General features: G+C 48.7%; 101 protein-coding genes (2 of these 101 only partly in view). 41 read left to right on the top strand and 60 right to left on the bottom strand.

Annotated features, from left to right (window positions below):
- From AC1RJL_RS02565 to AC1RJL_RS02550, 4 genes are all read right to left on the bottom strand, one after another.
- Positions 1–3,033 carry the 5' portion of an ATP-binding protein gene (locus AC1RJL_RS02565; protein WP_492911183.1) on the bottom strand. 42 nt of this gene lie to the left of the window's left edge, so only the first 3,033 of its 3,075 coding nucleotides appear in the window; it begins with the start codon at positions 3,031–3,033; the stop codon falls past the left edge of the window.
- A complete protein-coding gene (locus tag AC1RJL_RS02560) occupies positions 3,009–4,289 on the bottom strand; it encodes an EAL domain-containing response regulator (protein ID WP_492911182.1) in 1,281 nt (426 codons plus the stop codon). The genes AC1RJL_RS02565 and AC1RJL_RS02560 overlap by 25 nt, the downstream gene beginning before the upstream one ends.
- Positions 4,290–4,357: 68 nt before the next feature.
- Positions 4,358–5,197, bottom strand: a complete 840-nt coding sequence (locus AC1RJL_RS02555; RefSeq protein WP_492911181.1) for a CheR family methyltransferase — start codon at positions 5,195–5,197, stop codon at positions 4,358–4,360.
- A 310-nt stretch (positions 5,198–5,507) separates the two neighbouring features.
- On the bottom strand, positions 5,508–6,131 hold the full coding sequence (locus AC1RJL_RS02550) for a response regulator transcription factor (protein WP_492911180.1): 624 nt from the start codon (positions 6,129–6,131) through the stop codon (positions 5,508–5,510).
- 190 nt (positions 6,132–6,321) lie between these two features.
- Between AC1RJL_RS02550 and tcdA the strand changes: the two genes are divergently transcribed.
- Positions 6,322–7,131, top strand: coding sequence for a tRNA cyclic N6-threonylcarbamoyladenosine(37) synthase TcdA (tcdA, locus tag AC1RJL_RS02545; protein WP_492911179.1), 810 nt, complete (start codon positions 6,322–6,324; stop codon positions 7,129–7,131).
- Between the two features lie 24 nt (positions 7,132–7,155).
- On the opposite strand, the gene AC1RJL_RS02540 is transcribed toward tcdA, so the two are convergent.
- Positions 7,156–7,566, bottom strand: coding sequence for a SufE family protein (locus AC1RJL_RS02540; protein ID WP_492911178.1), 411 nt, complete (start codon positions 7,564–7,566; stop codon positions 7,156–7,158).
- Positions 7,567–7,772: 206 nt separating this feature from the next.
- Between AC1RJL_RS02540 and AC1RJL_RS02535 the strand changes: the two genes are divergently transcribed.
- Together AC1RJL_RS02535 and AC1RJL_RS02530 are read left to right on the top strand one after the other, a co-directional pair.
- Positions 7,773–8,924 carry a glycoside hydrolase family 18 protein gene (locus AC1RJL_RS02535; protein ID WP_492911177.1) on the top strand — a complete coding sequence of 384 codons (1,152 nt, stop codon included), beginning with the start codon at positions 7,773–7,775 and terminating at the stop codon, positions 8,922–8,924.
- Positions 8,925–9,079: 155 nt separating this feature from the next.
- Entirely contained in the window at positions 9,080–10,384 is a 1,305-nt protein-coding gene (locus AC1RJL_RS02530; protein ID WP_492911176.1) for a GGDEF domain-containing protein, read from the top strand.
- A 23-nt stretch (positions 10,385–10,407) separates the two neighbouring features.
- Here the strand turns inward: AC1RJL_RS02530 and AC1RJL_RS02525 are convergent, their stop codons facing one another.
- Positions 10,408–11,235, bottom strand: a complete 828-nt coding sequence (locus AC1RJL_RS02525; protein ID WP_492911175.1) for a TatD family hydrolase — start codon at positions 11,233–11,235, stop codon at positions 10,408–10,410.
- A gap of 82 nt (positions 11,236–11,317) precedes the next feature.
- Here AC1RJL_RS02525 and AC1RJL_RS02520 point away from each other — a divergent pair, with 82 nt between their 5' ends.
- The 6 genes from AC1RJL_RS02520 to AC1RJL_RS02495 all read left to right on the top strand — a co-directional run bounded on the left by AC1RJL_RS02520 (position 11,318) and on the right by AC1RJL_RS02495 (position 18,732).
- Positions 11,318–12,100 (top strand): esterase/lipase family protein, encoded by a 783-nt coding sequence (locus AC1RJL_RS02520; protein WP_492911174.1) that lies wholly within the window; start codon positions 11,318–11,320, stop codon positions 12,098–12,100.
- Positions 12,101–13,540, top strand: a complete 1,440-nt coding sequence (locus AC1RJL_RS02515) for an alpha/beta hydrolase (RefSeq protein ID WP_492911173.1) — start codon at positions 12,101–12,103, stop codon at positions 13,538–13,540.
- A gap of 145 nt (positions 13,541–13,685) precedes the next feature.
- On the top strand, positions 13,686–14,663 hold the full coding sequence (locus AC1RJL_RS02510) for a GGDEF domain-containing protein (protein WP_492911172.1): 978 nt from the start codon (positions 13,686–13,688) through the stop codon (positions 14,661–14,663).
- Between the two features lie 148 nt (positions 14,664–14,811).
- Positions 14,812–15,726 (top strand): AAA family ATPase, encoded by a 915-nt coding sequence (locus AC1RJL_RS02505; protein ID WP_492911171.1) that lies wholly within the window; start codon positions 14,812–14,814, stop codon positions 15,724–15,726.
- Positions 15,727–15,728: 2 nt separating this feature from the next.
- A complete protein-coding gene (locus tag AC1RJL_RS02500; RefSeq protein ID WP_492911170.1) occupies positions 15,729–16,733 on the top strand; it encodes a DUF58 domain-containing protein in 1,005 nt (334 codons plus the stop codon).
- Positions 16,723–18,732, top strand: coding sequence for a transglutaminase TgpA family protein (locus AC1RJL_RS02495; protein WP_492911169.1), 2,010 nt, complete (start codon positions 16,723–16,725; stop codon positions 18,730–18,732). The genes AC1RJL_RS02500 and AC1RJL_RS02495 overlap by 11 nt, the downstream gene beginning before the upstream one ends.
- Positions 18,733–18,801: 69 nt before the next feature.
- On the opposite strand, the gene AC1RJL_RS02490 is transcribed toward AC1RJL_RS02495, so the two are convergent.
- From AC1RJL_RS02490 to AC1RJL_RS02475, 4 genes are all read right to left on the bottom strand, one after another.
- A complete protein-coding gene (locus AC1RJL_RS02490; RefSeq protein WP_492911167.1) occupies positions 18,802–19,332 on the bottom strand; it encodes a PEP-CTERM sorting domain-containing protein in 531 nt (176 codons plus the stop codon).
- 247 nt (positions 19,333–19,579) lie between these two features.
- Complete coding sequence (locus AC1RJL_RS02485) at positions 19,580–20,197, bottom strand: DUF642 domain-containing protein (protein ID WP_492911166.1); 618 nt, start codon at positions 20,195–20,197, stop codon at positions 19,580–19,582.
- Between the two features lie 396 nt (positions 20,198–20,593).
- Positions 20,594–22,237, bottom strand: coding sequence for an NINE protein (locus tag AC1RJL_RS02480; protein WP_492911165.1), 1,644 nt, complete (start codon positions 22,235–22,237; stop codon positions 20,594–20,596).
- A gap of 69 nt (positions 22,238–22,306) precedes the next feature.
- Positions 22,307–22,819 carry a DUF1993 domain-containing protein gene (locus AC1RJL_RS02475; protein ID WP_492911164.1) on the bottom strand — a complete coding sequence of 171 codons (513 nt, stop codon included), beginning with the start codon at positions 22,817–22,819 and terminating at the stop codon, positions 22,307–22,309.
- Between the two features lie 223 nt (positions 22,820–23,042).
- Here AC1RJL_RS02475 and AC1RJL_RS02470 point away from each other — a divergent pair, with 223 nt between their 5' ends.
- Entirely contained in the window at positions 23,043–24,776 is a 1,734-nt protein-coding gene (locus AC1RJL_RS02470) for a cation:proton antiporter domain-containing protein (RefSeq protein ID WP_492911163.1), read from the top strand.
- A gap of 80 nt (positions 24,777–24,856) precedes the next feature.
- Here AC1RJL_RS02470 and motB read toward each other — a convergent pair whose 3' ends face one another.
- A complete protein-coding gene (gene motB / locus AC1RJL_RS02465) occupies positions 24,857–25,858 on the bottom strand; it encodes a flagellar motor protein MotB (RefSeq protein WP_492911162.1) in 1,002 nt (333 codons plus the stop codon).
- 12 nt (positions 25,859–25,870) lie between these two features.
- Positions 25,871–26,728: a flagellar motor stator protein MotA gene (motA, locus tag AC1RJL_RS02460; protein ID WP_492911161.1), complete on the bottom strand. Its 858-nt coding sequence runs from the start codon at positions 26,726–26,728 to the stop codon at positions 25,871–25,873.
- 227 nt (positions 26,729–26,955) lie between these two features.
- On the opposite strand from motA, the gene AC1RJL_RS02455 reads away from it, so the two are divergent.
- Complete coding sequence (locus AC1RJL_RS02455) at positions 26,956–27,288, top strand: DUF1244 domain-containing protein (protein ID WP_492911159.1); 333 nt, start codon at positions 26,956–26,958, stop codon at positions 27,286–27,288.
- Here the strand turns inward: AC1RJL_RS02455 and AC1RJL_RS02450 are convergent.
- Entirely contained in the window at positions 27,285–31,784 is a 4,500-nt protein-coding gene (locus tag AC1RJL_RS02450) for a diguanylate cyclase domain-containing protein (protein ID WP_492911158.1), read from the bottom strand. The genes AC1RJL_RS02455 and AC1RJL_RS02450 overlap by 4 nt on opposite strands.
- Positions 31,785–32,071: 287 nt before the next feature.
- Positions 32,072–32,911, bottom strand: a complete 840-nt coding sequence (locus AC1RJL_RS02445; protein ID WP_492911157.1) for a GTP-binding protein — start codon at positions 32,909–32,911, stop codon at positions 32,072–32,074.
- Positions 32,912–33,187: 276 nt separating this feature from the next.
- Between AC1RJL_RS02445 and AC1RJL_RS02440 the strand changes: the two genes are divergently transcribed.
- From AC1RJL_RS02440 to cysZ, 3 genes are read left to right on the top strand one after another with little or no spacing between them, the layout of a single operon-like run.
- Positions 33,188–34,240, top strand: coding sequence for a LacI family DNA-binding transcriptional regulator (locus AC1RJL_RS02440; protein ID WP_492911156.1), 1,053 nt, complete (start codon positions 33,188–33,190; stop codon positions 34,238–34,240).
- Between the two features lie 23 nt (positions 34,241–34,263).
- Positions 34,264–34,851 carry a rhombosortase gene (rrtA, locus tag AC1RJL_RS02435; RefSeq protein ID WP_492911155.1) on the top strand — a complete coding sequence of 196 codons (588 nt, stop codon included), beginning with the start codon at positions 34,264–34,266 and terminating at the stop codon, positions 34,849–34,851.
- Between the two features lie 6 nt (positions 34,852–34,857).
- Entirely contained in the window at positions 34,858–35,592 is a 735-nt protein-coding gene (gene cysZ, locus AC1RJL_RS02430) for a sulfate transporter CysZ (protein ID WP_492911154.1), read from the top strand.
- 35 nt (positions 35,593–35,627) lie between these two features.
- Here the strand turns inward: cysZ and AC1RJL_RS02425 are convergent, their stop codons facing one another.
- The 4 genes from AC1RJL_RS02425 to rhlB form a co-directional block, all read right to left on the bottom strand.
- Positions 35,628–36,890: a response regulator gene (locus AC1RJL_RS02425; protein ID WP_492911153.1), complete on the bottom strand. Its 1,263-nt coding sequence runs from the start codon at positions 36,888–36,890 to the stop codon at positions 35,628–35,630.
- An 86-nt stretch (positions 36,891–36,976) separates the two neighbouring features.
- On the bottom strand, positions 36,977–37,786 hold the full coding sequence (locus tag AC1RJL_RS02420) for a DODA-type extradiol aromatic ring-opening family dioxygenase (protein WP_492911152.1): 810 nt from the start codon (positions 37,784–37,786) through the stop codon (positions 36,977–36,979).
- A gap of 28 nt (positions 37,787–37,814) precedes the next feature.
- A complete protein-coding gene (locus AC1RJL_RS02415) occupies positions 37,815–38,687 on the bottom strand; it encodes a DMT family transporter (protein ID WP_492911151.1) in 873 nt (290 codons plus the stop codon).
- A gap of 77 nt (positions 38,688–38,764) precedes the next feature.
- Positions 38,765–40,354, bottom strand: a complete 1,590-nt coding sequence (gene rhlB / locus AC1RJL_RS02410) for an ATP-dependent RNA helicase RhlB (RefSeq protein WP_492911150.1) — start codon at positions 40,352–40,354, stop codon at positions 38,765–38,767.
- 322 nt (positions 40,355–40,676) lie between these two features.
- Here rhlB and AC1RJL_RS02405 point away from each other — a divergent pair, with 322 nt between their 5' ends.
- A complete protein-coding gene (locus tag AC1RJL_RS02405; RefSeq protein WP_492911149.1) occupies positions 40,677–41,396 on the top strand; it encodes a type 1 glutamine amidotransferase in 720 nt (239 codons plus the stop codon).
- On the opposite strand, the gene AC1RJL_RS02400 is transcribed toward AC1RJL_RS02405, so the two are convergent.
- A complete protein-coding gene (locus AC1RJL_RS02400; protein WP_492911148.1) occupies positions 41,393–42,082 on the bottom strand; it encodes a VIT1/CCC1 transporter family protein in 690 nt (229 codons plus the stop codon). The genes AC1RJL_RS02405 and AC1RJL_RS02400 overlap by 4 nt on opposite strands.
- 86 nt (positions 42,083–42,168) lie before the next feature.
- Positions 42,169–42,657 carry a DUF3465 domain-containing protein gene (locus AC1RJL_RS02395; RefSeq protein ID WP_492911147.1) on the bottom strand — a complete coding sequence of 163 codons (489 nt, stop codon included), beginning with the start codon at positions 42,655–42,657 and terminating at the stop codon, positions 42,169–42,171.
- A gap of 422 nt (positions 42,658–43,079) precedes the next feature.
- Here AC1RJL_RS02395 and AC1RJL_RS02390 point away from each other — a divergent pair, with 422 nt between their 5' ends.
- Positions 43,080–43,823, top strand: a complete 744-nt coding sequence (locus tag AC1RJL_RS02390; protein WP_492911146.1) for a hypothetical protein — start codon at positions 43,080–43,082, stop codon at positions 43,821–43,823.
- A gap of 84 nt (positions 43,824–43,907) precedes the next feature.
- Positions 43,908–44,534: a TetR/AcrR family transcriptional regulator gene (locus tag AC1RJL_RS02385; protein WP_492911145.1), complete on the top strand. Its 627-nt coding sequence runs from the start codon at positions 43,908–43,910 to the stop codon at positions 44,532–44,534.
- A gap of 41 nt (positions 44,535–44,575) precedes the next feature.
- Here the strand turns inward: AC1RJL_RS02385 and AC1RJL_RS02380 are convergent, their stop codons facing one another.
- Together AC1RJL_RS02380 and AC1RJL_RS02375 are read right to left on the bottom strand one after the other, a co-directional pair.
- A complete protein-coding gene (locus AC1RJL_RS02380; RefSeq protein WP_492911144.1) occupies positions 44,576–45,832 on the bottom strand; it encodes a glycosyl hydrolase in 1,257 nt (418 codons plus the stop codon).
- A gap of 211 nt (positions 45,833–46,043) precedes the next feature.
- On the bottom strand, positions 46,044–46,394 hold the full coding sequence (locus AC1RJL_RS02375; RefSeq protein ID WP_492911143.1) for a pentapeptide repeat-containing protein: 351 nt from the start codon (positions 46,392–46,394) through the stop codon (positions 46,044–46,046).
- Positions 46,395–46,877: 483 nt separating this feature from the next.
- Here AC1RJL_RS02375 and uxaC point away from each other — a divergent pair, with 483 nt between their 5' ends.
- Both uxaC and AC1RJL_RS02365 read left to right on the top strand, forming a co-directional pair.
- Positions 46,878–48,293, top strand: coding sequence for a glucuronate isomerase (gene uxaC, locus AC1RJL_RS02370; RefSeq protein WP_492911142.1), 1,416 nt, complete (start codon positions 46,878–46,880; stop codon positions 48,291–48,293).
- A 91-nt stretch (positions 48,294–48,384) separates the two neighbouring features.
- Positions 48,385–49,347 carry an AEC family transporter gene (locus AC1RJL_RS02365; RefSeq protein WP_492911141.1) on the top strand — a complete coding sequence of 321 codons (963 nt, stop codon included), beginning with the start codon at positions 48,385–48,387 and terminating at the stop codon, positions 49,345–49,347.
- On the opposite strand, the gene AC1RJL_RS02360 is transcribed toward AC1RJL_RS02365, so the two are convergent.
- From AC1RJL_RS02360 to AC1RJL_RS02285, 16 genes are all read right to left on the bottom strand, one after another.
- On the bottom strand, positions 49,344–50,225 hold the full coding sequence (locus tag AC1RJL_RS02360; RefSeq protein WP_492911140.1) for an SMP-30/gluconolactonase/LRE family protein: 882 nt from the start codon (positions 50,223–50,225) through the stop codon (positions 49,344–49,346). The genes AC1RJL_RS02365 and AC1RJL_RS02360 overlap by 4 nt on opposite strands.
- A gap of 101 nt (positions 50,226–50,326) precedes the next feature.
- Positions 50,327–51,898, bottom strand: coding sequence for a sodium:solute symporter family transporter (locus AC1RJL_RS02355; protein ID WP_492911139.1), 1,572 nt, complete (start codon positions 51,896–51,898; stop codon positions 50,327–50,329).
- Between the two features lie 100 nt (positions 51,899–51,998).
- A complete protein-coding gene (locus AC1RJL_RS02350; RefSeq protein WP_492911138.1) occupies positions 51,999–52,784 on the bottom strand; it encodes an SDR family NAD(P)-dependent oxidoreductase in 786 nt (261 codons plus the stop codon).
- 87 nt (positions 52,785–52,871) lie between these two features.
- Positions 52,872–53,582: a FadR/GntR family transcriptional regulator gene (locus AC1RJL_RS02345; protein ID WP_492911137.1), complete on the bottom strand. Its 711-nt coding sequence runs from the start codon at positions 53,580–53,582 to the stop codon at positions 52,872–52,874.
- Positions 53,583–53,824: 242 nt separating this feature from the next.
- Positions 53,825–54,544 (bottom strand): phosphate signaling complex protein PhoU, encoded by a 720-nt coding sequence (gene phoU, locus AC1RJL_RS02340; protein ID WP_492911761.1) that lies wholly within the window; start codon positions 54,542–54,544, stop codon positions 53,825–53,827.
- 20 nt (positions 54,545–54,564) lie between these two features.
- Positions 54,565–55,341, bottom strand: a complete 777-nt coding sequence (gene pstB, locus AC1RJL_RS02335) for a phosphate ABC transporter ATP-binding protein PstB (RefSeq protein ID WP_492911136.1) — start codon at positions 55,339–55,341, stop codon at positions 54,565–54,567.
- 74 nt (positions 55,342–55,415) lie between these two features.
- Positions 55,416–57,104, bottom strand: a complete 1,689-nt coding sequence (gene pstA, locus AC1RJL_RS02330; protein ID WP_492911135.1) for a phosphate ABC transporter permease PstA — start codon at positions 57,102–57,104, stop codon at positions 55,416–55,418.
- Positions 57,105–57,119: 15 nt separating this feature from the next.
- Positions 57,120–59,411, bottom strand: coding sequence for an ABC transporter permease subunit (locus AC1RJL_RS02325; RefSeq protein WP_492911134.1), 2,292 nt, complete (start codon positions 59,409–59,411; stop codon positions 57,120–57,122).
- A gap of 165 nt (positions 59,412–59,576) precedes the next feature.
- Positions 59,577–60,548, bottom strand: a complete 972-nt coding sequence (locus AC1RJL_RS02320; RefSeq protein WP_492911133.1) for a PstS family phosphate ABC transporter substrate-binding protein — start codon at positions 60,546–60,548, stop codon at positions 59,577–59,579.
- 169 nt (positions 60,549–60,717) lie between these two features.
- A complete protein-coding gene (locus AC1RJL_RS02315; RefSeq protein WP_492911132.1) occupies positions 60,718–61,146 on the bottom strand; it encodes a ClpXP protease specificity-enhancing factor in 429 nt (142 codons plus the stop codon).
- A gap of 114 nt (positions 61,147–61,260) precedes the next feature.
- Positions 61,261–63,495: a ubiquinol-cytochrome c reductase gene (locus AC1RJL_RS02310; protein WP_492911131.1), complete on the bottom strand. Its 2,235-nt coding sequence runs from the start codon at positions 63,493–63,495 to the stop codon at positions 61,261–61,263.
- 1 nt (position 63,496) lies between these two features.
- Complete coding sequence (gene petA / locus AC1RJL_RS02305; protein ID WP_492911130.1) at positions 63,497–64,096, bottom strand: ubiquinol-cytochrome c reductase iron-sulfur subunit; 600 nt, start codon at positions 64,094–64,096, stop codon at positions 63,497–63,499.
- A 287-nt stretch (positions 64,097–64,383) separates the two neighbouring features.
- Entirely contained in the window at positions 64,384–64,776 is a 393-nt protein-coding gene (rpsI, locus tag AC1RJL_RS02300) for a 30S ribosomal protein S9 (RefSeq protein WP_492911129.1), read from the bottom strand.
- Positions 64,777–64,787: 11 nt separating this feature from the next.
- Complete coding sequence (gene rplM / locus AC1RJL_RS02295; protein ID WP_049630562.1) at positions 64,788–65,216, bottom strand: 50S ribosomal protein L13; 429 nt, start codon at positions 65,214–65,216, stop codon at positions 64,788–64,790.
- 103 nt (positions 65,217–65,319) lie between these two features.
- Positions 65,320–66,468 carry a cell division protein ZapE gene (zapE, locus tag AC1RJL_RS02290; protein WP_492911128.1) on the bottom strand — a complete coding sequence of 383 codons (1,149 nt, stop codon included), beginning with the start codon at positions 66,466–66,468 and terminating at the stop codon, positions 65,320–65,322.
- A gap of 88 nt (positions 66,469–66,556) precedes the next feature.
- The gene (locus AC1RJL_RS02285; protein WP_492911127.1) at positions 66,557–67,219 is read right to left on the bottom strand and encodes an alpha/beta hydrolase; all 663 of its coding nucleotides are present in this window, start codon (positions 67,217–67,219) and stop codon (positions 66,557–66,559) included.
- Positions 67,220–67,362: 143 nt separating this feature from the next.
- Here AC1RJL_RS02285 and AC1RJL_RS02280 point away from each other — a divergent pair, with 143 nt between their 5' ends.
- Both AC1RJL_RS02280 and AC1RJL_RS02275 read left to right on the top strand, forming a co-directional pair.
- The gene (locus AC1RJL_RS02280; protein ID WP_492911126.1) at positions 67,363–67,869 is read left to right on the top strand and encodes a Z-ring associated ZapG family protein; all 507 of its coding nucleotides are present in this window, start codon (positions 67,363–67,365) and stop codon (positions 67,867–67,869) included.
- Between the two features lie 118 nt (positions 67,870–67,987).
- The gene (locus AC1RJL_RS02275) at positions 67,988–69,106 is read left to right on the top strand and encodes a trypsin-like peptidase domain-containing protein (protein ID WP_492911125.1); all 1,119 of its coding nucleotides are present in this window, start codon (positions 67,988–67,990) and stop codon (positions 69,104–69,106) included.
- A 68-nt stretch (positions 69,107–69,174) separates the two neighbouring features.
- Here the strand turns inward: AC1RJL_RS02275 and hisD are convergent, their stop codons facing one another.
- The 5 genes from hisD to AC1RJL_RS02250 form a co-directional block, all read right to left on the bottom strand.
- Positions 69,175–70,482 carry a histidinol dehydrogenase gene (hisD, locus tag AC1RJL_RS02270; protein ID WP_492911124.1) on the bottom strand — a complete coding sequence of 436 codons (1,308 nt, stop codon included), beginning with the start codon at positions 70,480–70,482 and terminating at the stop codon, positions 69,175–69,177.
- A gap of 106 nt (positions 70,483–70,588) precedes the next feature.
- A complete protein-coding gene (hisG, locus tag AC1RJL_RS02265; RefSeq protein ID WP_492911123.1) occupies positions 70,589–71,224 on the bottom strand; it encodes an ATP phosphoribosyltransferase in 636 nt (211 codons plus the stop codon).
- A 13-nt stretch (positions 71,225–71,237) separates the two neighbouring features.
- Positions 71,238–72,503, bottom strand: coding sequence for a UDP-N-acetylglucosamine 1-carboxyvinyltransferase (gene murA, locus AC1RJL_RS02260; RefSeq protein WP_492911122.1), 1,266 nt, complete (start codon positions 72,501–72,503; stop codon positions 71,238–71,240).
- 75 nt (positions 72,504–72,578) lie between these two features.
- Entirely contained in the window at positions 72,579–72,938 is a 360-nt protein-coding gene (locus AC1RJL_RS02255; protein ID WP_492911121.1) for a BolA family protein, read from the bottom strand.
- 86 nt (positions 72,939–73,024) lie between these two features.
- A complete protein-coding gene (locus tag AC1RJL_RS02250; protein WP_492911120.1) occupies positions 73,025–73,648 on the bottom strand; it encodes an MlaC/ttg2D family ABC transporter substrate-binding protein in 624 nt (207 codons plus the stop codon).
- A 306-nt stretch (positions 73,649–73,954) separates the two neighbouring features.
- Here AC1RJL_RS02250 and AC1RJL_RS02245 point away from each other — a divergent pair, with 306 nt between their 5' ends.
- From AC1RJL_RS02245 to AC1RJL_RS02190, 12 genes are all read left to right on the top strand, one after another.
- Positions 73,955–74,926, top strand: coding sequence for a KpsF/GutQ family sugar-phosphate isomerase (locus AC1RJL_RS02245; RefSeq protein WP_492911119.1), 972 nt, complete (start codon positions 73,955–73,957; stop codon positions 74,924–74,926).
- A gap of 50 nt (positions 74,927–74,976) precedes the next feature.
- Positions 74,977–75,519, top strand: a complete 543-nt coding sequence (locus AC1RJL_RS02240; RefSeq protein ID WP_492911118.1) for a KdsC family phosphatase — start codon at positions 74,977–74,979, stop codon at positions 75,517–75,519.
- Between the two features lie 3 nt (positions 75,520–75,522).
- Positions 75,523–76,134 carry an LPS export ABC transporter periplasmic protein LptC gene (gene lptC / locus AC1RJL_RS02235; protein WP_492911117.1) on the top strand — a complete coding sequence of 204 codons (612 nt, stop codon included), beginning with the start codon at positions 75,523–75,525 and terminating at the stop codon, positions 76,132–76,134.
- On the top strand, positions 76,121–76,750 hold the full coding sequence (lptA, locus tag AC1RJL_RS02230; protein ID WP_492911116.1) for a lipopolysaccharide transport periplasmic protein LptA: 630 nt from the start codon (positions 76,121–76,123) through the stop codon (positions 76,748–76,750). The genes lptC and lptA overlap by 14 nt, the downstream gene beginning before the upstream one ends.
- A 6-nt stretch (positions 76,751–76,756) precedes the next feature.
- Entirely contained in the window at positions 76,757–77,482 is a 726-nt protein-coding gene (gene lptB / locus AC1RJL_RS02225; protein WP_492911115.1) for an LPS export ABC transporter ATP-binding protein, read from the top strand.
- A gap of 204 nt (positions 77,483–77,686) precedes the next feature.
- Positions 77,687–79,342, top strand: a complete 1,656-nt coding sequence (locus AC1RJL_RS02220; protein WP_492911114.1) for an RNA polymerase factor sigma-54 — start codon at positions 77,687–77,689, stop codon at positions 79,340–79,342.
- Between the two features lie 144 nt (positions 79,343–79,486).
- The gene (gene hpf, locus AC1RJL_RS02215; RefSeq protein ID WP_492911113.1) at positions 79,487–79,777 is read left to right on the top strand and encodes a ribosome hibernation-promoting factor, HPF/YfiA family; all 291 of its coding nucleotides are present in this window, start codon (positions 79,487–79,489) and stop codon (positions 79,775–79,777) included.
- Positions 79,778–79,873: 96 nt separating this feature from the next.
- Complete coding sequence (gene ptsN, locus AC1RJL_RS02210; protein ID WP_492911112.1) at positions 79,874–80,326, top strand: PTS IIA-like nitrogen regulatory protein PtsN; 453 nt, start codon at positions 79,874–79,876, stop codon at positions 80,324–80,326.
- Positions 80,327–80,337: 11 nt separating this feature from the next.
- Complete coding sequence (gene rapZ / locus AC1RJL_RS02205; protein WP_492911111.1) at positions 80,338–81,207, top strand: RNase adapter RapZ; 870 nt, start codon at positions 80,338–80,340, stop codon at positions 81,205–81,207.
- A 3-nt stretch (positions 81,208–81,210) separates the two neighbouring features.
- The gene (locus AC1RJL_RS02200; protein WP_492911110.1) at positions 81,211–81,483 is read left to right on the top strand and encodes an HPr family phosphocarrier protein; all 273 of its coding nucleotides are present in this window, start codon (positions 81,211–81,213) and stop codon (positions 81,481–81,483) included.
- Between the two features lie 190 nt (positions 81,484–81,673).
- A complete protein-coding gene (gene yjgA / locus AC1RJL_RS02195; RefSeq protein ID WP_492911109.1) occupies positions 81,674–82,192 on the top strand; it encodes a ribosome biogenesis factor YjgA in 519 nt (172 codons plus the stop codon).
- A 209-nt stretch (positions 82,193–82,401) separates the two neighbouring features.
- Positions 82,402–83,454: an acyltransferase family protein gene (locus tag AC1RJL_RS02190; RefSeq protein WP_492911108.1), complete on the top strand. Its 1,053-nt coding sequence runs from the start codon at positions 82,402–82,404 to the stop codon at positions 83,452–83,454.
- Between the two features lie 94 nt (positions 83,455–83,548).
- Here the strand turns inward: AC1RJL_RS02190 and AC1RJL_RS02185 are convergent, their stop codons facing one another.
- The 7 genes from AC1RJL_RS02185 to AC1RJL_RS02155 form a co-directional block, all read right to left on the bottom strand.
- On the bottom strand, positions 83,549–85,753 hold the full coding sequence (locus tag AC1RJL_RS02185; protein ID WP_492911107.1) for a TonB-dependent siderophore receptor: 2,205 nt from the start codon (positions 85,751–85,753) through the stop codon (positions 83,549–83,551).
- Positions 85,754–86,178: 425 nt separating this feature from the next.
- Positions 86,179–90,420, bottom strand: a complete 4,242-nt coding sequence (locus tag AC1RJL_RS02180; protein WP_492911106.1) for a YhdP family protein — start codon at positions 90,418–90,420, stop codon at positions 86,179–86,181.
- Positions 90,421–90,460: 40 nt separating this feature from the next.
- The gene (gene rng, locus AC1RJL_RS02175; protein ID WP_492911105.1) at positions 90,461–91,930 is read right to left on the bottom strand and encodes a ribonuclease G; all 1,470 of its coding nucleotides are present in this window, start codon (positions 91,928–91,930) and stop codon (positions 90,461–90,463) included.
- Positions 91,927–92,553 (bottom strand): Maf family protein, encoded by a 627-nt coding sequence (locus AC1RJL_RS02170; protein ID WP_492911104.1) that lies wholly within the window; start codon positions 92,551–92,553, stop codon positions 91,927–91,929. The genes rng and AC1RJL_RS02170 overlap by 4 nt, the downstream gene beginning before the upstream one ends.
- A gap of 49 nt (positions 92,554–92,602) precedes the next feature.
- Entirely contained in the window at positions 92,603–93,088 is a 486-nt protein-coding gene (gene mreD, locus AC1RJL_RS02165; RefSeq protein ID WP_492911103.1) for a rod shape-determining protein MreD, read from the bottom strand.
- Entirely contained in the window at positions 93,088–94,014 is a 927-nt protein-coding gene (mreC, locus tag AC1RJL_RS02160; protein WP_492911760.1) for a rod shape-determining protein MreC, read from the bottom strand. Before mreC ends, mreD begins: the two co-directional genes overlap by 1 nt.
- A 52-nt stretch (positions 94,015–94,066) precedes the next feature.
- Positions 94,067–95,101: a rod shape-determining protein gene (locus AC1RJL_RS02155; protein WP_062066743.1), complete on the bottom strand. Its 1,035-nt coding sequence runs from the start codon at positions 95,099–95,101 to the stop codon at positions 94,067–94,069.
- Between the two features lie 543 nt (positions 95,102–95,644).
- Here AC1RJL_RS02155 and gatC point away from each other — a divergent pair.
- From gatC to AC1RJL_RS02120, 7 genes are all read left to right on the top strand, one after another.
- The gene (gatC, locus tag AC1RJL_RS02150; protein WP_492911102.1) at positions 95,645–95,932 is read left to right on the top strand and encodes an Asp-tRNA(Asn)/Glu-tRNA(Gln) amidotransferase subunit GatC; all 288 of its coding nucleotides are present in this window, start codon (positions 95,645–95,647) and stop codon (positions 95,930–95,932) included.
- Positions 95,933–96,071: 139 nt separating this feature from the next.
- Positions 96,072–97,526 (top strand): Asp-tRNA(Asn)/Glu-tRNA(Gln) amidotransferase subunit GatA, encoded by a 1,455-nt coding sequence (gene gatA / locus AC1RJL_RS02145; protein ID WP_492911101.1) that lies wholly within the window; start codon positions 96,072–96,074, stop codon positions 97,524–97,526.
- Between the two features lie 11 nt (positions 97,527–97,537).
- On the top strand, positions 97,538–98,983 hold the full coding sequence (gatB, locus tag AC1RJL_RS02140; RefSeq protein WP_492911100.1) for an Asp-tRNA(Asn)/Glu-tRNA(Gln) amidotransferase subunit GatB: 1,446 nt from the start codon (positions 97,538–97,540) through the stop codon (positions 98,981–98,983).
- Between the two features lie 61 nt (positions 98,984–99,044).
- Positions 99,045–99,335, top strand: a complete 291-nt coding sequence (locus tag AC1RJL_RS02135; RefSeq protein ID WP_492911099.1) for a nucleotidyltransferase family protein — start codon at positions 99,045–99,047, stop codon at positions 99,333–99,335.
- Positions 99,332–99,610 (top strand): HepT-like ribonuclease domain-containing protein, encoded by a 279-nt coding sequence (locus tag AC1RJL_RS02130; protein WP_492911098.1) that lies wholly within the window; start codon positions 99,332–99,334, stop codon positions 99,608–99,610. Before AC1RJL_RS02135 ends, AC1RJL_RS02130 begins: the two co-directional genes overlap by 4 nt.
- Complete coding sequence (locus AC1RJL_RS02125; protein ID WP_492911097.1) at positions 99,562–99,672, top strand: HepT-like ribonuclease domain-containing protein; 111 nt, start codon at positions 99,562–99,564, stop codon at positions 99,670–99,672. The genes AC1RJL_RS02130 and AC1RJL_RS02125 overlap by 49 nt, the downstream gene beginning before the upstream one ends.
- Before the next feature lie 35 nt (positions 99,673–99,707).
- A complete protein-coding gene (locus AC1RJL_RS02120; protein WP_492911096.1) occupies positions 99,708–100,004 on the top strand; it encodes a PA4642 family protein in 297 nt (98 codons plus the stop codon).
- Positions 100,005–100,076: 72 nt separating this feature from the next.
- On the opposite strand, the gene nagB is transcribed toward AC1RJL_RS02120, so the two are convergent.
- The 9 genes from nagB to AC1RJL_RS02075 form a co-directional block, all read right to left on the bottom strand.
- Complete coding sequence (gene nagB / locus AC1RJL_RS02115) at positions 100,077–100,871, bottom strand: glucosamine-6-phosphate deaminase (RefSeq protein ID WP_492911095.1); 795 nt, start codon at positions 100,869–100,871, stop codon at positions 100,077–100,079.
- A 55-nt stretch (positions 100,872–100,926) separates the two neighbouring features.
- Positions 100,927–102,084 carry an N-acetylglucosamine-6-phosphate deacetylase gene (nagA, locus tag AC1RJL_RS02110; protein WP_492911094.1) on the bottom strand — a complete coding sequence of 386 codons (1,158 nt, stop codon included), beginning with the start codon at positions 102,082–102,084 and terminating at the stop codon, positions 100,927–100,929.
- Positions 102,085–102,147: 63 nt separating this feature from the next.
- Positions 102,148–103,236 (bottom strand): acyltransferase family protein, encoded by a 1,089-nt coding sequence (locus AC1RJL_RS02105; RefSeq protein WP_492911093.1) that lies wholly within the window; start codon positions 103,234–103,236, stop codon positions 102,148–102,150.
- 45 nt (positions 103,237–103,281) lie between these two features.
- Positions 103,282–104,586, bottom strand: coding sequence for an N-acetylglucosamine MFS transporter NagP (gene nagP / locus AC1RJL_RS02100; protein ID WP_492911092.1), 1,305 nt, complete (start codon positions 104,584–104,586; stop codon positions 103,282–103,284).
- A gap of 15 nt (positions 104,587–104,601) precedes the next feature.
- A complete protein-coding gene (gene nagK, locus AC1RJL_RS02095; protein WP_492911091.1) occupies positions 104,602–105,528 on the bottom strand; it encodes an N-acetylglucosamine kinase in 927 nt (308 codons plus the stop codon).
- 484 nt (positions 105,529–106,012) lie between these two features.
- Positions 106,013–106,714, bottom strand: a complete 702-nt coding sequence (locus AC1RJL_RS02090; RefSeq protein WP_492911090.1) for a DUF6445 family protein — start codon at positions 106,712–106,714, stop codon at positions 106,013–106,015.
- A gap of 55 nt (positions 106,715–106,769) precedes the next feature.
- On the bottom strand, positions 106,770–108,290 hold the full coding sequence (locus tag AC1RJL_RS02085; protein WP_492911089.1) for a tryptophan halogenase family protein: 1,521 nt from the start codon (positions 108,288–108,290) through the stop codon (positions 106,770–106,772).
- Between the two features lie 74 nt (positions 108,291–108,364).
- Entirely contained in the window at positions 108,365–111,055 is a 2,691-nt protein-coding gene (locus AC1RJL_RS02080; protein ID WP_492911088.1) for a TonB-dependent receptor, read from the bottom strand.
- A gap of 361 nt (positions 111,056–111,416) precedes the next feature.
- Positions 111,417–112,262 (bottom strand): DUF3014 domain-containing protein, encoded by an 846-nt coding sequence (locus tag AC1RJL_RS02075; protein WP_492911087.1) that lies wholly within the window; start codon positions 112,260–112,262, stop codon positions 111,417–111,419.
- A gap of 163 nt (positions 112,263–112,425) precedes the next feature.
- On the opposite strand from AC1RJL_RS02075, the gene AC1RJL_RS02070 reads away from it, so the two are divergent.
- Positions 112,426–114,822 (top strand): fatty acid cis/trans isomerase, encoded by a 2,397-nt coding sequence (locus AC1RJL_RS02070; protein ID WP_492911086.1) that lies wholly within the window; start codon positions 112,426–112,428, stop codon positions 114,820–114,822.
- Between the two features lie 18 nt (positions 114,823–114,840).
- Here the strand turns inward: AC1RJL_RS02070 and AC1RJL_RS02065 are convergent, their stop codons facing one another.
- A protein-coding gene (locus AC1RJL_RS02065; protein ID WP_492911085.1) for a YbaY family lipoprotein crosses the window boundary here: on the bottom strand, positions 114,841–115,343 show its end. Its footprint extends 559 nt past the window's final position; 503 of the gene's 1,062 nt are visible here — the last part of the coding sequence; its start codon lies beyond the right edge, outside the window; it ends in the stop codon at positions 114,841–114,843.

Here is a 115,343-nt window from a genome sequence, read left to right as displayed (position 1 = left end):
CACCATTGTAGTCAGCTCCTTGTTCAATTCGGTGACTAATCTGTTATCCCGCTCACCGGCATAAAGCTGTTGCTCAAGGTTAAAACAAATAATTTCCAGTTGGCTCATGCCCAGGCTTCCGGCAAGGGATTTAAGTGAATGTACCTGGTTAAGTGATTCCGGTCGGCTGGTTTCCAGCAAATGTTGTAGCTGTGCCGGAAACCCCGCACGTTCCTGCGCAAAGCGCTCGAGCAGCCGGCGATACAAGGCTTCATTATTCATAAGGTTATGCAATGCACGCGCGGTATCAATTCCACCATGATGCAAGAATTCAAAGGTGTTCGCTTTAGGCACCAGATTTTCGGCGAGGCGGCAAGTATGCCCCCACAGTTCCAATACCTGATGCAATTGGGTGGGATCAATGGGCTTGGATAAATAATCATCCATCCCCGCTGCCAAATAAGTTTCTTTGTCACCCGGCAGGGCATTCGCCGTCACTGCAATAATCGGTAGATGTTTGCCCGCAGCCAATTCACGAATGCGCGCGGTAGCTTCAACGCCGTCCATGCCGGGCAATTGGATATCCATCAGGACCAAATCGAATACTTGTTGTTCCACCGCTGCAATAGCTTCCGGCCCGGAGCCGACGCAGAGTGCTTTTACCTCCATGGACTCCAATAGCGACATCATAATTTCCTGGTTCAGCAAATTATCTTCCACCACCAAAACGGTGCAATTAATTGGCGCTAATTGGGCTGGCGCAGACGCCACCTTAATCAGATTAGCCGGCACAACTTGCCGATTATTTTTTTCCAGCTGCACACGCAGGAGAAAACAACTGCCCTGCCCCAATTGGCTTTTTACATCAATGCGGGCATTCATTAATTCCGCAAGGTTTTTACAAATAGACAATCCTAAACCCGTTCCTTCAAAGCGTCGTGTGCTGGATGAATCGACTTGCTGGAACGGCTGAAATAAATTTTGCAGTTTTCCAGCATCAATACCAATCCCGGAGTCTTCCACTTCAAATAATAACTCCACACGATCTTGCCAATCGCGCACTTTGGTGACGCGAATACTGATGCTGCCCTGATCAGTAAACTTCACGGCATTTGCACATAGGTTGATAAGGATTTGACCAAGCCGCAATGAATCGCCCAACAGGCGTGGAGGAATATTTTTATCGATATTAACATTAACCTCCAAACCTTTTTCAGCGGCCTTTTCCCAAATTAAATCGACGACTTTATCGATCAATTGGTCAATCGAAAATTCGCTATGATCAAGGGCCAGCTTGCCTGCCTCCATGCGCGAGAAATTTAAAATATCGTTAATCACTTGCAATAAATGCTCGCCGGAACCACGCATTTTTTCCAAATAGGTGCGCTGTCGTGGTTCAGGTTTACTCGCTAGTGCAATATGGGCAAGGCCGATAATCGCATTTAATGGTGTGCGGATTTCGTGGCTCATATTCGCAAGGAATTCTGCTTTGACTTGCGATGCGGCGAGCGCTTCATCTTTTGCGCGCATCAATTCATGGGTGCGCTCATTCACTAAATGCTCAAGGTTTTGATTTACTTCTGCCACGCGGCGGCCAGTAATCACTTGTTCGGTTGCATCCATCCATAAGCACGCAAATGATTGCGGAATTTGTTCCTGGGTATAAATAACCGGAAAGCGTACTATGCGGTAATAGCGCGGATTCCCATCAGGATCATACAATTCGGTAATGAAATCATTCCAGTAGGACTCAGGGCCAATATGTTCTTCAGCTTGCAGTAGCGGCTTAAGCCAGGCAGGTACTGGCAAATCATGGATATCGCGCCCTAACAAATCATTTTTATCTAACTTAAGCAAACTACAGAATGCAGGATTCACCACCAACAAACGATGATCAATCGAGGTCATGTGTGTGGCTGCGGGTAAATTATCCAGCAGTGAACGGAAACGCCCTTCGCGCACAACAAGGCGGCGACGGTTAATAATGGCCGTCATGGTCAACACCACAATTAACACAATCGCGCTCAAACTCAGCCCGATAATAATATTGCGCGATGCCAGATAAGGAGCCATAGCTTCCTGTACATCCTGTTCAATGATAACGCCCAATTCCATTTCATCGATCCAGCGGCCAGCACCAGCGACCGACATGCCACGATAATCGTCGTAACCAATATTGATATAACCTGCTTCGCGGTTAATTAAAAAATCCACCATTTTTGTCAGTGGTCCAGGTGCACTGTCAGTGCCGGGAACTCTTACGTCTTTTCCTATACGCGAGTCATTCCAATGTGGTTCAGCACTTGACAAATTTGTCGATCCAAAGCGCGGCGGAGTGATAAAACGACCGTGATTATCGATTGCATAAATCTCGCCCGAAGCACCATTGCGCCCTTTGAAAAAAATCGGGAAAAAACTCGATTGCGTATTAAAACGCAGACAAAAATAACCGGGCGCGGTAACTTCCGATTCAAATAACACACACATGTTTTGCATCAGTGAGCCCGCGGGCTGCAAACCGCGCGGACCATCAAGCGGACGGACAGCCACTACCGGACGGGAGATTGCCGGACGTTTAGCGGCGGCTTTGTCCAACACCTCCATCGTTTCTGCCAGTAGCACCGGTTGTTTGCGATACGACTGGGTACTCGCTGCCACAATCATGCGCTCGTGGTTAATCACCGAAAATCCATCAAACCCCATCACCACTAATACCGGATAGAGCCACTCGCGCAAAGCTTCGTGCGTTGCGATATTGTCTCCCTGCTCCAACAACACTTGCTTCAACAAAATTTTTCCCTGCGATGAATTCACCAGCATTTGCAATGCGCCGAGATTTTGCTGCTGCCAGATAGTGATCAGTTCGGAGAAGGAGTTAAGCGAGGTCTGCAGATGCGCACGAATAACCCGCTCCTGGCTGGCGTGGATGTGGCGCAATGCGAGGGTGGTAAAAAAAAATAGCAGCACTATTGCTAGCGCTGCCGATAACAGGGTGGGATTGACTAGCGAGAAAAATCGAAAGTGTTTGTTTATCCAATACTTGAGGTTTGGCATATGGTTAATTTACGTTGTAGATCCTGTTCGACCCAGCCCATTAACTCGCGTCCCGGCATGGGACGCGCCAACAGGAAGCCCTGCACCTGTTTACAACCCAGGCTTTTGAGCAAGTGTAGCTCGGCTTCGGTCTCTACACCTTCTGCCACCGTCGTTATTCCTAAACGCTGTCCCATTTCGATAGCCGATTTCAAAATATTGCGCATATATTGCCGCGCCGGTGCGCCATGGATAAATGAGCGATCTATCTTCAACTCGGAAAAAGGAAAACGCGATAACTGCTGCATGGACGAAAAACCCGTACCGTAGTCATCGATTGAAATTCCGAAACCTTTCAAACGCAAGCGGCTGATTGTCGCCAGGGCTGAAGGCAAATCCACCACCAATGCACTCTCGGTAATTTCAAAGGTAAGGTAATGTGCAGGAATGCCCTGGCGAATAACGCGCTGGATAATTTCGTTGGCCAAATTAAATTCGACAAGGGATTTAGCGGAGAGATTAATCGCGACCGGAATATATTGCCCCTGCTCCCACCAGCTATTCATATCGTGTAACACTTGATCAAGCACCGAAAGGGTTAAATCGCCGATCAAACCATGCTCTTCCGCCAGTGGAATAAATACACTCGGTTGAACCCATTCGCCCTGCTGGTTTTTCCAGCGCGCCAATGCTTCTACACCGGCAATTCCCATGGATTCAAGTTCAACTTTGGGTTGATAGAAAACCTGGATACGCGCACGGTCCAGCGCCGTCCTTAATTGCTCAATATCTGTGTCGACCGGGTCGCAGATGACTGTATCTAACGAACAGATCCCGGCGTTGTAACTATTAAGGGCATCGGCTAAATCGGTTGGATTTACCGGTTTGCGAAATGCGCCGAGCAACGTAATACCCAAGGCTTCTGCCATAGTGGCAACAGCGCTGATAAGAACTTCATCGGAACTGCTGGCAAGTACAACAGCAGGTTTATGGGGTAGTTGTGCAAGTTGTTGCAGCACTTCAATGCCATCCATCACCGGCATTTCCAAATCGAGCAACATCACGGCAGGAATCTGGGTGAGCTGGCCTAATTGCTCCATCGCCAATTTACCATTGGCCGCTTCATATACCTGATTTATGCCAAACGCGCGCAAGCACAAATGCGCACTGTATCTGTGCATGCTGCTGTCATCGACCACTATCACTCCTTGCTCATGAATATTTTCATGCAAGTTAACGGCGTGGCTCAGGTTCGTTGAAGTGTTGAGAGAAATCATAAGTCGCTTCATGGCTCCGAAGTACGGCAGGATAGCAAATTTACAGGTATCAATAGCTACCCATTGTTTTAGCTCGCAAACCGCTTGAATACCGTTGCCGCCTGTGGCTTACGATAAATAGACGGCCGAACGGTTGTTACGCCAGTATTCAAACCTTGCAGGCTTTCGCAATGCCCCAGGATTAACCAACCACCGGGACGCAGCGCACGCAATAAATTTTCGATTACTTTTTGCTTGGTCGCGTTATCAAAATAAATCAGTACATTGCGTAAAAAAATCACATCAAATTGCTCATCACCTGCGCGTTCGTGCAATAGATTGTGTTGCTCAAAGGTAATGTGCGCACGTAGCGACGGCACTACTGCCAACATGCCCTCATATTCGCCAATGCCGCGGCGGCAAAAACGTTTCAGATAATCAGCGGGGATATGGTTGATGCGCTCGGCGCGATACATGCCGGTGCGCGCGTGCTCCAATACTTTGCCGGAAATATCGGTAGCCAAAATATCCCAATTGGTTTTACCCAGGGAATCGGACAACACCATCGCAATACTGTGGGCCTCTTCACCAGTGGATGACGCCGCGCACCAGACGCGCATTTTGTGATAGCCCTGTTGCGGAATAATTTCATCGCGCAGGAAATTAAAATGCGCAGGCTCGCGGAAAAAATAAGTTTCGTTGGTGGTTAATAAATCCAGCATGGTGTTGCGCTCTTGCGCACCTTCAGCACTAGATACATATGCAAAATAGGCTTCGTAGTTCTTGAGCCCGAATAACTCCAGACGGCGCCACAGGCGGCCGGTCACTAATGACGTTTTATCTGCACCGATAATAATGCCCGCCGTGCGATGTACGTAGTCGCGAATCTTGTGGAAGGCAAATGGGCTGATTTCTGTCTGTGAACTCATGATCCTAGGCCACCTGCCTGGTTGGGATCATCGATAACAAGGGTCTGTTCATGGGTAGTTCCTTGACTGTTAAGAGCGTTATGTGTGAAACGAATTAAAACCTGAGCGCGACGTACGCAAGGGAGAGAATTGCCGGTTTAAAGACCGGCTGCAGTGGTTCCCAGTGTGGGGGATTGGCAAAAAAGCCGTGAGAGTAAAAATACTCAGCTGGCGTGAGGAATAACCCCTAGGACAACCTTGTCAGGAATGGTCCAATCCAGAACCGGATGAGGGACAAGCGGCAAGTGCCCTGCGTAAACGCGGTGACACCCTAGCGAGCAGCAACAGGCTGCATGAAATCGCGCATTAATTCCAACGCAGAGTTAACACGCAGTTTCTCCATAATGCGGGCGCGATGGTTCTCAACGGTGCGCACACTCAGGTTGAGTTTGTTAGCTATATCTTTACTGGGCAGGCCATCGAGTACAGCTTGCAGGACTTCCTGCTCTTTCGGGGTGAGCAGCGCCATACGCGCTTCCCGCGCAGCAAGATACAAGCGCTGCTGATGAAGTTGGCGGCTTAGCGAAAGCGCCGCTTGCAGCTTCTCCAAAAATTGATGGCCATTGATGGGTTTCTCGACAAAATCAAACGCGCCTTGCTTCATCGCTTCCACCGCTGCGCTTACTTCAGCGTAGCCAGTTACGATAATCAGCGGTGGCGGCACCGCGTAGCGCTCTTGCAGGGTTTTGTGCAGCTGCAAACCGCTGACACCCGGCATGCGCATATCGGAAATTACACATTCGCAGGGACGCGGGGCATAGGCACTCAGAAACGCTTCGGCACTAGTGAAGCACTGGGGCTCGACACCTATGGGTTCTACAATGCCGCTCATTAATTCGAGGGTGATACTGTCATCATCAATCAAATAAGCAGTTGCTATAGCCGATCTATTCATGGAGCACTCGCCATTAAACACTCGTAATTAAACCCCCTGACGCTTCCTGAGTGTAGCAGAATGCGCCAGAATTACCGGTATCCAACCTTGCGTTTACACTGCATCTCCGTTAAAAAGCCGCGAAATTTATTGCTGTATCCTTGTGTGCCAAGCCCCATAGGCTGAGCCACCTGTTATTCAAGAGCCTCTTATGAACAAGCCCGTCTCTCCGGAATATCTCCAACGCTTTGGCGGCCTCGCCCGGTTATACGGGCAGGATGCACTATCGGCGCTGGCTAATGCACATTTTGCAGTAATCGGGCTGGGCGGAGTAGGTACCTGGGTGGCGGAGGCATTGGCGCGCTGCGGGGTGGGCGAACTGACGTTAATCGAGATGGATGACGTCTGCGTTACCAATACCAATCGCCAATCCCACGCGCTTAAATCCAATCTTGGCCGCCCCAAAAACCAGGTGATCACCGAGCGCTTGCGCGATATCAACCCCGAATTGGTCATCCACTCCATTGAGGATTTTATCGATCAGGACAATATGAAAACCCTGATCGGCAAACACCACCATGTGGTCATTGACGCAATTGATGCAGCGCACTTAAAAGCGCGCCTCGTTGCCTACTGTCTGGCAATAAAAGTGCGCCTGATTACTATCGGTTCTTCCGGCGGCAAGCGCGATCCACAGGCGGTTACAGTGGATGACCTCGGGCGCAGCATCAGCGACCCTATGCTCGCCAAGGTGCGCACCCAGCTTTATCGCCACCACAATTTCGCACGCGATAGAAACCGCAAGTTTCGCGTCGATGCAGTCTACTCCACCGAGCAAATGGTTTACCCGCAACCGGATGGTTCAGTGTGTATGGACAAACAAGCGCTGGCCGACGGTGTAAAACTGGACTGCGCCGGCGGTTTTGGCTCCAGTGTAATGGTGACGGGGACATTCGGATTTATCGCTGCTACGCGCGCCATTGAACGCTATCTCACGCACATGCGCAGCAATGATCAATAACACGAGAAAATGGGTGAGCTGGAATCAAGGCATTTCCAGCAATTGATTGATGCGCGCAATAATGGCTTGTAAACCGTTATTGCGCGATGGTGTCAGGTGCTTTTCAAAGCCGAGCTGATGCAATTGAGCAGTCAAATCCAATCCATGTAATTGCGCCGATGGCTGGCCATTTACCAGCGTCAACACCAGCACTGCCAAACCATTGATAACACTGCTGTCAGAGTCAAACGCAAAGTAATGTAATCCTGCACTCTCTTCATGTTGTAACCAAACCGGCAATTCGCAGCCCTTAATGAGATTCGCCGGCACACGTATTTCCGGCTTCGATCGAACCAATTTTCCCCATTGGATAATCAAACGGTACTGCTGCTGCCAATTGGCGGTAGCCATTAATTCAGCGATTGCTACACTGGTTAAATCGTCGCGGGAGATCACACTGACAGTCTCAAATCGGGGAAGAAGCACAATTATAGGGGCAAGACGAAACTTTAAGAATCTTTACGCGGGTGAAAGCTCTTATTGTATCCGGTCGCAGTTAGAATGCGGCCATAAACAACAAATGCTGCACGACAGCAAATAAGACTTACCACTTTCCTACTCTAGCGAACGATCATCATTAGCTTGTCCTTTGAGGGATGTTTATGAAATCGTTTTTGTATTCCATTGTTGCAGTAGTATTTGCCATGTCGCTCACTGCTTGCAGCAATCAACAAACAGTCGCACCAACCACAAAAGCCACAACAATAACTGACACCACACCGCCGGCATCTACCAAAGTGATTGCCTATTACATGGGTGATGGCTCTGATTTGCAGCGCTACAACTTCAATCAACTCACGCATATTATTTACAGCTTCCTGCATTTAAATGGCAACCAGTTGAGCTTTGACTCGGACACCGACAAACAAGCACTGAAGCGTTTGGTCGCCCTGAAGCAACAATATCCCCATTTAAAAGTGATGCTGTCACTCGGCGGTTGGGGCGGTTGTGAAACCTGTTCGGATATTTTTAACAGCACTGAAAATCGCAAAGTATTTGCGCAATCCACACTTGCGATTATCAAACAATACAACACCGATGGTATTGATCTGGACTGGGAGTATCCCACTATCCCCGGACATCCAGGACACAAATACGCGACTTATGATCGCGCTAACTTCACTGCCTTGGTGCAAGAATTGCGCGCTGCATTTGGCAATCAATACCAATTGAGTTTTGCTGCTGGCGGCTTCGACGATTTTTTACAAAATGCGGTTGATTGGGATGCGATCATGCCGCTGCTGGATAACGTCAACCTGATGACCTACGACATAGTCAACGGCGCGACGCCGCATACCGGCCATCACACCGCGTTGTTTTCCACTCCACAACAAAAAGACTCCACCGATAACGCCGTGCAATTTTTATTGCGTAAAGGCGTAGCGCCGGAAAAAATTGTTATCGGCACTGCCTTTTATGCGCGCGTATGGCAGCAAGTCAGCGCAACCAATAATGGCTTATATCAACCCGGCGTGCATACTGACGGTGCCCATTTTAAAACGTTCCCCATCCGCTTTAATCAGGCTGATGGTTTTATCTACCACTGGGATGACGTTGCCAAAGCGCCCAGCATCTACAATCCGGAGAAAAAAATATTTGCCACGTTTGATGACCAGCGTTCAATGACGGAGAAGGCAAAATACGTAAAAGACCATAAGCTCGGTGGCATGATGTTCTGGCAATTGCCACACGATACCGACAAAGATGGATTACTGGATGCCATCTATAAAAATCTGGCCAATACAGTCAAATAATTCGACACCAACAAACTTTTACTGCAAACTTCATTATGAGTTTGCAGTAAAACTCCATTAATAGTTATAAAAATAATATAGAGTTTCATCTCCTGCTGTCAGGCGGATAAAAATTGTGCTTTACTTGCGAAAATTAACAAATAACCGCACCTACCATGACTATCCAGCACGACATACTGAAAGCACGACTGCTCGGATTACTGATTGTTGTTACCCTGATCGCGCTTGCGTTCCAGAATTATGGACCGGAAAAGCTCTTGGTTCTGGGGCAGGATGACAGTGCTCATGTAGAAGTCATCGACGATCGCAATAATGGCGGCAAATCGATTGCCGCCTTAAAACGCGATGGCGAAAGCTTTGTCCTCAACTGCGAAATTATCCCGTCAGACTACCAATGGCCCTACTGCGAGCTTAGCTTTATCCTGATTGACGCCAAAGGCAGGGGAATAGATTTAAGTAATTATCATCAGGCAAAACTCTGGGCAAAATATTCAACACCACAAAATTTTGGTGTGCGCTTTCAATTGGTTAACTTTAATAAAGCCTACTCGACACTCACAGATGCCAACACGCTAAAATACAATGCAATCGAATTATTCAACACCCATGAGCGCTATCCGCAAATCATCCAGTTACATCATATGCAAGTACCAACCTGGTGGCTGAGCCAGGGGAAAATCGCGCCTGAGTATTGGGGCCCGGAATTTAATGAAGTACGCGGAGTGCAAATATCAACTGGTGAACACGTGAAGCCAGGAGTATATCAACTGGTTATCGAGCGAGTAGAGATTAGCGGAAAATACATCAGCGACCGCACACTCTATTTCAGCCTTCTGTGTGTTTGGACATTGCTCGCGCTCGCATTTTTTGTGGATACCTTGCGGAAAACAAAAAGAGAATTGCATAGCAACCAACAGCGCCAAAAGCAATTGGAAGAACTCAATACGCTGTTGAACCAGGAGCACCAACAATTAGAAGAGAGATTGACGCGCGATCCGTTAACCGGCGTTTTGAATCGCGATGGCCTGGCGCCTATTTTTAATCAAAACTTTAGTACCGATTCGACTTCACTGCTCTCGCTGATTTTTATCGATATCGATCACTTCAAAAAAATTAACGATACCTACGGCCACAATGTCGGCGACCAAGTGCTCCTGGCATTTTCGCAAGCATTGAGTGAAAACACACGCACGCAGGATTTACTGGCACGCTGGGGCGGTGAAGAATTTGTCCTGGCCTGCCCGGATACTACGCTGGAAAACGCCGTGGGCCTGGCAGAAAAACTGCGTCGCTGCATTGAAGAAAATGATTGGCCCAAAGCCCTGCAGGTAACTGCAAGTTTTGGCGTAGCGCAGATGCAAAAACAGGAATCGCCCACCGACTTTATTGCGCGCGCCGACCGGGCACTCTATGTCGCCAAGGCGCAGGGCCGCAATTGCGTACGCACGTCTACGCCATAATCGGCGAATAACCAAATCCAGGATTACTGGCGATAAAATAATGCCAACGTATTGTTCCATGTCGCTGTAGCAATATCGGCGCAGCTGACTCCACGCAATTCCGCCAATACTTGTGCGACCTGCGGAATATTTCCAGGGCTATTGCGTTGTCCTTGTTGTCCTTGCAGCGGCATGTCCGGCGCATCTGTTTCCAGCAACAGATATTCCAGCGGAATTTTTGTTACTGCCGTGCGCGTCTTTTGCGCCCGCTCGTAAGTAATAGAACCGCCCACCCCCAGGTAAAAACCCATATCAACGTATTGCCGTGCAGTTTCGTAGCTGCCAGTAAAAGCATGAATGACGCCACCGGAATGTAGGGTAGATTTTTTTAACTGCGCGATTAATTCGTTATGCGCCCTGACACAATGAATGATCAGCGGCTTGCGTAATTGGTCAGCGATAGCAATATGAATTGCCAGCAACTGCTGCTGTACCTCCATAGGAGTGGCAATCAATTTATCCAAACCGCATTCACCTACCGCAACACAAAATGGTGAGGCGCTTTTTGCTGATCGGGAAAATTCATCGCCTATAAGCGTACGGATTTTTTCTTGCGTTTGCTCATCAAGCAAACCAGCAGTATCTTTTTGGAACCACTGCTGCTGCTCAATCCAACGCGGATGAATGCCGGCTGCATAACACAAGCCGCTATACTGCTCGCATAATTGCGCCGCCCTTTCCCACTGCCCCGGTGCAACACCGGGAATTAACAAGCGTGCAATGCCCTGCTGATTACAGGCCTGCCAAAGCGCAACGCGATCTGCGTTGAACTCGACAAAATCAAAATGGCAATGGCTGTCAAAGAAAGGCATCGTGGTCATACCTCATTGTAGGTAAAAAATCCGCTGCGCCGATAGTGTGGCATAATTTGCACGGTATCACCGGGGACTCCAGATGAACATATCGAGGCGCGTATTACTGGTTTGTATCAGCATCACCCTATTCAGCACTGCACTCTACAGCTGCACCAGCAATCCGCTATCGCTACAGGAAAACCATAATGCAAAAGAGTGCGTAATTTTACTGCACGGTTTGGCGCGCACCAACGAATCCATGTTGCCAATGGCGGAACGATTACACGCGTTGCATTATCGCGTTATCAATGTCGATTATCCCTCACGTCAATTTCCTATCGTGACACTGGCTGAGCTGGCCATTCCACCGGCATTGGCCAGCTGCCGCGAGCATCCCATCAACAGTATTCATTTTGTTACCCATTCGCTTGGCGGAATTCTGGTGCGGCAATATCTCAGTGCGCACAGCATTCCTGAATTAAAGCATGTGGTCATGCTGGCGCCTCCCAACAAAGGCAGCGAAGTAGTAGACCACTTGAAGGGCTTGCCACCGTTTGAGTGGCTCAATGGTCCGGCGGGAAAAGAATTGGGCACCGATATTGACAGCCTGCCCAATAAACTTGGCCCGGTAAAATTTGATGTCGGTGTAATTGCCGGTACCAGCAGCGTAAATCTTTTATTGTCCCTTTATCTTCCCAATCCCGACGATGGCAAGGTATCGGTAGAGAGTACTAAAATTGACGGCATGCGCGATTTTATTTCGCTGCCGGTGTCGCATCCGTTCATCATGAAAGATGAGGATGTTATCGACCAGATTATTTATTATTTGCGTGCCGGACATTTTGCGCATCCGCCCGCGGTTATTGATCACAAGGAGCCTTAAATGTGTAGTAAATTGCCATTCATTATTGCGCTGCTTGCGCTGCTATTTTTTATCACAGGTTGCTCTACGTTGCGCCACGCGAAACCCTGGCATCGCATCGCCCTGACACAGGAATATTCAGCAAAAAACTTTTTACAGAAGGACGATGACCAGTGGGCCGACTTCCTCGCACAGGAAGATAAACTATTTGCCGAGCTGGTAGAAAAGTTATCGGACGCCGATACTACCGATGGCTACCGCTATGAAAAAAATTCCCCGCTCAACCCGCTACTGCAAACACCTAATTGGAATCGCACCTTTGTATTAACACCTAAAAACATTCGCGCCGGCATTGTCATGTTGCACGGATTAACTGACTCGCCTTACTCCGTACGCAGTTTGGCGCAGTCACTGGAGCAGCAGGGATTTTTAGTCATTGCATTGCGCACCCCCGGCCACGGTACATTGCCTTCGGGTTTATTAAGTGCGCGCTGGCCGGATTGGGTAGCGGCAACCCGCCTTGCAGCGCAAGAAGTAAAACGGCAATTGGGGGATAACCCGAATTTTTATTTGCTCGGTTACTCCAATGGCGGCACGCTTGCACTGAATTACACATTGGACGCGATGCAAGATAAGGATCTGCTGATACCGAAAAAAATTATTTTATTATCGCCAATGATCGGCATCAGTGAATTTGCCGGCTTAAGCAAGCCGCTGGAAATTATCGGGCACCTGCCATTGTTAAGTTCCAATCGCTGGCTGGATAAAACACCTGAATATAATCCGTTTAAATACAATTCATTTCCTGTCAATGCGGCTTGGCAAGCACATCGTTTTTCACTGCAGTTACAACTCAAAATCCTGACAATGGCGAAGCTCAACCAATTGCAGGATTTACCGCCGGTGCTGACTTTTCAATCGCTGATGGACGCCACGGTAAAAACCGATGCGCTCGAAAAACATTTTTATCGCTATTTGCCCGCTAACAATAGTGAGCTGGTGTTGTTTGATCTCAATCGCCATCACAGTTTTGCACCCATCATCCGCCCAGCGGCGGCAAATTTTATGCGCAATACCTTTGGCGCCGGGCCGCACCCATACCATCTGGTAAAAATTGGTAACCGTGATGCCAGCACAATGGAAGTCAGTGAGCAGCGCCAAGCGGCTGGCACCACCACCGATGCGGAACGGCCGCTCGATTTGGCATTTCCGCCGGGAGTCTTTTCGCTCTCGCATGTCGCCCTGCCGTTTCCGGTAGATGATCCCGTTTACGGCCTCACACCCCGACAAGATGAGTTTTATGGCATCCGGTTGGGTAGCCTACACCTGCGCGGCGAAACCAACACCCTGATCATCAAAGCCGATGCGGATATGCGTCTTTACTCCAACCCTTTTTACCCCTACATGCAGGAGCGTATTTTTGAATGGTTGGATCTGCCGATAAACACACCCGGGAACTAATCGCTCACGGCAGCAGACGAACCTTTATCGATTTCATCGAGAATGAGGCAAAACAGGAAATTGCCGACTATGCTGTGAGCTATAAAAAGCCGGCACAGGTGTTGTGCCAATAAAAAGCTCACAACGGGAGAACCCGCCGGAGACCATGCTCACCGACGCCAAAAACAAATTCCAACGCGGATTGGTTTACCTCTTCGCGATCCTCGCCAGCCTCGGCATAGCGCCCTTCTGTGTTATCCGCTATCTGAATGGAGAGGTTGTTAAAGCGGCGGTGGATTTGGCGATTGTTGTGGTTGCATTGGGCAGCGCGATTTACACTTATTGGCGCGGCCAGGCAACTCAATCGATTTCCAATATCACCGCATTACTCTATTCGGCCGGTGCCGTTGCGGTCGCCCATTTAAACCAACCTCTGCTGGTGTTTTGGCTGTTTCCCGCGCTGCTCGCCAACTTCTTTTTGCTCAACGCCAAAACTGCATTGGTTGCCAATTTGCTGACCATTGCTGCTGTGCTACCTATTGCTATCAGACTGGAAAATACCACCGAAGCATTTGCAATGATGTCATCGCTGCTGATGTGCGGCAGCATGGCCTATGTGTTTGCGCTGCTCACCCATCGGCAACAGCTTCTGTTGCAGGGCTACGCAACCCAGGATGCGCTGACCCAACTCGGCAACCGCCGGGCGATGGATGAAGAAATGCGTTTGAGTATCGCCGACTTTGCCCGCAACCAAACGCCGGTTACATTGATTGTGCTGGATCTGGATTTCTTCAAAATGGTGAATGACAAATTCGGCCACAACACCGGCGATGTAGTCCTGGTGGAGCTGGCGAACTTGCTCACCAGGCGGGTGCGCAAAACCGACCGGGTGTTTCGTTTTGGTGGCGAGGAGTTTGTCGTTATCGCGCGCAATACCTATCTTGCCGATGCGCTGGTTATCGCCGAGCAATTGCGCATGCAAATTGAAATGGAGTTGCGCGATCCCGATGGCACCCTCACTGCTTCTTTCGGGTGCGCGCAGCTGCATCCCGACGAAGTACTGGAGGACTGGTTCGTGCGCGCCGACAAAGCGGTGTATCAAGCTAAACAGCAAGGCCGCAATTGCGTAGTCGCGGCAGATTAAAGTGCCCACCTTTGTAAATTGAAGTATCTGTTAGTGTGAATCGAAATACTGGGGCGTGAACTGGCGCCAGCTTTGCGATTCTTTATACCCCGCTCCGCTACCCCTGAGCTATGCTGGCACCTGAATAAATAGATTATCAGGGTTTCGCATGCAGTCACTGATTAGCAAGGTTATCGAACAAGTCGACCAAATCGTTTTAGGGAAAGACCAGCAAGTCCGCCTGTCCCTCGCCTGCCTCTTTGCCGAAGGTCATCTCCTGATTGAAGACCTGCCCGGCATGGGCAAAACTACCCTCGCCCACTGCCTCGCCAAAGTATTGGGATTGAAGTTTGAACGGGTGCAATTCACCAGCGATTTACTGCCCGCCGATATTCTCGGCGTCGCGATTTTTGAGCGCGAGCAAGGTGTATTTAAATTCCATCCCGGACCGGTCTTTACCCAGGTATTGCTCGCCGACGAAATCAACCGCAGTTCGCCCAAAACCCAGAGCGCGTTGCTGGAAGCAATGGAAGAAGGGCAAGTGACGATTGAGGGAAAAAGCCGACCATTACCCAAGCCCTTTTTTGTGATTGCAACGCAAAACCCGCTGTCGCAGAGCGGTACTTTTCCACTGCCGGAGTCGCAGCTCGACCGCTTTTTAATGCGCATCTCGCTCGGCTACCCCAGCCCTGTATCCGAACGCGCGCTGTTTGAAGGTGTCGATCCGCGCGCACGTATCCGCGAGCTTGCGCCCATGGTCACCCACGAGCAGCTCGCAGCCATCCAGACGGCGGTACATCAAGTCAAAGCCAGCAACGCGCTGCTCGATTATGTCCAGCGGTTGGTCGCCTTTACGCGCACCGATGCCCAGTTTTCTTACGGATTATCACCGCGCGGTGCGCTGGCATTGTTGCGCGCCGCCAAAGCCTGGGCGCTGATCCATAACCGCGAATATCTGGTACCGGAAGATGTACAAACCGTATTACCCGCCGTAGTTGGCCATCGCGTGCGTGGACGCGGTCACAGCCAGGATACCGAACCGCTGGTCAAACACCTGCGCGATAACGTGGATGTACTGGGCTAGCTATGGGCCCCCTGATTGCGCATAGTCTTATCGCCGGATTGCGGGAGCGTTGGCAGCAGCGTTTTTATCGCTGGATTGACAGACGATCCCCGCGCGCCCTGCAAGTGCAGCTTACACACAAGAACCTCTATACATTTCCCAACTTCACCGGCCTGATTTATTTGTTGGCCGCGCTGGTAATCTGGCTGCTCGGCACTAACTACCAAAACAACCTGATCCTGGGGCTGAGCTATCTGCTGATCAGTATTTTTGTGGTCAGCATCCTGCACGCATTTGCAAATTTATCCGGCATCAATGTTCGCTTCGTGAGTGCAAGACCGGCATTTGCGGGTGATAGTGCCACCTTTGTGCTGGAACTCACTTGCGTACATAAAGCCGGTTGCGACAACCTTGAACTGCGCTGGCAGAGCGGCGAAACCCAAACAATTACGCTCAATTACAACGAACCCTTGCAAGTCACGGTGCGCGCCAACAGCCGCATGCGCGGTTATTTGCACCCCGGCCGGTTGCTGGTACAAAGCCGCTTTCCTTTAGGGATTATCCGCTGCTGGACCTGGCTGAATCTGGATGCAACAGCGCTGATCTACCCCGTCCCTATCGCAACCGATGAACCCCATGCACAAGCCAGCGACGGACGGGAAGAAGGCGGCACCAGCCAGCGCGGCGGCGATGACTTCAGCGGCTTGCGTGAATATCAGCCTGGCGACCCGATCAAACACATCGCCTGGAAACAATTTGCACAAGACAAAGGCCTGTTTACCAAAGAGTACCAAGCGTATTTTTCAGCCGAAAAATGGCTGGACTGGGATAGTTTACATCACCCGCAAGAGCTGCGTTTATCAGGCTTATGTTATTGGGCATTGGAATATGAGCGCCGCCAAATTCCCTATGGTTTGCGCATGCCCGGCATCACCCTCCCACCGGCACTGGGTGAATACCATCAACAAACTGTGTTAAAGGCTCTGACTGAATTTAATCTCCCGCGCGAGGCCCATCATGCTCGCTAGGTTGCGCGGCTTCGCCAAGCCGGTAAAAATACCGCCAAAACGACGGACCGACTATCTGGTGCGCGACAAACTCGCCTGGCTGCTGGTAATGCAGGCGATGCTGATCCTGCCGCTATTAATCAACTTGCCAGTGTGGCTGTGGCTGGTGTGGGCGATTGCCGCTTTCTGGCGCACACAAATGTTTCGCGGCCGCTGGGGCACACCCGGGGGTTTGGTTAAAACCCTGCTCGCACTGGTCTGCGCTGCCGGCCTACTTGCCAGTTATTCCGGCAGGGCGAGCACCGAAACCATGGTCGGTTTACTGGTGTGCGCCTTCTCACTTAAGTTGCTCGAAGTGAACTCACCGCGCGATGCGCAACTGTTGATTTTTATCGGCCTCGTTATTACCGCCACCCAATTCCTGTTTAGCCAAACACCGCAAGCCGCAGCCTATGGCCTGCTCTGTGTTGTGCTGCTACTGGCCAGCTGGCGCTCGCTCTACCTGACCCACGAGCAGACAACCCCCATACGCCTGAAGCGCGGGGCCATGATTTTGCTGCATGCAATCCCCATGATGCTGGTGCTGTTTATAGTGATCCCCCGCCTTGGACCACTCTGGGCAATACCCAATCAGCAAATGGCCAAAAGCGGCTTTAGCGATAGCCTTTCACCGGGCGATCTGGGCAATCTTGCGCTTGATCGCTCACCGGCGTTCCGGGTGGAATTTACCAGTCAACCACCGTCTGCCAATCAGCTTTACTGGCGTGGATTGGTATTGGATACATTTGACGGGCGGACGTGGCGCATGCGCGATAGTTGGGGTTTTCGACCAGTGAACAATGATGTCGCAGGTAACAGACGCGACGAAATTGACTACAGCATTATTCTCGAGCCCCACGGCCAACCCTGGCTTTTCAGTCTGATGACTCCGCAAACAGCCCAAAACACGGCCAATTCCATTCGTATAACAGCTGACTCACTACTATTGAATCGTATTCCGGTAGCGCAGCGCATGCGCTATCAAGTTAGCTCTGCCTTACAAATCGATTGGGCTAATGCACCACAACTTGGCAATACCGAACAGGATTTTTACACCCGCTTGCCGCGCGGCAGCAATCCAAACACCTACGCTTTGGCTGAGCGTTGGCGCAGTCAGGATCTGAACGACGAACAAGTCATTGCCCAGGCACTGGCATTGTTTAATCGCGAATTCACCTACACCTTACAACCGCCGGTGCTCGGCATAGATTCGGTCGACGAATTTCTGTTTACCAGCAAACGTGGTTTCTGCGAACACTTCGCCAGCAGCTTCAGCTTTTTATTGCGGGCGGCGGGAATTCCCGCGCGAGTGGTGGTGGGTTATCAAGGTGGCCGCTGGAATCCTGTGGAAAACTATCTACTGGTCAGCCAATCCGATGCCCATGCCTGGACTGAGGTATGGATTGCAGGCAAAGGCTGGCAAATGATCGATCCCACAGCTGCCGTCGCACCTAATCGAATTGAGCAGGGAATGAATGAAGCGTTAAATGAAACGGATCAGGAATTAATAGCCAATGCATGGCAATCATCGCGCTTGCTCTACAATCTGCAACTGCGCTGGGATGCCGCCAATTACTCATGGCAGCGTTGGGTACTGAATTACGATAGCGAAGCACAAGAGGGACTTTTATCACGCCTGCTGGGCGGCAACGAATCCTGGCGGATTACACTCTGGCTAATTGGTCTGGGGGTGATAGGTGCAGCCCTGTTTGCATGGGCATTATTGCGCAACCACAAAAAACCGGTAGCAAGCCCGGAAAGTCAAGCCATTAAAACGCTGGAATACAAACTGCGGCAATTAGGCTATCGGCGTAAAGCTGGCGAGACGCTGGGTGACTTTAGTCGCCGTATTCTTGTCAGCGAGCCGCAATTAAATACGGGGCTGACAAAAATCGTAAAATTATTCGAGCAGATCGCCTACCAAAACCAGCACGAAAAAGTAGTGGAATTGCAGCAGACGATTAAGCAATTTCCCCGCTAATCATTTTTACAGCTATCAAAGCAAAAAAAACCGCTCAGTGAGCGGTTTTTTTGCAAGAGCACAACACAATCAAGCGCGTGCTTTTCTTCTCATAATACCCAAGCCGAGCAAACCAAGAGCAAGCAAAACCAATGAACTTGATTCAGGAACACTTACAGGTGCATCTTTGGTGATTACATTCAAAGTAGACTTGTTGATCAGGAAGTCACCCAGAGTGCTAGTCACTTTAACAAACAAGGTACCGTCAGCATTCAACTTAACCAGCGAGCTAATGCCAAGAGCACCGGTCCAATCAACAGTTGGGTTCAAAACCACACCGCCGTCTTGTATATCAAAGTAACCAATTTGCACCAGTGCAGTTTCAAACGGCGCGTACCATGGATCTTTATCATCGTCACGGAATTCAATGGTCAAAGTAGCGCTTAGAGCAGAACCCAGATCAAAACCCTGATCAAGAATATTGTGAGTCCAGGAAACACTTTTGGTCCAATCTACTGTCTTGTTTACAGTTTCAACATCAGTAATCAAACCGGCAAAGCTGTTCACAGAGAACAGGCAAGCTGCAGTGAAAGCAACACTTTTCAAAAACTTAACAAACATAGGATTTCCTTTTTTAAAATAAACAAGGCGGCACATGCCACCCGACAAGATTATAAAAGTACCGATTGAGATCGTTGACTCTTATACGAAACACGCATCAGCGTGCAAATCGAATTCCGCGACTATTTTAAGCAGTATAGGAATTGAATTCTTTTTTGCGCAACATTACAAAATCATTAGGCCAATAAATAAAAGCAAAAAGAATCGAGAACAATTCTTTTTGCTTTTAACTAATCAATTCATTTTATTAGTGCGCCAGGTTTTTTCTTCTGACAAGAACCAAACCGACCAGACCAATCATCAGCATAATCAATGGGCTGGACTCAATAACATTTACCCTGGAGGTAACAACTACGTTATCGAGGAAGTTTCCGATGGTGCCCGCATCAACACTGGTGAAACGCAGGGTGGTAGAAGTGCTATTGGCAACGAAGCTATTGGTGTACTGATTCCAGATACCCACTACATGGTCGTTGATCAAGGCACTGAGGGTACCCACACTAAAGGTGAACGCTTCATTGGCACTTTCGCGTGCGCTGTAGAAGAAGGACACATCGTAAGTCTGGCCAACAACTGTGTTAAAAGTCTGGAAGATAGAGAACACACTGCCGGTGTAAGGATGCGCATTCAATTCCGCATGCTGTTTACCATCCGGTGCAGTCACGCCGCCAAAGGTATTCCAGATTTCAAGGTTGCTACCTTCCCAGCCATTCACGCTGGCCGAATCGAAATAGGCCCAGTTACCCGCAGCCACATTGTTATCTTCAAAGCTACCGTTCACGATCAAATTGGCGTGAGCGGTCAGAGTCAGCAATAAACCACCCAGTACACTGGCACATTGGGTGAAAAAAGTTTTAGTCGGCATAAACATATTCCATGGGTTAAGAGAAATCTGCCGGTGTAGACTAGCCAACATCAAGTGTGGCTATGGGCGATACATGTCGCTCTACTTTCAACAGGGTATTTCTATACGGTCTTTGTCGCCAAAATTTGCAATATCCGCACCACAATGAAAATTGTCATTTAAATCAATAAATTAATGATAACCACATCACAAAAGTCACACTTTAATGTAAGGAAAGCCGACACTTTTCCCGTCTACCCAATGAAATTACCGATGGAATCGTCTCAATAACACCAATATTTCGACGTTAATTACAATGCCACCACCCAGAGTAAAAATCGCGCAATAAGAATCCGTTATCTATCTAATAGAAAAGCCGTACTGCTAACAGAGCGGCTTTTCTAATCCATCGTAATCTTACTTATGCTCGGCAAAACTCTCGCTAACTTTTAGCAACACAAGCTTATTTTTTTCAAAGCGGGATTTTGCCGTAGAAGAATAAACAGCATAGAAATAGTTGGCACCTTCAATAGTAGTGACAACATACACTATGTCATTTCCACCCAGGGTGGCAGTCAGGAATTGCTGCTGTGCAGGTAAACCATTAACGGTCAAATCTTTTATAGGCGCAATAGTTGTGAGTTCCGGAACTGTAGTGGCAAGCGCAGAGTAAATAAAACCAGTGTAATCCTTCACGCTAATAGTTGAACCAAAATTCACTTTTGATTCGCGTAACACCATGATATACACCTCATCCACCGCCTTCGACACACCGAGGATCGCCGCCGGATTTAATTTACGGTTTTCTTGCCAACTATTGGGAACCGAGAGAGATATTTTTTTATCATCGCTGTAAAAGCGTTTATTAACAGCAATATTTGCTGCGCGGTCTTCTTCAGACATAGCCGCAGCCACATCGCCACCGCGGCACTCAGGCATGCGATATTTATCCGGCAGGGTTCCGCTTTTGCAACTCCAGAGAATATCGCTACCTTTCTTCGTCGGTCTCCAAACAATGGTATTCCTGCCATCGTTCAAGCTGGGAATATTAAACGTTACAACCATCGCTGCCCCTTCAGTCAAGATGATTGAAGAAACAAATTCGTTGCTGATATTTTCCGGTAATCCGGCGAGAATATTTTCACCAGGAAAAAAATCTTTTTGTTTGATTACTGCTGCAACCTTTTCGCGAGTTTCATTAATTAGCGGAAGTGCTGCCTGCACTTTTGCACGATAGGTGTAATCTTGATAGGCGGGCAATGCAATAGCGGCCAGAATGCCCGTTATCACAATCATCACAAATGCGCCGGCGACAATCACCCCCACCATCAAACCGGTATTAGCAGCAGGTACTTGTCCGTATTTACGGTGCCAGCGCTCTTTGGGTGTAAACCACAATACGAAAGCTTCAATAAATGAAATTAGGCTGGGAATGCAGGTCACCCAGAAAATCAGGTAGAAAATCCCCCACCATTGTCCCAAATAAAACCGGTGCACACCCAAACCGCCAAAGAAGAACGCAAGGAAACCCGCGGTAACTTTACTTTTACTTTTAAGCTGGACTTGTGGTGTCTGACAATAAGGGCAATGAGCGAGGCCAGGGGCAATTCCCCGACCGCATTTATAACAAAAGTAATCTCGCGACTCCTTGTTAGTGTCGGTGTTTGACACAGGAGATGCATAAGGCGATGAATAATCTATGCCATCACTGGCAGCGGATGATGAGTACTCATCGGCATCGTGTGTTAATGGGGTTGGTTCGACAGGTGCAATCGTCAAGGCATGCGCTGGTGCCGGATGTAACGGTCCAGTCGAAAATAATTGTTCGCCGTGATTTACCAATTCGCATTGGCCACCGGCTTTCAGGATGACGGCTTTATATTTGGCTGCGGTTACTGTATCGATATTGGCTTTAAGCAAACTGCGCGATTTACGCAGCATTTTCTCAATAACCGGAACTTCTTTTTTAAAGATGGTGGCCAGATTGCGCACCAATGTTGATCGATCAATACCCGGTTGCGGTTCACCGAGCAAATATACATCTAACCGAACATCTGACATTTGCGCGCATCCTTTATAAGTTTCGTACGCTGCTCACACAGCGTACGAACTGATTATTGGTGCGCCATCTTAACTTTTGTATGGCATGCTTCCAAGATAATCCTTCTTGCCCACCTCAACACCGTTATGACGCAAGATCGCGTAAGCAGTAGTGATATGGAAATAAATATTCGGGATTGCGTGCTGGATCGCAAATTCAGTACCGGTCAAGTATTTACCTTCCCAACGCGGCTGGCTGATGTGACGCTCGGCAGTTTCGGCAAAATCTTCCGGTTTGAAGCCAGCGATATAATCCAGCACTGATTGGATACGTGCTTTCAATTCCGGCAACGTGGTCTCGGTATCCGCATGCACGGGCGCCGACTCGGTTTTACCGGTCAAACGGGCAACACCCAACTTGGCAGTATCGCAGGCAATTTGCACCTGGCGAATCAAATTGAATTGGTCCGGCGCCAAACGTGAATTCAGCAAAATGGATACATCAATTTTTTTCACCTCGGCATAAGCAGCGCCTTTATCGAGAATCGCGCTGAGATTGGAAAGCGCTTTACTGAATTGCACAACGGTAAGTTCGTAAAACATGGAATTCTCCTTTGAATACCCTTGGATAAACGAATGTAAATGGCGATGTCGCCTTTATGGAACAACCCAAGCTGATCAAGCGATTTGGGGTGCCAAGCCCGGCTATTCAATCCCGCCATGGAAAAATAGCGAGGTAAAAAAACGCAAAAATGAGCGCGCAGGTTGCATTGCTTCACTTTCAGCAAATATAGTTGCTCCTCATTCACTTAAAATTGATTTACCTATGCCTCATAACATCAGTCTTATTACGACTATCGCCGCCGGTCTCGGATTGGCTATGATTTTTGGATTTCTTGCAACTCGCCTGCGGATGCCTCCGCTCGTTGGTTATTTAATCGCCGGTATTATTGTCGGCCCCTATTCGCCCGGTTTTGTGGCTGACCTGGAATTAACCGCGCAATTGGCCGAAATAGGCGTAATGCTGCTGATGTTTGGCGTGGGTCTGCATTTTTCTATCGGCGATTTGCTGGCGGTTAAACGTATCGCGATCCCCGGTGCCATTGCGCAGATTTCCATCGCAACCTTGCTCGGTGCCCTTGCGGGTTACTTTTGGGGCTGGAAATGGGGACAATCGATTGTATTTGGCCTCGCACTCTCGGTCGCCAGTACTGTCGTACTGCTCAAAGCACTGGAGGCACGCGGTCTGATCGACAGTATTAACGGCCGGATCGCCGTCGGCTGGCTGGTAGTTGAAGATCTGGTGATGGTGTTAGTGCTGGTATTGTTACCAGCCCTTGCGACTTTGATGGGCGGCACTGCTCCCGATGCAGAGCACGCCATTTCAGATGCAAGTCTGTCTACCACCCTTCTCATCACACTTGGCAAAGTTGTCGCTTTCATTGCATTTATGCTAATTGTGGGCAAGCGCTTGCTGCCCAAGTTATTGTGGTGGGTTGCTGGTACAGGTTCGCGCGAGTTGTTCAGTTTGTGCGTTATCGCCACCGCCGTGGGTGTTGCCTACGGTTCGGCGGCACTCTTCGATGTGTCCTTTGCGCTCGGCGCGTTCTTTGCGGGCATGATGCTGCGCGAATCGGAATTCAGCCACCGCGCAGCGGACGACTCGCTCCCTCTGCGCGATGCTTTCTCGGTACTGTTTTTCGTGTCGGTCGGCATGCTGTTTGATCCTTACATTCTGGTCACCGAACCACTCAAAGTATTGATAGTCGTTGCCATTATTATGTTCGGTAAAACTATCGCGGCGGTTGCACTGGTGTTGGCGTTCCGCTATCCGCTAAATACGGCGCTCACGGTCGGGGCAAGCTTGGCGCAAATCGGTGAATTCTCGTTTATCCTCGCCAGCTTGAGTATGGCGCTGGGGCTGATGGATACCACAGCTCACAATTTAATATTGGCCGGGGCGCTCGCCTCGATTGCGCTTAACTCCTTGATATTTACCAGCCTGGAACCACTGCAGCGTTTGATTCGTAAACGCTCCAAATTTGCCCGCTCGCTGGAACTGCGCGACGACCCACTCGCGGTGTTACCGATGAGTACCGATGATGCTTATTTGGCAGGACAAGTAGTGCTGGTCGGTTACGGCCGTGTTGGTCGCCGCATTGCAAAAATCCTCAATGAATACAAGGTTCCCTATGTCGTTGTCGAAGCTAACCGCGATGTGGTTGAACAATTGCGCGCAAAAGATATTCCCGCTGTCTGCGGTGATGCAGCTGATCCGAGCGTATTGATCCAGGCCCACATCGCGCAAGCGGGTGTATTGGTCGCCGCTACCGCCAACACCTTCCATGTGCGGCAAATGATTGATATTGCGCGCAAGCTCAATCCCAAAATTGAAACAGTTGTCAGAACGCACAACGAAGAAGAGGCAGAACTCTGGATGAAAGAAAATGTCGGCCGTATCTTCCTCAGCGAGCAACAATTGGCTGGCGGTATGGCTGACCATATTTTGCGACGGATGGGCAAATTTGAAAACGAGCCGGTGAAAGTGCATTCGCACTAAATAAATGCCAATTAAAGAGTGAAAAAAAACGGGCTGATTTTCAGCCCGTTTTTTTATGCATTGATTAATCGACAGAAATATCAGCGTGCGCTTGCCGCATCAATCGCATCATCCACTTCGGTTGGCGATAAGATTTTCGGCTCCGCCGGTGCTGGTGCGGTAAAAGTTTCACTGCTTTTCATCAGCTGGCTACTGTCAATTCCAACGCCACTACCCAGCGCATCGGCAACTGCCTTTTTGAGCACTATAATCGCAATGCGGCGATTGATAGGTTCGCCCGGTTTATCGATCAACAGCGGTGCTGCGGAACCCATACCTTGCACCGTTGCCACTTTAGCTTCTGGATAGGCACCATCCAGCAATGCACGGCGCGCAGCATTTGCACGGTCGGCCGACAACTCCCAGTTAGTGTATTTCGCACCCACGCCGTAAGGTGTCGCATCAGTATGGCCGGTAATGCTGATTTTGTTTTGCACTTTGTCCAGAATTGGCGCTAACGCATTCAATACCTCTGACGACCATTTTTGTAAGTTCGCGCTACCCACATCAAACATCGGACGCTGGTCTTTATCAACGATTTGGATACGCAAACCCAGGGCGGTGAAATCAATCAGGATTTGATCCTTGATTTGCTGGAACACGGAATCAAGTGCGTTGATTTCACTTTCCAGTTGTTTTTTCAACTCTTCCAATTGTTCCTTTTCAATGCGTTCCATTTCTTTTTTCAGTTGCTCTTCGGTCATATCCTTGATGTTATCGCTATGATCCGCCTGATCATTGGCAGTTTCATCATTAGGATCATCGGATTGCGTCTGTTTTTGCGGCTGATCCTGACTGATAAGTCCCAAATCTGCTCCCCCTTCTCCTATTACATATTCACTGCCGGGATCTTTAAAATGTGCAGCGATGGCTTTTCGTTCCTCTTGCGATGTGCTACCAAGCAACCACATCAATAAAAAGAACGCCATCATCGCGGTCATAAAGTCAGCAAGCGCTACTTTCCAGGAGCCGCCATGATGGCCATGGCCGTGCCCCTTTTTCTTTTTGATAATGACAGGTTGCTGATTGGCGCCCTTTTCCATAAGCCTCTGCCTTTACTTCTTGCTGGCGCGATATTGCTCTTCCAACTCTTTAAAGCTGGGGCGAACACTGTGGAACAGCACTTTGCGGCCAAACTCCACCGCAACTTGCGGGGGCACACCATTCATGGATGCAACCAATACTGCCTTAACACATTCGTAGGCGCGCGACTCATCGCGCGCTTTATGATTCAGGTAGCTGGAGAAAGGGCCAATAAATCCGTAGGCAAACAAAATCCCCAGCAGGGTTCCTACCAAAGCCGCCGCTACTGACGCACCGATTTCAGAAGGTGGACCGCCAATCTTACTCATGGTGATCACCACCCCCAGTACTGCAGCCACAATTCCGAAACCAGGCAGCCCATCGGCCGCATTTTGGATAGCACCGGGTACTAACCCCGCCTCTTGATGATGACCATCCAATTCCTGCTCCATCAAGGCCTCTAATTCGTGCGGCGCCATATTGCCTGCCACCATGATGCGCAGGTAATCACAAATGAATTCAACAATATGGTGGTCTTTCAGAATTTCCGGGTAGTTGGCAAATAGCGGGCTATTTTCCGGTTCATCAATATCACCTTCGATCGCCATCAAGCCTTCACGACGGGTTTTATTGAGGATGTCGTACAGCAGGGTGAGGATTTCAAGATAAAACGTTTTATTGAATTTTGAGGGCGTCATCAGCGCACCCGCTGATTTAACCACGCCGATAGTTACCGACAGTGGATTGCCAATAATCATCGCCCCGAGCGAAGCGCCACAGATAATCATTATCTCGACCGGCGACATCAGCGCCACAGGATTACCGCCATGGATGACAAAGCCACCGATGACGCATCCCAGGACGACAATAATCCCAAGAATAATATTCACGCAAAAACCCCCAACACAAAAACAGGCTTGAATTAAAGCGGCAAAAACGCTTAAAAAACCAACAAGATAAACGCGGCAACACTGTCGGCACGGTTTGAGTATAGGCAGGTTGATTTGAGGTTCAAGGCGTACAGACTGAATTAGCTGCAATTGACCTGTCATTCACGATCACCCACACTGGAGCCCGCTACTTAACGGCCATTTATCCAAAAGCTAAAGGTTAACCCATGAAAATTGATGAACTTTCTGCCGCCCGGCAACAAGCATTAGAGGCTGCCACTTTTCGCCGGTTGCTGGAACACCTGGACAACCGCACAGATGTGCAAAATATTGATTTGATGAACCTTGCGGGCTTCTGCCGCAACTGCTTGAGCAAGTGGTATGTCGCGGCAGCCAAGGTGGACAATATTGAAGTGGATTATGAAGATGCGCGTGCACGTATTTATGGCATGCCATACGCAGACTGGAAAGAAAAATACCAAACGGATGCAACTGCTGCACAATTCCAACAATTTCAGCAGACAGTAGCAGAATCTGCCGATAAAAAAACGCCGCGCTAAAATTTCACTAACGCAGCATCGACCGACGATTCAATTTCAACTGCATCACTGGCGAGCAGTAGCGTCAGATTTTTTTCCGCCGCCGGATTTACCTGCAAGGATGCACCGGGTTTACTGTTGATTCCGACCCAACAATCGCGCCCGGCATTTTTTGCCGCATAAAGAGCGCGATCTGCTGTATCCACTACTTGTTCCCAACTCACTTTACCCGGCATCAGCGGAAAAAACGGATAGACGGCATAGCCGAGTGAGCAAGTCTTTTGCAATTGCTGCCCTTCGCCCACATCAAACACATACTGCGCCACCGCTACGCGAATACGCTCGGCCATCTCCGGTGCTTCGTCGCGCGAACAAAAACGCGCAACTATCAAAAATTCTTCGCCCCCCCAACGCACAAGATAATCGGAATCGCGCAATACCTCTTCCAGCAAGCGGCTCAGTTGCTCAAGTACTTTATCACCCGCACTATGGCCGTAGCTGTCATTCACCCATTTAAAATGATCGACATCAAGCATCATAAAAATCAGGTCGTGATCTTTGGGCAGCGGCCAATAAATTTCATCTTCACCACGCGCTTTATTAGCGGATAACCAGTTTTGATATTCGCGATCAGCCAGGGAAATATCAGCGCTGATTGATTTACTCAGGAACCGGCGATTGTGCAATCCAGTTAAGGGATCAGACAAACTTGCCTCTTCCAATTTTTTGTAAGCTTTGTGTAATTCCAGTTGCGCCTGTTTTAACCCTTCATTTTTTGTGCGCAACTCTTCGGTTCGCTCTGCGACCTTACGATCTAAAAATTGCGTTGCACTGTACAATTGCAAGTGGGTATCCACGCGCGCCAGCAACTCTTCCTTACTGATGGGCTTGGTTAAATAATCATTGGCGCCCACTTCAAAACCCATTACCAAATCTTGCGTCTGGCTGCGTGCGGTGAGGAAAATAATGGGCAACTCATAAGCGCGATAGGTTTCGCGTAAACGCTGGCAGGTTTCATAGCCCGACATTTTTGGCATCATGATATCGAGCAATACCAAATCAATATCGCCATGCTCTTCCACTAATGCGATAGCCTCTTCACCACTCGCCGCTTCGGTAACACGGTAATTACGCAATGCAAGATGATTCACCAGAACCAAGCGGTTTACCGAGTCATCATCCACCACCAAAATATGGCCTTGGTGCGGATGATCTGCGCGAGCAGGACGCGATCCATTCACCGGCCGGGTTTGTATTTCACTGCTAACCTGCACCAACTGTTGCGCATTCTCATCGAGCATTGAACTCGCGGGTAATTCAAGTGATAACGGCAAGGTAAAACTGAATACTGACCCCTCGCCGGCATTGGATTGCACTGACATAGTTCCACCGTGCAGTTCCACCAATTGCTTGGTGATCGACAAGCCCAACCCCGTACCGCTGTAAGCGCGTTCGGCGCGGCCATCAACCTGGTGGAACGGCTGGAAAATATCGGTGAGCTGTTCGGCACTCATGCCGATACCGGTATCGGCAATTTGTACACGAATACAATTGTCTTTCACTTCTGCATAAATATTAACATTACCTTCGTGAGTAAATTTCACTGCATTGCCAATCAGGTTATGCAGAATTTGCAACAACCGATCTTCATCAGCGTGCGCCGCCGGAAAATTTTCCGGCACATAGTTATGCAAGACAAGCGGCTTGTTACCTACCAGCGGGCGCGACAAGGTAATGACTATGTCGACCAATACATGCAAATCCACCGCTTTTTTATGCAATACCAAACCCTGGTTCTTTAATTTGGCAAAATCGAGAATGTCATTTACCAGCGCCGATAAACGCTTACCGCTGGCGGCAATTAAACGCAAACTATCGCGCGTATGTGCTGGCAGAGGACCATTCAACCCATCCAACAAGGATTCGGCCAGCCCGATAATGCCGTTTAGTGGCGTGCGCAATTCATGGGAGGTATTGGCGAGGAATTCATCTTTTAATTTATCGACTTGTTGCAAGCGACGCACCAGCGAACGCTCCTGCTCTACTTGTTGCTGTTGATAGCGCAGTTTTAATTGTTGGATGTGTATAAACCAGTAGAACAACATCAACACAATCAACAGGTAAATAATATAGGCCCACCAGTTCAGCCAGAGCGGTGGCGCAATATGAATATTGAGACTGGCTTGTTTATCGCTCCAGACGCCATCGTTGTTACTCGCTTTGACTTCAAAAATATAATCGCCAGCGTCCAGATTGGTGTAAGTCGCCGTCCGTTTTGAGCCCGCCAAAATCCAATCACTATCGAACCCCAACAGTCGATAGGCATATTGGTTTTCTTCTGCCATCTGAAAATTAAGCGCCGAAAACTCCAGGGTAAATACCGAGTCCTTGTGCGTGAGATTGATATTCTCAACATGATTGATCGATGCAGTCAGCGGTGAATTCGGCCGACCGATACCGGCAGGTTTATTGAGGATTAATAAATTGGTAAACACCACCGGGGGCGAGTATTCATTGGTGGTGATCGCAGCAGGATCAAACACCACAAACCCTTTACTATTGCCAAAAAATAATTCGCCACTGTTCATCACCAATGGTGTATTGCGATTAAACAGATTGTCGTTTAGTCCATGACGTTTATCGAAATTTCGAAATTGTTTTTTGTCGACATCAAAACGCGCAATACCTTTTTGCGTACCCAACCATAAATAACCTTGCGGGTCCTCCACTATGCCGGCCACCACATCATCGGCCAAACCATCGCTGCTGGTAAAAGCGGTAAATTTTCCGCTAGCACGATCCATTAAATTTACGCCGCCACCATCGGTACCCACCCAAAAATTACCGCGACTATCTTCATAAAGTGCAAATACAAAATCGGCGCTCAAACTGGAAGGATCATTATCGACATGTCGATAGCGCGTAAAGGTTTCTGTCTGCGGATCAAATAAATACAGTCCGCGAATTCCGCCCACCCAAATACGCGCTTGTTTATCCTGATACACCACGCGCGCGTAAAGTACTTTGTCGCCATCCAATTGCTCGGCTGTCGGTAAAAAATAACGGAAGGAATCTGTCGCGGAATCGTAGCGATTCAATCCCTCTTCGGTAGCGACCCAAATATATCCCTCCCGATCGCGAATTACCGACCAGCCTTCGCGCCCGCGAATGGCAGCAGGATTAGCCGGATCAGGGAGATAGTGGGTAAATTTTCCACTGTCCAAATCCAGCCGGTTAAGTCCGCCAGACCAAATTCCCAACCACAGTTGCCGATCTGCGCCCATCGCCATGGACAGCACGGTATTGCCGCCCATGCTGGACGCATTATTAGGATCGTATCGGTAGCGTGTGAATTGTTGGCGCCTGGAATCAAAATAATTCAGGCCGTAACCCGCACCGATCCATAAATTACCGCGCGCATCTTTTAGTGCGGAAAGTACACCACCCTCAGTAACGGTATTGGAATCCGTTGCGCTGTAGCGGTAGTTATTAAAAATAGATGCCTGACGATCAACCACATCGATACCGGAGGGAAAATAACCCAGCCAGATATCGCCCGCTGCATTTTCAAACAATTCATTTACGACATAATTGCCAGGCGATGCCGGATTGGTTTCATTGTAAGTAAAGCGGGTAAATTTTTCTGTCGCGGGTGCGCGGACATAAACCGCGCTGCCATCGCCCACCCACAAATTGCCCACGCGATCTTCCAGCACAGACCAGACAATCGCACTCTTTTCCTGGGTATCGTGTTTGATCGCTACAAAACGTTCGCGTTTGTCATCCAACATAAACAGCCCCGCGCCATAGCTGCCTGCCCACACATTGTTAGCCGAATCCACGTAGAGCTCGCGAATATCGTCAAACATCAATCCCTGTGTATATCGATAGTGGCGATACTTGCCCGTTGTCGGATTAAAGCGGGTGATGCCGCGATCCTGATGGCCTATCCACAACAACCCTTGCTGGTCTTTGACAACAGCCCAGAGCAAGCCATCGCTATCCGGTGCCTTATTGCTGAGCGGGTGATACTGAAACTGGTTGTCAGTGCGGGAGAAACTGTAGAGGCCGCCGCGGGTCGCCAGCCACAAACGACCATCATGGGTTTCCTCAATTGCCATTACATCATCGGCACTCACCGAATCGGTACTGACTAATGGTGCGCTATAACGGGTAAACCGGTTTAACTGCGCATCATAGCGATTAATACCCTTGCGCGTCGCCACCCACAAACTGCCATCGCTGGCTAGACGGATATCGTTGACATAGTTGTGGCTCAGGCTGTGCAGGTCGGCATCGTCCTTGCGGAATACCAAAAGCTTGTAACCATCATATCGCGCAAGCCCGTTAGCGCCGCCAAACCACATAAATCCTTCTGCATCCTGGGCGATGGCGTTGATGTAGCCGATGGTCGCCACCTGATCCGGCAATATGTGGCTGAACGAATAATGCAAGGATTGATTGCGGATACCGGTTTGTTTATTGGATTGGAGTTTGGTTTGGGCATTAGTGTCCACAACCCAAAACAGACAGCTAAAAAGAAGGAAGACGCGGGTAAATAGAATGAATTTGTCCCTATCAATAACCGCTAGAAGGCGGCTACCGAGGGATGCCAGAGCGGATCGCTCCGACAAGTTTGTATTCAAATTCCAATGATGGTCACAACGCACGAGATATTCCTGTCTGACAATAGCGCAACTTTAGTACCCGAGCGACACATCAACTCACTAGATCGGGCGCGCTAGTGTAACAAGGTCACTGCCAATCAGCAGGAACCGGCTAACAATTGTGCAGGACTACCGGATTACTGCAATTGATAGGCGGTCACCGTGTTTTTAAAGAAATTGGGCACAAATAAGCGTTGGGTAGCGGGATCAAAACCTATATCGGCGGTATTGATTTTTTGTGCTTGTGAGTCGATCAGCAGTTCAATTTTGCCGTTGGCATAGACGTAATAAATCAGGCCAGGCCAACAGGAGACAATAAATTCACCGCGCTTGATCATCTCTATGCCATCAATCCCTTGAGCGAATCCCCTGGCGAGCGTCAGCGGTTTTTTATCGGCACCGACCAATAATAATTCCGGACCGGCTCCCACAATCAGGTTGGAGCCAAATACCTTCAGGCCATTGGCATTGCTGATCTTGTCCAGATATACGCTCACTGTGTCATCTTCGACGCGGTGAACCTTATTGGTACGGGTGTCCGATACAAATACCACACCGCTGGAATTCACGGTGACATCATTTAAAAAGACGGCGCCCGCAATCGGGAGCTTTTTAATTACTTTCTGCGCTTCAATATCAATCACGACCAATTCAGTCAAATCAGCCACATACAAGCGGTTTTTATGGATCGCCATACCTTTGGGCGCATTCAGCCCCGTCACCCAGTTTTTATCGATAATCGCACCATCGGTGGCTAACTTCGCGATGCCGCCTTTACCGTCAGCCGCGTCCCCTTGCCCGTCAATCAAACTAACGAACAGGTATGTGAATTTTTCCTCGGTTACGACAAGAACTGATTCTGGTGTGGGTAAATCAGCGGTCATCCATAGTTGTTGCAGCTTGTGTTGCGCCATTGCAGGCACTGCGCCCAACATAAACAGGGAACATGAAAGCAGGAGAATGATTATTTTTTTCATAGCGGTACCTCATTATTGTTTTAGTGTTAGTGCCTTCATCCACAAATCCCTGTAGCGAACGACTACTCCTTAACCATAGACCATGTTGCCATCGGTGAATTCAGCGTCGCAAAATTCTTTACATAACTTGCGCCTCTGTTACCTAAACACACGCTGCATATGACAAATAAAAAAACAGTGACAGCGAAATCATTGCGCTCAGCCAACCTAAGCTCTACCCTAGCAGCCACCATAAACGACTGTTTATAACCCTTCGCCCAAAAAGCCCAATAACTTATGAAAAACAGTGTCGATAAACACCTCCCCAAAGCCAAAGCCACGATTAAAGATGTAGCCAAACTGGCTGGTGTCTCTTTCAAAACCGTATCACGCGTCATCAATAAAGAAGGCACCGTGGGTCAGGAACTGCAAGACAAGGTCATGCAGGCGGTTAAGGCGCTGAATTATCAACCCAACTTATCAGCGCGCTTACTGCGTGGGGCAGCCTCGTCCATCGGCTTTATTTATGACAATCCCAACAGCAATTATGTAATTGATATGCAAAAGGGTATTTTGGGGGAGTGCCGTCGGCAGGGTTACGAATTGGTGATCCACCCCTGTAACGCCAAAGCCGACGATATCATCGACGAAGTACTGAATATGATTGATCGCAGCCAGGTTGGCGGCCTGGTGCTAACACCACCCATGTCGGAAATGCCCGATGTATTGTCAGTGCTAAGTAAACGCAAAATCCCTTTTGTGCGCATTCTCTCCGGCTCCCAGGCGCCGGATAAAAAAGGCCCGTGCATTTTCATTGACGACCGCACAGCCGCTTACAAAATTACGCAATATCTGATCGATCTCGGGCACAAGGCCATCGCATTTCTGGGTGGTGAGGAAGCGCATAAATCCAGTGGCGAACGTTTGGAAGGCTACAAAGCCGCTCTCAAAGCCAACAGAATTACACTCGATAAAAAATTGATTTTGCCCGGCGAATATTCATTTGAATCCGGTGTAAAACGCACGCGCCAATTACTCGGTTCCAATTTAAAACCGACCGCAGTCTTCGCCTGTAACGATGAAATTGCAGCGGGTACCTTATTTGCCGCACGCATCCAGGGTGTTGATGTACCGCAGCATTTATCGATTGTCGGATTTGAGGATAGCCCCTTCTCCCGCCAAGCTTGGCCCAACCTCACCACCGCACAGCAGCCCAACTCCAAAATTGCCGAACGTGCCACCAGTTTGCTGATTGATGCCATCCGCAACAACCGCGATGTAGAGAGCGAAGGTTTTTATCCGCAATTAATCGTGCGTGACTCCACTTGTCCCGCGCCATCCAAACGTTAGGACACCCGACCAACCGGTGATTCATGCATAACATTCAGCCATCACCGGGTTTTTATTTCTATATCGCATTGAGCGCGTTGATGCTCTTGTTAACGGCGTTTGAAAACCCGCTATTCCCCTTTCTCAGCCTTGAAGCAACCAAAGTAGTAAACGACGAATACTGGCGTTTACTAACGGCCAATTTCGTACACTTTGGTTGGGCGCACACCCTGATGAATGTTGCTGCATTTGGATTATGCAGCGTTGTTTTTTTTAACGATGTATCGCTCAGAAAATATAGCTTTCTGTTGTTATGGTGCTGCTTGGCAGTAGGGATAGGTGTGTGTGTGTTCAGCCCTGAATATTCGCCCTATGCCGGTTTATCCGGCGCAATACATGGATTGATTGTGGTTGGGCTGATACAAACCCGTGCATATCCGATATGGATTAAAGTAGGCGGATTAGTCCTACTGATCGGAAAACTGATTCAGGAAAATTTACCGGGTTATGAAGCGACGAATCTACAGGAATTAATTCCCGTGGCAATTGCGGTTGAATCCCATGTTTACGGGGCAATCGCCGGAGCCCTGTTTGCCGGTGGTAATTGGTTATTAACTAAATTGAAAAGGTAAATGCGAATGCAAGGCTCTCCAGGCAAGGCAATCGATTATTTTTTTGAGGGCGCGCGACTCATTATAAAGCCGGGTTTTCGGCGCTTTATTTTGATTCCGCTACTGATCAATCTGCTTATATTTGTTGTAGTGACCATAGCACTCTTTCATGCCTTCGGTGATTTTTTTACGCAAGTTCAGGAATGGTCACCTACCTGGCTGGATTGGCTTGCCTGGCTATTGTGGCCATTGGTGGGGTTTGTATTTTTAGTTGTCTACGGTTACAGCTTTAACATCATCACCAACTTTCTCGCCGCACCTTTCTTTGGTTTGCTCGCTGAAAAAATTGAAACGCATTTAACCGGCGTCACACCGCCAAATGAACCTTGGAGCCTATTGATTCCACGTACGTTACAACGTGAAGCAGTGAAGCTCTGGTATTTTGTCAGCCGCGGCCTGCTAATATTTTTATTGTTTGTGATGCTATTTTTTATTCCCGGCGCCAATCTGGCGGGCGTGGTGATCGGCGTTATGTGGAGCTGTTGGTGCATGGCAGTGCAATATTCCGATTATCCGGCTGACAACCATCAGTTAAGTTTCCGTGAGCTACGCCGCCGGCTAAACAAGCAACAACTGACCAGTTACTCTTACGGTGGAATTATTTTGTTGGGTAGCATGGTACCGGTGCTGAATATTTTTGTAACACCGATAGCAGTCGCGGGTGCAACGCTTTATTGGGTAAGGGAAGTAAAACAGCTGTAAAGAAATTGGGCGCGATTCATCGCGCCCCTGCGGATTTATTCTTCTGCATCACCATCATCCACCACCATATTACCGCCCGCTTCTTTTGCGTGGCGTAAATAGGTATTGGCTTGGGCAATTTGTTGATCCAGACTTTGATGCAATTGGCCAGTCACCCCGGCACTAAAATAAAAACGTAGTGATTCACCGTTAATCACGCAATTTTCAGCCGCAAGTAATTGTTTAACTTTACTGAGTAGCGCAGCCGCTTTTTCATGATCGAGTCCGGGCATCAATACGTAAAAATCGTCGCTATCAGCGCGCGCCAGTAAAAATCGGCCGAGCATATTATTCAAGCTGGCAGCAATTTGCTTGAGCGCTGCATCGCCCCAGGCATTTCCATAACGCTGGTTGATTTCACTGAAATTATCAATATTAATGACTGCCATTGCGAGCGGCGCCGCTTTCTCTTGTGCACTTCTATAAAGCTCGCGTGCGGCGTTAAAAAAATAGGAACGATGGTATAAACCGGTGAGATGATCGCGCTGGGCATTATTGGTAATTTGCTCAACCAGTTCGAGATATTCAATATTGTGAATAATACGGCAATAGAACTCTTCCGGATGGAAAGGTTTACGCAGGAAATCGTTGGCACCGTGTTTGATAAATTTGGCCGAGAGTGCCTCGCTGCTCTCGCCCGATACACCGATCATAATCAAATCGGTTTTGTCGTATTTGTAGCGCAGGTTGCGCACCAATTCAAAGCCATCCATTTTAGGCATATTGTAATCAGTGATTAATAATTTAATATCCGCATTCTCTAGCAAGACTTTAATCGCGTCCACGCCATCGACCGCTTCCAACACCTGGAATAAGTGGCGACGAAATAAATTCGCCATATGCTTGCGGGACATATCCGAATCGTCCACCACCAACACCTTTATTTGCTGGTTTTTTTCCAGGCGATTGATCATGGCAATCGCTTTGCTGTAAGCGTAGCGACCTTCTTTGGTAACATAATCCACGATGCCTTTGTTGAATAATTGCTCGCGGCGTTTTTCATCGTAACTGCCGGTCAGCACGATAGTGGGAATTTTTTTGCTGAGGACAAAATCAACCACTTCGCCGTTAGGTGCATCAGGCAAATTTAAATCGACCAATGCGGCAAAAAAATCCTGGGGATATTGCTCATAGAGCGCGGTGGCTTGCGCCAAGGTAGTGGCATAAACGGCTTCGTAAGCGAGCGACGAACTTTGCACCAGGTGACGCAAAATCTTCATCACCATTTCACTGTCTTCAACTACCAGAATTTTTTTCATTGACTAACACTCAAGGATTTTGCAGGTATCCATTGAGTGTAGCCAATCTTTTGAAAAATGCGCCAAGTCGCTGATTAAACTGCGCTTTAACGCCAGATGTAGCCAGAAATAGCCGTGTTAAATAACAGCCCATTGAAGTTTTGCTCTGCTACCGCTGAGCCTTGGCTCGCCGCCCCCCAACATACATGCAAGGGTAGTAAATGCTCCTCACGCGGATGACAAAAACGACCGTCGGGCGCAACTGCCCAATTGCGCAAACGCTCGGCGCGCTCGGGATTCGTCAATTGCGATGCCGTCAATGTTTCAGCTAGCCAATTGTCGAAGGTTTCGCTTCGACCTTTTATCGACGGATCATTGGAGAAAAACGCGCGCATATTGTGAAACGACATACCCGAGCCAACAATCAATACACCCTGTTCACGCAGTGGTGCGAGCGCTTTGCCAATGGCGATATGCGCGACAGGATCAAGTGAGGTGAGTAAGGATAATTGCACCACGGGAATATCAGCGGCGGGATACATCAACATCAGCGGCACAAAAGTACCGTGATCGAAGGCGCGATGGTTATCCAAACGTGCAGAAATATTTTGCTCCTGCAATAGCTGCTGGATTTGTTTCGCCAGCGGTTGATCGCCCGGTGCCGGATAGTTGAATTCGTAACTCTCGGGTGGAAAGCCGTAGTAGTCATACATCATGTCCGGCGCGGGCGAATAAGTGATACTCGCCACGTCTTCTTCCCAATGCGCAGTGATAACTACAATCGCTTTCGGATGCGGCAAGTTGGCCGCGATGGAACACATAAATTGTGTCAGTTCGCGATGGTTGGCATCCCCCAATAAAGGCATAGGACCGCCGCCATGAGGCACGAATACAACCGGCATTAATGAGTGAGTCATAAATCCCCCGTGAGATTATCGACGCGCATCACAGCAATGCATTAGCCTTGTTGTGCTCGCGCACTGATTCATAAATCGCCGCTGCCATAATAATGCTGCCGCCGATAATGGTGCTCCAATCCGGATAAGTATGCAGCATCGCAATTTCGTATATGACCGCATAGACAGGCTGCAAGCAGGCAACCAAACCAACGGTCTTCGCCTTTAAATAACGCAGAGAGTATGCCAACAATGTATGGGTGAATGCGGTAAACACAACTCCAAGACAGATCAATAGCCACCAATCATGGCTGCTCGGTTGATGTGGCGAGAGCAATAGAACAGGTGTCATTAACAGCGCAACGATCAATACTTGATAACTCATTGAGCGCGCGGCGGTCTGGTCGCTAAACCAATAACTTAACAGTAAATTGCGCACCGCAAAGGTAAGTGCCGAGATCACACCCCAGATCACGCCTTGGGTCATGTTGTTATCGATATCGAATTCGGGGACGAGGCAGTAAATACCTATCAAGACTAACAAACCGCTGACGACATCGCGCCAGTCGAGGCTGGTGCGTTTTATCCAGGGCTCGAGAAATACTGTAACAACCGGATAGGCGTAGAGCGAAATCATGCCTACGGCAATATTAGCGACCTGCATGGAATAGAAAAACGTTACCCAGTGCAGCGCTAGCAGAACACCGAGCAGCAACATCCGCCCATAGTCGCGGGGAGATTTAAGGCCAAGGTTGCGCTCGCGCCAATACACCCAGGCGAATAACACCAGCGCCGCAATCCAGGTGCGGTAGCCGGTGATATCCCAAGCGGGTAATTCGATGATTTTGGAGAAGAGCCCTGTCGCCCCCATCAGGAAGGCACCCAAATGCAGGGTCAACAAGGCGGATTTGGCAGAGGACATAACCATTCCCGAGGATGGTATGCCCGGCGAGGAACCGGGCGAATCAATAACTCAGCGCTTACCAATAAGGATCAATATTAGTGGCGTGGCCTCCGATTGCGGTTGCCACCGGGGCGATTGCCGACCGAGCGATTGCTAAAACGTTCGTTGGTACGGGCACGCGGCGGTGCAGGCAAGCTTTCTGGCGGGGTCAATAACAGATATTCGGGCGGTTGCTCGCATTTGATTGGCTTACCCAACAACTTTGCAATCGGCTCCAGCAGCAATGCGTCATCTTCACAAGCGAAACTGATCGAGGTACCGTTTTTGCCCGCGCGTCCGGTACGGCCAATACGATGTACATAATCTTCCGGCTCTTCCGGCAAAGTAAAATTCACTACGTGGCTGATGCCGCTGATATGAATTCCGCGTCCCGCAACATCGGTCGCCACCAGTACTTTGATTTCGCCGGACTTGAATGCATCCAACGTTGAAACACGCTTGTTCTGCGCGATTTCACCGGAGAGTAAACCGGCTTTGATACCGTGGCGCTGCAGTTTCTCCTGCAAATCGCGGCATTCATCGCGACGGTTGGCGAACACGATCATGCTCTCGGCATGCTCTTGTTGGATCAGGTTATACAACAGCGTGTACTTCTCTTCGGTCGACACCAGATACACATGCTGGTCAACGCGCTCGTTGGCAACAGACTCAGGTTCGATATCAATAGTGACCGGTTTGTAAGTCCACTGCTCTACCAAATTGCGCACATCATCGGTAAAGGTGGCGGAGAAAAACAGCGTCTGGCGATCTTCACGCTTGGGCGTCTGGCGGACAATTTGACGCACCTGCGGGATAAAGCCCATATCGAGCATACGGTCTGCTTCGTCGATAACCAGCACTTCCAATTGATCGAGGTACACATCTTTATTGCCGCAAAAATCGAGTAGACGACCGGGAGTCGCCACCAAAATATCGACCAAATCTTCATGCAGATGGCGCTGCTGTTTGGTGTAATCCATGCCACCTACCAGCGTATGGATTTTCAAATCAGTGTATTTGCACAGGCCTTTGGCATCTTCCGCAATCTGGATCACCAGCTCGCGCGTCGGGGCAATTATCAGCGCACGCGCTTCACCGGCGTAGCGTTTTTCAGTGATCGGATTCTTAAGCAGGTCATCGATAATCGCCGTCAAAAACGCCGCGGTTTTACCGGTGCCTGTCTGGGCTTTGCCGACCACATCTTTACCTTGCAACGCATAAGGGAGCGACTGCGCCTGAATAGGCGAGCAGTATTTGAACCCGAGATCGGCAATACCGCGCATCAATTGCGGATCGAGATCAAAATCGTGGAAGCGGGTTTTGCCTTCCACTTCCTCCACCGGGAATTCAGCAATATCCCAAGGGCCATGATCAACTTTGACGGCTTTTTTCGGGCGGGAATCCTGATGCCGGGGTTTTGGCGCATGGTCTCGCGGTGCAGACACTGCCGTCTGCTCGGATTTTTGGCCCTGGCGCTGATCGCGAGAATTGCGGTTACCGCGATTGTTCTGGCTGTTGCGGTCGCGGGGATGTTTTTTTGCGGTTGGTTTGTCGCTGGCGGGCTTGGATGTGGCCTCGTTCTTTTCAGGTTTTTCCGCACTTGAACCTATCAGTTTTTTAAAGAAATTTCCGATCAATCTATTCACCAAAAGTTATTGCAAGGCTGAAGCTTGAAGGCTCAGGCTTGAAGGCAAGTCGCGCAGACTCACCTGTAGTAAATGCTCTTTCACATTTATGCATGGGGTTTAACCTGGCATCAGGGTTTCAAACCTGTGGGTGAAACAGCGGAAGGAGTGCACAAAGAGTATGTTAATTACACGCACGAACTGTGCCCGAGTATACACCAATCATCATGCAATCAGCGGCTTTGGCGCCAATTGTATGGAATTAATACACCTCAAACGGCAAGATTTCTGCATAATCATTCGCATTCGCGCCTAGACTTGGAACAACACAAGGAAACATTCCATGAAAATACACAGCCTGCAACATGTGCCTTTTGAAGATATTGGCAGCATGGCAGATGATTTTCGCGCCCGGAATTACCCTGTTACGACCACCCATTGGTATTGCGGTGACAAAGCACCGGACGTGAACAGTTTTGATGCATTGATTGTTATGGGCGGGCCTATGGGCATCTACGACGAGGCAATCCACCCCTGGCTGGCCAATGAGAAAGTTTTGATAAAAGAGGCGATTGCAGCGGGCAAAATTGTTCTGGGAATTTGCCTGGGCGCGCAGTTGATCGCCGATGTATTGGGTGCAAAAGTGACTCGCAATGCATATAAAGAAATTGGCTGGCTACCGATTGCCATTAATCCGGCTGCGGCCAATCATCCTATCGCACAGGTATTTACCCGCAACCCGAATGTATTTCATTGGCACGGTGACACCTTCGCTTTACCGTCCGGTGCCGTACATCTGGCAAGCAGCGAAGGGTGTGCAAACCAAGCTTACAGTTACAATAACCAGGTGTTCGGTTTCCAATTTCATTTGGAGACAACACTCGCGTCAGCGCAAGCATTAATTGAACATTGTGCGGAGGACATTGACGGCTCGCGCTATACACAAAGTGCGAAAGACATTCTCGCCAGCCGTGAAAAATTTGCGCAGATCAATCGCGCCATGAGTGAAGTGATCGCGGTTATTTTTGACAAAAAATCTGAACAAAAACGGGACGCGAGTTAAAGTACAACGCCAAATAAATGCCCTGCCGCTGCTGTTAATGCCATAGCGGCAGCGCCCCAAAAACCAACACGTGCAGCGCCAATCCACACATTCGCACCACCTACTTTTGCCGCAAGCCCGCCCAATAAAACCAGTGCTAAAAGCGAGACAGAAGTAATTGCAAAAGAGAGATATTCAACTGGATGAAGTAATACCACCAACAGTGGAATAGACGCACCCGTCGCGAAGGTTGCAGCCGAGGTTAATGCGGCTTGCAGCGGTTGTGCATTGTTAATATCGGTGATGCCCAATTCATCGCGTGCGTGGGCACCCAGGGCATCGTGCGCCATTAATTGCTGCGCAACTTCGCGGGCAAGATTGCGCTCCAGTCCGCGCGCTACATAAATTTCCTCCAATTCGCGATGCTCACCGGCAACATCATTTTCCAGCTCGCGGGTTTCACGTGCGAGATCAGCAGCTTCAGTATCCGCCTGCGAACGCACCGATACATATTCACCCGCAGCCATGCTCATTGCGCCCGCAACCAAACCGGCAACACCCGCAAGCACTATGGCTGACGAATCCGCTTTGGCCGCCACAATTCCCATCATCAAACTGGCGGTGGAAATAATGCCATCGTTCGCGCCCAACACTGCCGCGCGCAACCAACCGGAATGATGTGAACGATGTCTTTCGCGATGCCGCATAAGTTAAAAGCTCTTCAATGAAATCAATAAAATAGTTAAGACTGAAAATTAGCAATACCTGAAACAACTTTAGCCGCACTTGAACATTATCGATACACACGCCCCTGGTATTTCAACCAGCCGCCAGGATGTTTACCTCTGGGGTCATGATGTGTCCAATGGATGAGCCCACCTTTTTCATTCCACTCATATTCGCCGTAAAACTCCAGCAGTTCACCCTCACGCAAATTGTCTACGCGTGGCGCCAGATCAATATTATGTGCGATTAATAAGGAATGGCCAGATTCAAGTTCAATTAAAAATCGCTGGTGACGACTGCCTTTATTGTCATCAGACAAAATGCGTACCACCCTGCCCTCAGCACCCACTTGAATATTGGAACGCCCACTACGAAATGCCTCGGCGATCAATACATCGCCGGCGGCAACACTTTTACCCTCACCGACCAGGATAAGTTGCTCTTGTGCGTCTGCGGATTCCAGCAGCTGTTGCTTATTGACGCCATTAAGCATTACCAATGCCAAGGCAAAAATCAGCAAGGCAAATAAAGGTTTCAATTTACTGCGTGGTTTCATGAAATTCTCTCGAGGCTTTAACTCTATAACCGTCCTAAAGGCACGTAGAATAACCCGGCACGTCCAGACTGTTAATGCGAACCCGTGCAATCGACCCAGGTAGTTTTACCCATAGAACCCGGCCCAAACCGGACTATCCAGCCCACCTATTTTGACAAAAGTTAAATTGACAGACCATTTGGTCTGTTATTTAATAGCGACCGACCAAATGGTCTGTTGTCCTTTTTATGCTGCTTTCGAGCCATACCAGAGCAACCGATGGCGCAATGTCATTACCTATAATGGAGAAAAAGGAACTTCAAACCAGGTTGCGTGACCAGCTGACTTCAATGTGGATTCAGTTTGTGGGGACCAATCCAGCGTTGGGTTGCAGGTACTTAAACCTCAAGAACTAAAAAGATCGCTCAAGGAGCACACCGTTAATGAAAAATATTTTTAAATCCTCACTTGCGCAAATGCCGCTCTTGCAAAGCTTCCCACGTCTGGAATTACGCACACCCTATCACCTGTCTGACTTCCAGCCTTTTTCGCTGGAATTAATGAGCTACACCAATCGGGTCCGATCGGTAGCCTTGGCTTTTTTGATTATCGGTTTACTGGCGATTTCCACCACGCTGAGCTTCGAGTTCTGGCAAATTAACCCATTGATAACCGCCGAAAACGCGCTGCTGGAATTGAGTCAGGGTGCCTTCCTCGTGTTGGCTGCACTGGTACAAGGCATATGTGCATTTACCGTGCATGACTCGGGATTAAAGCGTGATATTCGTATGGGACTTGCCCTGTTTGCGTTCGCACTTTTTCTTCGCGAAGTTGATATTGATAAGCTCGGCACCAGCGCAGCTTGGGATGCATTGGAGAAAGTACTGCGTGTCATTACCCTCTTAATGATCCTGGGTTTTGTTGCGCACATGTCGCGCCGCATCAAGCTGGTGCTGCGCAACATTGGTAAAATTCTGCTCTCACCAACCATCCTTATCACCATGCTTGCCTGCGTGCTCTACGCCTGTGGCTGGCCGTTTGACAAGGAACTATTCAGCATCGACAAGAGTCTATCGCTGTGGTTTGAGGAGACATTTGAACTCAATGCCTGCCTGTTATTCTTCTCCGCAGGTTTGGCGAATAACATCAAAACAGATGAGGTAAAAATCCAGGCGCCGTCATTTTAACGGCGCTGTATTTCTTCGAATGGTTCACTGGGATGTCATGAAAAAGTGATAACAAAAAAATGACCAAGTACCCAAGAGACAATTATGGCCACTGAACGCAATGCTGAACAAACCCGCACCCGCATACTTGAAGCGGCACGCGAGGAAATTTTTCAAAACGGTTATCAAGGGATGCGCATTGACGCAATCCTGCAAAAAACCAAATTGGCCAAGGGCGCCCTTTACCATTATTTCCCTAACAAATTAGCCTTGGGTTATGCCGTAGTAGACGAAGTATTAATGGGGCACTTCCAGACGGTCTGGCAAGAGTTTTTCCAGCAGCACAATGATCCCCTTACAACACTGCAACAAATGTTTGTTTGCAAAGCGGAGTCTTTTCAAAATGCGGCTTCTTTTAACGGCTGCCCAATGAATAACCTGAATCAGGAAATGGCAGCCATTGATGCCGGATTTCACCAGCGGCTGGAAAAAGTATTTGAAAACTCCCACATGACTATCGTGCGCGCACTTGAGGAAGGTCAAGTCAGCGGAATCGTGAGAAAAGACATAGATCCGGTTAAAATTTCAATGTTTATCTTTAGCAGCTATCAAGGAATTATGGGCGCTGCGAAATGCATGCAAGCGCCCGGGTTGCTGGGCGATTTATTCGGCACTTTAAACGACTACATCGACACCTTACGGGCAAACGATGCAACTCACAAACAGCACTGAATATCACCCGTGTCAGCAAATTTTTCTTTTAAAATGCTGCTCTATTTAATGCTGGTTTGAATACTGTAAACCCCGGTGATATCGCCATTAAATGCAGTGGCCTCATCTTTGTAGAATTCACGCAAATCCGCCAAAGTACCATTGTTAATATTTTCTTCACGATTGGTTGGTACCCAATAATGCGGAACGTTTTTACCATCCGGACCAGGAACGCCTTCCGGTGCATTGCGCCAAGTCAGCAAGAAAGCAATATTGCGTGCATCTTTGTCGGCCTTCAAACCGCCAATTAATTTGCGATACCATTGGTTATCATACTTTCCTGCTTCAATATCCGGAGCACGAATACCGATTTCAGAAATAACCGGCACTTTTCCACGCGCTTCAGCCATACGTACAACCAATGACGCATTTGCGACTACGTTGGCAAACCAATCTGCATTATTTTCTGCGGGTCCATAGGTATCAAAACCCAATACATCAACCCATGCATCACCTGGGTAGCGCTCCAGATAATTAGCTTCGGTTACATCAGCAAAATTATTGGGTGAGTACGCAAACAGGAAATTGTTTACGCCTTTGGTATCGCGCAGATACTCCACCGTGTATTGGTACAATTTTTTATATTGCTCAGGCGTTGACTGCTCTGCGCCCCACCAAAACCAGCTGCCGGTGTTTTCGTGCAGGATACGGAAGATGACCGGAATTAATTTTCCATTATCGTCTTTGAGATTATTTGCCCAATCGGCGAGCTGATCGAGGTAGCCGTTATAAACACTATTGAACTCACCACCCGGCAACGCAGCAACTACTGCAGCCGTTTTATCCCAGGATGTACCAACTGGCCATTCACCTTTTTGTTTGTCAGTAATCGGATTATCAAAATGCGCGCTGACGGTAATGATGCCGCCGCGTGCGTAAGCTTTTTTGACTTGCTCAACTATGTCGCCTTCTGATTTTGGCGTAACGATTGAAAGCGTATCCCAACCGTAGACTGCCGCGAAATCACCGACTGCATTAAAGGTATCTGACTGGGTTCCATCAGTAGTCGTAATCGTCAACCCTTGGGTAGTGTCATGCTGGTGACCAAACATGATGGCTTTCTTGCGCTGCCCAAGCATAAATGCAAATAACGAGCGGGTTTCAGCAGTCGCATTTTTATTGACGATGTTAATCTCAACCGGTGCCGCTGCGGTTTGCACCATATTGGATTGCCCTACATCAGCAGTTTCACCGGATTTATCACAGCCGACGATAGCGAAAGCGGCGATTGCAAAAAGCGAACTACGCACCAGTATCATTAATGATCCCGGTATACAAAAAATTTTCATTGTTATCCTCTCGGAAATATTCTGAATTTCAGTGAAAGACTTTTAACTTTTTATAAGTCTATGGCGCAGCTGCTGGTGTTTTTGACGTGTGCCGACGTGAAGAACATAAGTTCCCCCCTGGTTCGGTTATAACTTTTTATTTATGGTGCTTCTTATTAAAGATGCTTCGGATTTGTGGATTTCAATTATTCTGGTAACGCACGCGTATACCGAGATCAAATGAAAGACGAAGTTCATCAGCATGAATTTCGCGCGGAAAAAAGCAACCGGAGATATGTGCCTGGCAAAAACTGGCACCCTCCAATTGTGTTGTACGGAAATCAATTCCGCGCAAATCAGCGCCGCGAAAATAGGCATCACGCAAATCCAGGCCGCCGGCATCCAGTTCACGCAAATCCAGGCCACGGAAATCGCCGCCGCGCAACATATCCATTTTTACTTCGCCGCGCGCTTTGCGTTGGTTAAATTCAGCCACACGCTCGGAACGCAACAGCTCGTAATAAGGATTGCTATGGACAATAGGCTTGGTCATGACGGACTCCCTTTAACTGGCTTTAGTTTCAATAAAACAGATTCAACCTTATTTGTTTTGACTATAGCCCAGTAATTCCGGATTTGCTTAACTGATCCCAGCGCCGCGAACATTATACTGAAAACGGTTACATCCGCATTTAAGAAGTGTAATTATCCTGTTAAAAAGCCCTGTCGGGCCAGTTGGTATTTTGAGTGGCGCGGGTTACACTTGCCTACAAGCTGCAACATAGCGGCACGCCCGATTTTTACGGTTACTGTTGTTTATCAATCTAGCCTTTGGGCAGGCAATCCTCGGTCAAACTTATCCCCTCAGGCATAGCCTGATGGAATAACAATCTTCAGCCAGTCTCCCTTTCACTAGGTTTAGCTGCTCGTTTTTCGAGCTAAGCTAAAGACATGCGTTGAGCGTAAAAAATTATCTTGCCATCGCACAGCTCACGCGGGTCCGCTGTCGCTTCGGCATTATTGAGGAATTGTGAGAATGAGCTTTATCCACGACGACTTTTTGCTCGACACAGAGCAGGCGAAAATACTCTTTCACGAGTACGCCAAAAACATGCCCATCATTGACTACCACTGCCACCTTCCCCCTGAACAAGTAGGCCAGAATAAGCAATTCAAAAACCTTACTGAAGTCTGGTTGGCAGGTGATCATTACAAATGGCGCGCCATGCGCTCTAATGGCGTGAATGAGCGTTTCTGTACCGGTGATGCCAGTGACTGGGAAAAATTTGAACAGTGGTGCGCAACTGTGCCCTATACCTTGCGCAATCCTCTCTACCACTGGACCCATCTGGAATTGCGTAAACCTTTCGGTATTACCGACCGCTTGCTTGATAGCAGCAATGCCAAACGCACTTGGGATGAATGTAACGAATTACTGGCAACACCGGAATTCAGCGCGCGCGGCCTGATGACCCAAGCCAACGTTAAGATGGTGTGTACCACCGATGATCCGATCCACGATCTCGCCCACCACAAAACTGTTGCTGCGGATAAGTCTTTTAAATCGGCGATGCTCCCGACCTGGCGCCCCGATCGTGCCATGATGGTGGAAGACACGGCGGCCTATAACAAGTATCTGGATCGCTTGGCAATTGCTGCCGATGTGAACATCAATACCTTCGAAGATTTGATCAAAGCGCTGGATGTTCGCCACGACTATTTCCACGCAAATGGCTGCCGGTTGTCGGACCATGGCTTGGAAACTGTTTATGCAGCCGATTACACGCAGGAAGAAATCAACACTATTTTCCTGAAAATTCGCGGCCATAAAGATCTGGATGCGACTGAAATCGAGAAATTCCAATCGGCAATGATGGTGGAATTTGCCCTGCAAGATCACGCCAAAGGCTGGGTGCAACAATTCCATATCGGTGCGATCCGCAATAACAATCCGCGCTTGTTCCGCACATTGGGCGCCGACACCGGTTTTGATTCGATTGGCGATCACAACTACGCCAAACCGCTGGCCAAGTTTTTGGGTCGTCTGGATGATCAAAACAAACTCGCCAAAACCATTATTTACAACCTGAACCCGCGCGATAACGAAGTGATCGGCACCATGATCGGTAACTTCCAGGACGGTTCATCGGCAGGCAAAATCCAATTCGGCAGTGGCTGGTGGTTCCTCGACCAGATGGAAGGCATGACTCGCCAAATCGAAGCTTTGAGTCAATTGGGTTTGTTGAGCCGCTTTGTCGGTATGCTCACTGACAGCCGCAGCTTCCTGAGCTACTCACGTCATGAATATTTCCGTCGCATTTTGTGTGGAATCCTGGGTCGTGATATGGCCAAAGGTTTGGTTCCAAACGACACCAAGATGGTCGGCAAGATGATTCAGGACATTAGCTTTAATAATGCGAAAAACTATTTTCCGTTTGTAGTACCAGAATAAGTACCCGAATAACTGCCAAAGCGGTTTAAAATAGCCCGGTTCGCCGGGCTTTTTATTCCCTCTCCTTTTTGAGAATTGGATTTGCTAAACATTGAATTTATTAAACAATGCACTCAATACTTTTCTCTTCGCCTTCAACATCACAGCGCCAATTTTTGTGATGCTCTTTCTCGGTATCTGGCTGAAAAAGCGCAGTATAATCAACGACGAATTTATTAAAAGCGCATCGCAGTTGGTGTACAACATTGGCCTGCCGGTCATGTTATTTATCACCAGTGTCCACACCGATATTTCACACATCGGCAATTGGACCATGCTCATCGCCTTTGGAGTAATGACTTGCGCAGTGTTTGCCGGCAGTTTGCTGACTGCCCACTGGTACTGCAAAGATGAGCGCGATCAAGGCGTTTTTATCCAGGGTGCTTTTCGCGGCAATCTGGTGATTTTAGGTTTGGCATTTTGCGCAAATGCTTACGGTGAAAAAGGCTTGGCACTCGCCTCACTCCCTGTCGCCATGACGGTGTTGCTGTACAACGTGCTATCGGTTTATGTACTGAATCGCAGTTTGCAACGCGCCACCAATTCGTTGCGAACAACATTAGTTGGTATTGTTAAAAACCCGTTGATCATCGCCATTTTTACTGGCTTTGCAGTGAATGCCATCAACCTGACATTACCCGCCGTGATATTGGATAGCGGTAAATATTTGAGTCAGATGGTATTGCCACTGGCATTGATTTGTATCGGTGGCTCATTAAGCATCGAGCGACTAGCCCGCATAGATATGACTGCGATAAGTGCCTGCGTGTGGAAACTTATGTTGTCCCCACTGATTGCGTGCGCAATCGCTATTGGTTTAGGGCTTAGGGGCGAGGCACTTGCAGTATTATTTTTATTGGCAGCATCACCCACCGCGACCATCAGTTTTGTGATGGTGCAAGCGATGAAAGGCAATGGTGAATTAGCGGCAAATATTATTGCACAAAGCACACTTTGGTCACTGATTACCGTGACCCTGGGGTTGTGGCTATTACAGATAATGAATTTGGTTTAACCAAACCAGACTTCAGGTAAACCGGTAAATTCCGTTTTAAAAATAAATAAATTACCCGCCTGTGGTTGCTGCGCTATCGCAGCGTCACTCAAACCAATTCGTGCGCTGGTCACCGCCAAAAAATTAAAATCGTTGCCACCAAATGCGACGCAAGTTGCTTGCGATACAGGCATATCCAGCACCAGATTTTTATCGCCGCTTGGTGAGTAACGCACGACGCGGCTACCGCCCCACTGGGCATTCCACACGTAACCCTCGGCATCTACACAAGCACCATCGGGTTCAACACCGATTTCAGTGTGCGCAAAAATGTCGGGATTGGATAACTCGCCAGTTTGCGCATCAAAGTCGTAAACGCGAATGCTATGGCTCGGCGAATCAGCGTGATACAACTTGCGCGAATCCGGGCTCCAGCAAAGCGCATTGGAAATCATCAAACCACTGAAATGTTTGCTTACGGTAAATTGTTGGTCCAAACAATAGAGCGCAGCACTTTGATCGGGAGTATTTTTTTGTTCGACGATAGTACCCATCCAAAAACGTCCCTGACGGTCGCAGCGCCCATCGTTGGAGCGATTACCTTTGATATCTGCTTCCGGTTTCGCGATCCATTCGAGCGTACCGGTTGCAATATCAAACCACGCAAAACCCGATTCAAATGCCGCGAGGATACGCGTATCATTTTTTGCAAATGTGAAACAACAGAGACGCTCGGGCACATCCCAGGTGCTTAAGTATTTATCACTGATGCGGTAGCGGTAAAGTTTTGCTGACGGAATATCCGTCCACCAAAAACATTCGTCCTGATGATTCCACTGCACGCCTTCCCCGAGCACATTTGCGCAGGGCACGGTATCGATAAGTTCAAAAGCGGCCATGATCATTAACTCTTTGCCGTTGGATTACAGAGTATTTTCTATGGGCAAAAAAACGCCCCTGAATAGGGGCGTCATTCTAACCGACTCCAGTGGCCGCGAGATTACCACCAGATACTGTAGAAAGCGATAAGCACTACTACCACGCCAGCACAGGCAATGTTGTACACAGGTTCAGTTTTGAAATTGATGCCTTTAAGATCGATGGCATTTTCCTGATCTTTACCGCCAGCGGCATAGGTAACAATAATCGCCAACACTGCGCAGATTAAAAATACTAAACCAACGCGATCCATAAACGGCAAACCTGGATAGAATTCTTTAAACGCGATAGACAAGAGAATGGAAGAAATACCGGCAACCAATGCAGAAGTTGCAGTCGCTTTTTTCCAGAAGAAACCAAACAGGAACATCAACACAATACCAGGTGTAAAGTAAGCGGTGAAATCCTGAATAAACTGGAATGCCTGATCTGATTTTCCAATCAATGGTTTGGCAACAACCAATGCAATGATTAATGAAATCGTCGCAGCTGCGCGCCCGACATTTACCAGATGAGTTTCTGACGCAGACGGTTTAATAATCAGCTTATAAATATCCATGGTAAACAAGGTAGAAATGCTATTCACTTTGGAGCTGAGTGACGCACAAATTGCAGCGACTAAACTGGCAAATACAATTCCCAATAATCCATGCGGAAGCAACTTCATCATTTCAGGATAAGCACGGTCTGAGGGCGACAAGCCAGGAATCAAACTCGCTGCCGCAACACCCGGCAATACCACAATGATTGGCATTAACACTTTCAAGTAAGCAGCAAGGGCAATACCTTTTTGTGCCTCTTGCAGACTTTTTGCAGCCAGCGTACGTTGGGTAATGTATTGGTTGAACCCCCAGTAGGACATATTCATTACCCACATACCACCGATTAACACGGAAATACCCGGCAGGTTTTGGTATTGCGGATTGCCTGGATCGAGGATGAGATCAAATTTTTCCGGCACTGTATCAAGCAAGGTTTTAAAACCGTGGACTATGCCTTGATCACCACCAATTTTTTCCAATCCCAAATAGGTAATCAGCAAACCGCCAAGCACCAACAAAGTCACCTGGAATACATCGGTAAAGGCTACAGCTTTCATACCACCGTAAATAGAATAAGTGAACGAGAAGAGCGCGAGACCAATCATCGCGTACACCATGTCTACACCGGTCACTGCTTCAATGGCCAAAGCGCCGAGATACAAAATAGAGGTGAGGTTTACCAGGACGTACAGCGTGAGCCAGAAAATCGACATGACGATGCGCACGCGGCGATCATAACGATTTTCCAGAAATTGCGGCATGGTATAAATACCTTTCGCCATAAAAATGGGCAGGAAGTATTTACCCACAATAAAAAGTGTAATGGCCGACATCCACTCATAGGATGCGATTGCAATACCGGCAGCGTAACCCGCACCGGACATACCGACAATTTGTTCGGCGGAAATATTCGCCGCGATAAGAGAAGTACCCACTGCCCACCAAGGCAGGGATTTACTGGCGAGGAAATAATCTTCGGCGGTTTTTTCATGCCCCGCTTTTTCGCGGGATACATAATAGGCAATGAAAATCAGGACACCGGCGTACAACGCCAAAATAGACAGGTCAAACCAATTGAGGCTATTAATCACCAACGTTCTCCTACAGCTTTATTAAATTTTTGTTTTTATAGTTGGATACAACGTCGGTAACTAATTGTTAGAAATTGCCCCAACCGTTAGGTCATCGCCATTAGATACGCCCTCCATCAACAACAAATTCCTGTGAGGTGATCATGGCAGAATCATCCGCAGCCAAAAATAATGCGAGATTGGCTACATCGTGGGCGCCCAAACGTTTTTTGAGACACACACGTTTCATCAGCTCCTCTTCTTCTTCCGCGCTCAACCATTTTTCCAATTGTTTAGGTGTTGCCACCCAACCCGGCAAAATGGAATTCACCCGAATATTATCCACGCCGTAATCCGTTGCCAGCGCTTTGGAAATACCTAAAATCCCGGCCTTGGCAGTGATGTAACCAGCCAGGCGCGGTGGCCCGAACTGCACATTGATCGAGCTGATATTGATAATCGAGCCTCCACCCTGTGCCGCCATCATCGGTTGCACCGCTTGCGCCGCAAAAAATGCCGGATGCAAATTGATCGCCAAACCGCGATACCAATCCGCCTCGGTAATAGTGCGCGTATCGACACGCTGGTCATTCGCAGCATTGTTAACCAACACCTGGATATCACCTTGCGCCTGTTGGGCATTCGCAATACTGCGTTGCAAAGCAGTGATATCACTTACGTCGCAGAGTTCAAACCAGGGGCGCGCATGCCCCTTGGCGACCAATTCATCGCACAGCGCGAGCGCAGCTTGGCCATCAATGTCTACAAAGGCCACTTTTGCAGCTTGCGCGGCAAAGGCTTCAACCAGCGCCGCACCTATACCGGTGGCACCGCCAGTGATAAATACACTGCGTCCCTTCAAGCTGGGGTAAGGGGTATATCCTTTATGGGCTGAGTAGCTAAACATGTTGATTTCTCTCTGGAGTCACGCGCCGTTCTTTATAGATAACGGCACCTTATATGAGCATAGGCAGTTGTGTATGACCTGCATAGGCTATTTAGGTTTTACCAGAGATACATTTATCAACTGCATCACTTCTTGCAGCAGATTTTTTACCGCTTTACTTGCGCTTTCCTGATCGCCAGCACAAATAGCATCATAAATACGTTTGTGATCGTCATAATCCGCGGTGAGCACACCTTTTAATTGGTTGGTGCTGGCAATACTCACGCGCAAGGCGACCTGGATAAACTCGCGCAACTGGAAAAAGAAGCGGTTGTTACCGGCAGCCAGGATGGCACAATGGAACTCAATGTCGGCGGCGAGCGGATCATCATGACCTTCATCCGCGCGCTTCATCCGTGCCAAGGCATCACCGATTGCCTTTATCTTTGCACTGTCCTGATTATTTTCCGCAGCGAGTACCGCCGCTTCCGGTTCAATCGCCATGCGCAATTGGGTGAACTCGCGCAGTAGCTCCAGTGACGGGCGCGCATTGAGTGTCCAGCCAAGTACATCGGCATCGAACATATTCCAATGGCTGCTAGGCATCACCCGGATACCCTGCCGCGGGCGCGATGCAATCAGCCCCTTGGCGGTGAGCATTTTTACCGCTTCGCGGGTAACGCTGCGGCTGATATTGAATTGTTGCGATAGCTCCGCTTCGGTTGGGAAGGATTTATCGATCGCATACTGACCTTGAACAATTGCCGCGCCCAATTGATGGGTTAACTGGTGTGTAAGATTACGCCCTGTATCCAGCATAGTTATTTAGCCTATTTATATTATATATTTATAAGGTATCCGACAAGGCTTTCTTCGTCGTTGAGCAATCTATATCGAGCCTTGGGAGAGTATACGGATACCGCTAATGTGGTGACCCTGAAAACAAAAACCCGCACCTGCAAGCACGCGCGGGTTATTTAACAAGAGGATACTGCTTTAGTCACGCAAAAAATGCGCGTCTATCTAAATTGCCTGAATTGCACAAGGGTAGCGCGGGCAGCTTATTCTTTGGCATTAATGTTTTCCGCAATCTCTTCCAGATTGGAGTGGCGAACGTCCTCGCCATTAACCAGGTAGATAACATACTGGGCAAGGTTGCGCGCGTGGTCGCCAATCCGCTCCAACGCACGCAATGACCACATAATATTCAATACGCGAGTGATACTGCGCGGATCTTCAATCATAAAAGTTACCAGCTCGCGCATCGCAGTGCTGTATTCCATATCAACTTGTTTATCAGTTTGCACCACCGTCAATGCCAGATCCATATCCAGACGCGCGAACGCATCCAATGCATCCTGCAACATACGCGAAACATTGCCGCCAATATGACGCACTTCGATATAACCGCGCGGCGCGAGGCCATCTTTATTCATTGCGATTGCCTGCCGGGCAATTTTACTTGCTTCATCACCAATGCGTTCCAAATCAGTAATCGCTTTGGTCACCGCAATCACTAAACGCAAATCACTGGCCGCCGGTTGACGACGGGCGAGAATGCGAATGCACTCTTCATCGATCGTCATCTCCATCGAATTGACTTTCAAATCGGCGCGCACAACTTGCTCCGCACGCTCGACGTCAGCATCGATCAACGCCTGAATTGCATCATTCACTTGACGCTGTGCCATTCCGCCCATTTCCGACAAATGTGTACGTATAGCTTCCAGCTCGAGATTGTATTGTTGCGAGATATGAAGAGTATGACTCGTAATATCCATAACCATGATGCGCCTCCGCATTAACCGTAACGGCCGGTGATGTAATCTTCAGTTTGTTTTTTACTGGGGTTGGTAAAGAGCGTGTCCGTTAAATCATGCTCAATCAAATCACCCATGTACATAAATGCTGTGTAATCCGAAACGCGCGCCGCCTGTTGCATATTGTGCGTCACAATTACGATAGTGTATTGGTGCTTTAGTTCGTTGATCAGCTCTTCAATTTTCAGCGTTGAGATTGGATCGAGCGCTGACGCGGGTTCATCGAGCAAAATAACTTCCGGTTCAATTGCGATTGCGCGTGCAATTACCAAACGCTGTTGCTGACCACCTGACAAACCAAATGCATTATCGTGTAAACGATCTTTTACTTCATCCCAGAGCGCTGCACCGCGCAACGATTTCTCTACCACTTCATCCAACACACGCTTGGATTTCACACCTTGTAAGCGTAGACCATAAGCGACATTTTCATAAATTGATTTTGGAAATGGATTCGGTTTTTGGAATACCATCCCCACTTGGCGACGCAATTCCGCCACATCAATACTTTTGTCATAAATATTGCTGCTGTCGAGCAAAATCTGGCCTTCAACACGGCAACCATCAACCAGGTCGTTCATACGATTGAAGCAGCGCAGCAGCGTTGATTTGCCACAACCGGACGGACCGATAAACGCAGTCACTCTTTTCTCCGGTATTTTCATGCTCACACCATTCAAGGCGCGCTTTTGATCGTAGTACAAGTTGAGGTCTTTTACTTCAAGCTTGATCGGTTCCACCAATGCAGTCGGGGTCATAAGCTGTGCCTGTTTAAAAAAATCACTAATTTATTTCAGATTGATGACAAATTTGTTACAACAATATACCGGTATTAATCCGACGCACTGCGATATTTTTCACGCAGGTTATTACGAATTTTTATCGCCGTGATATTGAGTGCGATGATCAGCAATACCAATGTTAGCGAGGTTGCATATACCAGTGGACGTGCCGCTTCAACATTCGGGCTTTGGAAACCCACATCGTAAATATGGAAACCCAAGTGCATAATTTTTTGGTCGAGATGCAGGTAAGGATAATTACCATCAACCGGTAACGCCGGAGCCAATTTCACTACGCCTACCAACATCAACGGCGCTACTTCACCGGCAGCGCGGGCAATAGCAAGAATCAAACCGGTCATCATTGCCGGAGTTGCAAGCGGCACCACTACTTTCCATAAAGTTTCTGCTTTGGTTGCACCCAGCGCCAAACTACCCTGGCGAATAGTACTTGGGATACGCGATAAACCTTCTTCCGTCGATACAATTACGATGGGCAAGGTGAGCAAGGCCAACGTGAGCGATGCCCAGAACAAACCCGGTGTACCGAAAGTGGGCGATGGTAGCGATTCTGCGTAAAACAATTCATCGAGATTGCCGCCGAGGGTGTACACAAAAAATCCCAAACCGAATACGCCGTATACAATCGAAGGAACACCGGCGAGGTTGTATACCGAGATACGGATAATTTTCAGGAAGGTACCTTGACGGGCATATTCGCGCAAATAAATGGCGGCGAGCACACCAAACGGCGTAACCATAATCGACATTACGATCACCATAGTCAGCGTACCGAAAATCGCAGGGAAAATACCGCCCTCCGTATTTGCTTCACGCGGCTCAGCACTCATAAATTCCCAAAAGCGCTCAAGGTATTGACCGAGCTTGCCGACTACACCCAGATCATTCGGGCGGGTCACACGCACAATATGATCAAACGCGATCACAACTTCTTTACCATCGGCCGTGCGCGCAATTAATTTATCGCGCGTCGCCTGTGCAAGAATGTCATCGCGAGTTTGTTTGATAACCGAGTATTCTGCTTCCAACTCCGCACGACGCTCTGCGAACTTCACATCGGCAGCTGCAAGTTGTGCACCTGAAACACCATCTAATTCCAAGCGGCGGCGATCCAAACGCAAATCATCCATACGCTTGTTAATGCGACCAATATCGGATTTTTCGATGCGGTGAATCTGCGAATGCAAATCCAATGCGCGTTCAATACGAATGTTCAATTGCTGCCAGAAATCTGCACTGCCCAACTCGCTGACGACTTTATCCTGCTCTTTAATCGCAACCGGATAGCCATAAAAATTACCCCACTCGCGACGCTCAACAGAAATAGCATCGATAGGGTAATCCCATTTTTCCATCCCGGTTTCAAGGAACCAGGCAAAGTCGCGACCATTCACATCGCGATTGCCCATCTTGAACAGATGGCGGGTAATTAATTCAACATTGTCTGCAACGATATAACCGCCATCGCGCGCAACGGCGGCGGGAATGATTTCCGAGCGCACATCTTCACCCATGATAATGTGGCGGGCACCTTCGCGATCAACAATTGAGGTTTGCAAAATATCGGCGGGCCAAAAATGACCAAAACCGCGTATCGCAATCAAACCCAACAGACCTACTACCATCACCATACAGATTGCAACTGCGCCGCCGTTTAACCAAATCCACGGCGATCCACTTTTAAACCAATCGGCTTGTGCTTTCACAAAATTTTTCATTGCAGTCACCAGGAATTAAAGATTGCTGTAGCGTTTACGCAAACGCTGACGAATGATTTCGGCGAATGTATTCACCACAAAAGTCAGTGCGAGCAATACCAGCGCAGCAAGGAAAAGCACACGGAAGTGCGTACTGGCTACTGCCGTTTCCGGTAATTCAACCGCAATGTTGGCGGAGAGCGTACGCATACCTTCGAAGATATTGAAATTAACCACGGGACTGTTACCGGTCGCCATCAACACGATCATGGTTTCACCGACCGCACGACCGAAGCCCATCATCACTGCGGAGAAAATACCGGGGCTTGCAGTAGGCAGCACCACACCCACCATGGTTTGCCAACGCGTTGCGCCGAGCGCGAGAGAACCTTGGGTAAGATGGCGCGGCACACTGAATACCGCATCTTCGGCAATAGAAAAAATACTCGGGATTACCGCGAAGCCCATGACGATACCTACCACCAACGCATTGCGCTGTTCGTAGTTGATGCCATTATCGGTAAACCATTGACGCATGCTGCCATCAAAAAACCAGATTTCAGCAAAAGGACTCATAGCAACGCAGGCCCAGACCGTCAAAATAATAGGTACCACCAGAATGGCCGCTTCCCATCCTTCCGGAATACGTGTGCGAATTGACTCAGGGAAGCGGCTCCAGATAAACCCGGTGATCAACATAATAACCGGCAATAAAATCAGAATACTGAAAATCGCGGGCAAGTGATTTTCCATAAAAGGTGCGAGCCACAAACCGGCAAGGAACCCGAGAATTACCGTGGGCAATGCCGCCATAATTTCAATCGCGGGCTTTACTACGCCGCGCAATTTCGGCGTCATAAAATACGCGGTATAAATTGCCCCCATGACGCCCAGCGGCACAGCAAACAGAATCGCAAAAAACGCTGCTTTCAATGTACCCAGCGAAAGTGGAACAAAACTCATTTTGGCTTCGAAGTTATCGCTACCGGAAGACGCTTGCCAAATATATTCCGGCGCTTCGCGGCCCTCGTACCAAACTTTTTCCCATAGCGAGCTGAAAGATACTTCCGGATGTTTATTCCACACATCGGCAACTGCTACTTTTTTATCAGCATCAATTAACAGTGCGCGATTGTTGATGGGAGAAATGGCAATGTTGCGGATCGGTTGTTTGCCCATCGATTTGATCAGCAGCGTACGCTCGGAGGTACCGAAATAAATGCCAATGTTGCCTTTATCATCACCAACCCAAAAACCGCGACGGGAGAATTCCGGTGCGACGGTGGTAATAGCGCCAGGCAGGGAATCGAAGTCACGCACAAATTCAACATGGTATTCATTGCTTGCATCGCGCACTAAAAACCATTGGCTAACCGCACCCTTATCGGTGCCGACTACCAGTGAGCCGGTGCCCACTAAAAATTGCAGCGTCGTAATTTTTCCTCCGCTGACTGTGACTGCTTCTTTGCGCTCTGCGGCAGCAGGATTGATAATTTTGTATAACAGGATCTGTGATGTATCAGTCGCAATCACCAGGTGCTGTGCAGTTTCATCAATTTGCATTGCGATCGCATTTGTGCCGGCGGGCAAAGGTGGCAGGGTAAATACTTCCTGCGTGAGGCTGGATTCGCCAGTAATCATGTTGGTACTACTGCTAAATACGCCGAGTACCAACCGGTTGTCCGCGGTCACTGTACCAATCAGAATACCGCCGGATGTCTCCTGAATTGCCAACACTTTCAGCGCTGCACCCTGTTCATCCAAACGGATAGGTGCTTCGCCCAATGGGTTTAACAAACCTGGAGTGATCAAACGTTTGTCTTGCGGGTAACTGAGTGAGTAGTTGGTTTTGATCACCGCCACTTCACCATTGCTGTAACCGTAAGCAATCAAACCATGATCGGCAGTACTGGTCGCCACACTGGCAAACTCGGCGTCCTCACTTTTTGGCAACCGGGCTTCAAGGATGGTTCTGCCATCGTTAACGTTAAAGAAATTCACCGCACCACTGCGCTTGAAGCTACCGCCAATTTCCTCGTAGCGTTCGAGCGTTAAAAATTCGGTATTGTCATTGGCTATCTGATGTAACTCGGCTTGATCATAGGTCTTGACCACTTCGACTGATGCACCGCGAAACAGTGGCGCCACCTCAGAGAATAAGTAAAAGAAAATCAAACCCAGAGAGAATACAACTGCCATACCCGCCGTCATAACACCGTAGCGAGAGATGGAGTCTTTGAGTTTACGAATACGACGCAAGCGGCTGCGTTGTTCGGAGGTCGGCATCAAACTGGTCGTTTGTCTTACCGATACAGTGGGTTCTGACATGGTCTACTCACTCGATTAAACTGCTGGCACGGAAATGCTAGCAAGCCATGATGACACTTTTGTTACAAAGCACCCTATTCCTGTCATCTAACTGTCACATTACAATGAACGCTTATAAAAAAACCGCCGAGCTAGTCGGCGGTTTTTGGTCACCACAGGGGTGAACTATTTTTGCAAGTCAGCCAACGCCTTGTTTGCCATGGTTGCTGGCAATGGAATGTAGCCATCGCGTACTACCGTTTCCTGACCGCGCTTGGACAGTACCAACTTGATGAATTCCAATTGCAATGCATCAAGTGGGCGATTCGGGTGCTTGTTGATATAAACGTAAAGCACACGCGCCAAAGGATAACTGCCATCCAATGCGTGGGACGCTTCTGCAGTAACAAAAGGCTGGCCATCTTTCTTCGACAAAGGAATCGCCTTTACGCCTGAAGTGATGTAACCAATACCTGAGTAACCGATACCGTTAATCGATTCAGAAACACCTTGCACCACTGACGCTGAACCTGGTTGCTCGTTGATACCAGCTTTGAAGTCACCTTTACACAAGGCTTCATCTTTAAAGTAACCGTAGGTACCTGATACAGCGTTACGGCTATACAGAGTGAAATCGCGGTTAACCCATGTGCCAGTCAAACCCAACTCACCCCAACGGGTAATGTCTTTCGGTGCACCGCATTTGCGGGTAGCCGAGAAAATCGCATCTACTTGCTGCAGGCTCAAACCTTTAATCGGGTTGTCTTTATTTACGTATACCGCGAGAACGTCGATTGCCACCGGTACAGCAGTAGGCTTGTAACCGTGTTTTGCTTCAAACGCCTGGATCTCTTCCGCTTTCATCGCACGGCTCATTGGGCCGAAGTTAGCAGTGCCTTCAGTCAACGCCGGTGGCGCAGTTGACGAACCGGCACCTTGAATTTGGATATTGACGTTAGGGTAAGATTTTTTGAAATCTTCAGCCCATAAGGTCATCAGGTTGTTCAGGGTATCTGAACCGATTGAGTTTACGTTTCCTGAAACGCCGGTAGCTACTTTGTAATCAGGTAATTTAGGATCAACAGCGGCGTGCAGCGCAGCGGCGCAAACCATAGAACCGGCGATTGCCAGTCCTTTGATAATTTTCATAGCGTTCATAGAGCGCTCCGTTAGTCATCGTGAGTAAAGAATTCTTGTCTGGTGTATGGCGAGGCGTCTTTCCTCTCCACTGATGATTACTTTACCCATCGAATATGACAGTTATATGACCAACAGACATTGCTGTCACAAATGTGTCTCACAAACGTCACAAACTGAAAAGCAAACGTCATTTGACGACGCGCAATCCCGGCCGCTTCGCTGCAGCGGCATCACTGGATGCTTTATTGATAGGAGTTGGTGTAACAGGCGATGTTGGAGGTACGGGCGGCTGTGGGTTTTGCTCCGCCTCGAACATCATTCCCTGGCCGTTTTCACGCGCGTAGATTCCAAGGATCGCACCACAGGGAACATAGAGATTATTAACCACACCACTGAAGCGCGCGTTAAACGACACGGCAGTATTGTCCATAAAAAAATCTTTAATCGCAGAAGGGGAAATATTCAGGATGATCTGGCCATCCTTATTCACATGCTGCTGCGGCACCTGAGTGCCTGGCACATGGGCGTCCACCAAAATATGGGGGGTGCAATTGTTGTCCAATATCCATTCGTAGATGGCACGTAGAAAATACGGACGGCTGGAGGACATGGACATAACTATTTCCTTCGACTGGGGATAACTACCGACGTCAACTTACAGGTATTTTAATCGAGGCTCAATTTTATCAAGACTCAAACAAAACGGGCGACCTAAGTCGCCCGTTTTTTATCAGTGGATCTCTCTCCAGAATTCGCGATTCAGGAAATAGACAAAGATAAACAGGATCACCAGGAATCCAAGCACGTACAAGCCAATAGACTGACGCTTAACGGCAATAGGTTCGGCAACATATTCAAGGAAGTTAACCAGATCGTAGACCGCTGCATCAAATTCGGCAGTGGTCATAGTACCCTTGATCTTGCCTTCTTTAAGTGCGCCGCAGTGCTCGTCCACTTCAATCTGGCCTACGTCATTACGCAATGCGCCGCCGTGGTGATTGAGTTTTGGACCAGCGCCACACTCCAGCAAACCTTGCGGACCAATCAACACGTGCGGCATACCCACATTAGGGAATACACGGTTGTTAACACCCCAGGGACGGCTTTCATCTTTATAGAAATTGCGCAGATAGGTGTAGAGCCATTCCGGTGAGCGGGCACGCGCTACCAAGGTCAGATCTGGCGGAGCTACACCGAACCAGACTTTGGATTGCTGTGGCTTCATTGCAATTTCCATCAATTGGCCAATACGTTGATCGCCAAAAATCAGGTTTTGCTCCATCAGGTCATGGGGAATATCCAGATCATCAGCGACACGCTCAAAACGCGAGTACTTAGCTGAATGGCACCCCATACAGTAGTTAGCGAAATATTTGGCACCGCGCTGCAAAGACTCTTTGTTAGTCAAATCCGGTTCCATGTGATCACAGGGAACTGCACCGCAGTTGAATGAACCTTCGCTTGCCACCGCTTTGATCGGAACCACAGCCAGAATGATGAACAATGCCAAGCCAGCGAGGACAATAATCGCCGGCAAACCTTTGGCTTGGGTACGGGTAGGTTCAACCAGGTCATTATCGCGCGCTGCCAAGAATGGCAATGCAGCAAAGATGGCCGCCAACAAGAAGCACAGCACTAACAACAACACCGGCACATCGCCACCAACGTATTCAAAGCCCATCCAGGTAAAGATCACTACAAACAGGCCGCAAAGGAACCAGGAAATTTTTGATTTGGCTTTTTGTGGGTTGGTGGTAGTCCAAACCGGCATGGTCAAAAAGTAGGCAAAATAAAACGCGGTAGCAATTTGCGACAGCAGGGTTCTACCTTCCGTCGGCGCTTTAACGCCCAAATATCCGAGCACCACAAACATAGATGCAAAAGCGATCAACATGATGCGTGGAATATGGCCGCGATAACGCATGGATTTCACTTTGCTGCGATCAAGCCAGGGCAATACAAACAGAAGTGCAATCGCCGCACCCATAGCCGCAAAACCAAGCAGTTTTGCAGTCAGTACCAGAGGGCCAATTTCAATCGGCATAGTCACTGCACGCAATACCGCATAGAAAGGCGTGAAGTACCAAACCGGTGCGATGTGGGTCGGCGTTTTCAGATTGTTCGCTTCTTCGAAGTTTGCGTACTCAAGGAAGAAACCACCCATTTCCGGCATGAAGAACATGATGAAACAGAAGGCGAACAAGAAGACTGTGATACCGACCAAATCGTGCACGGTGTAGAAAGGATGGAAAGGAACGCCGTCGCGCGGAATGCCATTCTCATCTTTGTTCTTTTTGATCTCAACGCCATCAGGGTTGTTGGAACCCACTTCGTGCAACGCCAGAATGTGCATTACCACCAGCGCCAGCAATACAATCGGCAGGGCTACGACGTGAAGCGCAAAGAAACGGTTCAGGGTAATACCGGAGATCAGGTAGTCACCACGAATCCATTGCACCAGTTGTTCACCGATACCCGGAATAGCACCGAACAGAGACACAATTACCTGCGCGCCCCAATATGACATCTGGCCCCAAGGTAATACGTACCCCATAAAGGCTTCCGCCATGAGCACCAGATAAATGGTCATACCAAAAATCCACACCAACTCGCGCGGGGCTTTATAAGAGCCGTACATCATGCCGCGGAACATATGGAGATAAACCACAATAAAGAAAGCCGATGCGCCGGTGGAGTGCATGTAGCGCAGCAACCAACCAAAATCCACATCGCGCATAATGTATTCGACCGATGCGAACGCACCTTCAGCCGACGGGTTGTAACTCATGGTCAACCAGATACCGGTAATCAATTGGTTAACCAACACCAACAACGAGAGCACACCAAAGAAGTACCAGAAGTTGAAGTTCTTGGGCGCATAGTACTTACCCATGTGGGTATCCCATGCACGCTGAACCGGCAGACGCTTATCAACCCACTGCCATAAACCTGTTAACCAATTCATATCAAGCCCCCTGATCTTCGCCAATCACAACTATAGACTCGCTCTCATAACGATGAGGAGGAACTTCCAGGTTCAGCGGTGCTGGTACAGCTACGTATACGCGACCGGCAAGATCGTATTTGGAACCATGGCATGGGCAAAAGAATCCACCCTGCCACTTCTCACCACCTAAATCTGCCGCCCCTACATCCGGACGAAACGCGGGCGCGCAACCTAAATGCGTACAAACACCCAACAGAATTGCAAACTCTTTATTAATGGCACGCTCGGCATTTTTGGCGTATTCAGGCTGTTGCGGTTCGTTCGAATTTGCATCGAGCAGAACACCCTGCTCTTCCACTTTTTTCAAACTGTCCAGAGCAGCTTGCGTACGGCGTACAATAAACACCGGCTTACCGCGCCACTCAATGGTGACCATCGCACCCGGTTCAATCTTGCTGATGTTGTATTTGACTGGCGCGCCCGCCGCTTTCGCTTTGGCACTCGGATTCCAGGAACCTACAAATGGAATCGCAGCACCTACAACACCAACCGCACCCACAGCACAAGTGGCTCCGATTAATACGCGGCGGCGCGTTTGATTTACAGCGTCATTACTCATGACGAATTTCTCCCCTAAACAGCTTTAACGGCTAGCAAATTGCCTAAAATCGTCCTGTGACTAGTTACATATCGTTACTAAGTCCGGCGAAATAAGGAATATTGGGTGACTCTAAGAAAAGGCGGGCAATGTTAATGAATTAACGCACTGCTTACAAGAATAACCACACGTAAACAGTGGGTTATAAGCCGATAATTTTAGACGTAAAAAAACGCCCAAGCCAGTAAAGACTTGGGCGTTTTTGATGATCGTCAACCAGCCAACAAAAAAGCGGCTGGAGAAAACCATTAACGCTTGGAGAATTGTGGCTTCTTACGTGCTTTACGCAGACCAACTTTCTTACGTTCAACTTCGCGAGAATCGCGAGTCACGTAACCGGCTTTACGCAGATCGCTACGCAGAGACTCATCATATTCCATCAGCGCACGGGTCAAGCCGTGACGGATAGCGCCCGCTTGACCGAAACTACCACCACCGGCGACAGTGACGTTAACGTCAAACTTTTCTACCAAACCAACCAATTCCAGTGGTTGACGCACTACCATGCGCGCAACCGGACGACCGAAATACTCGTCCAAAGGACGGTCATTTACGATGATGGTGCCTGTACCAGCGGTGATGAACACGCGCGCGGTAGAGGTTTTGCGACGGCCAGTGCCGTAAAATTGTGTAGCAGACATGTCAGCTCCCCTTAGATGTTCAGTTCTTTAGGTTGTTGAGCAGCATGTGGATGCTCATTACCTGCATAAACTTTTAGTTTTTTGAACATAGCGCGACCGAGTGGACCTTTCGGCAACATACCTTTAACAGCAGTTTCGATAGTGCGTTCTGGCGCTTTTTCAATCAACTTTTGGAAGCTGATAGATTTAATGCCGCCCACGAAACCCGTGTGCGAGTAGTAAATCTTGTCAGTTGCTTTACGGCCAGTCACGCGCACTTGAGCAGCGTTGATTACAACTATGTAATCACCGGTATCAACATGTGGAGTGAATTCTGGCTTGTGCTTGCCACGCAGACGCGAGGCGATTTCCGCAGATAAACGGCCGAGTGTTTTTCCCGCCGCATCCACGATGAACCAGTCATTAACGACAGATTCTGCTTTGGCAATATAGGTCTTCATGTTATTCCTGCCTAAATCGGATGTGGATAATGCCCCTAAAATAGGGAGGCGGCATACTACACAGCCAATGCTTGATTTTCAACCATAATTTACGATGGACTTGTTATTCCGGTCGATGCGGGCGCGCTAAATACTCGCGACTCTGCATTTCCAACAATCGGCTTACGGTGCGCTGGAACTCAAAATCGAGCTTGCCGGTCGAGTACAGCTCTGCCAATGGGCGCTCAGCCGAAATCACCAGCTTTACCTGACGATCATAAAACTCATCAACCAGATTCACGAAGCGGCGCGCCTGATCGTCTTTCTCGCGCCCCAAGCCCGGCACATTGCTCAGGATCACCGAGTGATACTCGCGCGCCAATTCGATGTAGTCATTTTGCGAGCGCGGCCCATCGCACAGCTCGACAAAATCAAACCATGCGACTCCTTCGCTCACATAACGCGCACGGATAAGACGACCTTCCACCTCAAGATCCACCGATGTACGGATTTCAGCATTGGCGGCCACCAGACTTTTAAAACTGGCCATCAAACTCTGGTCGGCAGCCTCACCCAGACGTGCATGATATAACTCGGCCTGCTCAAGCGCGCGCAACCGATAATCCACCCCGCCATCCACATTGACGACAAGGGTGTGCTGGTTGAGCAGGGCGATAGCCGGTAAAAAACGCGCGCGCTGCAGGCCGTCTTTATATAGGCCATCGGGTACGATATTGGAGGTCGCCACCAAAGTAACGCCGCGGGCAAACAATTCTTCCATCAAGGTGCCGAGGATCATGGCATCGGTGATATCTGATACAAAAAATTCATCGAAGCAGATAACCCGCGCCTCTTTGGCGATAATATCGGCCACCTGTTTAAGGGGATTTTTCTGTCCATCCAGTTTTTTAAGCTCAGCATGAACACGGCGCATAAAGCGATGAAAGTGCGCGCGCAGCTTTTGCTCGAATGGCAGACTCTCGAAAAAATTATCCATCAGATAAGTTTTGCCGCGCCCTACCCCGCCCCAAAAATACAAACCGCGCACCAACTGCCGCGGCTTGTTGCCCGTCAATCGTTTAAAAAAGCCGCCCAGCCCTGCTTGCTCTTCCTGCTCGGATTTCCAAGCCACAACCAATTGCTCATAGAGATGCTGCAGATGATCAACCGCTACTTTTTGCGCAGGATCAAAACGGAAATCGGGGCGAGTCAGGTCCTGCTGGTATCGCTCTAATGGGGATAACGAAGTCGAGGGGGATATAAAAGTCATCATAAATTCAAGCAAGCGGGCTAAAACTGGCGGTCACTTTAGCGATAAGCCAGTTATAGCGCTACCAAATTTCACAGGAGAGAAGCGCATATCAGGCCGGGATTTGCCGCAACAACCTCTCGGTAAGGTCGGATTTCAGATTAGTCAGGTAACCGTGAAAGAAGTGGCTGGCTTCAGGATAGCGAACCAGCTCCGTCGGGCTTTGCAATTTATCGACCCATTGATAAACCCCCTCGGCAAAAACGCGTTCGTCCTTATCGCCCTGGATAACACACAGCGGACAGGGAAATACGCCAGCGCGATCATAGGGATAACGCTCCACCGGCGGCGCTACCAGTGTCAGATGCTGCAGCCCGGCAGTATCGTAACTCGCCTGTGCGGCGACAGACGAACCAAACGAAAACCCGGCGAGCACTAACGGCATATGAGGCAACTGCTGCTGGCTCCAGCCAATTATCGCTCGCAAATCATCGACCTCGCCGACGGCCTTATCAAACTCACCGTCACTTTTACCGATGCCGCGGAAATTAAACCGCAATACATGAATCCCCAAATCGCGATAAGTCCGCATCAAAGTCGTCACCACCTTGTTATCCATAGTGCCGCCGTGCAATGGATGGGGATGGCAAATAATCGCCAGCAACTCCCGCGCGGCAAAATGACCGACCTTATCCCCCTGATGGATTACCGCCTGTAATTGACCGCTGGGGCCGGGGACAAAAAGTTCCTGCTCTTTAGTAAAGGGAAAATGCATTTACTACCTCAATGATTCAGTGCCAGCGCACACAAGCTCAATAATTTTTGCCCATTTTAATGAGAAAATGGACTTATAATAGACTTATCAATGTTCCTGGCCGCATATTGCCCATGCGGCTGCCATATCTGCGGGAGATTTCTGTGTATTCATTTAGTGCCCTTGTTATTACTGGTTTACTGTGTTTGCTCGCTGGTGCAGGTATTGGTGCTGTGCTGTTGTATGTATTTCGCGCACAAATTCTCGGGCGTGACCTTGAACAACGACTGCATGAAGCTGAAAGTGCGTTGCAAGGCTATCAACGCGATGTGGCCGAACACTTTACCCAAACCTCATCCCTGGTAAATAACCTGACTCAAGCCTATCGTGAAGTACATGAACACTTGGCCAATGGCGCATTGAAATTGGCGACCCCGGCGATCAGCCGCCAGATTCTGGACTCTGCCAATAACAACCTCAGTGGTGATACCAAAGCCTATATTAGTGAGCAACACATCGAACCACCGCGCGACTGGGCGCCAAAGACGCCAGGCGCGAAAGGCATACTGAGTGAAGATTATGGTTTGCGCGACGATCATCATGAAAGTTCGCACTTGCCTACTGAATCTGCTGATGACTATGATTTTGATGGTAAAGCCAATCGCTATTGATTAGCAGGCAATATAATTGGCACGGGATTGATTGCGTACAGGACGTCGACATAAATGTTTAACCCCGCATCGCGGGGTTTTTCTTGGCCGAATAAAAATATCGACGGAGACGCTTTGCATGTTCCTACAACGCTTGCTGCAGTTTGTTGGCTGGCCCATTACCGCAGGCGTTATCATTGCGTTACTCGCACTATTACTCTTTCCGCAATTGCGTGGTGCTTCGGCACCACCTGCCAGCAATAACAACCTCGGTAACGGTGTTGTCTCTTATGCAGATGCTGTCAGCCGCGCCGCGCCTTCTGTCGTCAATGTGTATACCGAAAAGCGTGTAGTGCAACGCAACCAAAACCTTTCCAACAATCCATTTTTTCGCCACCTCTACAACAACTCCAATACTCCACAACAAGAGCGCATGCAAAAAACGCTCGGCTCAGGAGTGATTGTCAACGACTCGGGATTTATTCTGACAAACAATCACGTTATTAATGGGGCTGATAGAATTGCAGTGCTGCTTTACGATGGCCGCGTAACATCAGCCGAGCTTGTCGGCATAGATAAGGCTAACGATTTAGCCGTGTTAAAAATTCAGCTCGACAACATCTCGGCAATCAAACTCGGCAACTCAGATGATATTCGGGTAGGCGATGTGGTATTGGCAATTGGCAATCCCTTTGGGGTTGGTCAAAGCGTAAGCCAGGGCATTGTCAGCGCAACCGGCCGCTGGAATCTCGGGATTAACAGCGCGGAAAACTTTATCCAAACCGACGCTGCCATCAATCCGGGAAACTCCGGAGGAGCATTGATTGATGCGCACGGGAATTTGATTGGCATCAATACCGCCATGCTGGATGAATCCGGCGCTTCGTTTGGAATCAGTTTTGCGGTTCCGGTGGATAAAGCGATGAACTCATTAAAACAAATCGTGGAGTTTGGCGGTGTTCGTCGCGGCTGGCTAGGCATTGGCGTTACGCAACCCACACTGGAATTCGCGCAAAAAATAGGAGCAGAAGGACTATTAATTAGCGAAATCGAACGCGATAGTCCCGCTGAAAAAGCAGGCTTTCAAATCAACGATTATATTACACACATAGATAACACCCCTTTACTCAATAAACATTCGGTAGCTAACTCTCTGTTAAATATCCAACCCAATGCTGAAATCACGTTCAGAATTATTCGCGAAGGAAAAGCATTGGAAATAAAAGCAGTCGCGGCATTTCCTCCGACAAAAACCTGATTCACCACAATTTTTTTGCAAAAAAACAGGCGCATCAGCGCCCATTTTTATTTCAGCATTACTAATGATTAATCAATAATTCGATATTCTGCCGAGCGCGCATGTGCTTCAAGATATTCGCTACGCGCCAACACTGATGCCGTTTTTGATAACACCGATGCACCGTTCGCCGAACACATAATAATCGAACTGCGTTTTTGGAAATCGTACACACCCAGCGGCGATGAAAAACGCGCAGTACCGGAAGTTGGCAATACATGGTTAGGGCCCGCACAATAATCGCCAAGCGCTTCCGGTGTAAAACGCCCCATGAAAATAGCACCGGCGTGACGGACCTTCGGCAATAACGACTCCGGATCCGCAACTGACAATTCCAAATGTTCCGGCGCGATGCGATTGCTCACTGCAATTGCCTGGTCCATATCAGCCACTTTAATTAATGCACCGCGATTTTTTAATGACACGCTCGCAATACTTTCGCGCGCGAGTGTCGGCAATAAACGGTTGATCGACTCTTCCACTTTATTTAAATAATCGGCATCCGGGCACAACAGAATCGATTGCGCTTGCTCGTCGTGCTCTGCTTGGCTGAATAAATCCATCGCAATCCAATCGGGATCAGTCAAACCATCGCACACCACTAAAATTTCTGACGGGCCGGCGATCATATCAATCGCCACCTGACCAAACACCGCGCGCTTGGCAGTAGCAACATAAATATTACCGGGGCCAACAATTTTATCGACCTTGGCAATGGTTTCAGTTCCGTAAGCGAGCGCCGCAACCGCTTGCGCACCACCAATGGTAATAACGCGATCCACACCGGCAATAGCGGCTGCCGCCAACACCATTGGACTGAGTTCACCATCGGGTGCCGGCACCACCATAGTCAGCTCATCAACACCGGCAACTTTCGCCGGAATGGCATTCATCAATACTGATGATGGATAAGACGCTTTGCCACCGGGCACATATAAACCTACGCGTTCCATCGCGGAAATTTGCTGCCCGAGCACAGTGCCATCGGCCTCTGTATAGCGCCACGAACGTTGCAATTGGTGTTGGTGATATTGACGGATACGCTCAGCGGCAATTTCCAACGCGTTGCGCTGCTCAGCACTGATTTGCGTCAGCGCATGCTGCAATTGTGCAGGCGTGACAACAAAGTCATTAATGCTTTGCGCCGTGCGGCGATCAAACTTGTTAGTAAATTCTACCACTGCTGCATCGCCGCGCGTTTTTACCTGATGCAGAATATCCTCCACCACGTCCGCAACGCGGGTATCGCTTACCGATTCCCACGCGAGCAGTTGATCCAACCGCTGATTAAAATCGCTTTGGCTTGCATCCAAACGGGTGATGATAGATTCAGGCATGGCGTTCTCTTTTCAAAAAAACCAAATGATTAAAAAATAATACGTTGATCATGCAGCCTGTCGATTGCAATTGCCCATTGGCATTTGCAATCGGCGGAATAGAAAATTAATCAGCCGCTACCGCGCGCGCGATATGGTCGATAATGGTTTGGATTTGTACGTGCTTCATTTTCATCGAGGCTTTATTCACAATCAGGCGCGAACTGATATCGGCGATAAAGTCGCGTGGCTCCAAACCATTCGCACGCAAAGTGTTGCCAGTATCAACAATGTCCACAATTTCATCGGCCAAATTCATAATCGGTGCAAGCTCCATCGCACCGTAGAGTTTGATGATGTCCGTCTGGCGACCTTGGGATGCGTAATATTGCTTGGCGATATTCACATACTTGGTTGCAACGCGAATACGGCCCGCCGGCAGCGATTCACCTTTAACACCGGCAGTCATAAGTTTGCAGTGTGCGATATTTAAATCGAGCGGCTCATACAAACCTTCAGCGCCGTTTTCCATCAACGTATCTTTGCCGGAAATTCCCATATCCGCCGCACCAAATTGCACGTAGGTGGGCACATCAGCGCCGCGCAATAATAATAAACGCACACCAGCCTGGGTGGTATCAAACACCAGCTTGCGGCTTTTTTCCATATCTTCCAGCGGCTCAATACCGGCGGCCGCGAGCAATGGCAAAGTTTCTTCCAGAATGCGCCCTTTGGTTAGCGCGATGGTTAGCGTCTGGCTCATGGCATCCACCTTTTTAAGCGCCTTTTACCCGGCGCACGCTGGCACCCAGGCTTTGGAATTTTTGTTCAATTGCTTCATAACCGCGATCAATATGGTAGATGCGGTCAATCAGGGTTTCGCCGTCAGCAACCAGACCGGCAATTACCAAACTGGCTGACGCGCGCAAGTCAGATGCCATCACCGGCGCCGCTTTCAAACGCTCAACACCGGTAACGATGGCGGTGTTGTGTTCGAGTTCAATGTGCGCGCCCATACGATTCAATTCAGCAACCTGCACCAAACGGTTTTCAAAAATTGTTTCGGTAATGTGGCTCACACCTTCAGCGACGGCGTTCATCGCCATAAATTGCGATTGCATATCGGTCGGAAACGCGGGGTAAGGTGCAGTTTTCAAGCTGACTGCTTTTGGGCGATTACCGTGCATATCCAATGCGATCCAATCTTCACCGGTGGTGATATCCGCACCCGCTTCCTGCAATTTCAACAACACTGCTTCAAGAATGTCAGCGCGAGTATTGGTCAATTTAATTTTGCCGCGCGTAGCGGCTGCCGCTACCAGATAAGTTCCGGTCTCAATACGGTCGGGCATGACGCAGTATTCGCAGCCGTACAATTTATCAACGCCATAAATTGTCAGCGTGGACGAGCCTATCCCTTCGATTTTTGCACCCATCGCGACCAACATATTGGCGAGGTCAACAATTTCGGGTTCGCATGCGGCGTTTTCGAGTATGGTTTTACCATCAGCCAAAACCGCTGCCATCAGCAGGTTTTCGGTACCGCCAACAGTGACCATATCCATCAGGAAATGGCAGCCTTTCAAGCGACCATTGGAGCGGGCGCGAATATAACCGCCATCGATTTCAATCGTTGCGCCCATGGCCTCAAGGCCGCGTAAATGGATATCCACCGGGCGCGAGCCAATCGCACAACCGCCAGGGAAGGATACATTCGCTTCACCGTAGCGTGCGAGCAATGGCCCGAGCACCAGGATCGAAGCGCGCATGGTTTTCACCAGCTCGTAAGACGCGGTGTAAGAATTAATAGTATTGGGATCGACAATCACCACGTGCTCGCCCTGAATCTCAATGGTCAGACCAAGGGTGCGCAGCAATTGCACCATAGTGGTTATATCTTTCAGATGGGGAACATTACTCAAATGTACTTTGCCATCAGCCAGGATGGCGGCAGCCAATAACGGCAGGCCCGCATTTTTGGAGCCGGAAATACGCAATTCGCCAGTGAGCGGCCCGCCGCTCGCAATCAAAAACTTATCCATTACAACCCTGAAAACTAAAAAGTGCTAAAAGAAGAGACCGATCAACACACCAGCCAGACAATGCGCGCGTAGAAATTACTGCTGCTGTTGTTGCTGATCCCACTGCTCGGGAGTGAAGGATTTGATGTAATCCACCGCGTGGATACTGCGGTCGGCAAACTGGGCGCTCAGGGTGGAAAGCACCAGTTGCTGCTTCTTCACCGGCGTCAAACCGGCAAAAGCGGGACTCACGATAACCAGGCCAATGTGGTCTCCCATAACCTCTACCGATTTAACGTCGCAGTCGGGGATTTGGCTTTCGATCAGTGCTTTGATTTGTTCAGCTTGCATAGTGTTACTCGATAGGAAAGTCAGGCCAGCTATGTCCGCGCGAAAAACGGGGCATAAATAGCGATAAATAAAATAAGGCGCGAAGTTTACCGGAATGTCGCCCATATCGCACCCGAAAACCCCACCCCATAACGCAAAACCCCGACACTTGGCCGGGGTTTTCGTCAGCAATCAACCACCGCAATCACTGATTAGGCATCAACTAACCAGTTGGCAATGACTTTATCAACATCGCCATTGTACTTTTTCAGGCCAGCCTTGAATTGACCACTGAATGATTGTCCCAAATTCACACCGTTAAGGATCACATTGATCAACTTCCACTCGCCGTTTTTTGCTTTCTGCATGGTGTAATCCAACTTATGGGTAGCGCCTTCTGCTGCAACTTCCTGCTTCACCACTACGCGGGTAGGGTTTGCTTCAGTTACACCGGCGATGGTGACTTTGCTGTCGGCATAACCAAGCACGCCTTTGGCAAGGGATTTCACCATACCGTCTTTAAATACTTTCTGGAATTGCTCGCGCTGGGCGGGCGTTGCTTTGGCATAGGTATCTTTGCCCATCACTGATGCGGCGATAAAAGGGAAGTTAACAACACCGACGAGAGCGCCTTCAACTTGCTTGTAGTAAGCATCGTCTGCTGTTTTGGCCGCGTTTTTAGCCTTTACCAAATCGAATAACTTTTGCGCAACCGATTCCACAATTGCCTGCGGAGATTGGGCAGCAGCTGCCGGTGCTTGCGCGATCGCATTGACACTGAACAGCGCGACTAAACCGAATACAACACCATACATTTTGGTGAGCATATATTTCATCGTAAAACCTTCCATTAATTGAGATGTGGTCATTAAGTCAGAGATGGCAATGTACCTGCATGAAGGTACCGAAACTCAGACAGCGCTAATTCCTTATGGTGCCATTCTTTATGCGTGCTTATTGGATGTGGCGGTTTATTAACCGGAGGCGCGGTGAGCAGGCTTGCGGCGCGCACTATACCATTTAGATCCGGACACGGATAACCTGCGCGCAGGAAAAAAGACGTAAACATCCCTCGCCTTACCATTCATGCCCGTTATAATGCCCACCCCGGAACCGCTGAACCGTTATTGTGGAATTGTTATATGGCTGCCTTTGATTACGTCAGCTCTGCTTTGCGCACCATCCGCCTGGAAGCCGAGGCGGTAACTGCTTTAACCAGCCGTATCGATGGCCAATTTACTACCGCTTGCGACCTGATCCTTAACTGTGCCGGGCGTGTGATTGTCACCGGCATGGGCAAATCCGGTCATATCGGCAAAAAAATCGCCGCGACCCTTGCAAGCACCGGTACTCCTGCTTTTTTTGTACACCCGGGCGAAGCCAGCCATGGCGATTTGGGGATGATCACCAAGAACGATATTTTGCTCGCCATCTCTTATTCGGGCACGTCAAACGAAATCGTCACCTTGTTGCCGCTGCTGAAACGCGCCGGAATTAAAATCATCAGCATGTGTGCCAATGCACAATCTACACTGGGCGAAGAGGCTGAAGTCAACCTGGATATCAGCGTCGTTGTTGAAGCCTGCCCGCTCGATCTCGCCCCCACCTCCAGCACTACAGCGACACTGGTGATGGGCGATGCCCTCGCGATTGCACTGCTTGAAGCGCGCGGTTTTACCGCCGAAGACTTTGCTTTTTCCCACCCCGGCGGTGCACTCGGGCGCAAGCTATTGTTACGTGTTGCCGATGTGATGCACGGCGGCGATGACATCCCGCGTGTAACTCCGGAAACGCCGATGCTGGGTGCATTGATGGAAATGTCGGAGAAGGGTTTTGGCATGACAACTGTCATGAGTCCTGCCGGAGATCTGCTCGGAATCTTTACCGATGGCGATTTACGCCGCAGTATCGACAAGGGTGTAGATATCCGCACCGCCAGTGTCGGGGAATTGATGAATACCAACCCAAAAATGCTGCGCGACAATACGCTGGCTGCAGAAGCACTGGCATTAATGGAGCAGGCAAAAATTAACGTATTACTTGTCACCAACGAACAAAAAGCGTTGGTGGGTGTCGTAAAAATCAATGACTTGCTGCGCGCAGGCATTATTTAATCAAAAAAAGCTGATCAATTGCGATTGATCAGCAGCACTGGAATCGCTGCATGAACCCCGAATTACGCGAACGCGCCGCGCGCATCAAACTTCTATTACTGGATGTCGACGGCGTACTGACCGATGGCCGCCTTTATTTCGGCAACCAGGGTGAAGAACTTAAATCGTTTAGCACGCTTGATGGCCAAGGCATCAAGGCGTTACAGAAAACCGGCGTTAAAGTAGGCATTATCACCGGCCGCACCAGCAATCTGGTCGCCCGCCGCGCAAGCGATCTGGGCATTACCCTGCTGGTACAAGGCCGTGAAGACAAATGGGAGGCCATGCAGGAAATCCTGCAAGAACACCCGTTCGCATTGGACGAAATCGCTTTCATGGGTGATGACTGGCCGGATTTGGGAGTAATGACCCGTGTTGGACTCGCATTTACTGTTGCTAATGCCCACGTTAGTGTAGCCGCCCGCGCACATTGGCAAAGCCGCGAGCGCGGTGGTGAAGGCGCAGTACGCGCAGCTTGTGATTTAATCATGCAGGCGCAGGATACTTTCGACGTAATGCTGGCATCTTATCTGGCAATCAAGGGTGAACACTAAGCAATGAAACTTTTGGAACGCGCCCAAAAAATTCCTCAATACGTGCCTGTTCCGTGGCTGGTGGCATTTGCTTTAGTCCTCTGCTTTTTTGCTTTTTCGCTGCGCCAGAAAGTAGATGTGGTTGGTTATGAATATGAGCCCAGCGGCTTCCCGCAGATTTATATGAAGGAAGTGGAGACGCGCGAATTTGATGTGCAAGGTAAATTGCATTACCAGTTGACGACTCCCCAAGTCACCCATTACCAAATGAATCCGGATGTGCCGTCAGACACTGATTACACCTTGATCGAGCAGCCTAATATGGCTTTCCATGATGCCGATTCCAATGCGCCCTGGTTAGTAACTGCCACTATCGGACGCAGTGAGGGCAACGGTCAATTGATTCGCCTGCTCGAAAATGTTCTTATCCAACAACAGACTCCGTCCCAGGGCTTGATCCAAATTACCACCAGCGAACTGCATGTGCGCCCCCGTGAACAATTCGCGGAAACTGACAAAGCTGTTAAGATGCGCAGCGCTAAAGGTCAGATAGATGCAAAAGGTATGGATGCCGACCTGGCGCAGAGTCGGCTTCAGTTAAAGTCCCAGGTTAAGGCTGTTTATGATCCCCGCTAAATTCCGTTTTACATTATCGCCAGTCGCGCTCGCGCTAACCGCACTCATCGCCAGTTACAGCGTCGCTACCTATGCCTTGCCCACTGACAAAAATGAAACTATTCGCGGCTCAGCCGACAACTTGACAGTCGACCAGAAAAACGGCGTGGCCACTTATACCGGATCGGTAAAAATTACCCAGGGGTCGCTGGTGATTTCGGCGGACTCCATCGTGATTCATACCAACTCCGACAGCAGCGTCGAGAAAATGATTGCCACCGGAAGCCCCGCCCGTTTCCAGCAACAACCGGAAAAAGATCAAGGTGTGGTGACTGCAGCAGCCAAGCAAATTACTTACACGCCGAACAACGAGCATTTATTGTTGGTCGAAAATGCGTCCGTTGAACAGAATGGCGCCGTCATGAGCGGCCCGCATATCGACTACGATCTGGTTAAAGAAGTAATGAAGGCCGCCGGCAATAATACCGCCAGTGGTGGTGGCCAGCGCATTGAAATCGTAATTCCACCCAAAGGTGGCAAAGCCGGTGACGACATCAAGATTATTTCGCCAAGCCAGTCCCAAAGCCCGGCATCAGCCAGTTCGTCCGCCGCCTCATCAACCGCATCATCAGACTGATACCTTATGCCCAGCTTGCACGCGCGCCATCTCGCCAAAAGTTACAAAAAACGCCAGGTTGTAATTGATGTTTCGATCACCGTGGAAAGCGGCCGCATCGTCGGCTTGCTCGGCCCCAACGGCGCCGGTAAAACCACCTGTTTTTATATGATTGCCGGCCTGGTTCCCGCTGATAATGGCACCGTGTTGATCGATGACCGCGATATTACCCAGCTACCGATTCACGGCCGCGCCCGCGCCGGTATTGGTTATTTGCCGCAAGAAGCATCGATTTTCCGCAAGCTGACGGTCGCCGATAATATTATGGCGATCCTTGAAACACGTCATGATCTCGACCGTCAACAGCGCCAGCAAAAGCTTGAATCGTTGTTGAATGAATTTCACATCACCCATATCCGCGACAGCTTGGGTATGGCGCTGTCCGGTGGTGAACGCCGCCGGGTAGAAATTGCCCGCGCATTGGCGACCGACCCCAAGTTCATCCTGCTCGATGAACCCTTTGCCGGTGTTGACCCTATTTCGGTGAATGACATCAAGGAGATTGTCCGCCATCTGAAAGATCGCGGTATCGGTGTGCTTATCACCGATCACAATGTGCGTGAGACGCTGGATATTTGCGAAACCGCTTATATTGTCAGTGAAGGCCATATCATTGCCGAAGGCGATGCCGAGACAGTGCTAAGCAACAGCAAAGTGCGCCAAGTCTATCTGGGTGAAAATTTCCGCTTGTAAACACCTCTTTAACTAGTCGCCTTAAGTGTTACCGACCGCCCGTCACCAGCACAATAGACCCCACATAAACGACTTGACAAGTAACAATCTTTGCCCATTAGGCATAAAGCTTGCTTAAGCTTATTGCTTGCGCGGCCAACCCTGACTAAACTCCACATAACTGATGTTTTCCATCCTGCGTTATAAGGGTTTGTCGTTCACATAATGAAGCAATCTCTCCAGCTTAAACTCGGCCAACAGCTGACCATGACTCCGCAATTGCAGCAGGCGATCCGCTTGCTGCAATTATCGACGTTAGACTTGCAACAAGAAATCCAGGAAGCACTCGAGTCCAATCCAATGTTGGAGATCGAAGAAGCTTTTGATTCGCCCAGCGCCGCCAACGAATATGAAGGCAGTGAGTTAGATAAAGCGGATTACACCCGTCAACTGGAAATTGCTGCCGAAGCCGGCGCCGATAATGGCACTGATTTCACTGCCAGCGAAAGTTACTCCGCCACCGCCGATAATAATTACGCCGAGAGCAATAGCTATTCGGAAGGTGAAAGTTTTGGCGAGGGCGAAAGCTTTGGTGAAAGCGAATCCTTCGGCGATTCCGATGTCTATGGCGACGGAGATAGTTTTAGCACTGACAATGGCGAATGGAATGAATCAATCCCCAGCGATTTGCCGGTAGACACCAGTTGGGATGACGTTTACCAATCCTCATCCAGCAGCAGCTCAAGCAATTACGACAACGAAGACAATGACTTCGAAAGCCGTCGCGCGGCTACTGACTCACTCTACGATCATTTGATGTGGCAACTGAACCTGACACCTATGTCGGATCGCGACCGCGTATTGGCGATGGCCATTATCGATGCGGTAGAACCCAGTGGCATGCTATCCATCACCGTCGAAGAAATTTTTGAAGGTATGCGCGGCGATTTCGAAGAGCTTGAACTCGATGAAGTCGAAGCGGTACAACACCGCCTGCAACAATTCGACCCCTGCGGCGTGTGCAGCCAAAATCTCTCCGAATGCCTGCTGGTGCAACTGCAACAACTCGATCCTAAAACGCCATTCCTGGATTCAGCCAAGTTAATCGCCAGGCAATATTTACCAATACTCGGCAGCCGCGATTATCGCCAGTTAATGCGCCGCACCAAACTCAAGGAAGCAGAACTCAGCATCGCTGTAGCGCTAATCCAAAGCTTGAATCCGCGCCCGGGCGATATGATTGCGAGCGGCGACACGGAATATGTTATTCCCGACGTGTTTGTTGAAAAACGTGATGGCCGCTGGATAGTTGAACTAAATCCGGATATTGCACCACGCCTGCGGATTAATTCGGACTATGCTTCTATGGTGAAGCGCGCCGATTCCAGCACTGACAACACCTTCCTCAAAGATAACCTGCAAGAAGCACGCTGGTTCCTGAAGAGCTTGCAGAGCCGCAATGAAACCTTGCTGAAAGTAGCGAGTTGTATTGTGGAAAAACAACGCGGCTTCCTGGACTACGGTCCTGAAGCAATGAAGCCATTGGTGCTACACGATATTGCTGAAATTGTAGAAATGCATGAGTCTACTATTTCGCGTGTCACCACGCAGAAATATATGCATACACCGCAAGGGATTTTTGAGCTGAAATATTTCTTCTCCAGCCACGTAAGTACTGATAGTGGCGGCGAATGCTCATCAACTGCGATTCGCGCGATTATTAAAAAATTGGTGAGCGCAGAAAACCCCAAAAAACCTTTGAGCGACAGCAAAATTACCGATCTGCTCGCCGAGCAAGGTATTCAAGTGGCGCGCCGTACCATTGCGAAATATCGCGAGTCCCTCAATATTCCACCGTCGAACGAGCGTAAAACTATTTAATACATTACTGGTCACTTGTAGTGCGACGGTTTTTCGAATGTAGTTGAATGTTGAATATTGAATAAAGTTCGGATCATAAATTCACAGATGTAATAGAGGTTGTGCAGGTTGCAACTGTTTTATTTCTAGCGAGAGGAAGTATCTATGCAAATAAATATCAGCGGTCGCCATGTAGAAGTTACCGATTCAATGAAAGAGTATGTCACCAGTAAACTGGAGCGCCTGACCCATCATCACGATCGCATCACCAGCACACACGTTATCCTCTCAGTCGACAAACTTATTCAAAAGGCAGAAGCCACCATTCACGTAAGCGGCAAAGATGTACATGCCGACGCGTCCCATGACGATCTTTACGCCGCAATCGATTTACTGACCGATAAGCTTGATCGCCAATTAATTAAACACAAAGAAAAAATGCGCAGCCATCGCTAATCGGCGCATGCACCAACCTGTTAACTGAACCTGTGCTGTCATCGCCATAAGCGATGACCACATTATCCAGCGAGAGATGCCCGGCATCACCCAGTCATGCAAATTCAAAATCTGATCACCCCTCGCCGAACCCTCTGCGGTGTCGAAGGCGGCAGTAAAAAACGCGCGCTGGAGTTGCTAGCCAACACCATTGCGCAGGACATTCCCGAAATTGATGCCGATGATTTATTTCGCCGCCTGATTGGCCGCGAACGTCTGGGCTCGACCGGCATTGGCCACGGTATCGCCATTCCCCACTGCCGCGCTGAACATTGCAACGGCACCGTCGGGGCGCTGATCACGTTGATAGACCCGATTGATTTTGATGCAATCGACTCACAACCCGTCGATATATTGTTTGCCATGTTAGTGCCGGAAGATGCCCATAGCGAACATTTGCAAACCCTCGCGGCACTTGCCGCAGCTTTGAATAATGCCGATTATCGCCAAACCCTGCGCGCCGCCAAAAGCAATGAAGCGCTCTACCAAGCGGCACTCGCCGCTCCTTAACAGGACCAATTATGCATCTGGTGATTGTCAGCGGCCTTTCCGGCTCAGGTAAAAGTACAGCACTGCATGTCCTTGAGGATGTGGGGTTTAACTGTATCGATAACCTGCCTGTCAGCCTATTGCCCGCACTGGTGGCCCAGATCCAGATTCATAAAGATGACCAACATCGCTTTGCGATTGGTATTGATGTGCGCAATGCATGGCAAGATTTGTCAATCTTCCCACAAATGATCAGTACCCTTAAAGAAGCGCACCTGCCATTCCAGACACTGTTTCTGGATTCACAACCCGCCGTACTTATTCAGCGTTTTAGTGAAACCCGACGCAAGCATCCGCTGTCAGATAAACACACCAGTTTAGAAGAGGCGATTGCTGCTGAACAAACTCTACTAGAGCCTATTCGCGACAGTGCAGATCAAGTGATTGATACCAGTCATTTGAACCTGCACGAGTTGCGCGACCTGGTGAAAGAACGAGTAGTTGGCCGCAGCGAATCGACTATGGCAATCCTGTTTGAATCTTTCGGATTTAAACACGGAGTTCCCGTGAATGCCGATCTGGTATTCGATGCGCGTTGCCTGCCCAATCCGCATTGGAAACCCAACCTGCGGCCGCAAACTGGCAAAGACCAGGAGGTTATCGACTTCCTGGAAGAGCAGGTGACAGTGAAGGAAATGTACGACGACATCGAGCATTACCTCACTCGCTGGTTGCCGCGTTACCAAGCCAATAACCGCAGCTACATTACCATCGCGATTGGCTGTACCGGGGGCCAACACCGCTCTGTGTATCTATCGGAGCGGTTACAAAAACATTTCGACCACAGTTTTAGCGATGTCCAGGTTCGCCATCGCGATATTAACAAGCACAAAAAACACTAGATTATGCAGACTGAAACTCTCGATATCATCAACAAACGCGGCTTGCACGCACGCGCTGCCGCCAAACTGGCCACCCTTGCCAACCGGTTTGAGGCAAAAGTATCCGCTCGCGTGGGCGAAGGTAGCTGGGCCGATGCCAAGAGCGTTATGTCATTAATGCTGCTTGCCGCCAGCTGTGGCACAACCCTGGAGGTCAGCGCCGAAGGTGATGATGCCGACGCTGCAATTTGCGCCATACGTGCGCTGATTGCCGATCGCTTTGAAGAAGGCGAATAAACGAACTATCGTTATAACAGTAACCTGCGCACCCGGTTAATGGTAAAAGCGGTTGTTGTTGTTGCTTTTCTGCACTAAGCTGCGCGACCTTTTCCGGCTCAGCGACCATCCACGGCATCCCAGCCTTGGTGTCCAAGCGCCAGCTGTTATATCCAATTGCGCCCTGCGCGCGCCAGGTACAGTAATTTTTATGGCCTACAACTACGACGACATCAATCCCGATGATTACATCCTGAGCAAATCGCAGGTAAAACGCGATATGCACGCTTTACAAGCGCTGGGTGAAAGCCTGATTGATATGAATGAAAAACAGCTCGCCAGCATTCCGCTGAGCGATACCATGCTCGACGCTATTTATATCGCGCGCAAATTACCGCCCAAAGAAGCCCGCCGCCGCCAAGTGCAATACATCGGCCGGTTGATGCGTGAAGGCAATCATGAGGAAATCAAGGCAGCGGTTGATAAAATGCAAAACCGCAGCGATCTGTACATCCATCGCCAGCATCAAATCGAGCGCTACCGCGATCTGTTGATTGAAGGTGACAAGCAAATATTCCAAACGCTGGTAACTTCTTGCCCCGGCATTGATGTGCAGCACCTGCGTCAATTAGTCCGCAGTGCGCAAAAAGAGCGCGAAGAAAACAAGCCACCCGCAAGCGCACGCAAATTGTTTGCGTTTATTCGTGAACAACTCGAACTGCAAGATTAAAAAATTGCAGGGATAAAAAAGCCGCTGATTTCAGCGGCTTTTTTTCGACTTAATTTAGGTCGAAATACTTATTTTAGGGCAGAACATCTTCATCTTGAGCATACAAATTACTGCCAACAATGCTTTACCAGCAGTTAACAGATATTAACTGGAGCTTATAATTGGCGCTCAATTACACTGCGGCATTCTTGTTTCTGCGGGCATAATTGATGAATAACAATCGGTTTTACGAAATAGATTTACTGCGCCTTGTTTCAGCAGTTCTGGTAGTGCTATTTCACTACACCTTTGTCGGATCAGTGTTGGATTTTGCGCCGGCGCCACGCACTGATGCATTTGGTGAGTACGGGCGCTACATGTATTTGGGGATTAATTTCTTTTTTATCATTAGCGGTTTCGTGATTTTACTCAGTGCCGAGGATGGTAAGCCGCGCGAATTTATTGTTTCGCGCTTTGTGCGTCTTTATCCCGCCTATTGGTTGTGCGTCATATTGACGGCGGGCGCTGCCGTGCTGTTTAACCAACCGGCATTTCAGGTGAGCTGGTCGCATTTTCTCGTCAACCTGACCATGTTGCAGAATGGGTTTGATGTGCCCCTGGTGGACGGTGTTTATTGGACGCTGTGGATTGAATTAAAATTCTACGCGCTCGTGTTAGTAATGGTTTGGTTACGATTGCTGCGCTTCTTACCCTGGTTTTGCGGTGCCGTACTGATTGCATCCATCATCGCACTGGGAACACCACTGGCCGCCAGCGTTGAAACATTCGTTGCCGGTTTTCCGCACTGGGCGGGTTATTTTGCCTGTGGTTGCGTGCTCTATCTGGTGAGATCGCGCGGCTTCCAGTGGGGCTACGGTGTACTCCTGTTGCTAAGCGTAATCTTCTGCGTGCGTCAAAATCAGGTGTTTACTGAACTGATGATCGGTTGGTACAAAACGGATTTCAATGTGTGGGTATCCGTCATATCAACGCTGCTATTTTTTGCAATTATGGCGGTGATTGCCCTGCGTAAAACCGGACTGTTATGCGACCCGCGTTTTTATTATCTGGGCGTGCTGACTTATCCGCTGTATCTACTGCATGAGAATATTGGTTTTATGATGTTTAATGCCTGGCATGACTTGATGCCGGGATGGGTGTTAGTTACCGGCGTGGTGATATTCATGCTGATTGCGGCTTGGCTAATCCATCGTTGTGTCGAGAGACCACTACAAAAAGTCTTAAAGCGTGCACTGCTGCCTAAAACTGAAATCCAAAAATAAAAACAACATTGAAAATTTATAAAAAATGCCAGCTCTTTTAGGAGCTGGCTTTTTTATGCGAGATAATTATCACTTTCCTGATTCCCATGCGGGCTTAGAAACGGTATTTCATGCCCACGGTCGCACTGCGGGTATCACCGAAATCAGAATAGCCCCACATAGAACGGTTGTAGATTTCATCAAACAGGTTATCAATGTTAAGTGAAACCGAGAACGAATCGTTAACAGAGTAACGAGCCATTACATCCACCAACCAATAAGATGGTTGTTCTTGTTTTACCGCAATTGCTTCACCCGTTGTGCTGATCGCAGCTGGGACGATGGCATCACCGTAAGAATAGTTTTGCCAACGGGCACTGGCGCCAAGGGTTAAACCACTAATAAAGCTGTAGCTGTTAGTGATTTTAAATTGCTTGGTGGGCAAATAAGTCTGCCGAGGATTACCTTCTTTATCTTCCGCCTTATTGTCGGTGTAACCGCCGCTGATATTCCAGCTCTCAGTCAATGCTCCGGCAATTTCCACTTCATAACCATCGGTTTTGATCCCGTCGATACTTTCGTAAATCCAATTACCATTTGGCAAGGTTCCCTGATCAGCCCATTCAGCAACGTTGTCCTTATTCGCACGATAAACCGCAGCGGAAATATTCAAGTTGTTATCAAAAAATGCCATTTTGATACCCGCTTCGGTGTTAGTACCTTCAGTAGGGTCAAGCACATTTCCATCTGCTCCATATTGTTGAACGGGTAAGAAAATACCGGTGAAACTGGTGTAAATAGAGAGGAAACTATTTACGTCATAGACGAGACCGGTGTAGGGAATGAATACATTGTTTTCAGAAGTGCTGACACGAGTGTTATTGAGCAGATCTGTATTATCGTAGCTCCAGTCACTTACGCGTCCACCTAACATAAATTTAAGCGAATCAGCGAGCTTGAAACGCACAGTTGCATAGGTACCGGATTGCTCACCCACTTCCAATGATTGTGATGCACCATAAGGAGATGATGGACCAGAGTAATCAGGTGCAGCAGGGTTTGGATTATTTAGGTTGTATACCGGCATATCGGCGTAATCAAACTGCAAATCAAACTCGTTGCTGTTGTAGCTATATCCCAATACCACTTCATGGTCGCGACCAAAGAGCGAGAAGCCACCGTTGGTGACTATGTTAAAACTTTCAGTATCTGATTTACGGCCTGAAAACAACGAATATGGTTTTGACCGATCTACCAGATCACCGGTCTCTTTATCCACGTAAGCACCATAGCTGGCGTTGCTCACATCCTGTGTTGCTTTCGCATAACGATAAGCCGCTTTCACTTTCCAGCCACTTTCAAATTCGTGTTCAGCATAGGGCATTACGCTCCACTGCTCGATAAAGCGGTGCGCCCACTCGTGACCAGTCGAAAAAGATACATCATGGTTAATCAAAGTACCGTCAGTGTAAAACGCCGGGTTGGAACTCCAATTGTAAACGCCACGCGAATTCACTTTGGTTTTATCGATGGCAACAGAGATCAAGGTATTTTCCGTAACGTCGGTTTCAACGATGCCGTAGATCACCGACTTATCGCGCGAGTAGCGGGCAATGTAAGAGTCGCCATCCATGTAAGAACCGATAAAACGTCCGCGTACACTGCCCGATTCATTCAATGGGCCAGCTACATCACCCTCGGTGCGGTAGGTATTCCAATTACCCAACGATCCACTCAAGGATGCCTGAAACTCTTCAGTCGGACGTTTACGGATCATGTTGACTGTAGCCGATGGCTCACCCTGCCCGCCCAAAATCCCCGCAGCACCCTTTAAAATTTCAATGCGCTCAGCGAGGATAGGATCAATACTCTGGCTCGCATCACCGGAGTAAGTAGAGTTAGCCGGAGTGGTGATCATACCGTCTACTTGCACACCGGTATCCAACTGAAAACCGCGCACATACATAATGCTGTATTCCGATGCATCGCCGGATTTGCTCACCCCGGGAACATGGTCAAGTACCTGTTCCATATCCACCAAGCCTTTGTCTTCAATCATTTGACTAGTCACTAATGTGACAGTTTGCGGAGTCTCACGCAGGGTCATGTTCAGACCGGTCGCACCATTCATGGATTGGGTGGTATAGCTCCCTGTGACGATAACTTCTTCAACTTTCGGTTTTTTTGTCTTTGCCGGCTTGCTGTTGGTAGATGCAGTAGATTCCGATTGCACAGTCTCAGCGGCCAGTGCCGAACCTGAGATAACAACGCCACAGAGCACACTGATAGCCAAGGCCATCGGTTTTTTGATTAATAACATTGCGGGATTTCCTTCGGGACAGGACATGGTGGAGCCACCGGATCTGACACGCTTAGTAGGGGGTAGCAGGCGGCGCCCATTTTATTTAATAATACGAATTGTTATCAATTAAAATCGTATTAATGTGCTGTTTTGGTCAAAAAAATCCATTTTGGCAATAATTACGCCATGACATCAGGGCAAATTAACAAAAAACAAGAAAATATGTCATTTGATATTATATTTTATATCGAGTTTTTATTATAAAAATATAAGTGTGATTGAACAGTTTTGACAGGAATCAGCATTGAGGGCAAGCCATAGAATTTTGAGGCGAATATACAGAGCAAATGTAGAATGGGAGTTTGAAGTAACCAGGTTACAGATTTTAGTTGTCAATCATCGCTGAACACATTCATCAACCGCTAAAAAATTCGAACGAGTCTTTATTCTGTGGCGTGGCCATCGCCCGGACTAAACACTGGCTCCTCCTCTTTCTTGGTCATGCTGTCACTTTTTTGAGTTTGCTCTTCTTCTTTTTTATTGACACTGTCGCGCAAGCTTTTTTCGCTTTCAAACAAGCGATCAAAACTCATTCGAGGATCATCCCAACCGCCTTTGATGGTGTAGCTGATGCTGGTGGCTTGGTCGACTTGTTTCTTAAACAGTTTACTTACCAGATAAACACCGGCAGCCGCCGGTAAACCCGTTGCCAATGCCGCGAAGAAGGTGAGGTTACCGGCAACCGGTAAAGTGGCGACCAGACGGGCATTAATGGTCTCTTTGCGCAAGTTAATCGTACCCGCCATTTGCAGGCCGCTCGATGGCGTGCGAACTAACAATGGCTCTTCAAATACCAGGATGCCTTGATTAAAGCGCACCTTGCCGTTGATCTCGTCGTAGGCCAAACCGCTTTTGTATAGATCGGAGAAATCGAGGCGCATACGGCGTGCGAGTGAGTCGAAATTCAATACTGACATCAGACGGAGAATACCGTCGCCCGCACTGGCATCGCGTTTGAAGCGGCCTTTTTCCAGCCAGATGGTCATCTCGCCGCTGAGATTCACTAAACCGAAATCCTGCGGCGAGCCGGGCCAATACAAATCGGTGCGATAGCGCGCCGCATGGCTTTCAATAGTGTCGGGTTTATCCCAGGCACGCAACACGACAGCCATATCACCCGCTTCCAGATTACCGATAAACCGGGACTGCACACCTTGCGGACTATCTTGCCAAATCAGCTTGGCACCTTCCGCTGCACCATCGGCGCCGGTAATAGTCACACCGCGAATACTGCCGCGGATATTACCAATCACCACCCCCAAATTGTTGGGGCGCAATTGTAGCGACCAGTTACCGTAATTGTTGCCATCCAGCAACAGTGAGCCCACGGTGATATTGGCTAAAGGCAATTTTCGTGGGTCGATGACTTCGCGCGGCGCCGGAACCGATTCCTGTGCGGGCGCCACTGTTTCATTCGTTTCGCCAGTGCCCAAGGCAACCGAAGGTACATCTGGTGTCGCAGCCAGCCCGAGGATTTCTTTGGTCAATGAGAGATGGACAAGATCTACCTGCAGTGGCTTAAAACGGCTATCGGGAACCAGCACCCTGCCCTCGACGATGGTGTTTTTCAGATCCAACTGCCAGCCAATACGCACCGGAACGGCAACCACATTGAGATTTTCCAGTTTCAAGGAACCTAATTCGTATTGCCCCAATATTAATTCCGCGCGGAACGGCAAACCGGCGATCTGCCCTTCTGCTTCGTTGTTTGCAATTAACGCCGGCACGGCGGACTGCGGCGCATTCACTCCTTGGGCAACAACCGGAGCCAAGTGCTCGGTATAGGTTTTGTAGCGCCCCTGCACTTCTTTCCATGCATCCAGATCAATGCCCGGTAAATAACCGGACACGAGGAACTGTGGTTTCTCGCTGAATGTAGCCTCGCTACCCAAGGCGATATTGGCGTTGAGCAAGCTGTTGTTACGTACTCGATCCGTGCGGAACAGCGCCTGGATGTCATCGTTATAATGCACATCGATCTGTGCCTGACTTTCATGCAGCAACAGCTTAACTTCCAGCGGGCGCTGATCGGTGGCGGGCTTGCCATAGGGTTCAGGTAAATCAACCGCCACATTGGCCAGATTGCTGGTAATGGTGATGGCTGCAAATGCGTCCCGCGCAAAATCTGCCGCCGATTGCCGGGAAGCGAGCACATCTTCCGGGCTTGATCCAACCAGGTTTTTCTCGGCACGCGGGCGATGGTTTAGTTCAACCAATGCCTTATAAGGGAGATTGCCTTTGAGGAACATAATCTCCGGGCGCTTGCTCCAATATGCAAGTTGTTGCGTATCAACCGCGCCGCTGATGTCAATCAGGGTCTGGCTGTAATCGTCCAGTTTGCGGGTGCTTAATGTCACTTCAACCGGGTGGTCGAAAAAGCGGGCATGGAGGGTATCGCTGCTGATGCCGGTGTCGCTGTTGTAATTGATGTGTCCGGTTAAATCATTGGCGATGAGGTTGAGGTTTTGTAATTCAAACTGCGGCACCTGTAAATCCACGCTCACCTGTTGATGTGCGCCTGCCGGTTTTTCCTCGCCGGTGCCGATGGGAATAGCCAGCTCGAGCTGTGCTTGCATCTCACCCTGCATATTCCATGAATCCATGCTGCTACCGAGATACTGGCGCAACATGCCCTCACGCAATACGCGGATACCATCGCTCGCAGCACCCGCGATTTGCCCGTTGACTTGCAGCAACGAACCCTTGCCCATAGCGCGCGGATTAACCCGCACTTCGGCCTGTTTAACCCGGCTGGTGTAAAGACCGGCATCGGTCACGCTGGCGGAAATATTCATATCGCCAACCAATAAACGGCCATCGAGTTGGGTTAGCGCCGGCCATCCCGGATGGTAATTAAGCTCTGCATCCTCGATATCCAAATACAGTTGGTAAGTGCGTGCCATCGGACTTTTGGTATTGAGCGTACCGCGATAGACAAAACCGGCCTCGGTAGCTATGCCCGGATTTTTTGTCCCCACGCTTTGCTCCAGCCAATCCAGCAAGGATTCAGGTACAACTGCCGGCGTGTATTTTTGGTAGAGACTGGCATTAAGCTGCCGCGCACCTATCTGCAAATAGAGATCGATATCGCCAGTGTTGCGCTGCCAGGGCAAAGAGAGCCACATATATCCGCGCGCCAGCTCGTCACCTTTTTGAAACTCCAACTGGCCGCTGTTGACATAAATCTGGTTGTTTTCAGGCTCCAGATGCCATGCTACCTGACCTTTGGCGCGATCGTATTCCATTGGCGCGCTATAGGTAGGTGAATAATGCATGGAGAAATGCTGGCGCGAATCTATATCGACAAATCCGCCTTTTTGCCCAGCCTGCACATAACCATCAACACCGGCCAGCGCCGGAACGCCTTGCCAGGCATTGGTGGCGACCTGCACCAGATTGGCACGCAGTTGCCATTCTTTGGGTTGCTTTACCGGCAATGTCAGTTGCAGATTATGCAATTGGCCGCGCGGGTTAAGTGCCTTTAATATGTCATGCAATCTACCTTCACCCAATGCACCAATACTGCCAAGCATGTCGTTCACGCGCGCGAGATCAAGGTTATCGAGGCTGATTTGCAGCGGCTTGTTAAAACCGCCCGCAGCAACCGCGAGATTCACATCGGTAATCTTCTGTTCACCAATGCTCGCCTTGACTTGCTGCAAGCCCAACCGCCATTGGCCGCCCGGCAACCAAAAACCGTTCAGATCGGTGGAGAAGTTATCCAACGATATACGGCGCTCACCCAACGGCAGCGACAGCCGTTGCAAACCGAGGCGACCGGATAAATCGTAGCCTTTGCCACCGGTACGGGTTTCAAACCAGATATTGGCATCTACCATGCCTTCACTCTGCAAGCTGGATGCATCCGCGCCGCTGAGCAAGAAAGCATTGGCAGCCGCGATAGGTTCACTGGTAGGGAAGCGGTTAAGTTGCAAATAACCACGGCTGCGGAAGTCATCGATATCGCGTGGATCGCCTTTACCTTCCATCACCAGATAGATACTGCGCGATTGCGCATCGACATCGACTTGCAGGGAAAGACGATGGAAATCGCCCGCGTTTTCAAACAGCAGGTAGGGTGAATCCAGTACTACTTCTTTACCCGAGATAAAACGGAAGCTGAGATGGCTGCTCTGGAATTCAATTTTAGTGGACAGCAGCAACATGTCCATGAGTGCATCCAGGTGCACTTCCGGCTGGTCGGCATCGGCACGCTGGGGTAAACCCGGAATCTGCCAGAAACCATCGACAGTTTGGACAAAGGTCATATCGACCTGGTTCAGCGAGAGATTGTTCCAGACCAGGCGGAAGTTAAGCAGGGATTCGATAATGTCGAAGCGTAACCGCGCTTGCTTAAAAGCGACAATCGGCTGGTTAGCGTGGCTCTTGATACTGAAATTCTGGATGACAACGCCCGGCTTCAATCCACTCCAATCGGCCTCGATACTGCCAATCGCCACCTGTGCATTGAGTTTGGAAGAGAGATAGGAGGCGATACTCTGGTCATAATCGCCCAACAAATGGGAAAAGCTCCGCCCGGATTGCACCAACACCGCCAATAAAATCAGGGCGATAGCAATCAGGAAGTAAAACCATTTCACCAACTTGCCTAAAGCACGTGTCATTCGTTACTTGTTCCAGGGCACAGGATGGCTGTGCAGAAAATCAGACCAATACAATATCGTACTGCTCCTGGTGAAAGAGCGCCTCAACCCTGAATTCGATAGTGCGGTTAATAAAGGCTTCCAAATCAGCAACGTAGGTTGCTTCTTCATCCAGCAGGCGATCAACCACCAACTGCGAAGCCAATACCAAAAACTTCTCGTTGTCGTAAGTGCGTGCCATGCGCAAAATTTCGCGGAAAATTTCATAGCACACAGTTTCCGCCGATTTCACCTGACCGCGTCCCTGACATACAGGGCATGGCTCACACAGCATTTGCCCCAGGGATTCGCGGGTGCGCTTACGCGCCATTTCCACCAAGCCCAACTCGGATACACCGGTGATGCGGGTTTTGGCGTGATCTTTTTCCAGCGCTTTGTCCAGCGTACGCAGTACCTGCCGCTGGTGCTCCGGATCTTTCATATCGATAAAATCGAGAATGATAATACCGCCCAGATTGCGCAACCGCAGTTGGCGTGCAATTGATGACGCTGCTTCCAGATTGGTTTTGAAAATCGTTTCTTCCAGGTTGCGATGGCCGACAAACGCGCCAGTATTTACATCCACCGTGGTCATGGCTTCAGTCTGTTCGATAATCAGGTAACCATTGGACTTCAACGCCACACGCGGTTCCAGCGCGCGATGGATTTCTTCCTCCACCCCGTAGAGTTCCAGCAGTGGCCGGTCGCCACTGTATAACTCGATAAACTCGACCAGTTGCGGCGCATACTTGGCCGCGAACTCCTGCATTTGCTGCCAGGTCAGGCGCGAATCGACGCGCACCCGGTCAATCGGCGCACGCGCCATATCGCGCAGGGCGCGCAAATAGAGCGGCATATCGCGATGAAGTTCCGCAGGAACACCCAGGCTCGGCAACTTCTCGCTTAAATCGTCCCACAGTTGGCGTAAAAACGGGATATCAGCGGTGATTGCATCGATTTCGGCACCTTCGGCCACGGTGCGCACGATAAATCCGCCTCTAATGCGCTGTTCAGCAACTTCCAGCTCCACCGCCTGACGCAGGCGCTCACGCTCCTGCTCATCCTCAATGCGAGTGGAAACACCGATATGGCTGGAGTTGGGCATGTAAACCAGATAGCGCGAAGAAAGCGTCAGGTGGGTCGTCAAACGCGCACCTTTGGTGCTGATCGGATCTTTCGCCACTTGTACCAATAGAGTCTGGCCTTCGCGCACGAGGGTGCGGATGTCCGGTACTTCAGCGCGACGCACTTCGCCCTCGGGCGGCTCGGGCATCATATCGGCGGCGTGGATAAATCCGGTTCGCTCAAGGCCGATATCTACAAACGCGGCCTGCATACCGGGCAATACCCGCACGACTTTACCTTTGTAGATGTTACCGACATAGGATTCGCCGTGACTGCGTTCGATGTAAAACTCTTGTACCACCCCGTTTTCAACTAGGGCGACACGAGTCTCTACCGGTGAGACATTGATCAGGATTTCTTCGCTCATGGGCTAACTCCCGCCGACCACCAAGGCACAGCAAATTCGCGTAATAGCTCACAAGTGGCTTCAATCGGCAGACCGACCACGCAGGAATAACTGCCACGAATCGCTTTGACGAACACGGCTCCCAACCCCTGAATTCCGTAGCTGCCCGCTTTATCCTGCGGCTCACCGGTGAGCCAATAAGTGGTGATTTCTGTATCACTCAATTCACGAAAGGTCACATCAGTTATCGACAAGCGCAATGCCTGATTAGTCGATGAATGCAATGCAACAGCGGTGATGACTTGATGGGTGCGGCCCGAAAGCTGGCGCAACATCTGTTCGGCATGGGTTTGGTCACGCGGTTTCTCAAGGATTTCGCCGTCCAGTAAGCCGAGAGTGTCGGCACCCAGTACCGGCGCCAGTGGCAAGTTTTTCTGGATAAGCTGCGCGTAGCCCGCCGCCGCTTTCTCGCGCGCAAGGCGCTGGACATAATCCACTGCGGATTCATTGGGTGCTGGCTGCTCGGAAATAGCAGCGCTGATGACAGCATGGCGTACACCGATCTGACGCAACAATTCGCGCCGACGGGGAGACTGGGATGCAAGATATAAATCTGGGACAACATCGGAAACCACTGCGCTCACCCTGGATACTCCTGATACTGCAAAGAATAATTATTGTGCCGGGCTGCCATTAATGATGGTAGCGATGAGTCATACCGTTCAGCCACCAATTCAATAACGGCCACACCAGCGCACTGGTCAACGCCGGGTATAAAAACTGGATGCCCGACAGCGGCCTGCCCGCCATGCCTTGCACCCAGTTATCGGTCAGTTGGGCAATACCCACGAGCACAAAGATCCAACCTGACTGACGCCAGATCGAAAAATTACGCACCCGTTGATACGACAGAATACAAATATAGGCCACGATCACCAAACCGAGGCTGTGCTGTCCGAAGGGGACTCCTTCGAGTAAATCCTGGAATAAGCCAAGTACACACAGCAAGGTAAAGCTCACGGTGAGCGGCATAAAGAAGATCCAGTAAATCGCTACAACCAGGACAAACTCAGGGCGCCACCAGCGCATATCCATCGGCAGCGGGTAGACCGACAAAATCAGTGCGATAAAAAAACTCATCGCCATAATGAGGTAGAGATTGATCTGCTGGCCGGGCATTAGTTTGCCCCGCCCACAGCACTGGACACGGAAGATTGTGCAGAAGCAGCAGAAGCGGCCTTATCGGCATCAGACAGCCGTAGCGCACCGGGGACACTGGCTTGGTCGCGGTTTTCAAAAACCAACAACAAATGCCGGCTGCGATCCAGTCGCGCCATAGGTTTCGCGGTAACAGTGAGGAATGCCTTGCCCGGATCGCGCACCACCTGCAGTACTTCAGCGACCGGATAGCCGACCGGAAAACGCTCACCCATCCCGGAGCTGACCAATAAATCGCCCGCGCGGATATCGGTATTGGCCGAAACATGGCGCAGATTCAAACTGTTCAAGTCACCCGATCCCTCAGCAATAGCGCGCACCCCATTGCGGTTTACCTGTACCGGAATCGCATGGGTGGAATCGGAAATCAGCAATACCGTACTCGATGTCTCCCCAACTTCAATCACCTGCCCCATTAAACCAAAAGCATCGAGCACTGGCTGGCCTTTAAAAGCGCCATCTTTAGTACCGCGATTGATAATGACTTTATGGCTCAGCGGATTGGGCGAAACCCCGATCAGCTCGGCAATCAATACGGTATCTTGTAAGGTTTGACTGGCGTTGAGCAATTGCCGTAGACGCACGTTTTCTGCAGCCAGTGATGCCAATTGCTGCAATTTACGTTGATGGATAAGCAGCTCGGTTCTGAGCGCATCATTTTCGAGCTTGAGATCAGCCTGGGCGACAAAAGTGCCTTTGCGCCAATCGTTTAATTGGCTGGGCACATCAGTAATCTGGTAAAAAGGGGTCACCACTTGGGCGAGTTTTTCGCGCAGCGGTTCAAGACGGTCGGTATAAAGGCCAACGACCACCAGCACCATCGCAATCAGGATGAAGAGAAAGGCACGACTGGTGGCGGATGAGCCTCGGGCGAAGAGCGGTTTAATGGTGAGTTCTCCCGTGGAGTTGAAGCCCGCCTGACGCGGGCTTCAAAACATATCAGGACGACAGCAGGTCAATATTGCGCTTGTCATTCATCTCCAGCGCAATACCACCACCACGAGCCACACAGGTAAGCGGGTCTTCAGCAACAATGAATGGAAGACCGGTTTCATTCGATAGCAGACGGTCGATATCGCGCAGCAATGCACCGCCACCCGTCAGTACTACGCCGCTCTCGGCAATGTCAGAAGCCAGTTCCGGTGGCGATTGTTCCAGCGCACTTTTTACCGCCTGGACAATACCGGCCAACGGATCTTGCAATGCTTCAAGGATTTCATCGCTGCTCAGGGTAAAGCTGCGCGGTACACCTTCAGCGAGGTTGCGGCCACGCACGTCGATCTCGCGGATTTCACTGCCGGCAAATGCACAGCCAATTTCCTGCTTGATACGCTCAGCGGTTGCATCACCAATCACACTGCCGTAATTGCGGCGCACATAGTTAACGATAGCTTCATCAAAGCGGTCGCCACCGATACGCACGGAATCAGAGTAAACCACACCGTTCAGGGAGATAACGGCGATCTCGGTAGTACCGCCACCGATATCCACCACCATCGAACCGTTAGCTTCCGATACTTTAAGGCCAGCACCAATCGCCGCCGCCATTGGCTCTTCGATCAAACGCACTTCGCGCGCCCCGGCACCTAATGCAGATTCGCGGATCGCACGTTTTTCAACTTCGGTAGAGAGGCAAGGAACACTGATCAGAACGCGGGGAGATGGGCTAAACCAGGAATTTTCGTGAACTTTGCGGATAAAGTGTTGCAGCATTTTTTCGGTGACCTGGAAGTCGGCAATAACACCGTCTTTCAGCGGGCGGATAGCCGTAATGTTGCCCGGTGTACGACCCAGCATACGCTTGGCCTCTACCCCTACCGCTTCCACAATCTTGGTACCGTTGTGATGGCGAATCGCAACCACTGATGGTTCATTGAGTACTATGCCGCGACCGCGCACATAAATCAGGGTATTTGCGGTACCAAGGTCGATTGAGAGATCGTTGGAAAATGCTCCACGTAAAAGTTTCATCATGACGGGACGGGGCCTTAAATTAGAATATGTTGAAATAGAATTCGTGTCGTTATCGACGTTTGTGCCCACTCTCGCGACGGCGCGCTCATGGCATCAGGACTCAATTCTGCAAACGCAGTTCCCTGAACAATTTCTCCCCGCAGTGCGCGGAGAATCCCTGCAAATTTTTAAGAAGCGCGCAGTATAAGTGAATTTTCGCTTTTTATCCGACCTAAATTAACCGTAAAGTTCAAATTAATCGCCCATTTCGCCGACGTTTGTTTGCTGATCCAGGCGGTTATTTTTTGCGCAAGGCAGAGCTCGATAAAAGTATTTAGCGCCGGGCATTTAAAACCGGGCTTGCCTTTCTTAACCAAGGTTCAACCAAGGCCCTCAGCTAAGGGGACTCAGGTTTTGACAAAATCCGCCGCACTCTATCAACCGCAGGGATTCAGGGCAAGGCGCAAATGTGGTACCTTGGGCGCCCATTTTTGGCGGGTTGATGCCGCTTTCGCTGCAACGTCACCGCACTATTTGATTTTTATCTGCTGGAGCTAAACCACCATGGCTATAGACCGTTCCGATATCGCCAAACTGGCCACGCTGGCGCGTATCCAGATTAACGACGAGGCCGCCGATGAAGCGGCACAAAGTATTTCCGATGTACTGGCTCTGGTTGACCAACTGCAAGCCGTGAATACCGATGGTGTATTACCTATGGCGCATCCGCTGGATACCGTGCAACGTTTGCGTGCTGATGTGGTGACTGAAGCCAACCAGCGCGAAATGTTCCAATCGATTGCACCTGCAGTACAAGACGGTTTGTATCTGGTCCCACAAGTTATCGAATAACAAATGCGCGCCGCCATTCGCGGCACAAAAATGTAGGGGCGCCGCTTGCTGCGCCCGAATGTTTACATTGACGAGAAATGGGCGCAGCAAGCAGCGCCCCTACGCAAAAAAATTTGGTAAAAATTTTAGGAATTTTTGAATGCATCAATTCACCATTGCCGAACTGGTAAAAGGTCTGCGCAACAAAGACTTTTCCAGTACCGAAGTGACCCAACATTACCTTGAGCGTATCGCGCGGCTCGATAAAACTTACAACAGTTATATTACTGTTACACCTGAGCTGGCTTTGGCCCAGGCGAAAGCGGCTGACAAACGTCTCGCAGACGGCAATCAACCAGCACTGTGCGGTGTGCCCATTGCACACAAAGATATCTTTTGCACTACCGGTGTTCGCACCAGTTGTGCATCAAAAATGCTCGATAATTTTATCGCGCCCTACAATGCCACTATCGTCGACAATTATTTAAATTCCGGTGTGGTGATGTTGGGTAAAACCAATATGGATGAATTCGCGATGGGTTCATCTAATGAGACAAGCTACTACGGTCCGGTAAAAAATCCATGGGCAATTGATTGTGTTCCCGGTGGCTCATCCGGCGGTTCAGCCGCAGCAGTTGCCGCGCATTTAGCGCCCGCGGCAACAGCATCCGATACCGGTGGCTCGATTCGCCAACCGGCTGCGCTGTGTGGATTAACCGGCATTAAACCTACTTATGGCCGCGTATCACGCTGGGGCATGATTGCGTTTGCATCAAGCCTGGACCAAGCGGGCATTTTGTCGCGCACTGCGGAAGATGCAGCGATTTTATTAAACGATATGGCGAGCTACGACGCAAAAGATTCGACGTGTGTTGAGCGCGATGTTCCCGACTACACCGCCGATTTAAACAAACCATTAAATGGTTTACGCATCGGTGTACCGAAAGAATATTTCGGTGAAGGTTTACATCCTGACACAGCCGCATTAGTTGAAGCAGCGATTAAAGTGTACGAAAGCCTGGGCGCAACCATTCACAGCGTCAGCTTGCCGCACACGCATCTTGCAGTGCCTGCTTACTACGTTATTGCACCGGCAGAATGTTCTGCAAACTTGTCACGCTTTGATGGTGTGCGTTACGGCCATCGCTGCGAGAATCCAAAAGATTTAAATGACCTTTATATGCGTTCGCGCAGTGAAGGTTTTGGTGCAGAAGTGAAGCGTCGTATCCTTGTAGGTGCCTATGCACTTTCTGCCGGTTATTACGATGCCTACTACAGCAAAGCGCAAAAAGTTCGCCGCTTGATCAAACAGGATTTCGTCGACGCATTCCAGAGCATCGATGTAATTCTCGGCCCGACATCACCATCACCCGCATTCCAATTTGGTTCAAAAACCAAAGACCCGGTTGCTATGTATTTGGAAGACATTTACACCATCGCTACTAACCTGGCGGGCTTGCCCGGCTTATCCATCCCTTGCGGATTGGTGGACAACAAACCTGTTGGCCTGCAATTGATTGGCAATTTCTTTGCGGAATCGCAGCTGTTAAATGCAGCGCACCAATTCCAACAGGCAACCAACTTCCACCAACAAACTGCCCCCGGCATTGAATAGGAGCAATGACTATGCAATGGGAAACTGTTATCGGGTTGGAAGTTCACGTACAACTTGCCACCAAAACTAAAATTTTCTCCGGTGCCAGCACTGCATTTGGCGCGGAACCAAATACCCAGGCTTGTGCAATTGATCTGGCGTTGCCCGGTACCCTGCCCGTCGCCAACGAACAAGCATTTCGTTTTGCGACCATGTTTGGTTTGGCCGTGAATGCAGAAATCGGTAAGCGTTCGGTGTTTGAACGTAAAAATTATTTCTATCCGGATCTGCCTAAAGGCTATCAAACCACGCAATTGGCTGAGCCTATTGTCGGTGCAGGTTTTGTGGATTTGGAGTTGGGCGAAGGCCGCACCAAACGCGTTCGCATTCACCATGCACATTTGGAAGAAGATGCAGGCAAATCCTTGCATGAAGATTTTGCCGGCATGAGCGGAATCGATTTAAACCGCGCCGGCACTCCGCTCATTGAAGTGGTTACAGAACCGGATATGCGCAGCGCGGAAGAAGCCGTTGCCTTCGCTAAAAAGCTGCATTCGATTGTGACCTCACTGGAAATCTGTGATGGCGAAATGTCACAAGGCTCAATGCGTTTCGACGTGAATATTTCCGTGCGCCCCAAAGGCCAGGAAAAACTCGGCACCCGCACCGAAACCAAAAACCTCAATTCCTTTAAATTTATGGAAGAGGCAATTGAACTGGAAGTTGAGCGTCAAATTGATGTGCTTGAAGACGGCGGGAAAATTCGCCAGGAAACTCGCCTGTACAACGGCGACACCAAAAAGGCCCGCTCTATGCGCAGCAAAGAAGATAGCAACGATTATCGCTACTTCCCCTGCCCTGACCTGCTGCCGGTGATTCTGGATGATCACTACATTGAATCTGTACGTAAACAAATGCCGGAGTTACCGGAAGCGAAACGCGCGCGCTTTGTCGAGCAATATGGTTTGAGTAGCTATGATGCCGGTCAAATCACCATGGATAAATTCACTGCCGCGTTTTTTGAAGCTTCGACAAAAATTTCCGGCGAAGCAAAACTCACTGCCAACTGGATTATGGCTGACCTGGGCGCTTACCTGAATCGCACCGAACAACGTATTGACCACTCACCGGTTACACCGGAATTGTTGGCCGGTTTGATAGTGCGCGTAAAAGACGGCACTCTTTCCAGCAAAATCGCCAAACAAGTATTTGAAGCGATCAGCAATGGCGAGGGCGATGCCGACACCATTATCGAAACCAAAGGTTTGAAACAGGTTTCCGATACCGGTGCACTGGAAAAAATCATCGATGACATACTCGCCGCTAACGTCGCGCAAGTAGAAGGTTACCGCGCCGCCGCCGAAGACAAACGCGCAAAAATGCTCGGTTTCTTTGTCGGCCAAGCGATGAAAGCGTCGAAAGGCCAAGCGAACCCGCAAGCCCTGAATGAATTGCTAATTAAGAAATTGAACGGTTAATTCCAAATCTTCCACCCAAGCTCCTGCTTGGTTGTGGAACCCTGAAACTGAGACGAACAACATGAAACCATCATCTGCTCTCGCCCAAAACCGCGAAAATGTAAAGCGGGTAATTGCGAAATTTCCCGTTACTAATCCACGTATTTTTGGTTCAGTTGCGTTAAAAACAGATGTGGACGGCAGCGATCTCGATCTGATTGTTGATCCATTACCGGAAACGACCCTGTTTGATCTGGGCGGATTGCAATTCGAACTGGAGGACTTGCTGGGAGTGCATGTTGATTTACTTATTCCAGGCGATTTGCCACTTAAGGTGCGCGCCGAGATTATTTCAAAGGCGATCCCGCTGTGACTGAAGACCGCATAAATGATCAACTTATTCGCATGCATAGCTGCTGCAAACACATTCTTGAATTCGCCGCAGACTTGTCATTTCAGGAGTTCACTGAAGACTTACGCACGCAACAAGCCATTATCATGAACATATTGTTAATCGGTGAGGTCGCGACCAAACTGGTGCAAAAGTTTCCTGAAATTACCACGACGTATCCAGACCTTCCATGGAATAACATACTGAAATGCGCAACCGTATTGCATATGAATATTTTGATCTGGATCTTAATGTGATTTGGAAAACAATCCACACGGCAATACCCGATCTAAAAACGCATTTACAGAAGCTAATCTAAGAAATTATCGTATTAACCTTTCGAGAAAAGTCCTCATGAGCCTACGCAAAGACAAAGAAAAAGTCCTCGGCGAAACATTCGATGATGCCCGCATCGCCACATTTTTAGATTACCCTGCCCCTGCAGGTGTTAATGCTGACTACCACCTGCTCGAAAAAGCCTATCGCGGCATGCTCGGCGGAAACTTTGTCACTTTCATAAAGCAATTTATCGAAGCAGGTAAAGACATTAATGCTGTCGGCCCGGACGGTAAAACTTTCCTGCAAGTCGTGAAAACCCATCGCAACGGCGAAGAATATGCAATTGCATTGGAAGCGGCTGGCGCGAAGTAGATTTTATTTCACGCCAGGAAATAAAAAAGCAGCCTGAAGTGGCTGCTTTTTTATTTTGGTCATTTTAGCAAATCAAGCGCGACCTAAACGTTCAAGCAGCTTTTGGTTTTCTATTTCAATATGTTTGTACAGCTCCACATCCGACAATAATGATGCTGCCGCTTCGTCGATTACCAATACAACTTGTTCGTGCAATTGCAACGCTGATGCCGGACATGCAGCAGTAAGCGGGCCTTCTACAGTAGCTTTAATCGCTTCTGCTTTATTTTCGCCAGTGGCCAACAAAACGACTTTTTTGGATTCGAGGATAGTGCCGATACCCATAGTAATAGACAGATGCGGTTGATATTCATCGGGACCGAAGAAGCGCGCGTTATCGTTGATCGTTGCCTTGGTCAGCGTTTTAATACGGGTGCGTGACATCAATGATGATGATGGTTCATTAAAACCGATATGGCCATTGCGGCCGATCCCCAACAACTGAATGTCAATGCCACCTTTTTGTTTAATAGCAGTTTCATAAAGTGCGCAGGCAGTAAATGGATCTTCAGCATCGCCAGGTGGAACAAAGGTAGACGCTTTATCGATATCAACATGATCAAACAATTGTTGATTCATGAAGTAGCGATAACTTTGCGGGTGCGCTGGATTCAAACCTAAATATTCATCCAGGTTAAAACTACTCACCTTCTTAAAAGACACCTGCCCACTTTTATAAGATTCAATTAATTCTTTGTAAAGCGCTACCGGTGTTGAGCCAGTTGCCAATCCCAATACCGAATCAGGTTTACGGCTAATTTGTTTAATAAAAATATTTGCGCCGTATTTAGCAACTGCAGCAGCATCTTTCAAAATAACAACTTTCATTGAACACTCCAGTGAGTGGTATTGACCGAAAAAATGTAAAACTTAACGATAAAAACTAGCTGTGACGTAAACAATCACCCGCAATCCAGGTGTGGGTTACGCGATAATCATCGGTAAAATGCACTAAATCTGCACGGAAACCTGATTGGATGCGACCAAGATGATTATCCACCTGCATATATTCAGCAGGATAAAGTGAAGCCATGCGCAAACTCTCCGCCAACTCCATTCCAACCCATTCGGTATTCAAGCGCACAGCGTCAATCATACCGATTGCACTGCCTGCTAAACGGCCTTCGGCATTTACCAGGCAGCCATCTTTTTCATAAATAGTTTCGCCGTACATCTGGAAAGATTTTTCTGGCGACCCAACGGTAGACATTGCATCAGTCACTAAATACATTTTGCCTTTGGGTTTTGCAGCACAGGCGATACGCGCAGAAGCGGCATGCACATGATAGGTATCGATGATAATTCCGCACCAACTGTCAGGATCTTCCAATGCGGCGCCGACGACACCGGGTTCACGTCCGGTAGTTGGACGCATCGCATTGTATAAATGGGTAAAACCGGAAAGACCTTCTTTAATCGCATTCACGACTGATTCGTAGTGCGCATCTGTGTGGCCGGCACAAACCACCACACCGGCAGAGGTCAATTGTTTAATTTGTCCGGGTGCTGCATGTTCCGGAGCCAGCGTAATCATGACCTTAAATTCGTGCTGGCTTTTAACCGAAGCAACCAGCCAATCAATATCAGCTTGTTCCATTTCACGAATGTAACGCTCATTGTGCGCACCGCGGCGTGCCATATCAAAAAATGGCCCCTCTATATGCACACCCAACACACCTTTTAATCCAGAATCAACTGCATCGGCTACTGCCTTGACGCCAGCCTGATGCACTTCGCGTGTATGGCTAACCAATGTGGGGAGCAGCGAAGTGGTGCCAGTGGGACGATGCCCATCCAACATGGTTTTAATGGCGGTCACACTGGTATCACTGGTAAAAAATGCTCCGCCACCGCCATTCACTTGTAAATCGATAAACCCTGGCGCGATCACACCACCATCCAACAAAATTTGCGGAATGGATGTATCCAGAACAGCGGCGGGAATAAGCGCTTCAATTTTTTCGCCCGCAATAACCAAAGCATAATTATCGAGGAATCCCTCACCGGTAAAAATGCGCGCGCCTACTAACGCCTGCTTCATAAAAACACCTGTAATAAATTGTTTACTGCGCAGACGCAGCAAGCACTACAAACCAGTTATGCCCTATAAACTGATAATAATGTTGCGTTTGTGCAATACCCATGCAACAAACCACAAGACAGCAACTTGCAATAAGGCAAATAATAGCGATGCCAAATAGGGATCGGCAAAACTGCGAAATGCTGTATAAAGTGCGGTATATGCAGATTGATTACCGATAGGAATTAAATACAAAGTGGTCGCCAATAACGCGGCCAATACGTAAATAAACAGGGGATTCTTACCAATAATTTCAAACACGTGATACACGGGTCTAATGCTGGATGCGATTGCCGAGCGCTCTAACTTTACCAACAAAATCAGTATCAGGATGGCAACACCACACGTCAGCAATACAAATGGACTGGTCCACAACGATTTGTTAATCGGAAAGACAGTATTCCACAACAGTGCCAAACCAATTAATCCCAATGCTGATATAAATAATTTACTTAGCGCCTTTTCTTTATCTTCATTTGCCAACAGTACACGTGTTGCTTCAAAACCAATAATAACATTCACGATAGAAGGGAATGTACTCAGGATGCCTTCAGGGTCGAATGGCATGCCTTTACCCTGCCATAGATGGCTGCCACCGAGTACGGCCAGATCAAACTGGCGAACAATGTTGTGCTCAATGCTGTACGGATCAGCAGAAAGGTTTAATAAGCCCCAATAACCAATCAGTAACACTGCACTAATCACTACGCGGCCGATAAAACCAAAATACAAAATAATGAATGCGGCAAAACCGTAAGCTAGCGCGATACGCTGCAGAACACCCATAACACGCCATTGATCGAGGCTTTCGGTAAATGGATAAGCGGACAGCAGCACACCAATCAAAAACAGCAACGCAACACGGCGCAAGATTTTTTTGGCTTGATCAGCAAATGTCAGCTGGCCAAGGCCGCGTACGGAAAAGTACATGGCCGAACCAACAATAAACATAAAGAAAGGAAATACAAAATCAGTGGGGGTCGCACCATGCCAGTTCGCATGCAAGAGCGGTGCGTATACAAACTCCCAGGAGCCTGGAGTGTTCACCAAAATCATCAACGCGAGGGTCAAACCACGCATCACATCCAAAGCTTGAAAACGTTGTTTGACCATCGGATACCTCGCAGATGATATGGTCGTGCTACTTATATGGAAAAATTATTTCCAACTGCGCAGTTTGTATCCTTTAGCTGCATAAAAGAGGATAAATAAATAACAAGGTGTCATCACAATATAAGCCGTCTGACGATCAACAACTGTTGATAGTCCCCCCATGATTACAGGCAAAACAGCACCGCCAGCAATTGCCATAATCAGCAGCGCAGAACCAGTTGCGGTATATTTACCCAAACCACTTAACGCCAAGGGCCAAATCGCTGGCCATACAATCGCGTTTGCCAAACCAAGCAATGCAATACACAAAATGGTGTTAGGAATTGCAGGCGCGCCAAGGAAAGCAAACAGTGATGAAATAGAAGTAGATTCATTGCTACCGAATACGATGCAAAGGCTGATAAATACCCCAAGAGCAGCAGATACCAGTAACATGTTCTGCTGAGAAATAATGCGTGGAATTAATATAATTCCAAGAATGTAACCCAACACCATACAGGACATGGTAATAGAAGTAAGGATAGAGAAGTTGCTAAAACCAATGCTACGGCCGTATCCACCAATCGTATCACCTGCAATCACCTCTACGCCGACGTAAAGGAACAACGCAATAACACCTAATACCAGATTTGGAAATTGTAGCGCGCCACGCAGGGGCAACTTCTCTTCTTTATCCTCTTCGGATTCCAACTCAGGTAATGAGGAAAATCTTACAAGAAGTGCAACACCACCAATCACTAACGCCATATAAATGTATGGCATTACTAAATTACTTGCCATCTGCTCGATTTCTTCAGGAGTTGGCGTTGTAGTTGGATGACCAGTCATACCGCCCAAAATCAATGCAGTAAATACAATAGGTGCAACGATACCAGCAGATTTATTGAGGATGCCCATAATGCTAATACGGCGCGCGGCCGATTCTTCTGGTCCCATTTTTACGACATAGGGATTTACCGCTGTTTGCACTAATGTTTGTCCTGCGCCCATCGTGAATTGCGCAACCAAAAACAAACCGAACCAATGGGTTTTGGCTGCCGGAATAAACAAAAGCGCAGCAGCGGCCATAACAGCCAAACCAATTGCCATACCATTCTTATAGCCAACCTTACGAATCACCCAAGAGGATGGCAGTGAAAAAACTGTTACCGCAATATAAAAAGAAAATAGAATAAATGAAGCCTGGAATGGCGTTAATGCTAATACCACTTCCAGATAAGGCATCAACGAGCCATTAAGCCAGGTAACGAATCCGAAAATAAAAAACATCCCGGCAATCATTGCCAAAGGAAGAAATGCACTCTTTGAATTTGCGTCCGGCGTCGGGACAGCAATAGCGTCGTTACTCATGGTCAAGTTCTCGCGTTAGATGGCAGTGGTTAAAACACTTTCTTTATTGTTAGTTAGCTTGAAACGCTGCTTGGCGAAATATACGGCGCCAAATTCCGGCTGATATAAAGCGGGGGAAATATTGTTCGCCATATCCTGATCCATCCAGGGAATCAGGCGTGGAGCCAAACCGCCAATAATCGACATACGACCTGGCCCGGTATTCCATAACCTGCGCGCTACCGCACTCATATAGGCAGCGCCTTCTTTTACGATATCAATTGCAACTACATCGCCGGCATCGGCTGCATCGACTACAAAAATGGCAAATTTGGCGTAGTCACTCGACTTTGCACCAAACATTTTATCCACAATCATCACGCCTTCAGCCTGCAAAAACTCGCCAATACTGTAGCTCAAGCTGGTTGCAGGACCCAAGTTATCGGAAGCCAGCAATACTGCCTGGATCGCTTCCAACCCCATCCAGGCACCGCTTCCTTTGTCACCAATAGGAAAACCGTGGCCGCCTAAAATAAGTGAGGAGTTTTTAACAAAAGAATAGCCGCAAGAACCGGTACCGGCGATCATTACCGCACCTTCGTCACGATTGTGAGCACCAAGGCAGGCAATATGCAAGTCGGTTGTCAGGAACATGTGCTTGAAAGGATGTTCCCAAGCGCTGATAACATCGTAGAGGCTTGGGACATTAACACCGGCAAGACCAGCACCTGCGACCAGCTCACCCATAACAGAAGGCGGTAGTCCGGCATCGATCAGCGCCAATTCAGCGGCAGTGCGTATGGAATCTTTGGCTTGTTGTACACCGTGAAAAGGATTAGCTGGCCCACCAACACCTGTACCCAGCACCTGTAAATCTTGGGTCATGATACTGGCGCGACACTTGGTACCACCGCCATCAATACCAATATACAAGGTTTGTTCGCCGAGTGGCATCTTCGCCATGATCTACCTCTTTATTTTTAGAGCAAATACCTGACTTGAATGGTTGGGCGTCAGATACTCAAAAACTTTGAATGTTCCCACGCTGGCGATCATAACAGAGGGTTAAAAAAGGTTAGTGCCCCGCAGGACACTAACCACAAGACCACTACTACAGCTCTAGAGAACTCATGCCCCATGAACACCATACTTAACAAGGAGAGATGTCAGGTATAGCTTCTATCATCGGACAGGTTTAGATTACGCCGACAGGACAACGTTGTCAAAGAAAATTTTGTACTTTTTACACCCGATCAAGCAACCGAGACGATAGAGGGTATGTCTATTAAAAAACGGGGGAGCGAACAGTGAAGATGCCAGATAGTCCGCCTTATAATCCGCTGTGGCAGCACAATAGTGTGATATACATAAGATTCATAATAGATAGCTTACGCAAATTAATCCCTTAATCATGTGTAAAAATTTATTCCCAAAATAAAAAAGCCTATCAATCAAAACTGAAAAAGATATTCGCTGTTAACCTGCCAACACCTGGATCAGAACACAGACTAACATCAGATAAAATATTGGCCGAATGTAACACGTACCCGCGATATACCACCAACCGATTAAAACGGGCAGGAATAAATCCGATTTTGGTAAAAAACTCATCTGAATCAGAAAAGTAACGCCGTTCCGGTTTTTTGCGATTTAACTCCTCATAACTAGCATCCAAATAATTATCGCATCGCTCAGGAGTAATAGATTCATAGCCAGTACTGTTATGGCGATAAAATCCTGTTCCACCATGCTCCGCATCGCACAGGTAAAGAAGTGTTGCAAAAAAATGAGGATTGCTTGCATCGAAGTGAGGAACTCGCTGTAACGGCCCCAAGTCCGTCTCAGCTACAGTCATTAAACATATCGCATCTTGTAGAGGTTTTGCTTTAGCTTCTGCAGGAATACCAAACTCGGCTTTTATTGTCTCGCCAATTCGCGTCCGAAGCTGATCACCCAAATTAGCTGGTGCAGGAGTTCGCACACCGGGATATCCTTTACGCTGCAGTGAAGCAGCATAAGGCGAAAATGTAGCCCCGCGCGCAAAATCAACCAAGTGTGCGGGATTTTCTAAAAAATCATCAAAACAAAGAATTTTATTTTTTTCATTTCCCATATACAGGGTTTGCATCGTCAATTCTTTTTTAATCATTTACTGCTACCTTCAAACCGCCCCAAACAATAAGAACCTGAGTCCGGAAAAATAACTAACGGGATTCAAGCGCTTTTTTTAATTCATTTAACCATACGCGATGAGACAAGAGAGAATTTGCCATTTGCATGGATTTCTCCTGCACATCACGAACAAGCGCTTTTGATCTATCCTCTTCATTCATCCCCAGCACACCAGGTCGCGTTGGATAATCCATTCCATAAAGGACGAACAGATAATTCTCCACACCAAAAATATCAAAAGAGCTAAAGAAATCCATTTTCTTGGGTACCCCTATTTTCCACAACTCCAGCCTGTCCTGCAAAACATCGGATATCGCATTATTTTCTGTATTATCAATCCAAAAGTCAGAATCCCGGCGATCAGAAATAAAATAATGCAACTGTACAAAATCGATGACCCGTTCCCAAGTATAGGCCATAACCTTATTGCAATAACCTGCCACTACAGGAATATCCTCCTGCGTAACCGGGAAATTCCGCGCAACCAAATTGGCAGCAAAATCTGTCACCAAAATAGACGTAGCCTCCAAAGGCTCAACAAATCCTTGCGCCAAACCGAGAGCAACGCAATTTTTATCCCAGAAAGAATCACGATAACCAATTTTCATTGGCACACAACGTAAATTGGCATTTTGCAAATCGCGCCCAACATATTTAGAAAAATTTTGCACAGCCTCGTCTTCAGATATGTATTTTGAAGCATACACGAAACCAATACCGCGACGATTGGTAAGAGGTATATCCCAAATCCAACCAGCTTTATGCGCTGTGGCGAGCGTATAAGGCAGAATCTCCTCAGAATCCGCCGTGGGCTCCTGCAAAGCCAAAGCGGTATCAGTCTGGATTTGGGAAGATTTATCCAGAAATGGGACACCTAAGGTTTCACCAATTAGCAATGCTGCAAAGCCGCTACAATCAATATAAAAATCAAACTCTTCCGTTACCCCTGATTCATAAACCAATGCTTTAATACTACCATCATCATGAAGTAACACCTGGGTAATGGTCTCAAAGCAATGCTTTACTGAAAATTTTTCGCGCGCATTTCTGGCAAGTAAATCAGAAAATTTTGCTGCATTAAAATGATAAGCATAATCCACCTTCCCAACAAAAGGAGGGGATGATATTTGTTTAGGCGAGCGGTTTAATTCGGCAACCGAATAAATCTCAGACAATTTTGAGAATTCAAATTTATCGCGATTATTTAACCAATAATTGGTAATATCAAAACCGGATGGGTAAGGTGAACTAAAGGGATGATAATAAAAATTAGCACCGTTTTTTTTAGTATCCATCCACTTAGAAAATTTAATTCCCTGCTTAAACGTAGCATCGCAACTGACAATCAGATCAAGCTCGCTAATACCAAACTTTTTTAGTGTTTCTTTTATTTTTGGTACGGTTCCTTCACCAACACCAATAACGGGAATATTTTTGGATTCTATTAATGTGATTTCAATTTCCGGATCACGCCTCAACTCAACGCCGAGATGATTTGCTGCCATCCAACCTGCTGTACCACCGCCCACAATGACCACGCGCTTTATTTTCATTGCCATTCACCACACATAGTGATTAAAAACAAAAAAGCCCAGCAAAATGCTGGGCTTTTTTTACTACTCAGCTATTAATACTTATAGTTTAAACCCAACATATAAGTAGCTTCACCTTGAGAAGACCATGCAGGGAAACCTTCTCGCAATGGCAGCTTAATACCCTTCACTGCGGTTGATTGGCTGGCCGCACCATACTGAACATCATCTTCCTCCAAGACGTTAATCGCCTCAAAGGTCAAATTGAGGCTATCGGTAAGATTCCAACCAAAACTCAGATCCAGTGTACCGAAATCATCGTGCATACGGTTGCCGTAATAATAGGAGCCTTCACGAATCATGTACTCTGAACGCCAGTTATAGGCAGCACGCGCTGAGAAAGTCTCATTTTCCCAGTAGCCTACAAGGTTGGCACTCTTATCGGATGATTCAGTGAAAACACCAATTTCATCAATGTAGGTATTCAAAGGAACATCAGTGTCAACGAAGGTGACGTTGGCCAAAATACCAAAGCCATTATCAAACGCATGACTTATCTGCAATTCAATACCGTCAATTTGCGCTGAGCCAGAATCAGACAGCGTTTCAATAGTCCATAAGTTGTTGCCTGCTTGTGGATCGTAAATCAATGGCTGATCAGTCGCAAAACTCGACGTCATGGTATTGGACAGAGTCTTAACAAAATAAGTGGCCGAAACCATATTGCCTTCGCCGTAATAATACTCAACCCCTACATCGGCCTGTGATGACTTAACCGGCTTCATGCCCGCATTGCCAATACGATAGGTTTGGTTATTAGATCTATCATCAGCAAAACCGCTGGTGATATTGATCACATCATCATAGCTTGGACGGTTAATTGCCTGGCTGGCACTCACTCTCACAACTACATCATCTGTTACATCAAACGCAACGTTTGCACTTGGCAATACGTCGTGGTAGTTGGCTGTTGCCGCTGTCAAAGTCTTGCTAAAACCTTCATTCAAACCATCGTTTGCAGGAGTTACGCCATCCAACTGATATTGTCTGGAAGTAATATCACTGCTGATATAACGAAGGCCGACATTACCTTTAACGCCTTCCGCTTCAAAGGTAAACATGCCATAAAGCGCGTCATTCTGTTCATTAAGGTCTACATAACCGGAACGAACTTCATTCCAACCGGCAATGTGTGCTTTAGTTGCTGCAATCATGGCCGACAGATTAGGTTTCGGTGCAGTAAAACCGTTCTCGCCCACTTCATAAGTGCCACTGTAAACCGATGAAGTCGATACAGGGGCAACACCAGTTTTTAAGATAGGTTTAAAGGACTGTCTATTAACATCATGATCAGTAGTACGCACACCGGTTTTAAATGCGGTCAGAGGGCCTGCATCCAATTCAAACTCTACATCGAATTGGGCATAGGTTTCCTCATCAGCATTAGGGCCACGACCAATAGACCAACTTTCCGGTAAAACAGTGGCTCTGTAATCACTCAACTTGACACTCGGATCTCCAGAAGCATTGATTTTAATTTTCTTGCCTGTTGCATCGATTTTCCCACCCCAAACAGACATGTTGTCGCCGAGGCTGGGGAAGTGCTGGAAGTTGGTGGTTAAATCAGTACCACCCTCTGCTTTGGTATTACCAATACGACCGGTAATTTTGAACCCCTCACCTTCATAGACAGCATCCAAATCGATAGTGTCGGATTTCATGCTGGCAACACGTCCCCAAGTCTGGGTAAACGTCTCGGTTCCCAGCGTTCCAGAAGCCCAACCAATCCCCAAGTCTCCATCTTTCGGATTTGTAGTACTTTTCACGCAAGCACCGGCTGCATTGGTTTGCTCACATGTATAGCTATTTGGAAATCCGGAGGCATCGCTAGTGAATAAATACATACTGGTGTTGGTATTGTCACCCTTTAAATCCAGGGAGAGTGCATGGATACCGAAACTCAGATTGTCTGTAGGTTTGAATTGTGCAGTGATATCCAGCGCTGTACGCTCACGCTCCTGGGTAAAAGTGGTCGGAGAAACATCGGACCACCATTGGTAGTCTGACTCAGTACCACGGCGAACGTAATCGCCCTCTTCAAATGCACCGGCCACCAAAACACCAAAGGTTTCTGCATCGTTTTTCCAGCTATAAAGACCAGATACTTCCGGAGTGACATCATCAGCCACAGTACCTGTTTTAGCCTTCACGCCAACATAAACAGAATTGGCAGGCATATCCAATGGTTTACGGGTTTTGATAATAACGGTACCACCCGCACCACCTTCATTGAGATCTGCCTGTGAAGATTTATATACCTCCATACCGCCAATAAGCTGGGATGGCAGCAATGAGTAGTTAAAACTGCGATCAGTTGCCTTCTGGTCATACCAACCAGTTGATGCCACTGTTTGACCATTCAATGTTGTCAATGTCATTTGCGGTGCAGTACCGCGAATAGACACAGATGCACCCTGGCCAAATTCGCGACCAACGGTTATACCAGGAATACGCCCCAGCGACTGACCTACATCTGAATCGGGAAACTTACCCACATCTTCTGCGGATATAGCGTCTACCACGGCAGTTGCATTACGCTTGATATCCACCGCATTTTTCAACGCGCCGCGAATACCGGTAACTACCACCTCTTCCAAATCTGACGCTGATGCATCTTGTGCATGAGCGGTTGCGGTAAAACCCATCATGGCGACGGCCGCTAGCGAACCGAGCATCAATGCACTCTTATTGGCCAGTTTGATCGCATCACTTAATTTGTTACGCATGGTTATTCTCCCGTGACTTGCAATTTGTGTGTCTTAATAATGATCTAACTCGGCCGACAAACGGAGACAAAAGACAACGTTGTCGGTTCCCCAACACTATGCCCACTGGACAACGTTGTCAACTTCTTTGTAAGGCAGTGTAAAGGAGTGTTACTGAGCAAGAACAAGACTAGAATTGAGCAAATGCCTTGGAAATCAGGCAATTAGGAATTTAAGATGCCAAAAATGACAACATATATTTTTTACTGCGAGAGTTGATGATTACAAAAATACACAACTGAAACCGATAGCAATAAAAAAGCCGCTTTCCAAGCGGCTTTCATGCTGATAAAGGCGGCGATCAATAATGCACAAACATGCTTCAGCGATTAACTAATCGTGCCCGCAATTGGCGCAAACTGGCTTTAACGCTGCGCGCATTTTCAGGCCCCATACGCACCATTAATTTGTGAGTTTGCGGAAGTGTTTCCAGTGCGGGATCGGCGTATTGATAAAAAACTTTCGGGCGCAGTAATAATAAATCACCTTGCACATCGGGTGCAGCAAGCAGGTTATCGATTGCCGCGATCAACACACTATGGAAGTTGGGCTTTTTAAGACCAAGCTCATTAAATGCCTCCTCCAGTAAAGGATAGAACCGGCGGTAGACAGCAACCGCTGCATCGCTATCAATGAGCGAAAGCGTCGTTACATAGGGCTCATAGCGCTGGAAATTTTTTGCCGAAACACGTTCCTGGTCTGCGGCGGTGCCTTCAATCATTACCGTAAAGGATTCTGCGATAAAAGGCGGTGGTGGTGAAACAACCGGGCGATATTCCTGTATCACTTTCCCCTCTGCCACATTATTTACGGCCAGCACAAACTTACGGATGATTTCCTGCGGAACAAGCAATTGCAGCAATCCTTCACCGCGCAGCTGTTGCAATGCTGCAAGCAGGCTGCTATCGCTCTCATTCAATAATGGCAGCGGCTCAACTTCAGCAACGGGTTGTGGTGGCTCATATTCCGGGATCGGTGCCACCGCAGCGGCACTGCTGGTGACCGCAGTTTGCGGTGCGACACCAACCGGGACGCCCACAGTTGGCGATATTGCGGTGCCGTCGTCACGCAGGAAATAGAAAGTGGCCGCTGCAGCAATCAGTGCCAGAACCACTATGACAATCATGGTCGTGGACGAGTTTTTGCGCGGTTGGTAATCATCACTCATAGCAATACCTTTTTGGTTGGCAATATTTGTAGCGATTGGCAGTAAGCGCAGGATTATGGCCTAAACCTTTTTAAGGGGACAGCATTGCGTGACAGCCGTTCCCAATTTTTATCGGTGCAGGTTAGACTGCCATTTATTTCAGGCCGCTTTCATAAGGACCATTATGCCCCGTCACCACTCTTTATCAGGGCCATTCATTCAACTGGCAAAACACCTTACCAGCGGCAGTCTCGGCTTGCTGTTACTCATCACGTTGGGCTGCGCCAGTATTACCGGATCGCAATGGGACCAACGCTACGGCAAAGCCCAACCACGCGAAATGCCCGCCAGCCCAGGCAAGGCGGAGCTCACTTACTATAAAGATACAAGGAAAATCCTGGAGCAACGCTGTGTCGTTTGCCATGGCTGCTACGATGCGCCCTGCCAGCTCAAGCTGGAGTCCTATGAAGGTTTGCTGCGGGGAGCCAATCCGGTCAAGGTTTACGATGGAACACGCCTGCTAGGGGCATCGCTCACCCGTTTATTTGAAGATGCACACACCACCGCCGAGTGGCGCAGCAAAGGTTTTCATCCGGTATTAAACGAACGCAGCAACACCCCCACGGCCAACATCAAGGCCGGGGTGCTGGCGCAATTTCTTGAATTAAAGAAGGATAACCCTTTGCCGGAAACGGAAATCCTGCCCGCAAGTTTTGATTTCAACCTCAATTACAAACAACATTGCCCCAGCATTGAAAACTTTGCCAGCTTTGCCGAGCAGAATCCGCTCCGGGGTATGCCTTATGGTCTGCCCGGATTAAGCAACAAAGAACATAAAGTGACCATGGATTGGTTAGCCCAAGGGGCGGCGATGGGACCACCACCCACATTACCGGTGAGCGTGCAACAACAAGTCGAAAAATGGGAAGCATTTTTCAACGGCGATAGCCTGAAAAAACAACTGGTCAATCGTTACATTTATGAGCATTTGTTTTTAGCGCAGTTATTTTTTAACGATGCCCCCCATACTTACTTCCGCCTCGTGCGCTCCAGCACACCACCGGGCGAACCTCTGGCCCGTATCAGTACAGCGCGTCCGTTTGATAATCCCAATGTCAGCCAAGTTTACTACCGCTTATGGCAGGATCCATCCAGTGTGGTGGCCAAAACCCATATGCCCTATTCGCTCACCCAGACACGTATGGACGAATGGCAAGAACTGTTTTTTTCTACCGATACCGCATCCCGTTATGAAGTAACGCAGCTACCGTCTTATACCCCGGAAGTAGCGGCAAATCCGTTTGTGACCTTTGCCGAGCTGCCGATCAATGCGCGCTACCGTTTTATGCTCAATGAAGCCCAGTTCACCATTATGAATTTCATCAAAGGACCGGTGTGCCGCGGGCAAGTTGCGCTCAATGTTATCCAGGATCATTTCTGGGTATTCTTTTTCGCTCCGGAAAACCAAAGTACGGCAGGCAATGCAAAATTTCTGGCGGAAAATAGCAAACATCTGCAATTACCCGCAGAAGCTGGCAACACACTGTTACCAATGACTAATTGGCTCAAGTATTCCGAATTGCAAAAGGAATATCTCGCTGCAAAAGCGGCATTTGTGAATAAAAAAATTGCCGCCGAAGGTGGCGTGGAGATGAGCGAGATTTGGGATGGCGACAAAGGTAAAAACCCGAATGCCGCGCTCACTATTTTTCGCCATAGCGATAGCGCCAGCGTACATAAAGGTATGGTCGGCCAGTATCCGAAAACCGCATGGGTTATTGGCTACCCTTTACTTGAACGCATTCATTATTTACTGGTGGCCGGATTTGATGTGTATGGCAATGTATCGCATCAATTGCTGAGCCGACTTTATATGGATTTTTTGCGTATCGAAGGTGAGATGAATTTTGTCGGCCTGCTACCTGAAAAGTCACAACAGGACGTCATGTCATTCTGGTATCGCGATGCCGAAGCCAATTTAAAAACCTACGTTGATTTGTACATTAAACAAGTAGATGCACCTAACAACATTCGCTACCTAACTGATAATCCGCAGCTTGAGCTTTACCAAAAGCTCAAGCTGCATGTAGGCAATGCGGCTAATTCACCGTTCAATATACGCACCAAAAAATTGCCGTCACACAAGGTGGCGCTTTATGAAAAACTGCAAAGTACCGTTGGCAAACCCATCAGTTTTCTGCCGCAAACAACGGTAATCCAAATTCCGAATGTGGGTTTATTTACCTTGGTGCACAACAGCGCTTACTCCAATTTATCGTCACTGTTTGGCGAAGATAAACGGCGTATCCCGGCGGAAGATAATCTCACCATCACGCGCGGAATTGTGGGTAATTACCCAAACAGTTTTATGCGCGTGGAGGAACAACAGCTGGATGATTTCGTTAATCGGGTGCAAAGACTGGATTCGGAAGAAGATTATAAAGTGCTGCGCGATATTTATGGCGTGCGTCGTAGCCATCCGGAATTTTGGGCGTTCAGCGATAAAGTCCATCAACTTTATTATCTGACCGAACCGGACGAGGCGGCGCTGCTGGATTACAACCGCCTCGAGAATCGCTAAAGACTACTCATATAATTGTTAAATACGTTTATCCGTGGCCGGACGTCCGGTCACGGAATCACAAGTTTGCTCTTTGCCGACACGTTTCACTTTCTTAATCAGCAAATACGCGGCAGGTGCGCCGGCGGCAGCTGCAGGTTGCGCGACGATATTCACTTTTAAACTCACCAGTAAGGGTTCCCCCGGCGCTTTTGTTTTTTTGCTGTAGGATTTTTCCAGGTTTGCATTTTTCCCCTCATGGGCAACCGGCCAGCTCTGCCCGGTGATGCAATCGGTAAAATGCCCTGCATCTGCCGTGTGAGTATAAAGTCCCTTCATACTGAGGCTGGGATTAAACGGTTTTTCCGCACTCTCAAGTAAACTGTAATTCAGGTTGGACACAATATCTTGGCCCTGTGAATCCAGTTTGCGCAGTTGGCGATTATCGATAATACGGAACTGCTGGCTTTGTCCTTTCTCAACAGCTTGATTCAGCAGCAAACGATTGCGATCGACAATTAACCAGCGACCAATTTCATCCT

It is taken from the genome of Cellvibrio sp. GW822-FHT04B05, assembly GCF_058800985.1.
Note: the sequence above shows the minus strand (reverse complement) of the source record. Positions and strands in the feature narration are given on the sequence as shown.

Excerpts from the sequence above, each read along its gene's own strand:
- AC1RJL_RS02425 (WP_492911153.1), bottom strand. The coding sequence starts at position 36,890 with ATGAAAAAAATTCTGGTAGTTGAAGACAGTGAAATGGTGATGAAGATT.
- tcdA (WP_492911179.1), top strand. The coding sequence starts at position 6,322 with ATGAACAAGCCCGTCTCTCCGGAATATCTCCAACGCTTTGGCGGCCTC.
- AC1RJL_RS02510 (WP_492911172.1), top strand. The coding sequence starts at position 13,686 with ATGCTCACCGACGCCAAAAACAAATTCCAACGCGGATTGGTTTACCTC.
- phoU (WP_492911761.1), bottom strand. The coding sequence starts at position 54,544 with ATGGATATTACGAGTCATACTCTTCATATCTCGCAACAATACAATCTC.
- AC1RJL_RS02090 (WP_492911090.1), bottom strand. The coding sequence starts at position 106,714 with ATGATTAAAAAAGAATTGACGATGCAAACCCTGTATATGGGAAATGAA.
- AC1RJL_RS02125 (WP_492911097.1), top strand. The coding sequence starts at position 99,562 with ATGCGCAACCGTATTGCATATGAATATTTTGATCTGGATCTTAATGTG.
- pstA (WP_492911135.1), bottom strand. The coding sequence starts at position 57,104 with ATGAAAAATTTTGTGAAAGCACAAGCCGATTGGTTTAAAAGTGGATCG.
- AC1RJL_RS02470 (WP_492911163.1), top strand. The coding sequence starts at position 23,043 with ATGCCTCATAACATCAGTCTTATTACGACTATCGCCGCCGGTCTCGGA.
- petA (WP_492911130.1), bottom strand. The coding sequence starts at position 64,096 with ATGAGTAATGACGCTGTAAATCAAACGCGCCGCCGCGTATTAATCGGA.
- nagK (WP_492911091.1), bottom strand. The coding sequence starts at position 105,528 with ATGGCGAAGATGCCACTCGGCGAACAAACCTTGTATATTGGTATTGAT.
- gatB (WP_492911100.1), top strand. The coding sequence starts at position 97,538 with ATGCAATGGGAAACTGTTATCGGGTTGGAAGTTCACGTACAACTTGCC.
- AC1RJL_RS02085 (WP_492911089.1), bottom strand. The coding sequence starts at position 108,290 with ATGAAAATAAAGCGCGTGGTCATTGTGGGCGGTGGTACAGCAGGTTGG.
- cysZ (WP_492911154.1), top strand. The coding sequence starts at position 34,858 with ATGCAAGGCTCTCCAGGCAAGGCAATCGATTATTTTTTTGAGGGCGCG.
- murA (WP_492911122.1), bottom strand. The coding sequence starts at position 72,503 with ATGGATAAGTTTTTGATTGCGAGCGGCGGGCCGCTCACTGGCGAATTG.
- AC1RJL_RS02315 (WP_492911132.1), bottom strand. The coding sequence starts at position 61,146 with ATGTCCATGTCCTCCAGCCGTCCGTATTTTCTACGTGCCATCTACGAA.
- AC1RJL_RS02120 (WP_492911096.1), top strand. The coding sequence starts at position 99,708 with ATGAGCCTACGCAAAGACAAAGAAAAAGTCCTCGGCGAAACATTCGAT.
- hisD (WP_492911124.1), bottom strand. The coding sequence starts at position 70,482 with ATGCCTGAATCTATCATCACCCGTTTGGATGCAAGCCAAAGCGATTTT.
- AC1RJL_RS02405 (WP_492911149.1), top strand. The coding sequence starts at position 40,677 with ATGAAAATACACAGCCTGCAACATGTGCCTTTTGAAGATATTGGCAGC.
- mreD (WP_492911103.1), bottom strand. The coding sequence starts at position 93,088 with ATGCCCGGCCAGCAGATCAATCTCTACCTCATTATGGCGATGAGTTTT.
- AC1RJL_RS02250 (WP_492911120.1), bottom strand. The coding sequence starts at position 73,648 with ATGAAATATATGCTCACCAAAATGTATGGTGTTGTATTCGGTTTAGTC.
- lptB (WP_492911115.1), top strand. The coding sequence starts at position 76,757 with ATGCCCAGCTTGCACGCGCGCCATCTCGCCAAAAGTTACAAAAAACGC.
- AC1RJL_RS02390 (WP_492911146.1), top strand. The coding sequence starts at position 43,080 with ATGAAAAATATTTTTAAATCCTCACTTGCGCAAATGCCGCTCTTGCAA.
- AC1RJL_RS02415 (WP_492911151.1), bottom strand. The coding sequence starts at position 38,687 with ATGTCCTCTGCCAAATCCGCCTTGTTGACCCTGCATTTGGGTGCCTTC.
- hpf (WP_492911113.1), top strand. The coding sequence starts at position 79,487 with ATGCAAATAAATATCAGCGGTCGCCATGTAGAAGTTACCGATTCAATG.
- AC1RJL_RS02345 (WP_492911137.1), bottom strand. The coding sequence starts at position 53,582 with ATGCTGGATACAGGGCGTAATCTTACACACCAGTTAACCCATCAATTG.
- AC1RJL_RS02455 (WP_492911159.1), top strand. The coding sequence starts at position 26,956 with ATGAAAATTGATGAACTTTCTGCCGCCCGGCAACAAGCATTAGAGGCT.
- AC1RJL_RS02530 (WP_492911176.1), top strand. The coding sequence starts at position 9,080 with ATGACTATCCAGCACGACATACTGAAAGCACGACTGCTCGGATTACTG.
- lptA (WP_492911116.1), top strand. The coding sequence starts at position 76,121 with ATGATCCCCGCTAAATTCCGTTTTACATTATCGCCAGTCGCGCTCGCG.
- AC1RJL_RS02310 (WP_492911131.1), bottom strand. The coding sequence starts at position 63,495 with ATGAATTGGTTAACAGGTTTATGGCAGTGGGTTGATAAGCGTCTGCCG.
- AC1RJL_RS02350 (WP_492911138.1), bottom strand. The coding sequence starts at position 52,784 with ATGTTTAGCTACTCAGCCCATAAAGGATATACCCCTTACCCCAGCTTG.
- AC1RJL_RS02440 (WP_492911156.1), top strand. The coding sequence starts at position 33,188 with ATGAAAAACAGTGTCGATAAACACCTCCCCAAAGCCAAAGCCACGATT.
- rapZ (WP_492911111.1), top strand. The coding sequence starts at position 80,338 with ATGCATCTGGTGATTGTCAGCGGCCTTTCCGGCTCAGGTAAAAGTACA.
- AC1RJL_RS02560 (WP_492911182.1), bottom strand. The coding sequence starts at position 4,289 with ATGATTTCTCTCAACACTTCAACGAACCTGAGCCACGCCGTTAACTTG.
- AC1RJL_RS02550 (WP_492911180.1), bottom strand. The coding sequence starts at position 6,131 with ATGAATAGATCGGCTATAGCAACTGCTTATTTGATTGATGATGACAGT.
- uxaC (WP_492911142.1), top strand. The coding sequence starts at position 46,878 with ATGAGCTTTATCCACGACGACTTTTTGCTCGACACAGAGCAGGCGAAA.
- AC1RJL_RS02155 (WP_062066743.1), bottom strand. The coding sequence starts at position 95,101 with ATGATGAAACTTTTACGTGGAGCATTTTCCAACGATCTCTCAATCGAC.
- AC1RJL_RS02320 (WP_492911133.1), bottom strand. The coding sequence starts at position 60,548 with ATGAACGCTATGAAAATTATCAAAGGACTGGCAATCGCCGGTTCTATG.
- AC1RJL_RS02490 (WP_492911167.1), bottom strand. The coding sequence starts at position 19,332 with ATGTTTGTTAAGTTTTTGAAAAGTGTTGCTTTCACTGCAGCTTGCCTG.
- AC1RJL_RS02075 (WP_492911087.1), bottom strand. The coding sequence starts at position 112,262 with ATGAGTGATGATTACCAACCGCGCAAAAACTCGTCCACGACCATGATT.
- AC1RJL_RS02480 (WP_492911165.1), bottom strand. The coding sequence starts at position 22,237 with ATGTCAGATGTTCGGTTAGATGTATATTTGCTCGGTGAACCGCAACCG.
- rpsI (WP_492911129.1), bottom strand. The coding sequence starts at position 64,776 with ATGTCTGCTACACAATTTTACGGCACTGGCCGTCGCAAAACCTCTACC.
- nagP (WP_492911092.1), bottom strand. The coding sequence starts at position 104,586 with ATGAGTAACGACGCTATTGCTGTCCCGACGCCGGACGCAAATTCAAAG.
- AC1RJL_RS02180 (WP_492911106.1), bottom strand. The coding sequence starts at position 90,420 with ATGACACGTGCTTTAGGCAAGTTGGTGAAATGGTTTTACTTCCTGATT.
- AC1RJL_RS02375 (WP_492911143.1), bottom strand. The coding sequence starts at position 46,394 with ATGACCAAGCCTATTGTCCATAGCAATCCTTATTACGAGCTGTTGCGT.
- AC1RJL_RS02275 (WP_492911125.1), top strand. The coding sequence starts at position 67,988 with ATGTTCCTACAACGCTTGCTGCAGTTTGTTGGCTGGCCCATTACCGCA.
- AC1RJL_RS02285 (WP_492911127.1), bottom strand. The coding sequence starts at position 67,219 with ATGCATTTTCCCTTTACTAAAGAGCAGGAACTTTTTGTCCCCGGCCCC.
- AC1RJL_RS02380 (WP_492911144.1), bottom strand. The coding sequence starts at position 45,832 with ATGATACTGGTGCGTAGTTCGCTTTTTGCAATCGCCGCTTTCGCTATC.
- AC1RJL_RS02190 (WP_492911108.1), top strand. The coding sequence starts at position 82,402 with ATGAATAACAATCGGTTTTACGAAATAGATTTACTGCGCCTTGTTTCA.
- AC1RJL_RS02535 (WP_492911177.1), top strand. The coding sequence starts at position 7,773 with ATGAAATCGTTTTTGTATTCCATTGTTGCAGTAGTATTTGCCATGTCG.
- AC1RJL_RS02360 (WP_492911140.1), bottom strand. The coding sequence starts at position 50,225 with ATGGCCGCTTTTGAACTTATCGATACCGTGCCCTGCGCAAATGTGCTC.
- AC1RJL_RS02555 (WP_492911181.1), bottom strand. The coding sequence starts at position 5,197 with ATGAGTTCACAGACAGAAATCAGCCCATTTGCCTTCCACAAGATTCGC.
- AC1RJL_RS02505 (WP_492911171.1), top strand. The coding sequence starts at position 14,812 with ATGCAGTCACTGATTAGCAAGGTTATCGAACAAGTCGACCAAATCGTT.
- AC1RJL_RS02525 (WP_492911175.1), bottom strand. The coding sequence starts at position 11,235 with ATGCCTTTCTTTGACAGCCATTGCCATTTTGATTTTGTCGAGTTCAAC.
- AC1RJL_RS02500 (WP_492911170.1), top strand. The coding sequence starts at position 15,729 with ATGGGCCCCCTGATTGCGCATAGTCTTATCGCCGGATTGCGGGAGCGT.
- AC1RJL_RS02385 (WP_492911145.1), top strand. The coding sequence starts at position 43,908 with ATGGCCACTGAACGCAATGCTGAACAAACCCGCACCCGCATACTTGAA.
- nagB (WP_492911095.1), bottom strand. The coding sequence starts at position 100,871 with ATGAAAGTTGTTATTTTGAAAGATGCTGCTGCAGTTGCTAAATACGGC.
- AC1RJL_RS02515 (WP_492911173.1), top strand. The coding sequence starts at position 12,101 with ATGTGTAGTAAATTGCCATTCATTATTGCGCTGCTTGCGCTGCTATTT.
- motB (WP_492911162.1), bottom strand. The coding sequence starts at position 25,858 with ATGGAAAAGGGCGCCAATCAGCAACCTGTCATTATCAAAAAGAAAAAG.
- AC1RJL_RS02420 (WP_492911152.1), bottom strand. The coding sequence starts at position 37,786 with ATGACTCACTCATTAATGCCGGTTGTATTCGTGCCTCATGGCGGCGGT.
- AC1RJL_RS02395 (WP_492911147.1), bottom strand. The coding sequence starts at position 42,657 with ATGAAACCACGCAGTAAATTGAAACCTTTATTTGCCTTGCTGATTTTT.
- AC1RJL_RS02520 (WP_492911174.1), top strand. The coding sequence starts at position 11,318 with ATGAACATATCGAGGCGCGTATTACTGGTTTGTATCAGCATCACCCTA.
- AC1RJL_RS02400 (WP_492911148.1), bottom strand. The coding sequence starts at position 42,082 with ATGCGGCATCGCGAAAGACATCGTTCACATCATTCCGGTTGGTTGCGC.
- AC1RJL_RS02475 (WP_492911164.1), bottom strand. The coding sequence starts at position 22,819 with ATGTTTTACGAACTTACCGTTGTGCAATTCAGTAAAGCGCTTTCCAAT.
- AC1RJL_RS02105 (WP_492911093.1), bottom strand. The coding sequence starts at position 103,236 with ATGGTCAAACAACGTTTTCAAGCTTTGGATGTGATGCGTGGTTTGACC.
- ptsN (WP_492911112.1), top strand. The coding sequence starts at position 79,874 with ATGCAAATTCAAAATCTGATCACCCCTCGCCGAACCCTCTGCGGTGTC.
- gatC (WP_492911102.1), top strand. The coding sequence starts at position 95,645 with ATGGCTATAGACCGTTCCGATATCGCCAAACTGGCCACGCTGGCGCGT.
- pstB (WP_492911136.1), bottom strand. The coding sequence starts at position 55,341 with ATGACCCCGACTGCATTGGTGGAACCGATCAAGCTTGAAGTAAAAGAC.
- AC1RJL_RS02495 (WP_492911169.1), top strand. The coding sequence starts at position 16,723 with ATGCTCGCTAGGTTGCGCGGCTTCGCCAAGCCGGTAAAAATACCGCCA.
- lptC (WP_492911117.1), top strand. The coding sequence starts at position 75,523 with ATGAAACTTTTGGAACGCGCCCAAAAAATTCCTCAATACGTGCCTGTT.
- yjgA (WP_492911109.1), top strand. The coding sequence starts at position 81,674 with ATGGCCTACAACTACGACGACATCAATCCCGATGATTACATCCTGAGC.
- AC1RJL_RS02070 (WP_492911086.1), top strand. The coding sequence starts at position 112,426 with ATGCCCCGTCACCACTCTTTATCAGGGCCATTCATTCAACTGGCAAAA.
- AC1RJL_RS02255 (WP_492911121.1), bottom strand. The coding sequence starts at position 72,938 with ATGGGCGACATTCCGGTAAACTTCGCGCCTTATTTTATTTATCGCTAT.
- AC1RJL_RS02245 (WP_492911119.1), top strand. The coding sequence starts at position 73,955 with ATGGCTGCCTTTGATTACGTCAGCTCTGCTTTGCGCACCATCCGCCTG.
- AC1RJL_RS02135 (WP_492911099.1), top strand. The coding sequence starts at position 99,045 with ATGAAACCATCATCTGCTCTCGCCCAAAACCGCGAAAATGTAAAGCGG.
- AC1RJL_RS02485 (WP_492911166.1), bottom strand. The coding sequence starts at position 20,197 with ATGCCGACTAAAACTTTTTTCACCCAATGTGCCAGTGTACTGGGTGGT.
- AC1RJL_RS02240 (WP_492911118.1), top strand. The coding sequence starts at position 74,977 with ATGAACCCCGAATTACGCGAACGCGCCGCGCGCATCAAACTTCTATTA.
- AC1RJL_RS02445 (WP_492911157.1), bottom strand. The coding sequence starts at position 32,911 with ATGAAAAAAATAATCATTCTCCTGCTTTCATGTTCCCTGTTTATGTTG.
- AC1RJL_RS02080 (WP_492911088.1), bottom strand. The coding sequence starts at position 111,055 with ATGCGTAACAAATTAAGTGATGCGATCAAACTGGCCAATAAGAGTGCA.
- rplM (WP_049630562.1), bottom strand. The coding sequence starts at position 65,216 with ATGAAGACCTATATTGCCAAAGCAGAATCTGTCGTTAATGACTGGTTC.
- rrtA (WP_492911155.1), top strand. The coding sequence starts at position 34,264 with ATGCATAACATTCAGCCATCACCGGGTTTTTATTTCTATATCGCATTG.
- AC1RJL_RS02220 (WP_492911114.1), top strand. The coding sequence starts at position 77,687 with ATGAAGCAATCTCTCCAGCTTAAACTCGGCCAACAGCTGACCATGACT.
- zapE (WP_492911128.1), bottom strand. The coding sequence starts at position 66,468 with ATGATGACTTTTATATCCCCCTCGACTTCGTTATCCCCATTAGAGCGA.
- AC1RJL_RS02325 (WP_492911134.1), bottom strand. The coding sequence starts at position 59,411 with ATGTCAGAACCCACTGTATCGGTAAGACAAACGACCAGTTTGATGCCG.
- AC1RJL_RS02200 (WP_492911110.1), top strand. The coding sequence starts at position 81,211 with ATGCAGACTGAAACTCTCGATATCATCAACAAACGCGGCTTGCACGCA.
- AC1RJL_RS02185 (WP_492911107.1), bottom strand. The coding sequence starts at position 85,753 with ATGTTATTAATCAAAAAACCGATGGCCTTGGCTATCAGTGTGCTCTGT.
- gatA (WP_492911101.1), top strand. The coding sequence starts at position 96,072 with ATGCATCAATTCACCATTGCCGAACTGGTAAAAGGTCTGCGCAACAAA.
- rng (WP_492911105.1), bottom strand. The coding sequence starts at position 91,930 with ATGAGCGAAGAAATCCTGATCAATGTCTCACCGGTAGAGACTCGTGTC.
- nagA (WP_492911094.1), bottom strand. The coding sequence starts at position 102,084 with ATGAAGCAGGCGTTAGTAGGCGCGCGCATTTTTACCGGTGAGGGATTC.
- hisG (WP_492911123.1), bottom strand. The coding sequence starts at position 71,224 with ATGAGCCAGACGCTAACCATCGCGCTAACCAAAGGGCGCATTCTGGAA.